Raw genomic sequence first — 115,343 nt, 5'->3', positions numbered from 1 at the left:
GGGCATCGCGATCACCCGCCGCGCGCTGGAAGCGCCGCTGCGCGCGATCGTCGCCAACGCTGGCGAAGAGTCGTCCGTGGTGCTGAACAAGGTCAAGGAAGGCAAGGGCAACTTCGGCTACAACGCCGCCACCGGTGAATACGGCGACATGATCGAGTTCGGCATCCTGGACCCGACCAAGGTCACCCGCTCGGCCCTGCAGCACGCCGCGTCGGTTGCCGGTCTGGCGATCACCACCGAGGCGATCGTTGCCGAAGCGCCGAAGAAGGAAGAAGCCCACAACCACGGCGGCGACGCCGGCGGCATGGGTGGTATGGGCGGCATGGGTGGCATGGGCTTCTAAGTCCCGCTCCACCAGTCCACCAGCTGCATCCACGAAAAACCCCGCTTCGGCGGGGTTTTTCTTTGCTTGGGGTGTGGCCTGGCGTCGAAATCCAGTCCACCCCGCTGCGTGCCTTCTTGCCTTCTTGTAGGAGCGACTTCAGTCGCGATGCTTTTCATCAAGCCACAAGAGCATCGCGGCTGAAGCCGCTCCTACAAGGGGGCCCTTGGACGCGCTACGCCTTTTCAGCCAACTCGCCGCGCAGTTGCCGGGCACAGCCGACCATGCCGCGCAGGGCCGCTTCAACCTCCGGCCAGCCGCGGGTTTTCAGGCCGCAGTCGGGGTTGACCCAGAGCTGGTCCACGCTCAGCACGTCCAGCGCCTTGCGCAGCAGATCCAGCATTTCGGCCGGGTCGGGCACGCGTGGCGAATGGATGTCGTAGACGCCGGGGCCGATGCCGTTGGGGTAGCGGAACCGCACGAACGCATCGAGCAGCTCCATCCGCGAGCGGCTGGTCTCGATCGAGATCACGTCGGCATCCATCGCCGCCACCGCCTCGATGATGTCGTTGAACTCCGAGTAGCACATGTGGGTGTGGATCTGGGTGGTATCGCGCACGCCACCGGCGGTGATGCGGAAGCACTCGACTGCCCACGCCAGGTAATGCGGCCATTCCGCGCGACGCAGTGGCAGGCCTTCGCGTAAGGCCGGCTCGTCGATCTGGATCAGCTGGATGCCGGCCGCTTCGAGGTCGTGCACCTCGTCGCGCAGCGCCAGCGCGATCTGCCGGCAGACGGTTTCGCGCGGCAGGTCGTCGCGCACGAACGACCATTGCAGCATCGTCACCGGCCCGGTCAGCATGCCCTTCATCGGTTTGCTGGTCAGCGATTGCGCATAGCTGGACCATGCCACCGTCATCGGTGCCGGCCGCACGATGTCGCCCCAGATCACCGGCGGCTTCACGCAGCGCGAGCCGTAGCTCTGCACCCAGCCCAATCTGGTGAACAGATAGCCGTCCATCTGTTCGCCGAAGTACTCGACCATGTCGTTGCGCTCGGGCTCGCCGTGAACCAGCACGTCCAGTCCGATGGCTTCCTGGAAGCGCACCACGCGGGCGATTTCCGATTTCAGCAAATCGTCGTAGGCGACATCGGTGAGCTTGCCGCCGCGGTGGGCGGCGCGGGCCTTGCGCAGGTCGTCGGTCTGCGGGAACGAGCCGATCGTGGTGGTCGGCAGCGGCGGCAGGTTCAGCGTCTCGGCCTGGGCGGCGTGGCGGGTGGCGTAGGCCGAACGACGCAGCGCGATCTGCGGGCTGAGGGTGCGCAGCCGTGCGCGCACGCCGGCATCCACCACGCCTGCCGATTGCGCCTGGGCATCCAGCAATGCCTGCTGCGCGGCCAGTGCGGCTGTGGCCTCGGCCTGTCCGGCCAGGGCGTCGGCGTAGGTGCGCAGCTCCTCCAGCTTCTGCCGCGCGAAGGCCATGGAGGCACGCCGAGCCGGATCGAGCGCGGTTTCCGCCTCCAGATCGATCGGCACATGCTGCAGGGAACACGACGGCGCCAGCCACAGCCGCTCGTCACCGATCCGCGACTGCGCCTTGCGCAGCAGCGCCAGCACCTTGTCCGGCCGGCTGCGCCAGATATTGCGGCCGTCGATGACGCCGGCACTGAGCACCTGTGTCGGTGACAGCGCATCCAGCACGGCGTCGAGTTGGCCCGGCGCGCGCACCAGGTCGACATGCAAGCCGTCGACGGGCAGCGAGGCGGCCACCGGCAGGTTGTCGCCCAGCGCCCCGAAATAGCTGGCCAGCAGAATTTTGGGCCCGCCCGCTGTGGCCAGTGCGGCGTACGCGCGGCGGTAGGCAGCCCGCGCCTCGTCATCAAGATCCAGCACCAGGCACGGTTCATCCAGTTGTACCCATGTCGCGCCCGCGGCGGCCAGCTTGCCGAGCAGCTCGACGTAAGCCGGCAGCAACGCGTCGAGCAGCGCGAGCCGGTCACTGCCGTCGACCGCCTTGGCCAGCAGCAGGAACGAGACCGGCCCCAGCAGCACCGGGCGCGCCTGACGTTCCAGCGCCCGCGCTTCCAGGAATTCGGCCACGGGTTTGTCGCCGGCCAGGCGGAACTGCTGGCCGGCCTGCAGCTCCGGCACGAGGTAGTGGTAGTTCGTATCGAACCATTTGGTCATTTCCAGCGCGTGCAGGTCATGGCCATTGCGCTTGTGGCCGCGCGCCATGGCGAAATAGCCGTCCAGAGGGCCAGACGCGAACACCGGCCGATAGCGGTCCGGGATTGCGTCGAATAACACCGCCGTGTCCAGCACATGGTCGTAGAGGCTGAAATCGTTGCAGGGGACGACGTCGACACCGGCGCTGGATGCCAGTTGCCAGTGACGCTGGCGCAACTCGCGGGCGGTGTCTTGCAGGGCGTCGGCGGTGATTTCGCCGCGCCAGTGGGATTCCAGCGCGCGCTTGAGCTCGCGTTTCAAGCCGATGCGCGGAAAGCCGGAGTAGGTGACTTGTGACATGTAGTGATTCCTCTTGCAGACAGTGAGCAAAGAGGAACGAAGGAGTGGGGCAATGTCCGCGCGCCCCGCGACCTTCGCCCCCGCGGGCGATCGAGCCGGGCACCGTGATGGCGCGCCCGGACCAAGTCGGGCGGAAGCGCGAACGCTTCCGGCTGGAGCAGGTATTCGGGCTCGTGGACGCGTCTCAGAACGTCGCGTCCACCTACCGTTGCGGGGCAGCTCCGGCTTCAGGACCGGGATTCCCTGCCATATATCTTTCTATTCGAATAGAGAGATATCTGAACCAGCGAGCGCAGGATAGAGGTGCGGAAGGGGCGAATCAATGATCCATGTCAATTCCGTCCGGGCCGTTGCCCGTTACTCGTCGCCCACCGCCACGACCATGCCCGTTGGTTATAAGCACATGGAAACCGATCCTTTGTGATACGGCGATCCGCAGGATAAGGTGGACGGACGTCTAGCCGTCTATTAGTAAAGGTAAGTCCATGAGCCGCATTGCCATCCAGACCATCGAGAGCGCCCCGGAAGAAGCCGGCCCGCGCCTTGCCGCCGCCAAGAAAAACAGCGGTTTCGTGCCCAATCTTCTGGGTGTGCTGGCCAATGCGCCCACCGCGATCGAGACCTACCAGACCGTCAGCGCCATCAATGCACGCAACAGCCTGTCCGACACCGAGCGCGAGGTGATCCAGATCACCGCCGCTGCCCGCAACGGTTGCGGCTTCTGCGTCGCCGGCCACACCGCCATCGCGCGCAAGAAGCTGCAGATGCCCGAGCCCCTGCTGGAGGCCTTGCGCGCCAAGCAGGCGCTGGATGACCCGAAGCTCAACGCGCTGGCCTTGTTCACGCTGGCCGTGATCGAGGAGCGTGGCCAGGTGTCCGACGACGAACTGCAGGCGTTCCTTGCCGCCGGCTACAGCCAGGGCCAGGCGCTGGAAGTGGTGCTGGGCGTGAGCCTGGCCACGCTGTGCAACTACGCCAACAACCTGGCGAAGACCCCGATCAACCCCGAATTGCAACCGTACGCCTGAGTCATCAGCGGAGGGAACGGCATGAGCCCGTCCGAAAACCACAACCCGTCATTGCAGGCGATCGCCACGCTGGTCGACGCGTCGCTGTCGCGGCTGGCCGACAGCATCGACCGCGAAGGCTTCTATCCGGTCGACTTCATGCGTGAGCTGGGCAAGCTGGGCGGTTTCGGCGCGACCGGCACGGATGCGTATGCGCTCGACCTCCCGCGGCAGATCGCCATCACCACGCAGGTGGGCCGCGTCTGCGGCTCCACCGCGTTCCTGGTGTGGTGCCAGTCCACCTGCGCCTGGTACCTGCAACATGCGCCTTCGGCCGCGGTGCGGCAGCGCTATCTGGACAAGGTCGCCAGCGGCTCGCTGCTGGCGGGTACCGGCATGTCCAATGCGGTGAAGCATCTGGCCGGGATCGAGAAGATCCGTCTCGACGCGCGTCGCGATGGCAACGGTTATGTGGTCAACGGCGTGCTGCCGTGGGTGTCCAATGCCGGCGCCGACAACCTGGTGATCGTGGCCGCGGCGGTCGAAGGCGGCGGTTACCTGATGTTCGCCGTGGAAGGCCGTGCGCAAGGGCTGGAGCTGCACCCGTGCCCCGATTTCTCGGGCATGGAAGGCACCAGCACGCTCAACCTGCGTTTCAAGAACGTGGCGGTGGGCGCCGACAGCGTGCTGGCGCATCCGGAACAGTTCGAGGCCTTCATGGCGCGGATCAAGGCCGGCTTCGTGCTGGGTCAGGCAGGCATGGGCTTCGGCGTGGTCGAGGGCTGTTTGAAAACGCTGCGCGAAAGCAACGTCACCCATGCGCACGTGAATGCTCTGCTGGACGACCAGGAAGCCGATCTGCAGGCCGAGTTGGTGGCGCTGCAGACGCAAGCCGATGCGCTGTCGCGCCAGGCGCAGGCCGGCGCAGTCGCCATCCTGCCGGTGCTGAAGCTGCGCGCGGCCGCGTCGGAGCTGGCCTTGCGTGCGGCCAACTCGGCGGTGCTGCATGCGGGTGCGCGTGGTTACCTGATGCGCCACCCAGCCCAGCGCCAGCTGCGCGAGGCGGTTTTCGTGGCCATCGTGACGCCGGCGCTGAAGCATCTGCGCAAGGAAATCCGCGATCTCGAGCAGCGGCAACAGCAAGCCGAGGCCGCGTAATGGCGAAGTGGATGTGCGGGCCATGCGGCTTCGTGTACGACGAGGCGGAAGGCATGCCCGAGGACGGTATCGCGCCGGGTACGCCGTTCGAATCGATTCCCGATGACTGGAGCTGCCCGGACTGCGGCGTGAGCAAGGACGATTTCTTCCTGGTACCGAATTGAGTGCAAGCATGAGCAAGCCCACCCCAATGCTGCATCCCGCCGTGCTGGAAGCCAGCCACATCGCGCTGAGCTACGGCCATGCCGGGCGCGCGACCAACGTGGTGCTGCGCGATTTCTCGCTGCAACTCAAGGCGGGTGAAGTGGTGGCCGTGCTCGGCCCCAGCGGCGTCGGCAAATCCTCCCTGTTGCGCGTGCTGGCGGGCCTGCAGACGCCGGACAACGGCGGCGTGCGGGTGCATGGTGAGTCGCTGAAAGGGCCGCATCCGCGGGTGGGTCTGGTGTTTCAGGACCCGTGCCTGCTGCCGTGGCTGACGCTGGAAGAGAACGTGGGCTTTGGCCTGGATTTCCGTCACCAACCCGTGCTCGATGCCAAGACGCGGCGCGAGCGGGTGCGCGATGCGATCGCCGAGGTCGACTTGCAGCACGCGCTGGGTCACTACCCAAGTGAATTGTCCGGCGGCATGGCGCAGCGGGTGGCGCTGGCACGCTGCCTGGCGCGCCAGCCGGAAATCCTGTTGCTGGATGAGCCGTTCAGTGCGCTGGATGAAATCACCCGTGGCGACATGCAGACCTTGTTGCAGCAGATCACCGCGCGCCACAAGACGGCGGCGGTGCTGGTGACCCATGACATCGACGAGGCGCTGGTGTTGGCCGACCGCATCGCGCTGCTGGGCGGCCAGCCGGGCGGGTTGATCGGCGAGTGGCGCATCGAGCAGCCGCATCCGCGCGATGCCGTTGCTGCTGAACTCACCCGGGTTCGCGTGGAGATCGTGCAGGCGCTGCGCGACGCCCGCCGCGCCGGTTCACCACCCGCCGAGCTCCAGCGCGCCGTGGCGTGAGCGACGAAGAAAATGGCCGCGGTGATTTCCTTCCGCAACCCCTCGGCACCCCATCCGATCATCGAGCCGTCATGACCACAGACCACGATTCCGACAGCACCGCCTCCCGCCGCCGCTTCCTCAAGCTTTCGGCGATGTTCACCGTGGCCGGTGCGCTGCCGCTGTTGCAGGGCTTCAACCGCGCCGTGGCGGCGGAGCCCGATGCACCCGTGCGCATCGGTTACCTGCCCATCACCGACGCCACGCCCTTGCTGGTGGCGCATCAGCGCGGCCTGTTCCAGAAACAGGGACTGTCGGTGGAGAAGCCGCGCATGTTCCGCAGCTGGGCGCAGATCGTGGAGGCCTTTCTCAGCGGCCAGGTGAACGTGGTGCACATGCTGTCGCCGATGACGGTCTGGGCGCGCTACGGCAGCAAGGCGCCGGCGAAGGTGGTGGCGTGGAACCACGTCTGCGGCTCCGCGCTGGCGATGACGGTCAAGAAGGACGTCCAGCAGCTGGACGACCTGGCCGGCACCACGGTGGCGATCCCGTTCTGGTATTCGGTGCACAACGTGGTGCTGCAACATCTTCTGAAAGCCCGCGGCATCGAGTCCATCGGCAGCGGCACGCCCGGGCCCAAACAGGTCAAGCTGGTGGTGATGGCGCCGTCGGACATGCTGCCGGCGCTGGCCGGCGGGCAGATTTCCGCCTACATCGTGGCAGAACCCTTCGTGGCGCTGGCCGAGATACTCAAGGTCGGCAAGGTGCTGCGTTTCACCGGCGATGTGTGGAAGGATCACGCCTGCTGTGTTGTGCAGATGCACGAGCGCGATCTGAACGAGCGCCCCGAGTGGTCGCAGAAAGTGGTCAACGGCATCGTGCAGGCGCAGGCCTGGGCACGCGACCATCGCGACGACACTTCGCATCTGCTGGCCAAGGACGCCGCCGACCACTACACCCCGCACAGCTACGAAACCCTGGCCAAGGTGCTGGCGCCGCCGCCGTCCGATGACGCGGCCTACATCGCGTCGGGTGCGATCCACCATCCGGAGTGGAAGCAGCACCGCATCGACTTCCAGCCGTACCCGTTCCCCAGCTACACCGAAACCCTGGTGTCGATGCTCAAGACCACCTACGTCGAGGGCAAGAACGACTTCCTGCCCGGGCTGGACCCCGCCTTCGTGGCGCGCGACCTGGTCGACGACCGCTTCGTGAAGAAGGCAATCGCCGGGCTGGGCGGCATGACGGCCTTCGGCCTGCCCGAAGGTTTCACCCGCCAAGAACACATCACCACCTGAACCCGTAACGCCATGCCGCCGCCGCTCGCCGCATGGCGCGGCGCCCGCATGCAGGCTGCAACTCCATGAACGCAACAAGCATTCCCCTCCACCGTTCCAGCGCCCGCATCGGGCTGAGCCTGTTCGGCCTGTTCGTGCTGCTGGTGCTGTGGTCGCTGGGCATCCACGTGCTGGGCAAGAGCATGCCGCTGGCCGGCGCGCTCAGCCCCAGCGATACCTTTCACAGCCTGTACGACTTGCTGGCACGGAACGAACTGACCCGGCACACGTTGACCAGCCTGAAGCGCGTCATGGTGAGCCTGCTGGCGGCGCTGGCGCTGGGCGTGCCGATCGGCGTGGCGGTGGGCAGTTCGCGCGCGCTGGACAGCAGCACCAGCGGTGCGTTCCAGTTCCTGCGCATGATCTCGCCGCTGTCGTGGATGCCGATCGCGGTGATGATCTTCGGCATCGGCGATGCGCCGATCTATTTCCTGCTGACCATCACGGCGGTGTGGCCGATCATCCTCAACACCTCCGCGGGCGTGCGTCAGCTCAACCCGCGCTGGTTGCTGCTGGCGCGCAGCCTCAGCGCCACCCGTGGCGAGATCCTGTGGCGCATCGTGGTGCCGGGCACCCTGGGCCACGTGCTCACCGGCGTGCGGGTCGCCATCGGCATGATCTGGATCCTGCTGATTCCCTGCGAAATGCTGGGCGTCAGCTCCGGCCTGGGCTATTTCATCCTCGATACGCGCGACCGGCTGGCCTATTCGGAATTGATGGCCGCGATCGTGCTGATCGGTGCGCTGGGTTTCCTGCTGGACGCGCTGGCGCAGCGGCTGCACCGGCACTGGGTGCCTGCCGGCACCGATTGAAGCCTCAGGCCGCCAGCGCGCTGGCGTCGCCAAGCGCGGCGAAATAATCGCGCGTCAGCCGTCGCTGCTCGGCAGCGGTTTCGGCCCGGTTGGCCACCTGGCGGAAGGCGGCGTTTTCGGGCCGGTCCTTCGCGTACCAGCCCAGATGCTTGCGCGCGATGCGCACACCCTGCTGTTCACCGTAGAACGCGTAAAGCTGGTCGAGGTGGCCCAGCAGGATCGTGGCGACCTCGGCCGGCGTCGGCTCGGGCAGCAGTTCGCCGGTGGCCAGGTAATGGGCGATCTCGCGGAAGATCCACGGCCGCCCCTGCGCCCCGCGGCCCACCATCACCGCATCGGCGCCGGTGACATCCAGCACGTGTTTTGCCTGTTGCGGCGAGCAGACGTCGCCATTGGCCAGTACCGGAATGCGCACGGCCGCCTTCACCGCGGCGATGGTGTCGTATTCCGCCTCGCCTTCGTATTTGTCGGCGCGGGTGCGACCGTGCACGGCCAGCGCGGCGATGCCGGCGTCCTCGGCGATGCGGGCGATATTCAGCGCGTTGCGGTTGTCGCGGTTCCAGCCGGTGCGGATCTTCAATGTCACCGGCACCTCGACCGCGTCCACCACGGCTTTCACGATGCGCGCCACCAGCGGCTCATCCTGCAGCAGCGCGGAGCCGGACCACACGTTGCATACCTTTTTTGCCGGACATCCCATGTTGATGTCGATCAGCTGCGCGCCGTTGGCCACGTTGAAGCGCGCCGCCTCGGCCAGCATCGTGGGGTCGTAGCCGGCGATCTGCACGCTGACCGGTTCCGGTTCGCCGTCGTGATCCATCCGCTGCAGCGACTTGCGCGTATGCCACAGGCGCGGATCGGCGGTGGTCATCTCCGACACGGCAAGGCCCGCGCCCAGCCGCTTGCACAGCAGCCGGAACGGCTTGTCGGTGACGCCCGCCATGGGGGCGAGCACCACCGGCGGGTCGATCAGGTAGGGGCCGATACGCATCCGCCCATTGTAGCGGCAGCGCTGGATCGGCGGTCGCAGCTCAGACCCGCAGCGTGCCTTCCGGCGGCAGCGGCACCGACTCGCCCTCGCGATGATGCCGGTGCTTGAAAAAGATCATGAACAGCACCGCCACCACCAGCGCGTAGGCCGCGAAGGTCAGCCAGATGCCACGCCAGTCCTTGGCGCCGTCCGCGGCGGTGAACCACAAATCGATGATCCAGCCGCTGATCGAGCTGCCCAGGATCGCGCCGATGCCGTTCGTCATCAGCATGAACAGGCCCTGCGCGCTGGCGCGGATGGACGGGTCGCTCTGCCCCTCGACGAACAGCGAGCCGGAGATGTTGAAAAAGTCGAACGCCATGCCGTACACGATGCACGACATCACGATCATCCACAGCCCATTGCCCGGGTTGCCATAGGCGAACAGGCCGAAACGCAGCACCCACGCCACCATGCTGATCAGCATCACCGTCTTGATGCCGAAGCGTTTCAGGAAGAATGGAATCGCCAGGATGAACAGCGTTTCGGATACCTGCGAGATCGACATGATGATCGCCGGGTAACGCACCGCCAGCATGCCCCGGTACGCGTCCACGTTGGCGAAGTCATGCAGGAAGGTGTCGCCGTAGGCATTGGTCAACTGCAGGGCCGCACCGAGCAGCATCGCGAAAACAAAGAACACCGCCATCTTGCGGTTGCGCAACAGGCTGAACGCGGTCAGCCCCAGCACATCCACCCACGAGCGCCGCGCCGTGCTGCGCAGGCGCGGCGGGCAGGGCGGCAGGGTGAACGCGTAAAGCCCCAGCAGCAACGCGGCCGCGGCCGCCACGCGGAACTGGCCGCCCGAGGTTTCCAGGTGCAGCAGGCTCACCGTCCACATCGCCGCGATGAAACCGATCGTGCCCCACACCCGGATCGGCGGAAACACGCGCACCACGTCGGCGCCGTTTTCCTTCAGCGCGTTGTAGGCCACGGTGATCGCCAGCGACAAGGTCGGCATGTAGCACATCATGTTGAGCAACATCACCCAGAACAGCGTGTTCGGGTCGTCGATCGTCGGCACCATGAACAGCACCACCGCGCCGCCGATGTGCAGCAGGCCGTAGAGCTTCTCCGCGTTCAGCCATTTATCCGCGATCACGCCCATCAGCGAGGGCATGAACAGCGCGGCGATACCCATGGTGGAAAAGATCGCGCCGAACTGGGCGCCTGACCAATGGCGATACTGGAACCAGTAGGCGCCGATGGTGATCAGCCACGCCCCCCACACGAAAAACTGCAGGAAGTTCATGGCCACGAGGCGCAGCTTGATGCTCATCTGATATCCGGCACACGGCCATAAAATTTTGGAGGTTAGAGAAGCGGCCCGAAACCGGCAAGGCACGCTGCAGCGCAGTGGTGCCGTTTCAGGGATGCCAAAAGCCCGTCATTCCGGCGCAAGCCGGAATCCAGTGCCTTCAAGCTTTTGAAAAGCAGAGCTACTGGATTCCAGCTCCCGTTGGAATGACGGTTATTGGAGTTACATAAGATCCGCTTCAGCGCGGCGCAGCCAGTGCGTCGGCCACGCGCTGGCGCAACACCGGCAGCAGCTCCGTCTCGAACCACAGGTTGTGCATCACCCAGGGCCGGTTGCGCGGGCTGGGGTGTGGCAGCGGCAACCGCCCGCTCGGCAGATAATCACGCCAGCGCTGCACGGTATCGGTGAGCCGGGTGCCACGCGGTACGCCGAGCATGCCCATCTGCGCGTACTGCCCGATCACCAGGGTCAGTTGCACCTGGCTCAGCAATGGCAGCAGTCGCGGATGCCACGTGGGCGCACACTCCGGCCGCGGCGGCAGATCGCCGCCATGCGCGCTGCCGGGAAAGCAGAAACCCATCGGCACGATCGCCACGCGGCTGGCGTCGTAGAACGTGTCGCGATCGATCTGCATCCACTCGCGCAAGCGGTCGCCGCTGACGTCGTCGAACGGTACGCCGCTCAGGTGCACCTTGCGTCCCGGCGCCTGGCTCACGATCAGCAAGCGCGCCGTGGCCGATGCCTGCAGCACCGGCCGCGGGCCATGCGGCAGGTGCGCGGCGCAGATCTGGCAGGCGCGAATCTCGCGAAGCAGGCGCTCCAGTTTCGTGGGCAACGCCGTGCTCACGGCAACAACTTGCCCGGGTTGAGGATGCCGTCGGGATCGAACGCCGCCTTGACGTTGCGCATCAATTCCAACGTGGTGGCCGGAACCGCCAGCGGCATGAACTCACGCTTCGCCAGGCCGATGCCGTGCTCGCCCGACAGCGTGCCCTCCAGCTCGATAACCAGCGCAAACACCTCGGCCAGGCAGGCATGCGCGCGCTTGCGCTCGGCGTCGTCGCGCGGCAACAGGTTCACGTGCAGGTTGCCGTTGCCCGCGTGGCCAAACGTCACGATCAACACATCGTGCTTCGCCGCAAACCGTTTGATCCCGTCGACCAGCGCAGGCAGATGGCTGACCGGCACCACCACGTCCTCGTTGATCTTGTTGGGCGAGATCGTGCGCTGCGCCGGCGACAGTGCCTTGCGTGCGGCCCACAGCGCGCGCGTCTCGTCGGCGCTTTGCGCCACTCGCAACTCCTCCAGCCCGTCCCCTCGCGCGGCCGCAGCCACCGCATCGACGGCGCTGTCCAGCGTGGCCGGTTCGCCATCCGCCTCGATCATCAGCATCGCGCCGGCCAACGGCACACTGTCGCCGCCGTGCGCATGCGCCAGTTTCAACGCCACGTCGTCGATGAACTCCAGCGCGCACGGCGTCACCGGCTGCGCCATGATCCGCGCCACCGCCCGCGCCGCGCTGCCCACATCGCGATAAGTTGCGCGCAACGTGCGCACCGCGGAGGGTTTCGGCGTGAGCTTCAACGTGGCCTCGGTGATCAGCGCCAGCGTGCCTTCCGAGCCGATCAGCAACCGGGTCAGGTCATAACCCGTCGCGCCCTTGCTGGTGTAAGTGCCGCAACGAAAACCCTTGCCACTGCCCGCCACCGCACGCAAGCCCAGCGTGTTCTCCCGCGGCGTGCCGTACTTCACCGCACGCGGGCCCGCCGAGTTGCACGCCAGGTTGCCACCCACGCTGCACCACGGCGCCGAACTCGGGTCCGGCGGCCAGAAGAAACCGTGCGGCGCCAGCGCCTTCTGCAAATCCGCGTTCAGCACCCCCGGTTCCACCACCGCGAGGCGGTTGTCCGGATCAATGCGCACAATCCGGTTCATCCGCTCGAAGCTCACCACCACGCCACCGGCCACCGGCACCGTGGCCCCGGTAGTGTTGGTGCCGCGGCCCCGCGCGATCACTGGCACGCCATGCTCCCGACACGCCCGCACCAGCGCCTCCACCTGCGCGTGCTCCGTCGGAAACACCACCGCATCCGGCAAGGCATGCCGGCGCGAGTTGTCGTAGGAATAGGCAATGCGCTCGGCTTCGCCGATGGCGAACGCATCGGCGGGGAAGGTGGAGCGAAGGCTGTCGAGCAGAGCGGGCGGGAGCGGCATCTGCCAAGTTTAACGCTGAACCTATTGCAACCCCCGTTTCCCTAGCGCCATCACACGCGACGGAGAGCGAAATGATGCCGACAGCGGCAGGTAACTGGCCATGCACGTCGCGGGCGGTACTTTCGACAGCACTCGTCGGATCTGTACGTGCCGAAGGTAGCCAAGGCCCTTGAGATGCGGGCGAGGCTCTTGTCGATGATCCGTGCCAGCGCGTTGCCGTCAGACCGAGTTAGCCTGAGGCCTCCATGCCGTACTCGCTGATGATTGTGGTCAGGACGCCGGAGTTCTGACCTTGGCTGCCGGGACATTGAGCAAGGAACAAAGCTCGATTGGCAGAAGTGGCAGGCCAATCGATGCTCTCTTCATCGTAAATATATAGATTGGGAGAAAAGAAAGCTTGAACTGGGGAGGCGCAGCCCGGGACGTTGTTCTTGCCCTGGGTCTTGCCGGCCATGCAGAGAAAGCTTGCGCAGGCGTCCTGAGCGTAGACGGGAGTGGTTGTGAGGCTGGCAAAGGCGCCGATGGCAGCGGTGGCAAAAAGAGCGCGCAGTTTCATGACGGTTCTCCGGTTGAATTCCCTTGCAACGGATTTTTTCAGGTGCTTGATCTACCGACGCAGAAGCCGGTGCTTTTGTTGACGAGCGGCGCTTCTACGCCGGGCTCCCCTGCGTAAAACGAGCGGTAAGAAGGTATTTCATTGACAGGTGCTACTGAATTCGCTCAGGCAGGCTGCATGCGCTGTAAACGAGAGTGCTACTGTCGCCCGGATCAAAGCCGGTCAGTGCCAAGTTTTCCGCCTCCTCTCTCGTAGAGGCGTGGGCGCGTACAGCCAAGCCCCTATCATCCACTGCGACGGCCGCGCACTGGTTGTAGTAAGCCAACATAATCTTGCAATTTCTTCCGTTATGCAGGGCACAAATGGCCAGCGCATCTTTCTTGGCCTTTGATTTGCTTTTCTTTCCAACAACTGTCCCGATCGCGCCGAGAATTTGAGGGTCTTCGGCGATCGCTCCCCACCGATCTGCCCAAATGATCATAGGTTCTTGCGGTTGACGATATCGAGGTGAGCCGTTGTATGGCCCCAAGGCATCCGGTGGAATGCATTGACCGCCCGTGTTCACGCCTGTGGCGCATTGCCCCAGGACCACAGGCACGTAGAAAACGGCGATCAGGGAGATCATTGCAAGGAAAATTTTCATGAGCCCGGTCCCATGGCACCCGATCCGTTTGCCAAGCCATAAGTGCCTACGGCTTGAGCGTTGCTGGTTGGCCGGTGGCCGCGCCCGGTTTCTTGGGTACCCCATGCAGCCTGGCCGGGCCGAGCGTGACCGTTATCCTGATTAGATGTCGGTGACATGCCACTACCGGGATGATGCCCCAGTGCAGTCTGCTGCCGCCAAGCTGCAGGACCCTCACCGGTGCGGCCGAATGGGCTATACGACTGGAACTGCCCCAAGGTTCCCTGGAAAAACGCCGCGGCCATGGGCGGTGCGGAGATGATCAAAGTGGTGAGGATCAGGCCGATGCCCCCCTGTTGCAGCGCCATGGAGTTGAGGCCGTCGGTAGACAGATCAATTGCGCCACCCGTGATGCCGTGGGAAGCCATCGACGCGACGTACTGGCCGATATAGGCGACGGTAATGGCCCCCAACATTTTCATGGAGATGGTAATCATGATGCTTAAGACGGCCAGCGAAAACACCGTGCCGACTCCGTACATCAACCATTTCTGGAAAAGTGATGCGGTCTGTTTGAAAAGTAGACACAAAATGAACAGCGGGCCGAATCCGATGAACAGCGCCAACGCGATCTTGTTAAGCAACAATAGGGAGCCAGCAACCACAGCTGGACCGGCGATGCCAATGCCAGACATCCATTTGTCACGGGCGAGGTCATTGGCGATATTGCTGTTACCGCCGTCGTCAATGGTGTCGATAGTGGACATGGCTATCTGCATTGCGGCAAGGTTGTCGTCAATCTTCTGGAATGGCCCGCTGTTGTTGCCGGTAACCACCTGCACGATTGCGGTGGAAGTACCGTCAGTCAGTGTCCAGTACAGCTGTGAACCAGCCACGCCCATTGAGGTGGCCGCCATCACGACTACCACTGCACGCAACGAATCGCCGACCAGAACCATCATTGGCTGCTGTGACTGACCCGTGACGGCGCGATAGCCGTGGACCATGATCCAGATCGTCAGAACAACCAACGCGATGCCGCTGATGAGCAGTGTCATGCGCGTCAACAGCCCACCCTGGAAGCTGTAGATCTCGTTGCTCAACCACTCGTTTATGATGGTGAAAAAAACGAACGATCCCATGGGTCAGGCTTCCTTGCCGAGCGTATTTCTGGCGGAACAATGGTAGGCGTGGACCATGCGTCGGATCGTTCGCTTATTTGCAATGTAAGCAATACTGGACGCGACGCGTCTCCTACCAGCCATTTGAATTCTCGATGCTCAAGGGCTTGGTGTCGTCCGATGATTGGATGTCCAATGCACCTTTCAGGACGATGCCAGCGATTGCTTGCGAAGCAACATTGCTGATGATGGTGGCCGAGCTGGGTGCGGTTGCCGACTTTGCCAACTGAGTCTGTTGGTTCTGAAGGTATGTCAGGCGTGCTGCGTAGGCGTTGTTGACGGACTCCATTTTCTGGTGATCGATCTGTATTTGCGCAATAAGGGTGAGGATCTGATTGGTGTTGTCCTGCAGTTTTCCGAAGTCTTCCGTGCCTAGATTGCGGCGCGCGCTTTGCAGATCGTTCAAGGTGGTTTGCCGCTCGATCGCCATGTCGTACATGGCTTTCATGTACGTGAATTGTGCGTTCTTGGTACTGAGAATGTCCTTGCAGTTCTGTTGTTGCGCCGTGGCACGCCCACCGCACGAACCGGCATCTGTACCTTGAGTAATGGTGTCCAAATCGACGTCGGGTTTGGCAACGGTGCTGAGCGCGTTGGAGGGAGCAGCGCCTAAGGTATCGATATTTTTCAGGTGCCCATTGGTTGTGTCGGAGCCACCAGAGGTGCTACCGCCAATCTGCTTGCTGATGTTGTTGGTGTTCTTTTTGATATCGCCAGTGTTTGTTCTGATGTCACCGGTATTCTTTTTGATGTCACTGGTGTTGTTTTCGACCGTGCGGTCTGTCACCGCGACTGCTTGTTGGGCATGAGCGGTTCCAGCGAAGAGGCCGACGAGTAGAACCACAGACAACGTGACCAGACAGATATGGTTGATCCTCAAGCTGGAAGGCGTCGTATGAGTGCTTGAGTTGGTCATGATGCATTCCTCTCGTGTTGCCGTTGGCGACGGCCTAACGTACGACCGCGCTTGCGGCTCGGGTGGCGGACTGCGGGTCAGACGGCCTGGGCTTGGATTTACCGCTTCCCTTGCGGGTTTCATAGAACCGACTCAGCCACTGCTCGGGAAGAAGCCCCTCGACAGGTAGGCCTTCGGCTTCTGCGCGTTCTGCAAGCACCTCGTGCATGATCTCGATGTTGTCGGTGGAGGCCGAGATCACGGCCAAGGCGTCGTCCATGCCGCGCAGGTTGAGTTGGCAGACGGCGCTGGCGTGGCCCTGCTTGACCAGGAAGCAACGCGAGCGTTCATCCAAACTTACGACAACCTGGTACTCGGCGTCTGTCAGCTTCAGCCCACCCACGTAGTCATCGCGACTCGCGTTGGGGTTGGGTAGCAGGATCATGGTGGCCGTCTGTTCGATCAGGGCGGCCGCGATGTCGCTGGCGAGCGCGTCTTCGGGGCTCTGGGTGGCGAAGATGCCCAGGCCGTTCTGTTTGCGGATGGTTTTCTGCTTGTTCTTGGCGAAGTCCTTGAGGCCGCCCTTGCCATCGAGAATCTTCCAGAACTCATCCATCACGTAGATGAGCGGGCGACCGTCGATGAGCGCTTCCAGCTTGTGCAGCAGGTAGTTGATGACGGGTACGCGCGCTTCGGGGTTGTCGATCAGCTCGGTGTAGTCGAAGCCGATGATGTTGGCCTTTTCCAGGTCGATGGTGTCGATGGGGTTGTCGAAAACCCAACCCAGCGAATTGCCAGCCGTCCACTTGCGCATGCGGATGAAAAGGCCGTCATCACCCATGTTGGGCAGGCTTTTCTGGAAGTTGGTCATGGTGCGTAGATGCATCGGGGTGTCGAGGATGCTTTCGACGGCGCGGAAGATGTCCTCTTCCTCGCGCGAGCTGTAGACGCTCTTGCCCACCATCACCTTCACCAGCTCGGCCAGAAACTGCACGTTGGCTTCGGTGTGTTCGCACTGGAACGGGTTGAACCCGGTGGGCTTGCCGTTTTCCAGCGCAAGGTAGTTGCCGCCGCAAGCGCGCACGAAAATCTCCGCGCCGCGGTCCTTGTCGAAGAAGAAGATGGTGGGTGACGGCTCGAGCTTCTGTACCTGGCTCAGCAGGAAGTTGATCAGTGCGGTTTTGCCGGTACCGGACTTGCCGATGACCATGGTGTTGGCGATGGCCTTTTCGCCCAGCGAGTTTTCCGCGGGGTGGGTGGCGTGGAAGTTGAAGTGGTAGGCCTGACCGTTGGTGGTCTGCAGGGTGGTGACGCAGTTGCCCCAGGGATTGTTTTCCTTCTTGCCCGTGGCGAAGTTGTGCAGGGGCGACAGACCCAGGAAGTTGAGCGAGCTGACGTTGGCCAGCCGGGTGCGGTATTTCCAGTTGCCCGGAAACTGCGCGTAGAACGCCGCGGTGACGGCCAGGTCTTCCTTCACCGTGACGAAGCCGGCGTTGGAGAGTTCCGCGCGGGTGGTGGCGATCTGCTGCGAAAGCGCTTCCTGGCTTGATGCGTAGATCGCCATGGAAAAGTGGTACTCGCCCAGCACGAAGTTGCCTGAGGCCAGCTGATCCATGGCGTGGTCCAGCTCGGCGATCTGGCTGAAGGCCTTGTCACCGGAGGACACCATCATGCCCTTGGTGCGATCCAGCGCCTTGAGCGCGTCCTGCCGACCCATGGGGCTGAAGGAATGGGTGATGACGTACTCGAAATCCAGATACTTCAGCCCGTTGAGAATGCCCGGGTAGGTGCTGTCGGTGTATTCCTTGATGTTGAGGATGGCACCGAAGTGATTCTTGCCTTCCGGCGTGGTGATGACGAAATCGCCGGTCTTGGCCGAGAAGCGCTGCTTGCTCACGGCAAGGTAGTTGTAGACAGGTGCGTCAAGTACCGGCACCGGCTCGTCGATCCGATTGAGAAGATAGCCGTAGAATTCCAGCGCTTCGGAGAACACCACGCCGTTGCTCGCCTCGTACATGCCGAGGCGGTAGGGTGCGTAGTCCTTGAGCACCGCTTCCACGTTGCCGGCCAGTTCCAGCATGGTGTTTACGGCGTCGAGCTGCTGCGACTCCAGGCGTCCGATATCGCTGGATTTTTCCGCGAAGCGTTTGCCGCTGACGATGGGCCGGTACAGCATGGTCAGGTACAACTCGTTCTGCATCAGCTTTTGCGTCGACAAGGCCTCGTAATAGGCATCGGACATCTGCTGGTTGAAGCTCTGGCGGAAGCGGCTGTGATCCTTCAAGCGGCGACGGCGACGTACGTCGTGCACCCAGAACGCCACGTTGACGAAATCCGGCGCCCGTAATGTCTGCAAGAGGCGGTTGAAGCCGTTGTGGCGGTGCTCGATCTCCCATTCTTCGCGCCCCACGAACGGCAGCCCGCCGAGGCGCCACACCAGCAGGAAATCCCCGCCGGTCGTCTTCAGCACCGTGGGTGAGACGTGCGTCGACAACGGCAGGAATTCCGCGATGGGGGTGTCGGGTGTAAAGCTTGGTTTGGCCATGGTCCGGTCCGGGGTGATGCCTGGTGTTGAAGGCCAGGCCATCTGGGATAACTACGGTTTGTCCTTGCCTTGGCCGCGATGGTTGTTGGGGGTGAATACCCACATGCCATCGTTGTCCCCCGGGTTTCTTACCCGCGTGCGGAACTGCAAGCGCAAGCCGAGCAACCGGAAGATCATTTCATCGCGGCGTGCCATTTGCCGCATGATGAAGATCACCACCGGCAGCAGCAGCAAATAGAAGAAGTTGGTGTAGACCGCCAGCAGAAAACACCCGCCCGCCCCCATGAAAAAGGGCACATATGGCACGCCCATGAACATTGGCGGGCGGGTGCAGCCGCGAAATAGCGGGTTTTTATACATAGTTGGTGAGGATGTGCGTGAGCAGGTCCGCCGTCGGTTTGCAGGCGTCAGCTCCCGCGCTGGTACCCAGGAACATCTTGGCAATCTGTCCGGCGGCGCCGATCAGCACGGCACCGATCATGACGGGTGCGACATCACCGATGCGCTTGTGCGCGAAGGCAATCTGATAGCCGGAAAAAATCACGGCGATGGTGACGACGACGATGGACAGCGCATTGAGGATTTTCTGGATGTTCGAGGCGAAGTTGCAGGTTGTATCGATGGTTGCGCCTGCGTCCTGTGCAAGCGCCAGACCGGGCATCACGATAAGGGTCATGATGCACATGACCATGAAAAGACGCGTGCGCTGCGAGTGGAGAATGCTTTCGTTGGGTGATTGGATGGCCATCTAAGTTTTCCTTTTCTTGATGATTGAAGTCCCGGGTTGCCCCGTGACGCTTGGACGGCCGTGAGGCCAGGACAACGCGAACCGAGGTGCACGCTGGTTGGAAAGAATGTGATGGGATGGACTGGGTCTGGTCCCGTCAGAAGACAAAAGCGGCATCGCGCTGCTCCTGGCGTGGGTTGGCGGGATCAACGCCGGGATTGGAACGCCCTGTTTGTGCCGTGATCCGGGTTCGGGCGGAGGCGGAGATGCCAGGCAAATCATCAGGTCCGCGCACCTCGGGCACGAACACGGCGTCATCAGGTGAACTGCCGTCGGCCGCGCCCTGTCGCTGAGGGAAAGTGGGCTTTCCAGGCACGTTCGACTGGCGGGATGCCAGCAACGCAGTCCTGCCGCCATCTGACGTTGGCGTCCGCGTTGGTGAGGGGGCGTCGGCCATCGCCGCGGTCGCAGGCACCGTTGCTGCAGCGGTGGCGTCGATCGCCATGCTGCGTAGAGCCGCGCGATAGTTGGCTCCGCGGGGGGCGTAGACGGTGACGGGTTTGAGATCGACATGGCGGCTTGTCACCACATTCATCGGTGTGGCCGCTGGTGGCGCGCGCCGCGCAGTGGTTCCGACGGGTGCCGGTGCGGCACCGGCCGGGTTCACCGGTTTGCCGGCCTGGTGGTCGATCGACGCGTAGATCTTTTGTACGTAGCCGTCGCGGAAACCCGTGGTGAAATTGCCCGAGTAATAGCAACTGAAGGCTTTGGGCCAATCGCCGTGCGCGCGGGTATGGCAGTCCGCCAGAATCCGTGCGCCGGCCGAAAGATTGGCGCAGGCGTCGAAGGCCTTCGTGTAGGAATCGAGCCCGTAACGATCAAAGTTGGCGCGATTCACCTGGGCAAGACCCAGGGAAAAGTTGTAACCCTTGGCGTCCAGCATCCGGACGGTCGCCAACGCCTCGGGCAGGCTGCCGGGCTGGTGCTCCAACTGGCCGCCGACCACGCCGATGGCGTAGGGGTTGGCGCTGGATTCGACATGCACGATGTGCTGCATCACCTCGGGCGAGACTGCGAGGTTGGGGCAGGCCAGCATTTCCATCCCGGGCAGCATTCAGTGCTCCTCGTGAGCGCGCTGCGGGTTGAAGTCGATGCCGGTGATGCAGCGGCGCCCGCCGTGCGCCTTGATGTGCACCACGATGTCGATGGTCATCATCAGCAAACGCTTGATGGTGTTGAATTCCAGCCCGGCGCCCTCGGCCGAGGCCTTGACCATCAGCGCGAGCTGGTCCCAGGTCTGCTTGGTGCTGCCGGCGTGGCAACTGGTGATAGAGCCGGGGTGGCCCGAGGCGCAGTTGCGGATGAAGTAGAACGACTCGTCACCGCGCAGCTCCGCCAGGATGATGCGGTCGGGTTTCATCCGCAGGCAGGCTTCCATGCAGCTTTTGGCGGTAACGTTGCTGGCGCTCTGCCCACCCTTGGAATAAAGCAGGTGCACCACGTTTGGCTGGTCGATGAAAAGCTCGCGCGCGTCCTCGATGGTGACCAGACGTTCATCGGCGGGAATATGGTTGACCAGTGACTTCATGAAGGTGGTCTTGCCGCTGCCGGTGGCGCCGGAAACCACAATGTTTTTCTTGCCCAGCACGGCCTGGCGAAAGAAGTCCGCGTAGCGGCGGGCGGCGCGAAGCTCCAGGAGCTGGGTGTCCAACTCGCTGAGGCCGTGACCTATTTCCACGATCTGGTCGAAAAAGCCGTCGCTTTCGTACTGTTGCAACGTCTTGAGCTGTTTGGACGGTAGCCGGATGGTGATCGAGACGAAGCCCGCTTCGCAGGCCGGTGGAATCACGAACTGGGCGCGCTGGCCGGTGGGAAAGGTCAGCGACACCACCGGATCCACGTCAGTGATGCGCTGGCCGGTGTTGCTTTCGTTGATCACTGCCGTGCAGAACTGCCGCGCCCGCTCGAAGGTGAGCGTGGGTACTTCCACCCGCTGCCAGTTGCCGCGGCTCTCCAGATAGAGCTCGCCCGGGCGGTTGATGCAGATCTCGGTGACGTCGGCAGATGCCATGTATTCGCGCACGCCCAGCACCTCGTACTGGTAGTCGAGAAAGTCATGCGAGATGTGGGTGGTGACGTCTTCCATTACGTGCTTTCTGTCATTCCGTTGATTGACGATGGCGTCAGGAGCGGGCGACCACGCCGCTGAAATCCACATCCTTGGTCACGTAGACGTAGATGACCGTGCCTTGGTTGATGGTGACGGTCGGCGGCCGGTTGGCGGCCTCGCGCACGGCCTGATTGGCCAGGTTCTGGATGGTTTGGGCGGTGTTGCTTTCGAACGGGGTCTGGGTCACCAGGCCATTGCTGATGGTGGTGTTGCGCGGCCCGTGTTCGGCGGCCTCGTACTTGAAGGCGTCGCTGAGCAGGCTGATCAGCAAGGCCGATCCGATGCGCTTGCCCCAGTGGGCGTCGTAATAGCCGGGCAGGCCTGCACCGCCGAGGTTGTCGATGCCGGGGCTGGACATGTTCACGTCGATGCCGGTGGGGGTGATGATGCGATCCCAGATCACGGCTTCGCGATCGCCCGTGGGGCCGCCGCTGTAACTGCCCAACAACTTCGAGCCCTTGGGTAGCAGCAAGGTATGGCCGTTGAAGGAATAGACGGGCTCGGTGACCAGGCAGGTGCTGAAACCGGGGATATCCGAAACGATGCGCGTCTCCAGCACACAGCGGATGTAGGTTCCGCGTTGCATCAGCGTGTCGGGGTGCGGCAGCGATTGGGCGCTGGTGGGTTTTGAATCAACATCGCCAGGCAGCTTCTTTCCGACGATCCCCGCTGCCGTGAGTGGATTGGACGGTTCGCCACCGCCGGTATCGATGCTGCTGGCGGCGATGCGCCGCTGCAACAAGGTGGGGCCACTGGGCGCCGCCGGCATCGGCCTCGCCGACATGGCTGTCGAGGTAGGCAACAGCGGGATGGATTGAGGAGCCGGCTGCGGTGTTGGCGCCGCTGGCGCTGCGGCGGGAGGCAGTGGCGGCAAGGCCATCGATGTGGGGGCGTCCGCCACCGTCACCTTTTCCTCGCGCGGCTTGGCACGTTCATCCTTCTTGCCGACGCCGCTGACCATCCAGTACGCCAGGAACAACAGCAGCAGCACCACCGCGCCAAGCAGGAATAGTGCGCGGCGGTTCATCTGTCTCAGTTCGCTGCTCTGCAGCGAGGGGGCGCTGGCGTCCAGGTCGGGTTCGGCGCTGCGCTGGTACTGGTTGGCGTAGGGGTTGGCTGGAGCCGCCGCGTCGTTGCCCATGCGCTCGCCGTCGGGATACGGGGGAGTATTCACTTTCTGGTATTCCTGCGCAGGCCAACCACGTCGCTGCCGTGGCGGATGACGAGATAGTTGTAGGTGCCGTGGACGACGATGGTGTTGCCCTCCACCGTGGTGTTCACCAGCGAGTCCTCACTCTTCTCCTGCTCGCGCATGTAGACGGCAGGGAAGTCGCCGGTGGGAAAGGCCTTCAGGTCACTCATCCGGATGTACGTAAAGCGGCCATCGTCATAAACGTTGGCGGGGATCAGCCATGGGGCCGCTTTGCTCTTGGTGGCGTAGTCGTAATTGAAGTTGTAGCTGCGGTCGGGCAACAGGGCGCTGTTCTGCGCCGTCGCCTGCAGCTGCTTTTTCTTCTGATTGGCGAAGCTGGTGTCGGCCGGGTAGCTGAAGGCGATCTTGTACTGCACGCCGTCGCGGCGGGCCTGCGCCAATGTTTTCCAGTCCGTGGCCACCACCTTCAGTTCGAAGATGTACGAGTGCGTGGCGGTACGCACCATCATGTTGGTGTCCACGTCCACGTTTCTGGGTTTCAGATAGAACACGTTTTCGCGGCGGGTGAGGTCCCAGCCGCCGCTGAAACCCGTGCTGTAGTCGAGCACTTTTTCATTGGGGCTGAGCTCGATCTGGGTGGTGATGCCCAGGCCGGTGTTCACCGGGTAGATGCTGTCCGGCTTGAATTGATAACGCGTCAGCACCTGTGCCGTTGCCGCTGAAGGCGCGGCGGTGGCGGCGATGCACAGGATGGCTCCAAGACGCCAGAGGACCGATCGATTCATTGGCGTGATGCTCCCGTGGCGGAGTCAGTGGCCATCGCCGGCCCTGGCAGGGTGACGGCGGTAGCCGCCGGCGCCACAGGGGCGATGTCGGTTTGCGCGCCAGCTGTTGATGCGATGGGCGGCCCGGGAATCTCCGCCGGTGGCGCGGTGGCGTAATCATCGTCCACGCGATAGCTGGTGACCCAGAATCCCAGCGGGTTTTCGATGCGGTTCTGGTCATCCATTTCGAGGTTCTGCTTGTACGTGAATTCGATGGTGGCGATCTTGTTGTCGATCGCCCGGGTCGCCCCGCTCGATTTGTTGAAAAGGCTGCGCTGGAACCTCACGGTCGCGCCCCGGGGCGTCTTGCCACGACCGCCACCCACCAGCTGGATACTGAGCAACTTGATTCGGATGGATTGATACGGCCCGTACTGCTTGACCCAGCTGTCCGGGTTGGTCGACGAGAACATCGCCATGTATTCGGCCTTGACCCCGCCGGACGCCATCGTCTGCACGGTTTTCCAGTCGCGCAGGTTCACCAGAGCCTGGTCATAGGACTCCCTGGCCAGCACGAAATGCGCGACGTTGCTGCGGTTGACGGCCTCACGCGTGGTGATGCCGCGCATGGCGAAATCGCCATCGAGGCGGGCGACGGTGGCGGTGCCGGTATAGGCATCCGCCATGACGAGATAAGGGACTTTCTGCTTCAACGGCAGCATGTAGAAATAGCCGCCGGCAAGAATCAGCGCCATCGCCATGGCAGCGAACGCCACGTACCACGCTCGTCGTTCACTGCGCCGGGCGATGTCGGCAAGAGTCAGCTCGAAATTGACGGACCTGGAAACCGCTTCGTCGACTTTCCGGCCGGAGGAAGGCTTCTTGTTCGGCATCACTTGGCACCCGCGTGTTCGGCCGGAGTGGGTGCCGTTGAAGCGATCTTCGGATGAGGGCCGCCACGGCTGGCGGCGTCGGAAGCGAGCACCAGTATTTTTTGATCGGTTGCGGAAACGTGCACGTGTTGCGCGGTGTAGATCTGTGTCAGCTGCTGCGCGGCACTGTCGATGCTGGTGGTGTGAATACTCGATACCGGCGTGTAGAGGGTGACGTCAAAGGGAAGCTGATACGACAGCTCGCGCCCGGAGTCGTTTGCCCAACGCACCAGCATGGTCTTGAGCGTCCCATCCATCGGTGCCGCGTAGTAGGTGTAGTCCGCTACCAGCGGAATTTCGGTGGGTTGTGCCTGAAAATGATTGACGGCCTTCCAGCGTCCACCGAAGTTCTTGGCGGGAGGTGTTCCGCACGCGGCCAGGGCGCCAGCCGCGATGATCAGGCCGGTCCTGAAGATGAAGCTGCAAGGAAGGGAGGTGCGACGGGTTCGGCCGATGCCATCGGTCGCTACTTCCCGATTCGCCATGATGGTGGTGGAGAACAAGCTCCCGCACGTCGATTCCATTCGATCCCCCTGTCCGGGAAAGGCCTTCCCGAATCCGATTCACCGTTGCGACAGCCGGTCCCTAGCTGCGCCACGAATTGCATGTTGAGTCGGGCACGTTCGTGCAAGCCCCCGGTCGGCGGAAACTTCGTCGTGTGTATCGGCGACAAAGCCGCTGAACGTGCCTCGGTTTTGGAGCCGTGAATATAGAACAGACGTCTAGACGGCCAAGTAAGCGTTTTGCGTAGGGGTAGTCATAGAAATGCGCCGAAGGACGTAGTCCTATTCCTACGGACGGGCGGCCCGGAGCGGGCGGGGAAGTCGGCGGATGCCGGCAGGGATAGATCAGGCCGCTTCGAACGCGCCGCGCAACCACTGTTGCGATATTGCCCCGGCCGGGCCGTCATAACTCATCACATCAAACCGGCACGGCAGCTTCGCGTGTTGCGGATGCGCGGCCAGCCACTGCTGTGCGGCGAGAATCAGCTTCGCCTGCTTGGTCGGCGTGACCGACGCCGCGGCATCGCCATGAGTGGCGCTTTTGCGGTAGCGCACTTCGACGAAGACGATGGTGTGGCGGTCGCGCATCACCAGGTCGAGCTCGCCGTGGCGGGTGGTGAAGTTCTGCGCGAGGCAGCTGAGGCCGGCCCGTTCGAGTTCGGCGCGGGCGCGTCGCTCGAAGACGTCGCCGGCGGCGCGCATCAGTAGTTGACGGGCTGGCTGGCTGGCGCGGACGTGCTGGTGGTGGGTGCGGGTGTGTCGCCGACGGGCGGCACGGTGACCGGTACCTCGTCCATCTGCAGGCTGCCGCCCAGCGGCCGGGCCAGGCCGCCCTGGAATCTTGCCCAGATCAGCACGCGCCGCACGCGACCGAACTGGTCGGCGGTGAGCTGGCCGCTGGCGCCGGGCAGGTAGCTGCCGGGGTGGTCGCGCAGCCAGTCGAGGTACGGCACCAGATTCCATGCGTCCATGCCGAACGCAAACAGCCGCGCGGCGCCGCCGCGGGCGGTGGGCAGGAGGTTGGCCACATCGTCGTGGCGCGGCAGGCCGGATTGGGCATCGAACAGCCACGGCGCGTCGCAGAATTCCACGCCGTCCAGATCGCCATTGGCGCTGGTGTCGTCCACGCCGGCGTAGACGTGCGAGGTGGCGAAGATCGGCAGGGTGACGTTGGCGATCTTCAACTGCGGCACCAGCAGGCGTGCCTGGGCAGGCCGCATGCTGATGAAGATGCCGGTGTCGCTGACAGGCGCCGGCACGGTGGTGATGGTGGTGTCGTCAGTGGTGGCCGGGTTTGCGACAGGAGTCGCTGGCGTGCCGGCGCCCGGAATCTTGAGGCTGGCGATGGCATCGGTATAGGTCACCGAGCCGTTGGGCAGGATGGTGCGGCCGGATACGTCGCCGCCGTGGGATTCCATCTCGGCCTTGAACGCGCTGGCCGCGCGCTGGGCAAAGTCGTCGTCGGAGGTCAGCACATAGGCATGGTGGATGCCGCGTTCGACCATGTGGTCGGCCGCTTGCGCGCCTTCGGTTTCCGGCAGCAGGCCGAATTCGCTGACGTCGCCGGCAGGCAGCTGTTTGTCGTCGGGGTGGTTCAGCGCCAGCAGCGGCACCGGCAGCGGCGATTGGGCGAATACGGCCGCCACTTCCGTGCGTGTCAGCGGGCCCACGACCAGCTGTGCGCCATCGCTGACGGCCTGTCGGTAGGCTTTCACGGCGCCGTCGGGGCTGCCCAGACTGTCATAGACCCGCACGCTGGGTCGTGGTGCATGGTTGCGCGCTGCGTCGAGGTAGGCCGCGAAAAAACCCTGGCGGATGGCGCTGCTGGCCGCCGCGTAGTTGCCGTTGGCGGGCAGCAGCAAGGCCAGGTGCGCGGGGACTTTGTAGCCTTCGCGAACGTTGGCATCGGCCCCCGGCAACAAGGTGCCGACCGGCTGTTGCAGGGTTGGCTGCGGACGGGCCACGGCCACGCCGAGTTGGCTCAGCGCTTCATTGACCCACGGCAGCATGCGGCTGCCCGGCTGCATTGCGGACGCGCGTCGCTGCAGCGGCCCCACGCCGAGCTGGGTGAGCAGGTCGAGGATCTGCTGGCGGTTCTGGCTCTGGTCGAGGCCGGTCAGCCGCGTATCCATCCCCACCCGCGTACGCGCACTGCCCCAGCGATCGCCGCTGGCGGCCATGGCGCGCGCGCGCAGTTCCAGCAGCCGCGTCAGGTAGGCATCGGGCGCGCCCATGCTCGGGTGCAGGGTGATCTGCAATGCGGTTGCCGCATCGTTGCGTTCCAGTGCCAGCTCGGCCTGCAACAGGTCCAGGCGAAACGGTTCGTCACCGCGCAAACGCCGCCGGTTGATGGCCGCCATGGTGGGGGCGGCCTGCGCGATGTGGCCGTCCTGGCGCCAGGCTTCGGCGGCCAGCAGGCGGTATTCATCGGCGCGCCCCGGTGATTGCGCGGCCAGCGCGAGATAGGCCTGTGCGGCCTGATCGAACTGCCCGCGCTGGGCCAGCGCATTGGCGCTTTGCGCCGCGGCGGTTTCCTCCGGCGTGCGCTGCACGTTGCCGGGTACGCAGGCGCTCAAGGCCAGCGCCGCCAGCAGGCAGAATCCGGCGGCGCGAATCGGGCGCATGAGGTGCATGGGAGGTCCCTTGTTCGTCATGGTCGGCAATGCGCGATCATAGCCGATCGTATTCGCGCGACCCACGGCGCAGGAGCTTCCCCGATGTCAGCAATTCAACCCGCATGCCTGTGGGTGGTGGCCACCCCGATCGGCCATCGCGATGATTTGTCCGCCCGTGCGATCGAGACCTTGCGCGCGGTGGCGGTGATCGCGGCCGAAGACACCCGCCACAGCCGGCCGCTGCTGCAACACCACAATGTGGCGACGCCACTGGTGGCCTTGCACGAGCACAACGAGCGCGAGGTGGTGGATGCGATCGTGCGGCGGCTGCAGGGCGGCGAATCCGTCGCGCTGATTTCCGATGCGGGCACGCCGTTGATCAGTGACCCCGGGTTCCGGCTGGTGCGCGCGGCACGGGCGGCCGGCATCCGCTGCATTCCGGTGCCGGGCGCCTGCGCGGCCATCGCGGCGTTGTCGGTGGCTGGCCTGCCCAGTGACCGGTTCGTGTTCGAGGGTTTCCTGCCATCGAAAGCCGCCGCACGGCGCAGTCGTCTGCAGGAGCTGGCGAGCGAGACGCGCACGCTGATCTTCTACGAGTCGTCACACCGCGTGGCCGAGAGCCTGGCCGACATGCGCGACGTGTTCGGTGCCGAGCGCGAGGCGGTGCTGGCGCGCGAACTGACCAAGATGTTCGAGACCGTGCTGGGCGAGCCGCTGGCGGAGCTGGCCGCGCACGTCGTCGCCGACCCCGACCAGCAACGCGGCGAGCATGTGATCGTGGTGGCCGGCCGCGGCGAGGAGGCTGACGCGAAGTTGGCCGAAGGCCGGCGCATTTTCGCGATCCTGCGCGAGGAGCTGCCGCCGGCCAAGGCGGCGAAGCTGGCGGCGGCGATCAGCGGGGCGGCGCGGAAGCTGTTGTATGAGGGGTAGTCACCAGCTGTTGTAGGAGCGGCTTCAGCCGCGACGCTTTGCGGTTTCCTGTTGAAGGCGCGCGGCTACCTGCGCACCCTCTCCTGCCCTGCGGGCACCCTCTCCCAGGGGGAGAGGGAAGTATTGATAGCGCTTCGCGCTACACTTCCTCATGGAGTCGGCCGGACAGTCGCGTCGCGCGCAAGCGCATCGAGGAAAGTCCGGGCTCCGCAGGGCAGAGTGCCAGGTAACTCCTGGGCGGCGTGAGCCGACGGCCAGTGCAACAGAGAGCAGACCGCCGATGGCCATGGCTACTTTCGGGTAGCTCGGGCACAGGTAAGGGTGAAAGGGTGCGGTAAGAGCGCACCGCGTACGGGGCCAACGTCGTACGGCACGGTAAACCCCACTCGGAGCAAGACCAAATAGGGGAACGATAACGCGGCCCGCGTTGTTCCCGGGTAGGTTGCTGGAGCCAGGCGGCGACGCCTGGCCGAGAGGAATGACTGTCGCGTCGCAAGACGTACAGAACCCGGCTTACAGGCCGACTCCACCTCTTTTTTGCCTGATAAACCGCCGGCGCGTGGATTCACGCGCCGGCGGTTTGTTGTGTGAACGCCGATTCATCCCCGCCCCCCGGAAAACCCTGCAACGGCGCCGATTTGGCCTGAAAAGGGTGGCGGCTCCCGATAAGAAAACTCCCTGCATTCAACCACCTTGCCGGCATAGCTCATAAACTCCTGCACGTACGGTCAGCATTCTGCCTTTACTCCTTGATTCACAAGCGAAATTCCCTTGACAGTCTCATAGGGCGAGACTATCGTGGGTTCCTGTGTGAAATCGTGGGTTTTAGTGGAGTTCTGACACCGTGTTCCAGGGCGAGACCGCCATCACCGTCGACGACAAGGGCCGCCTGGCCATTCCGACTGCGTATCGGGAACAGGTGGCGGGCGAGTGTGGCAACCGTCTGGTGATCACCTACAACCCGTTCGACGAAGGTTGTTTGTGGCTGTTCCCGTATGCCGAATGGGAGCGCGTGCGCGACTCGGTCAATGCGCTCCCCAGCGTCCGGGCCCAGCACCGCAACCTGCAACGCAAGTTGGTGGGTGCGGCGGCCGTGGTCGAACCGGACGGGGCCGGGCGGATCCTGCTGCCCGCCAGTCAGCGCACCACCACCGGCATCGAGAAGAAGGCGGTGCTGCTGGGCATGGGCGACAAATTCGAGTTGTGGAGCGAACAGGAGCACCTGAAGACAACCCGCCAGACGATCGGCGAGAACGACATCACAGACGAAATGGCCGAACTGCGCCTGTAAGCGGGCGCGGCAACACACGTGGGATGAGGGCGGGAGTGCGGCATGGCCGAGCAAGTTTTGCGGCACATCCCGGTGATGCTGGGCGAAGCGGTGGAGGGTCTGTCCGTGCGTTCTGACGGGCGTTATCTCGACGGAACCTTTGGACGCGGCGGTCACGCCCGCGCCGTACTGTCGCGCCTGGGCCCCGACGGTCGGCTGCTGTTGATGGATCGTGACCCGCAGGCGATCGCCGCGGCGCAGGCCGAATTCGCCGCCGATCCGCGCGTGTCCATCCGCCATGCCAATTTCTCCAGCCTGGCCGAGTGGGACGAAACCGCCCCTGGCCTCGATGGCGTGCTGCTCGACCTGGGCGTGTCGTCGCCGCAGTTGGATGAAGCCGCGCGTGGTTTCAGCTTCATGGCGGATGCCCCGCTGGACATGCGCATGGACACCAGCCGCGGCGAAAGCGCGGCGGAATTCCTGGCCCACGCCAGCGAGCGCGAGATCATGGACGTCCTGTGGACGTTCGGCGAGGAGCGCCACGGCCGGCGCATCGCCCGTGCCATCGTGGCCGATCGCGACGCCACGCCGTTCACCCGTACCGGCCAGCTGGCGGCGTTGTGCGAACGCGTGGTGGGCCGGCGCGAGCCGGGCAAGCATCCGGCCACGCGCACGTTCCAGGCGCTGCGCATCCGCGTCAACGGCGAGCTGGATGCCTTGCACGACGGCCTCGATGCGGCGCTGTCGCGGCTCAACCCGGGCGGCCGCCTGTCGGTAATCAGCTTTCATTCGCTGGAGGATCGCGCGGTCAAGCAGTTCATCCGTGATCAGTCCGGCCGCGTGCAGAACTCCCGCCGCGGCCCGCCGGTGCAGGCCGCGCCGGCGTGCCTGAAGGCCGTGGGCAAGGCGCAATTCCCCTCGGCGGACGAGTTGTCGGCCAATCCGCGTTCGCGCTCGGCGGTGTTGCGCGTGGCTGAAAGGCTGGCGGAGGAAGGCGCATGAAGGCAGTCGGCGCCATCGCCACCCTGCTGTTGCTGGTTGCCGTGCTGGCCAGCGCGTTGGGCGTGGTGTGGACGCGCCACGAAAGCCGCGTGCTGTTCGTCAGCCTCACGGCGCTGCAAAACCAGCGCGACGAGCTGAACATCGAGTTCGGCAAGCTGGAACTGGAGCAGGCCACCAAGGCCGACCCCAGCCGCATCAATGCCGAGGCGCGCGAGAAGCTCGGCATGGTCGATCCGCGTCCGCAAGATGTCAGGTTGCTGCGCTGATGGGCTGGCGCAATCACATCGCCGCACCGCAAGGCCGCCGCCACGCGGCCGGCCCAAGCGCACGCAAGCGCATGCTGATCGTGGTGTCCCTGCTGAGCCTCAGCGGGCTGGGGCTGGTGGCGCGCGCGTTCGATCTGCAGGTGGTGCGCAAGGCGTTCTACCAGCGTCAGGGTGACGCCCGCTTCCTGCGCGAAATGCCGATCCCGGTATCGCGCGGCACCATCTTCGATCGCAACGGTGCACCGCTGGCGGTGTCCACCCCGGTCACCTCGATCTGGGCCAATCCGCCCGAAGTGCTGGCCAATGAAGAGCGCATCCCCGCGCTGGCGCGGGCGTTGGGTGTCGATGCCGCCGAGCTGAAAAACAAGCTGGCGCAGCGCTCCGAGCGCGAGTTTGTGTACCTGCGCCGGCAGATGGCGCCGGAAGCGGCGCAGGCCGTACTGGATCTGGGCATCCCGGGCATCAACGGCCAGCGCGAGTTCAAGCGCTATTACCCGTCGGGCGAGCTGACCGCGCACGTGCTCGGCTTCACCAACATCGATGACCACGGCCAGGAAGGGCTGGAGTTGGCGTATGACGACTGGTTGTCCGGCAAGCCCGGCGCCAAGCGCGTCATCCGCGATCGCATGGGTCACGTGGTGGAAGACGTGGAGCAGGTGCGCGCGCCCAAGCCGGGGCAGAGCCTCACGCTCAGCATCGACCGGCGCATCCAGTTCCTCGCCTTCAACGAGCTGAAGAACGCGCTGGAGAAATTCGAGGCCGACTCCGGCTCGATGGTGGTGCTCGACGCGCGCAACGGCGAAGTGCTGGCGATGGTCAACCTGCCGGCCTACAACCCCAACGCGCTCAACGACAGCCAACCCGGCCAGCGCCGCAACCGGGCCATGACCGACCTGCTCGAACCCGGCTCCACGATCAAGCCGATCCTGATGGCGGCGGCGCTGTCCAGCGGCCAGTACACGCCCACCACGCCGATCATCGACACCACCGGCGGCCACTGGTATTTCCAGGGCCACGACATTCATGACACGCACAACTACGGGCTGCTGACGCCCACCGGCGTGATCACCAAATCCAGCAACGTGGGCGCGGCGCGCATCGCGATGTCGCTGGATACCACGTTGATGTACGACACTTATCGTGGCTTCGGTTTCGGCAACAGCACCAACAGCGGCTTTCCGGGCGAGGCGTCCGGCTTGTTGCGGATCGGGCGTGACTGGCGGCCGCTGGAAAAGGCCATCCTCGGTTACGGCTATGGCCTCAACGTGACCGTGCTGCAGCTGGCGAACGCCTACGCCACCATCGCCGATGGCGGTCTGATGCACACGCCCGCCTTCATCAAGGACAGCGACGGCCCCACCAAGCAGATCATCTCGCCGAAAGTGGCCCATGAGCTGGTGCGCATGATGGAAACGGTGACCGGGCCCGGCAGCACGGCGCCGCAGGCACGCATCCCCAACTACAGCGTGGCGGGCAAGACGGGTACGGCGCACAAGGCCAACGCCGGCGGCTATTCCAAGAGCAATTACACCGCCGCGTTCGCCGGCATCGTGCCCGCGTCGAACCCGCGGCTGGTCGGTGTGGTGGTGATCGACAACCCGCAAAAGCGCAGCTACTACGGCGGCATGGTGTCCGCGCCGGTGTTCGCCAAGGTAATGGAAGGCGCGCTGCGATTGCTGGACGTGCCGCCGGACAACGTGGGCCGCTGGTACGTGGGTGGCCCGCTGCAAGGTGCAGGTGGCCTGGTTGGCAGTAACCCACCGGCTGATGTGCCGATCGATGACGCACCCATCGACGAGGGTGCGCCATGAGCATGCATCGTCTCGACCGCCTGTTGCTGGGCATCGGCGATACGGCGCTGGCACAGGTAGCCGGCGCGCGTGACCTTTCGATCACCGGGCTCGCCATCGACTCGCACCAGATCGTGCGCGGCGATGCCTTTGTCGCCTTGCGCGGCACGCAGACGCATGGCATCCGTTTCGCCCCCGTCGCCGTGCAACGCGGCGCATCGGTGGTGCTGGCCGAGGCGCCGGTACCGGCCGACATCGACACCTCGTCCTCGGAGGCGATCGAAGGCGTGCCGGTGGTGTGGATCGACCACCTCGCTTCGCAGGTCGGCGAGATCGCCGCGCGCCTTTACGGGCGCGCCAGCGAAGCGATGCGCGTGGTGGGTGTCACCGGTACCAATGGCAAGACGTCGTGCGTGCAGATGCTGGCGCAGGCGCTGAGTTTCCTGGGCCATCGCAGCGCCACCATCGGCACACTCGGCGCCGGTGTGCACGGGCAGCTGCACGAGGGCGAGCGCACCACGCCCGATGCGGTGGCCGTGCATCGGCTGCTGGCGGAATTCCGCGATGCGGGCGTGAGCCATGTGGCGATGGAGGTGTCCTCGCACGCGCTGGCGCAGCATCGCGTGGCCGCGGTGGATTTCGACGTGGCTGCCTTCACCAACCTGACCCGCGACCACCTGGACTACCACGGTGACATGGCGTCTTACGGCGCGGCCAAGGCCAAGCTGTTCGCGTGGCCCAGCCTCGGCGCCGCCGTGATCAACCTGGATGACGCGTTCGGTCCCGAACTGCTGGCGCAGCTCGATGGCGCTGTGCAGCCGCTGCGCACCAGCATGGCCGACAGCGCAGATGCGGATGTCGCCGCCAGCACCATCGTCACCTCGTCCAACGGGCTCAGCTTCGACCTGCGCACGCCGTGGGGTGCCGCGCCCGTCAAGAGCCCGCTGCTGGGGCGTTTCAATGTGGCGAACCTGCTCACGGTGGCCGCTTGCCTTGGCGCTCTGGGCGAGCCGTTCGAGCGCATCGTCGCCGCACTTGAGAACTTGCAGCCGGTGCCCGGCCGCATGAGCCGCCTCGGCGGGCAGGGCGATCTGCCGCTGGTCGTGGTGGACTATTCGCACACGCCCGATGCGCTGGATCAGGCACTGACCGCGCTGCGCGCGCATTGCGCCGGCCGCCTGATCTGCGTGTTCGGCTGCGGCGGCGAGCGCGATGCCGGCAAGCGCCCGCTGATGGGTGAAATCGCGGCGCGACTGGCCGATGTGGCCATCGTCACCGACGACAACCCGCGCCGCGAAAACGGTGACGCCATCGTGGCGCAGATCGTGGCCGGCATGCCTGAGGGTACGACGATCGAACGCGACCGCGCCGCGGCGATCGCCCTCGCGCTGCGCGACGCGCACGCCGGCGACGTGGTGCTGATCGCCGGCAAGGGCCACGAGCCCTACCAGGAAGACGCCGCCGGCAAGCATCCCTTCGACGACATGGCCGTGGCGCAAGCCGCGCTGGAACGCCGGGAGCCGCGCGCATGATGTCCGCGAACACCATCGCCATGTGGACCCACGGCCGCCTGCACGGCGCCGACGCCAAGGTCACCGGCGTGGTCATCGACACGCGCCGGGTGAAGCCCGGCGACCTGTTCGTGGCGATCAAGGGCGAGCACGTCGATGGCCATGACTACCTGGCCGACGCGGCCGCCCGCGGTGCCGTCGCCGCCATGGTGACGCACAAGCTGGAGCACGAACTACCGCAGATCGTGGTGGACGACAGCGCACTGGCCCTGGGCGACCTGGCCAGCGCGGTGCGCGCGCAGCGCGATGTGCGCGTGGTGGGCATCACCGGTTCCAACGGCAAAACCACCGTCAAGACGCTGACCGCCTCGATCCTGGCACGGCACGGCCGTACCCACGTCAGCGCGGGCAATTACAACAATGAGCTGGGCCTGCCGCTGAGCCTGCTGGCGATGCCGCTCGACACCCAGTTCGCGGTGCTGGAAATGGGCGCCGGCAAACCGGGTGACATCGCTTATCTGGCAGCCATCGCGCGGCCCGACGTCGGTGTGGTCAACCTGATTGCGCCGGCGCATCTGGAGCGCATGGGCAGCATCGAAGGCGTGGCCGAAACCAAGGGCGCGCTGTATCAGGCGCTGCCCGCCGACGGCGTGGCGATCGTCAACGCCGACGATGCGTTCGCCAGCTTTTTCGATGGCCTGGCCGGTGGCCGCAAGCTGCTGCATTTCGGGCTGGATCATGCGGCCGACGTGAGCGCCCGCATCCTGGAGCAGCGCCCGGATGGATCGCGTTTCGTGCTGCAGACGCCGGTTGGCGAGGCCGAGGTTTCGCTGCCGCTGCCCGGTCGCCACAACATCGCCAATGCGCTGGCCGCCAGCGCCATCGCGCTGGCGCTGGAGGTGCCGCTGGCCACCATCGTGGCGGGGCTGCAATCGGCCGAAGGCGTACCCGGCCGGCTTCGTCGCGAGGTGACGGCCGGTGGCTGGACGGTGATCGACGACAGCTACAACGCCAACCCCAGCTCGATGCTGGCGGCGATCGACACGCTGCTGCTGGCCGAAGGCGAGCGCTGGCTGGTGCTGGGCGACATGGCGGAACTGGGCGCCGATGCGCGTGCCCTGCACGCCTCGGTAGGACAACGCGCCCGCGAGCGCGGGGTGGAACGGTTGTTCGCGGTCGGCCCGCTGGGCGCGGCCACGGTCGAGGCGTTCGGCGACGGTGCGACGCATTTCGCCGACAAGCCCGCGCTGATCGCGGCGCTGCGCTCGCAACTGCATCCGGGCGTGACCTGTCTGGTGAAGGGTTCGCGCTCGGCCGGCATGGAACAGGTAGTGGTGGCGCTGGCGCAGCCTTCGGGCGCGTCCGGCCCCGCGAAGGAGGGCACGTCCGATGTTTTATGAACTGGCCGAATGGATGTCGCGCCACTTCGTGGCACCGCATCTGTTTCAGTACATCACCTTCCGGGCGATCATGGCCGCGCTCACCGCGCTGTCGGTGTCGCTGCTGCTGGGCCCGGCACTGATCCGCAAGCTGAGCGCGCTGAAAGCCGGCCAGGTGGTGCGCAGCGATGGCCCGCAGACGCACCTGGTCAAGGCCGGCACGCCGACCATGGGCGGGGTGATGATCCTGCTGTCGGTGAGCGTCGCCACGCTGCTTTGGGCCGACTTGCAAAACCGCTACGTGTGGGTGGTGCTGGCGGTGATGCTGACCTTCGGCGTGATCGGTTTCTACGACGACTACCGCAAGCTGGTGCTGAAGGACAGCCGCGGCCTGGCCAGTCGCTGGAAATATTTCTGGCAGTCCGTGTTCGGCCTCGGCGCCGCGTTGTTCCTGTACTACACCGCACCCCACGCGACCGGCACGCTGCCGGTGGCGGAGACCGCGCTGTACGTGCCGCTGTTCAAGCATGTGGTGCTGCCGATGGGGCTGTTCTTCGTGGTGGTGGCGTACTTCATGATGGTGGGGTTCTCCAATGCGGTGAACCTCACCGATGGCCTGGATGGCCTGGCCGTGATGCCGACCGTGCTGGTTTCCGGCGCGCTGGGCGTGTTCGCCTACCTGGCCGGCAACAAGGTGTTCTCCGAATACCTGGGCATTCCCTCCATTCCTGGCGCGGGCGAATTGGCGATTTTCACCGGCGCGTTGTCGGGGGCGGGACTGGGCTTCCTGTGGTTCAACACGTATCCCGCGCAGGTGTTCATGGGTGACGTGGGCGCGCTGGCGATGGGCGCGGCACTGGGCTGCGTGGCAGTGATCGTGCGCCAGGAGATCGTGCTGTTGGTGATGGGCGGCGTATTCGTGATGGAAACCGTGTCGGTGATGTTGCAGGTGGCCAGCTTCAAGCTCACCGGCAAACGCATCTTCCGCATGGCGCCGATCCATCACCACTTCGAACTGAAAGGCTGGCCGGAACCCCGGGTGATCGTGCGTTTCTGGATCATCTCGGTGGTGCTGGTGCTGATCGGCCTCGCCACGTTGAAGGTGCGGTGATGGCCGGGAATCGGGAATCGGGAATCGGGAATAGGAACGGCACGTGCGCGCCGGCTCATCGTGTCGTGCGCGCTTTTACCTGTTCCCCATTCCCGATTCCCCATTCCCGGCTTGCGGAGCAAGCCCATGTTTGACACCACCCAGGCAAAACGGCGGCACGGCCCGCGCGGCAGCTTCGATCTGCTGTTGCTGGTGGCGTTGATCGCGTTGGCCAGCATCGGTGTGGTGATGGTGGCGTCCAGTTCGATCTCGGTGGCGGACAGCCAGCACCTGGGGGCGTTCTATTACCTGGAGCGGCACCTGGTGTTTCTCAGCCTGGGGCTGCTGGTGGCGGGCGTGGCCATGCGCACCGAGATGAAGCTGCTGGAGAAGTTCGCGTTTCCGCTGCTGGCGCTGGCGTTCGTGTTGTTGCTGGCGGTGTTCGTGCCGCACCTGGGCATGCGCATCAATGGCGCGCGGCGCTGGCTGAACCTGCTGGTGACCAGCTTCCAGCCGGTGGAGGCGGTGAAGCTGATCCTGGTGGTGTACATCGCCAGCTATCTGGTGCGCCACCGCGAGAACGTGGAAACGCGCTTCCTTGGCTTGTTCAAGCCGGTGGTGGTGGCGGGGTTGATCGTATTGCTGCTGCTGGCGCAACCGGATTTCGGCTCGGCCACGCTGGTGATCGCGGTGACCATCGCGATGGTGTGGCTGGGCGGCGCGCGGCCGATCTTCCTGTTCCTGATGGGGCTGCCGCTGATGCCGCTGCTGTATATCGCGGCCACCGGCGAGAGCTACCGCATGAAGCGGCTGACCTCGTTCATGGATCCGTGGAAAGACCCGTTCAACGACGGTTTCCAGTTGACCCAGTCGCTGATGGCGATCGGTCGCGGCGAGTGGACCGGCGTGGGGCTGGGCTCCAGCGTGCTGAAGCTGTCGTACCTGCCCGAGGCGCATACCGATTTCATCTTCGCGGTGATCGGCGAGGAGCTGGGCCTGGCGGGCGTGGTGCTGGTGATCGGCCTGTTCGCGATGGTGGTGGGGCGCGGACTTTACCTGGGCCTCAAGGGCGTGGAAGTGGGGCAGCGCTTCGCCGGCTACGTGGCGTTCGGCATCTCGCTGATGCTGGCGATGCAGGCGATCGTCTCGGTGGGCGTCAACCTCGGCGCGTTGCCGACCAAGGGCCTGACCTTGCCGCTGATCAGCTACGGCGGCTCCTCGATGGTGCTGACCTGCGCCATGGCCGGCGTGCTGCTGCGCGCCACGTTCGAGATCAACCGCGCGCTGGACGCTCGGCACATGGCGACCCGGATGCCGGCGGCGGTGACCGCCGTCGATGCGAATGCCGCGGTCACCCCGCGTGAGCAGGTGGCCGCATGAATCCCGAATCCCGTGTTGCCGATTCCCGCCCCGTGCTGATCATGGCCGGTGGCACCGGTGGCCACATTTTCCCGGGCCTGGCCGTGGCGGAAACGCTGCGTGGGCAGGGTGTACCGGTGATGTGGCTGGGTGCGGCCGGTGGCATGGAAACCCGCGTGGTTCCGGCCCACAACATTCCGCTGCACACGGTGGCGGTGCGCGGGCTGCGCGGCAAAGGCTGGAAGGCTCGCCTGCTGGCGCCGGCGATGCTGCTGCAGGCCTTGTTCGCTTCGCTGGCGCTGCTGCGGCGGGTACAGCCGCGCAGCGTGTTGTCGATGGGCGGCTACGTGGCCGGGCCCGGCGGCTTGGCGGCGTGGCTGTTGCGGCGGCCGTTGCTGGTGCACGAACAGAATCGCGTGGCCGGCTTCACCAATCGCAAACTGGCCACCATGGCCCGCCGCGTGCTGACCGGTTTTGCCGATGCGCTGCCGCAGGCGGAATGGGTGGGTAACCCCGTGCGCCAGGCGATCGCCCAACTGCCGCCGCCCGCGTCGCGCATGGCGCAGCGCCAGGATCCGCCGCGGTTGCTGGTGCTGGGTGGCAGCCTGGGCGCGCGGTCATTGAACCTGGCGCTGCCGCAGGCACTGGCCCGGCTCGACCCGTCGCAGCGGCCCGAGGTCCTGCACCAGTGCGGCGCGCGCGGTATCGACGAGACCAACGCGGCCTATGCCGAAGCTGGCGTCCACGCGCAGGTGGTGCCGTTCATCGAAGACATGGCGGCCAGCTATGCCTGGGCGGATCTGGCGGTTTGCCGCGCCGGCGCGCTGACCCTGGCCGAACTGTCGGCGGCCGGGTTGGGTGCGGTGCTGGTGCCGTTTCCGCACGCGGTGGACGACCACCAGACCCGCAACGCCGACGTACTGGTGCAGGCCGGCGCCGCCGTACTGCTGCCGGAATCCGATCTGAAAGGGAACAGCTTGAACGTAGAACTTCTGGCGCAGCAACTCGCTGCGCTGCTTGGCGACCGCAGCCGGTTGCTGGCCATGGCCGAGTCAGCCCGCACGCTGGCCAAACCCGATGCCGCCGCGGTCATCGCCCGCGCCTGCCTGGAGGTGGCCGCATGAACCCGCGTCGACTCTCCGCCCAGGAAGATCTGATGAGCACGTTCCGCCGGGTGCATTTCATCGGCATCGGTGGCGTGGGCATGAGCGGTATCGCCGAGGTGCTGCACAACCTGGGCTATGCCGTTTCCGGCTCCGACCGCAACGCGTCTCCCACGGCGTTGCGGTTGCAGGAGTTGGGTATCACCGTGCACATCGGACATGCGGCGGCGAACCTGGGTGATGCCGATGTCGTAGTGACGTCCAGCGCGATCCCGCAGGACAATCCCGAATTGCTGGCCGCCCGCGAGGCGCGCATCCCGCTGGTGCCGCGCGCGGAAATGCTGGGCGAGCTGATGCGTTTCCGCCGTGGCGTGGCCATCGCCGGCACCCACGGCAAGACCACCACCACCAGCCTCACCGCCAGCGTGCTGGCCGAGGCCGGCTACGACCCCACCTTCGTCATCGGCGGCCAGTTGAACGCTGCTGGCGCCAACGCGCGGCTGGGCACCGGTCAATACCTGGTGGCCGAGGCCGACGAGTCGGACGGTTCATTCCTGCTGCTGTCGCCGATCATCGCGGCGGTCACCAATATCGACGCCGATCACCTGGAAAATTACGGCGGCGACTTCGCCCTGGTGAAGAAGGCGTTCGCCGATTTCCTGCACCGGCTGCCGTTCTACGGGCTGGCCGTGTTGTGCGTGGATGACGCCGAAGTGCGTGAACTGGCCGGCCGCACGACCCGCCGGGTGATGACTTACGGCATCGACTCGCAGGACGCCGACGTGCGCGCCAGCGGGTTGCGGCAGAGCGGCTTCGAGATGCATTTCAACCTGCATCTGCCGGGTCGTGGAGAAGCCTTGCCGGTGATGCTGAACTTGCCCGGGCGCCACAACGTGCTGAACGCGTTGGCGGCGGCGGCGATCGGCTGGCAGCTCGGGGTCGAGGCGGAAGCCATCGCGCATGCGCTGGGCAAGTTCCAGGGCGTGGGCCGGCGCTTCCATAGGCGTGGCGAGATCGCGCTCGACGAGGGCTCGGTCCTGCTGGTGGACGATTACGGCCATCACCCCAGCGAGCTGGCGGCGGTGTTCGCCGCAGTGCGCGGCGGCTGGCCCGAGCGGCGGCTGGTGGTGGGTTTCCAGCCGCATCGCTACAGCCGTACGCGCGACCTGCTGGACGATTTCGCCAACGTGCTGGCCGAGGTCGATGTGCTGGTGCTGACTGATGTCTACGCTGCCGGCGAAGCGCCGATCGCCGGTGCCGATGGCCGCGCACTGGCACGTGCGGTGCGTGCGCGCGGCAAGGTCGATCCGGTGCTGGTTGATCACCCGCGCGAATTCGCCGACACCCTGCCGGCGCTGCTGCGCGATGGCGACCTGCTGCTGCTGATGGGCGCCGGTGATATCGGCGCGGTGGCGGTCGAGCTGGGGCGGGTCGGTGAGCTGAGGACACGCAAATGAGCACCATGCAACGCCATCGCATCGACAATCCCGCCGACTTCGGCCGCGTGGCCGTGGTGATGGGCGGCAGTTCCACCGAGCGCAGCGTGTCGCTGGATTCCGGCCGCAACGTGTTGGCCGCGCTGCAGGCGCGCGGCGTCGATGCGCATGCCGTCGACGGCATTCCGGCCTTGCTGGATGCGCTGCGGGCAGGCCGGTTCGACCGCGTGTTCAACATCCTGCACGGCCAGCATGGCGGTGGTGAGGACGGCGTGCTGCAGGGCGCACTGGAAGCGCTGAACGTGCCGTACACCGGCTCGGGCGTGCTGGGTTCCGCCTTGTCGATGGACAAGACGCGCTCGAAGCGGGTGTGGCAGTCGCTGGGCTTGCCCACGCCGGCGTTCATGCCGTTGCCGCGCGGCGCCGAAGTACAAGCCGCGGCGCGGACGATCGGTTTCCCGTTGATCGTGAAGCCGGCCTGCGAGGGCTCCAGCGTGGGCGTAAGCCGCGTGTTCGATGCCTCGCAACTGGATCAGGCGGTGGCGCTGGCGACGCAGTATCCCGGCGACATGCTGATGGAAACGCTGATCGAAGGCGCCGAGCTCACCGTCAGCATCCTGGGTCGCGATGTGCTGCCCAGCATCCATATCGTGCCGAAGGCGCAGTTCTACGATTTCAACGCCAAATACGTGGCCGAAGACACCCAGTACCTGTGCCCGGGTCTGGACGGCGAGGCCGAAGCGTCGCTGCGCGCGCTGGCGTTGCAGGCCTTCGATGCGCTCGGTTGCAACGGCTGGGGCCGCGTCGATGTGATGCGCGATCGCCAGGGCCGCAACTGGCTGCTGGAAGTGAACACCGCGCCCGGCATGACCTCGCATTCGCTGGTACCCAAGGCCGCCGCCGCGGCCGGCATCGATTACGAAGAACTGTGCTGGCGGGTGCTGGAAACGAGTTTCGGGCCACAGGTCGCCAGCTCTTCCAAATCCCGAATCCCCAATCCCGAATCCCGTGGCACCGAAGGAGGCACAGAGTGAAAAGCTCCGTCCGCCTGATCGCCTGGTGCCTGGCCATCGCCCTGGTGGCGCTGCCCATCGTGGGCGTGCTGCGCGGCTGGTTTGCGGCGGCGCGGTGGCCGGTGAACCATTTGACCGTGCAGGCGGAGTTCAAGCACGTGACGCCGGCGGAAGTGCGTGCCGCGGTGTTGCCCGGCATCGGCCGCGGATTTTTCGCGCTGAACCTGGACAACGTGCAGAAGGCCGTTGCCGCGCTGCCATGGGTGGAGTCGGTGGAGGCACGCAAGCGCTGGCCCGATACATTGTCGCTGCGCATCTACGAGCGCCAGCCGTTCGCGCGCTGGAACGACAAGCGGCTGATCAGCCGCCAGGGCCTGGTGTTCGATGCGCCCGTCGCGGGCGACCTCGTCGCGTTGCCCCATCTGCAAGGCCCGGACGATCGCCTGGCCGAGGTGGTGAGCTTCTACGCGCAGACTCAGAAAGCGTTTGGCGGCAGCGGGCTGCGCATCAACGGCGTGGCATTGAGCGAGCGCGGCAGCTGGAGCATCAGCACCGCCACCGGCGCGCGCATCGTGATCGGCGATCGCGAACAGGCGGGCCGCCGCTTGCGCCGTTTCCTGGATGTCTACCCGCAGCTGATGGCCGGCCATACCGAGCCGTTTGCCTACGCCGATCTTCGCTACACCAACGGATTCGCCGTGCGCTGGTCGCAAGCGGCCCCCGCCAACGCTGGAGGTTCGCCCCCCACCATGAACATTTCCTCATGAAACCACGCAACGACAAGCAACTCGTCGTCGGCCTCGATATCGGCACCTCGAAAGTGGTGGCGATCGTCGGCGAATACGAAATCGGCGAGCCGATCACCGTGATCGGTATCGGCACCCACGTGTCGCGCGGCATGAAGCGCGGCTCGGTGGTCGACATCGAATCGACCGTGCACTCGATCCAGCGCGCGGTGGAGGAGGCCGAGCTGATGGCCGGCTGCGATATCCGCTCGGTCTACGCCTCCATCTCCGGCAGCCACCTGGAAACCCGCAACTCGCACGGCAACGCGGCCATCCGCGACCGTGAGGTCACCGTGGGCGACCTGGAACAGGTGCTGGAAGCGGCCAGCGCGGTGGCGATCCCGGCCGACCGCAAGGTGCTCTACAAGGAATCGCAGGAATACCGCATCGACGGCCAGGACGGCATCCGCTCGCCGGTCGGCATGAGTGGTGTGCGGCTTGAGGCGAATGTGCACCTGGTCACCGGCGCCGCGGCGGCGGTGCAGAACATCACCAAGTGCATCCAGCGCTGCGGCCTGTCGGTGGACGAGCTGGTGCCCTCGGCGCTGGCCAGCGCCAAATCCGTGCTGACCGACGACGAGCGCGAGCTGGGCGTGTGCCTGGTCGACATCGGCGCCGGCACCACCGACATCGCCATCTACACCCACGGCTCGATCCGCTTCACCGCCTCGCTGCCGGTGGGCGGCGACAACGTCACAGGCGACATCGCCCAGGGCGTGCACACGCCCACCGCGCATGCCGAGGAAATCAAGATCAAGTACGCCTGCGCTTTGGCCGGGCTGGCGCATGCCGACGAGACCATCCAGGTGCCCAGCGTGGGCGATCGACCGCCGCGCCGGCTGGCGCGCCAGTCCCTCGCGCAGAGCGTGCAGGCCCGCTACGAGGAAATCTTCGAGATGGTGCAGGACCAGTTGCGCCGCTCCGGTTACGAGAACCTCGTGGCCGCTGGTGTGGTGCTCACCGGCGGCGCTTCGAAGATGGAAGGCGCGCTGGAACTGGCCGAGGAGATCTTCCACATGATGGTGCGCATCGGCGTGCCGCAGGAGATCAGCGGCCTGGGCGAAGTCGTCTCCAGCCCGCTGCACGCCACCGGCGTGGGCCTGCTGCTGCACGGTTCGCGCGCCGGCGGCACCCGCGTCAGCCACCCGATGGGCGGCAGCGTGGGCGGCCTGGTCGGCAAATGGCGCAACTGGTTCACCAGGAATTTCTGAGGGGGCGCGGGACGCGCCACCGCGGGTGACGGATTCACCCACCCACCGCGAAACGGCAGGAGCCGTACTCGCGGTTACAACGACAACAACTCCACGGAGAACGGGAAATGTTTGAACTGATCGAAAAACTCGCACCCAATGCCGTCATCAAGGTCATCGGCGTGGGCGGTGGTGGCGGCAATGCCGTGGCGCACATGCTCAATGCCCACATTGAAGGCGTGGAATTCATCGTCGCCAACACCGACGCCCAGGCCATGACCAGCTGCGGCTCGCGTACGCACCTGCAACTGGGCGGCAACGTCACCAAGGGCCTCGGCGCCGGCGCCAACCCGGAAGTCGGCCGGCAGGCCGCGCTGGAGGACCGTGAACGCATCGAGGCGATGCTGGAAGGCGCCGACATGGTGTTCATCACCGCCGGCATGGGCGGCGGCACCGGCACTGGCGCTGCGCCGGTGGTGGCACAGCTGGCCAAGGAAAAGGGCATCCTCACCGTGGCCGTGGTCACCAAGCCGTTCCCGTTTGAGGGTCGCCGCCGCATGCAGGTGGCGCTGAAGGGCATCGAGGATCTGCAGCAGCACGTGGACTCGCTGATCACCGTTCCCAACGAAAAGCTGCTCAGCGTGCTGGGCCGCGAAGTCACCCTGCTGAATGCGTTCAAGGCCGCCAACGACGTGCTGCAAGGCGCCGTGCAGGGCATTGCCGACCTGATCACCGCCCCCGGCCTGATCAACGTCGACTTCGCCGACGTGCGCACCGTGATGTCGGAAATGGGCCTGGCGATGATGGGCACCGGCACCGCATGCGGCGACGACCGCGCCCAGGCAGCCGCTGAAGCGGCGATCAAGAACCCGCTGCTGGAAGACGTCAACCTCAACGGCGCCTGCGGCATCCTGGTCAACGTGACGGCCGGCCCGAACCTCACCATGCGTGAATTCGACGAAATTGGGCGGGTTATCCACGATTTTGCCAGCGAAGACGCCACCGTGGTGATCGGCACCTCGATGGACCCGGAAATGAAGGACGACGTGCGCGTCACCGTGGTCGCCACCGGCCTGAACCGCGCTGCGGCATCGCGTCAGCCGATCCGTGCGGTCGAGACCCAGCAGCAGGTGCAGATGCGTCCGCGCCCGGTGGTGCTGCGTACCGGCACCGGCAACGAAGTGGTCGATTATGCGCAGCCTGACGCGGTGGCCGGTCACAACCGTGCAGATGCTGGTGCCGCGCCGGCCCGCAACGCCGAGCCGAACATCGATTACCTCGACATTCCCGCTTTCCTGCGTCGCCAGGCCGACTGAGGTATCACATAGACTGAACAAACATACGCACAGCTTGTCCATCTCTGCATCGCCTGGCGTCGGTCGGTTGCATCCGGCGCTGTAGCGTTGCGTCGTTGCCGCGCAGACGTGATTGTCGTGCGGCGAAAGTCGGCGTGGGTTCACTGCGACAAGCGGATGGTGTGATGTCACGCCTAATCAAGCGTGTACGTCACTTACGGTCATTTCGCTCTTGCGGCGCGCTCATATGTACGGCTTCGCCGCCACCGCTCGACCCGGCTTCGTGGGTCGCTCTCTGCAGGGATGAAGGAATCATGAAGGCTTAATCAGACTGTACGGTTCGGTTTGCTTTTATCACAGGTTAAATCTGTGTTAGCATCCGCTCCCTGATTGGCTGCTACCTACACAGGTACCAACAAAAATGATCAAGCAGCGTACGCTCAAGAACATCATCCGGGCCACCGGCGTGGGTTTGCATACTGGCGACAAGGTCTACATGACCCTGCGCCCGGCCGCACCGAATACGGGCATCGTGTTCCGCCGTACCGACCTCGAACCACCGGTGGAAATCCACGCGCGACCCGACAATGTCGGCGATACGCGCCGGTCCACCACGCTGGCCAAGGGCGACGTGCGTGTTTCCACGGTGGAACACCTGCTCTCGGCGATGGCGGGGCTGGGCATCGACAATGCCTATGTCGATCTTTCCGCACCGGAAGTGCCGGTGATGGATGGCAGCGCCGGTCCGTTCGTGTTCCTGCTGCAGTCTGCGGGTATCGAGGAGCAGGCTGTCGCCAAGCGCTTCATCCGGATCAAGAAGCCGATCAAGGTGCAGGAAGGCGACAAATGGGCCAGCTTCACCCCGTTTGACGGCTTCAAGGTGGGTTTCTCGATCGACTTCAACCATCCGATCATCTCCAAGCGCACCTCGCGCGCCGAGATCGACTTCTCCACGACCTCGTTCGTGAAGGAAGTCAGCCGCGCCCGCACCTTCGGTTTCATGCGTGACATCGAGATGCTGCGCGAACACAACCTGGCGCTCGGCGCCTCGATGGACAACGCGGTGGTGCTGGACGACTACCGGGTGCTGAACGAAGACGGCCTGCGCTACGAGGACGAGTTCGTGAAGCACAAGATCCTCGATGCCATCGGCGACCTTTACCTGCTGGGCCACAGCCTGATCGGTGCCTACGACGCGCACAAATCCGGCCACGAACTCAACAACAAGCTGCTGCGCACGCTGATCGCCGACGCCTCGGCGTGGGAAGAAGTCAGCTACCAGGACGATCCGGCCACCTCGCCGATTTCCTACGCGCATCCGGCCCAGGCGATCTGACGCCACCCGGCTAACCGAAACACCCCGACGGCCCTGTCAGCCCCCTGACAGGGCCGTTTTCGCATGCGCCGTGCCCGCTCGTCGGGCCGGGTCAGTTCACACTTTCGTGATCGACAAGGTGCTTGGCGGCACAAACGCGTGCTATAAAACCCCTCGGCCGCGATCGCAGGCGGCCAACGGGGGGTTCCTGGCGCACAAGCCGACGAGGACGCAATGAGCGACTCGTGGCTACTCTGCCCCGGGAAAAGGGGAATCAGCGGGTTCGGCGATGGACGCCAATTCAAGGAACAGTCCCTGCAATTCGGGGTCTGTCATGGACGCGGCGGCGGCCCGAAGATGGGCGGCGGCGGCAGGCGAAAGCGGTTTTGATCGGGACGGCTCGGTAGGGGCCGGCGGTTGGGGGACCACTTTCACGGTAATCGCACTGGCGTTGGTGCCAATGGCATCGGCGGCGGCCAGGATCTGCGTCTGCATCAATCGCAGACGTGCCGCCCAGGCTGGTGAGGTTGCTAGGAAGACAAGGCGTCCGTAGCGCACATTGGCGAAACGTATTTCGTCGCGCAACGGCAAGGGCAATGTCTGACGCAATGCGCGATCGAGCGCTTCCAGCGCGCCGGCCTTTCGGGCCAGGGCCGCGAAGGAGCCGCAATCGACCAGGGCTTTCGGGCCGTGGCCGTGGCGGCGCGAAGCGGGGTTGGCGTGCTGCGTCACGGCGGGATTCGACTTGGGAAACTCATGCAAATCATACTCGTCTCACGTCATCGAAAGTTGCCACGCACGCTCGATCTTTCCCGGCGCTGGCTGCGCTGGAAGCTCTATGCGGCCGCGGGATTCGTGCTGCTTGGCTGCGTTGGCGTGGGGGCCGCGCTGGCACTGACCATCGCCAGTCCGCAGGACCGCACATTGGCGCACATCCACGAATTGCAGCAGCAGATCCAGCAACAGGATGCGCAATTGAGCGGGGTCCGCCAGGACGCCGAGCGCGGACTGGACGCGCTGGCGCTGAAACTCGGCCAGCTGCAGGCGCAATCGACCCGCCTCAATGCGCTGGGCGTGCGGCTGGCCCAGGTCGGCAAGCTCGATGACGGCGAGTTCAGTTTCGACCAGCCACCCCCGGTGGGCGGCATCGAGGAAGCCGGCGAGACAGGCTATGCGCTGCCGCCGGTGCTGGAAGCCAGCATCGACCAGCTCGCCGGACAGTTCGACAGCCAGCAGGCGCAGTTGTCCGCGCTGCAAAGCCTGTTGCTGGACGCGCGCATCGAATCAAGCCTGAAACCCACGGGCATGCCTGTGCAGGGCTATATCTCGTCGTATTTCGGCACGCGCCCCGACCCCTTCGACGGCCACATGGCGCGCCATACCGGCATTGATATCGCGGTGCCCAAGGGCACGCCCGTGCACGCCGTGGCCGCGGGCATGGTGACGTTCACCGGCGTGCGCCGCGGCTATGGCAAGGTGGTCGAGATCGACCACGGCAACGGCTACATGACGCGCTACGCGCACAACAGCACCTTGCTGGCGCATCCGGGTCAGCGCGTACGCGTGGGTCAGGTGATCTCGGATGCGGGTTCGACCGGGCGTTCGACCGGGTCGCATCTGCATTTCGAAGTGTGGCGCGGTGGTCGGGTGGTCAATCCGCTCACCTACGTGCGCAGCCATCGCTGAATAGCTCCCGCTATCCCCCTCATGATGGCTCGGCCGACGCCGATGGCCGTCACCATGGCGTGTCGCCCTTGAATACCGGCGCTGCGACCGCCATTCCGAATCACCACATTCCCGATCGCCCTCGGGGTGTGTAGTAATATGCCTGATTGGCCTGCGCCAGTCGGCGGGCATCCCGTTTATCTACCCGGAAGATCGATGTTCAATCGTGCCTTGACGAGCCTGTTTGGTAGCCGCAACGAGCGCGTGCTGCGTCAGCTTTCCCGATCCGTCGCCCGCATCAACGCGTTGGAACCCGAGTTCGAGAAACTCAGCGACGAAGCACTGCGCGGCAAGACTGAGGAATTCAAGCAGCGCGTCGCCGGGGGCGAGTCGCTGGACAAGCTGCTGCCCGAGGCCTTCGCCGTGGTGCGCGAGGCGGCCAAGCGCGTGCTGGGCATGCGCCATTACGACGTGCAGATGATCGGCGGCATCGTGCTGCATCAGGGCAAGATCGCGGAAATGCGTACCGGTGAAGGCAAGACCCTGGTCGGTACGCTGCCGGTCTACCTCAATGCGCTCGAGGGCAAGGGCGTGCACGTGGTCACCGTCAACGATTACCTGGCGCGGCGCGACTCGGCCCAGATGGGTCAGTTGTACGGCTTCCTGGGCCTGGAGGTGGGCGTGGTGTATCCGGGCATGGATCACGCCGACAAGAATGCGGCGTACGCCGCCGACATCACCTACGGCACCAACAACGAATTCGGCTTCGACTACCTGCGCGACAACATGGCGCTCAGCAAGGAGCAGCGCTACCAGCGCAGCCTGAATTACGCGATCGTCGACGAGGTCGACTCGATCCTGATCGATGAAGCGCGCACGCCGCTGATCATCTCCGGCCCGGCCGAGGATTCCCCGCAGCTGTACATCGCGCTGAACAAGATCGTGCCGCAGATGATCCGCCAGACCGAGGAAGACGGCAGCGGCGATTACTGGGTCGACGAAAAGCAGAAGCAGGTGCACCTGTCCGAAGAGGGCATGCAGCACGCCGATGAGCTGTTGCGCGCCGCCGGCGTGATCGACCAGGACAGCGGCCTGTACGACTCCAAGAACCTGGCGGTGGTGCATCACCTGAACGCCGCGCTGCGCGCCAACGGCATCTACCAGCGCGACGTCGATTACATCGTGCGCGATGGCGAAGTGGTGATCGTGGACGAGTTCACCGGCCGCACCCTGACCGGCCGGCGCTGGTCCGACGGCCTGCACCAGGCGGTCGAGGCGAAGGAAGGCGTGCCGATCCAGCGCGAGAACCAGACCCTGGCCACGGTGACGTTCCAGAACCTGTTCCGCATGTACAAGAAGCTGGCCGGCATGACCGGCACGGCCGACACCGAGGCGTTCGAGTTCCAGAGCATCTACGGCCTGGAGGTGGTGGTGATCCCCACCCACAAGCCGATGATCCGCAAGGACAACCCGGACATGATCTTCCTGTCGCAGACACCGAAGTACAACTCGGTGATCGAGGACATCAAGGCCTGCCACAAGCGCGGCCAGCCGGTGCTGGTGGGTACCACGTCGATCGAGGTGTCCGAGCTGCTTTCCGGGTTGTTGAACAAGGCCGGCGTGGCGCACGAGGTGCTGAACGCCAAGCAGCACGAGCGCGAAGCGCAAATCGTGGCCCAGGCGGGTGCGCCGGGGCAGGTCACCATCGCCACCAACATGGCCGGCCGCGGTACCGATATCGTGCTGGGCGGCAGCCTGGAAGTGGCGCTGGCCGCGCTGCCCGAAGGCGCCAGCGAGGTCGATCGCGCCCGCGTCAAGGCCGAATGGAAGAAGCTGCACGACCAGGTCCTGGCCTCCGGCGGCCTGCACATCATCGGTACCGAGCGGCACGAATCGCGGCGTATCGACAACCAGCTGCGCGGCCGCTCCGGTCGCCAGGGCGACCCGGGCTCCTCGCGCTTCTACCTGTCGCTGGAGGACAACCTGCTGCGCATCTTTGGCGGCGAAGGCCTGGTGCGCTGGATGAAGCGCTTCGGCATGAAGGACGACGACTCGCTGGAAGATCGCATGATCAGCCGGCAGATCGAGAAGGCGCAGCGCAAGGTCGAGCAGCACAACTTCGACATCCGCAAGCACTTGCTGGAGTTCGATGACGTCGCCAACGACCAGCGCAAGGTGATCTACCGCCAGCGCGACGAATTGCTCGAAGGCGAGGAAGTGGCCGCTACCGTGGCCGACATCCGCGAGGATGTCGTGGGCAACATCGTGCGCACCCACGTGCCGCCCGAGAGCATCGACGAGCAGTGGGACGTTCCCGCGCTCAACCGTGAGCTCGAGGGCCAGTTCGGTCTGTCGCTCGACCTCGTCCACTGGGTGGAACAGCAGGCGGAGGTGGACGCGGACGCCATCCTGGCGCACGTGCGCGAGGCGCTCGACACCTTGTTCGTGGCCAAGGAAGCGCAGATCGGCGCGGAAACCATGCGTCAGCTGGAAAAGCACATCATGCTGACGGTGGTCGACAACGCCTGGAAGGACCACCTGGCCAACATGGATTACCTGCGCCAGGGCATCTACCTGGTCGGCTACGCGCAGCAGGATCCGAAGCAGGCGTTCAAGAGCGAGGCGTTCAAGCTCTTCTCCGAGATGCTCAACCGGATCAAGACCGAAGTGGTGCAGATGCTGGCGCGCATCCGCATTCGCAGCGAGGAGGAAGTGGCCGCTATGGAGGCCGAGCAGCAACGTCTCGCCGAGCGCATGCAGAAGCAGATGCTCGCCAGCGGTGGCGGTGCGCCGGGCGAATCCCCGTTGTCCGCCGGCGGTGGATCCATGCGGCCGGTCACGGGCGAAAAAGTCGGGCGCAACGACCAGTGCCCGTGCGGCTCGGGCAAGAAGTACAAGCACTGCCATGGCCAGCTGTCCTGACCATGTCGGGTGATTGAAAGAGAAAGGCGGCCCGCGTGGCCGCCTTTTTTTTACGCCAGGCGCGCGGTGAACATCGACGATTCCAGCGTGAAATCGAGCGTCGCCCGGATACGGTAATAACGCTGCACTTCCATCGGTGCATCCGCCAACAGATGGCGGATGGCTGCTTCCAGTACCGGCGGCGTACGCATGCGCGCGACCCAGTTCGCGAACTCGATCTCCAGCGGCCAGGTCTGTTCGGCGGTCAACTCGAAACCTGCACGCTGCAACATCGCCTGCCATTCGGCGGGGCTGTAGTCGCGCACATGCGAGGTGTCGCGCAGCAGCTCCAGCGCCTGCAGATGCGTGTCCAGCAGCGTCGCGTGGGGCCCTTGCGGGCCCACCACGTCGATGAAGCACAGGTGCCCACCCGGCTTGAGCACCCGGGCCGCTTCGCGCAGCGCGGCGGCCGGATCACTCCAGTGATGGGCGCTGTAGCGACTGACGACGAGGTCGAACGCGTGGGCCTCGAACGGCAATTGTTCCGCGGGGCCCTGCTCGGTGCGCACCGACGACAACCCGCGCTGCACCGCCGCGTCGCGCACCACGGCGAGCATGTCGCGCGAGAGGTCGTAGGCCACCATCTCGCCCACATGGGACGCCATCGCAAAACTGGCGTGGCCCGCGCCGCAGCCCATGTCCAGTACGCGCGCGTCGGTCGGCAGCGTCGCCGCGAGTGCCGCCAGGTGCTGCAAATCCTGCCCGCGTGCGTGTACGGCGCTTTCCAGGTAGGCCTGTGCGCGCGAACCGAATTGCCGGTCGACCTTGTCGTGATGTTCCATGGCCATCGCTCATGTTGCGGAGCGGCAAAGCTAGCACGCGATGCGAGGCGCGTGCGCCGGTCGATGCGCCGCGTTCTGGGTGGTCGAATGGTTACCGCCGATGCCGCGCAGCAGGTGATGCGATCGACTTAGTCGCCGCCGCCAGGAGGACGCACGCGATGGGGTTCCGCGTCGACCGTGATGTACTGGAGCTCTTCCGCATCCAGTCGCAGCGCGGTGAGCTTTCCGCCCCAGACGCAGCCGGTATCGATGGCGTGGACGCCAAAGCCGGCGAAACGATCCAGCGCCGACCAGTGGCCGCAGACGATGCGCGTATCGCGCCGGCGCATGCCGGGGACTTCGAACCAGGGATACAGGCCAGGCTTCTGCGTGCCGGGTACGCCCTTGGCATCGAAATCGATGCGGCCGTTGACGTCGCAATAGCGCATGCGGGTCAGCGTATTGATGGTGGCGCGCTGGCGATCCATACCCTGCAGGCGGTTGGACCAGACGGCGGGCCGGTTGCCGAACAGGTTGCGCAGCAGTCGCGGATGGCGTGGGCTGGAAAGCTCGCGTTCCACGTCCTGCGCTGCGCGTTGTGCCTGGCGCAAGGTCCAGCTCGGCGCCAGGCCGGCGTGGATCATGGTCCAGTTGAGCTTCTCGTCGTGGTGCAGCAGCTTCTGCGAGCGCATCCACTCGAACAGCACCGGTGCGTCGTGGGCGAACAGGACTTCGCGCAATTCGGGATTCACCCGCGCCTGCGCCTCGGGCCTGCGCTGGGCGATCGCCAGCAGGCTCAGGTCGTGATTGCCCAGTGTGACCACGCTGGATTCGCGCAAGCCGTGAATCAGCCGCAACGTCTCCAGCGACTGCCCACCACGGTTGACCAGGTCGCCGCAGAACCACAGCTCGTCCTGCGCGGTATCGAAACGCAGCTTCTCCAGCAGCCGTTGCAACTCGGGGTAGCAACCCTGCACGTCGCCGATGGCGTAGGTGGCCATGTCAGAACGCGTCCATCAATGCAGCGTACGCGGAATGGACAGGGTGAAGGTTGGAATGGGTGCGTCGAACTCGGTGCCGTCGTCGGCCAGCATCTGGTAGCTGCCACCCATCGTGCCCACCGAGGTTTCCAGCACCGCGCCGGAGGTGTATTCGAAGGCGTCGCCGGGGCGTATCCACGGTTGCTCGCCGACCACGCCGTCACCGCGCACTTCGTCGACCTTGCCGTTTGCGTCGGTGATCATCCAGTGCCGCGTGAGTAGTCGAGCGGGCACGTCGCCGGCGTTGCGCAGCGTGATGGTGTAGGCGAAAACGTAGCGGTTGTCGCCGGGTTTGGATTGATCGGGGACGAAACGTGTTTCGACCTGCACATCGATCGTGTAGGAAGATTTCTCAGTCATGTCCGGATTGTAGGGCTTGTCGCCGCGCATGGGGCACGGTGCGTGGCGCAATTGCATGCGAGGATGCGGGAACGGTCACTGGCCGCCGTAGATTTTCGCCAGCCGCACGAAATCTCCGGGCGCGAGCGTTTCGGCGCGGGCACCCGGTTCGACGCCGGCACGACGGATGGCGTCGGTATCCATCAACTGCTTGAGTGCATTGTTGAGGGTTTTGCGCCGTTGCGCGAAGGCCGCCTTGACCACGGTGTAGACGTCACCCGCATCGGCATCGTGGCGATCCTGCGGCGCCAGCGGCACCAGCCGCACCACCGCCGATTCCACCTTGGGCGGTGGCCGGAAGGCTTCGGGCGGCACGGTGAACAGCGGCTCCACGCGACAGGCCAGTTGCAGCATTACCGACAGGCGGCCGTAGACCTTGCTGCCGGGTTCGGCGGCCATCCGTTCGACCACTTCCTTCTGCAGCATGAAGTGCATGTCCGCGATCGCGCCGAAGTGCTCGACGCAATGGAACAGGATCGGGCTGGAGATGTAGTACGGCAGGTTGCCGGCGATGCGCAGCCGGTCGATGCCATGGCGCTGCGCCAGTGCGGTGAAATCGACCTTCAGGACATCGGCGTGGATGATCTGCAGCTCGCCGACGCTGGCCGCGCGCGCCTGCAGCGCCGGGATCAGGTCGGTGTCCAGTTCGATGGCGGTGAGTTTGCCGGCCGCTGCCAGCAGCGGCAGCGTCAGCGCGCCTTCGCCAGGCCCGATCTCCAGCACGAAGTCGGTGGCGCGTGGCGCCATCGCGCTGACGATGCGGTCGATGTAGCGGCTGTCGTGCAGGAAGTGCTGGCCGAAGCTTTTCTTGGGGCGCGCGTTCACTGGGTCGTTCCCCGCAGGATTGGCCCCTCGCCGGGCTCCCCGTCACCGAGGGACGAGGAGGGCTGCGTGGAGCCACGAGCCACGAGGTCCAGTGCCATGTTGGCGGCGGCTATCAGGCTGGATGGGTCGGCGCGTCCGCTACCGGCCAGGTCCAGCGCGGTGCCGTGATCGACCGAGGTGCGGATGAACGGCAGTCCGAGCGTGAGGTTGACGGTGCGGTCGAACGCCTCGCTTTTCAGCACCGGCAGCGCCTGGTCGTGGTACATCGCCAGCACGGCGTCGTAGCGCGGACGCATGGTCGGCACGAAGGCGGTATCGGCCGGCAGAGGACCCAGCAACTGCATGCCCTCGGCGCGTAACTGGTCCAGCACCGGAATCACGGTGTCGATTTCCTCGCGCCCCATATGCCCGCCTTCGCCCGCATGCGGGTTGATGCCCAGCACGGCGATACGGGGATGCGGCAAGCCGAACTTCACGCGCAACTCGGCATGCACGATGCGCAATACGCGGGTCAGCAACGGGGCCGTGATCGCGTCCGCGACCGCGCGCAGCGGCAGATGGGTCGTTGCCAGCGCCACCCGCAGCTCGGGGCTGGCCAGCATCATCACCACATCGGCCTGCGCCCGTTCGGCGAAGAACTCGGTGTGTCCGCTGAAGGGGATACCCGCTTCGTTGATCGATGATTTCTGCAGCGGTGCGGTGACCACGGCGGCATAGCTTCCCGCCATGCAGCCGTCGGCGGCGATGGCGAGGGTGGTCAGTACATGCCCGGCGTTGCGGGGATCGGGCTGGCCCGGGATTTCTTCCGTCTCCAGCGGCACGTGCCGAACGCGGAGAGTACCCGCCGCACGGTCGGCGGGTGCGCTGCCATCGTCGTCGATCAATTCGATCGCCACGCCGCATCGTGCGGCCGCGCGTTGCAGCAGGGCGCGATCGGTGATCGCCACCAGCGTGGCGGCCAGCGGCGTGGCCGCCAACCGGATCAGCAGTTCGGGGCCGACGCCCGCGGGTTCGCCCGCGGTGAGGGCGAGCCGTGGCAGGGACATCGGCATGCTGCGGGTATTACGAGGAAGCGCTGTCGGTGTCGGCGTCGCGCAACTCGGGCACGACGACGTGCACGTAGGCATTGGAGCGGATATCGCGCAGATAGTCGTCGTAGGCCTGCTCGGCCTTGCGGTTGCCGATGGCCTGGCGGGCCTCGTTGCGCTCGAGTTCGACGGTCTGGTCGCTCTGGCGCGTGCCAAGACGCTCCAGGATGTGCCAGCCCGCTTCGCTCTGGAACGGTTGGGACACTTCACCGTCTTTCAGGTTGCCCAGCTGCGCGGCAATGGTCGCGCCCCAGGCCTTCTGCGGGAACCAGTCCATGTCGCCGCCGGCATTGGCGGTGGTGTCGTCGTCGGAATCTTCCTTCGCCAGCTTGGCGAAGTCCTCATGCTTGTTGACGATGCGGTCGTACAGATCGCGGGCTTTCTGCTCGGCCTGGGCCGGCGTCATCAGTTCGCTGGGCTTGATCAGGATCTGTCGTGCGTGGAACTCGGTGACGATCTGCTTGCTCGGCTCACGTTGACCGATCAGCTTGAGGATGTGGAAGCCGGTGGGGCCTCGCAGTGCATTGCTGACGTCGCCGGGCTTCATGGGCGCCAGCGTTTCGGCGAATGCAGGCGGGATCTCGTCGAGCTTGCGCCAGCCCAGGTCGCCGCCATCGAGCGCATCGGGGGCATCGGAGTAGCGGATCGCCGCGGCGTTGAAATCCATCCCGCCCTTGATGGCATCGAGCGCCTGCTGCGCTTTCTGCGCGCTGGCCTGGATGGCCGCCGCGTCGGCGCCGCCGGGGATGCTGATCTGGATGTGGGCCAGATGGACTTCACCGGCCTTGTAGGTGGGGCTGCTCAGCAGGTTGTTGATCTCGCTGTCGGTGACCGTGACCGCACTCTGCACCACGCTCTGGCGCAGGCGCTGCACCATCAGCTGATCACTCAGCTGGCTGCGGAACGCTGCATAGCTGTCGCCGCTGCGCTCCACTTCCATGCGCAGTTGTTCCGGCGTGATCCTGTTCTGCGCTGCCACGGCGGCAACGGCCTGGTCGACGTCGGCATCGGATACGCGGATGCCCTGTTCGTGTGCCTTCGCGATCTGCAGTTTCATCAGTACCAGGCGATTCAACACCTGTTTCTGCAGAACTTGCTGCGGCGGCAGTTGTTCGGGATGGGCCGCGTACTGCTGCTGTACCGAGGCCACGGCCTGGTCCAGCTCGCTCTGCAGGACCACATCCTCGTCCACCACCGCCACGATGCGATCCAGCGGCTGGCTGGCCGGTGCAGCAGGCGCCAGCAACTGGGCATGGGCCGGGAGCGCGATCGCCAGGGCGAGCAGCAGGGAGACGAGGAGTTGCTTCATCGATGAAAGCCCGCGTAATGCGATTATTGATAGCCGAGAATATCACGCTGCAAGAGCGAGTCGATCTGATGGCCGGATGAGCCGAGGCCCTTGAAGACGATTTCGAACATGATCGCGTTGTCGCGCTGGTTGCCGCTGCCGGCAGGGTGGCCGTAGCCACTCTGCTTCACGTAATTGCGTTCAACCAGCCGCAACGCCACGCAGCAACTGTCGTACTGCACGCCGGCCGCGGCTTCCACCGAATGGCCATCGGGCACCGACCACGCCACCGCGCCCACCAGCCGCCAGCGGTCGGAGAGTGGGTAGACCCCCGAAACGCCATATTGTTCCAGCAGGTTGCGGCGATAGTGGTAGGACACGTTGAGGATGCCGTCGTCGCCAACGCGGCGCTGCAACTCAAACGAGCCCATTTCGGTCATCCGGGTATTCGGGCTCCATTGGTAGCTGCTGTTCAACCGCCAGCGGTCGCTCAGCTGCAGGCCGAACTGGGCCACGTAGGCCGAGTGCACCCAGTCGTTTCCGACCACACGCTGCGGCGAGAAATAGTGGATCTGCCCCAGGCTGACCGACATCCGCTCCACGCCGTTCTCGTCCAGCAGCCGGCTGGTCAGTGCAGCGGTGAGGTTGTTGGCGTCCATCTGCCGGTCGGCGCCTGAAAACTGGTTCGGCGAAAACAGCTGCCAATAGTCGAACGACATCAGCCTGGTATCGAACACCGGCAGGTTGTTCTGGTTGCGGTAGGGCACGTACAGGTAATACAGCCGCGGTTCCAGCGTCTGGGTGTAGCTGCTGCCAAACAGCGACGTGCTGCGATCGAACACCAGCCCGCTGTCGACGCTGACGATGGGCAACGCACGGGTGGGCGATTGCTCGGTGAACTGCGAAACCCCGCCCGCGCCCAGAAGGGCTCCGCGTGAGCCTCCGTATTTCTGGAAGTCGCCGTCAAGCTGGTAGGCGGTATACCGGTACGCCACCTTCGGCCGCACGAACCACGCGGGTGTACCAAAATAGGCGGCCAGGTAGGGGTACAGATCCTCGCGCTCGCCCTCGATGTAGCCGGGCTTGCGGAACGCGACGGCTTGCGTATCCATGCCGAATTCAAGCCATGGCGTCAGCGGCACATCCATCGAAAAGGTTGCGTAGGGAAGTTGCCGGTACTGCAGCGACGCGTCGGTCACGAACGGGTTTACGTTCTGATAGACGGTGGCGCCCACGGCCGCACTCCACCACTTTCCCGCTCCGCGCACGGCCACGTTGGAACTGAGCGTGCGCACCACGGCGCCGGTGGTCGCCAGGTCTTCGCCGTAGTCGTAGTAGTAGCCGCTGTCCGAGGCCCGGTTGATCGAGCTGATCAGATTCCAGCTCCCCCACAGCCTGGTGACGTTGCTGAAGTTGACCAGGTAACGTTCCGTGTCCTTGGTATCTTCGAGACCAACCCGCTCACCGCGATCGTCCGGCACGTACTGCACGTTGAATTGGCCGCGGGTGCGCGGGAACAGATACCGGAATTCACCGCCCAGCATCGGGCCGCGCGCGGTGTAGATGCGCGGGTCCAGGGTGGCGTCGTAGTTCGGCGCCAGGTTCAGGTAATACGGCGTGCTCAGCTCGAAACCGCCGCGGCTGCTCTTGCCGAAAACCGGGTACAGGAAGCCGCTCTTGCGCTGGTCGTTCACCGGAAAGGAAATGTACGGCAGGTACAGGAACGGCACCTTGCCCAGGCGCATGGTGGCGTTGCGCGCCACGCCCACGCCGGTGGTCTTGTCGATGGCAATCGACTTGGCGCGGAATTCCCACACGTGGTGGCCCACGTCGCAGGTGGAATAGGTGGCGCGGGTATAGCGGGTGCGCTGGGCGTCGAACATCTGGCCCTGCTCGGCGACGCCGTTGCCGCGTGCGTCCAGCATCTGATAGCTCACGTCATGGGCGATGCCGTGGCTGGCGTTGGTGTTGCCCTGCATGTGGCTGGCCGACAGCAGCTGGCCGGCTTCCTGGTAGCGCACGTTGCCGCGGGCGTCGTAATCGGTGCTGACGTTGTTGTAATCGAGGCTGTCGGCCTGCAGCTTCTGGTCGGCGCGGTCGAGTTTCACGTCGCCGGAAAGGTGGTAGACCGACTGGTCGGAGCTGTCCACGTGCTGCGCCAGCACGCTGGTGGGGCTGGTTTCGCGCAGGCTCGGGTCACGGCTCAGCGCGGGGTCGTAGAAATCGAGCATCGCGTTGGGCCGGCACATCGCGTAGCTGGGCGGCTTGGGCGGGCAATGGAAGGTGCCCAGCGGACATGCCGTATCCGTGTCTTCCGTGGTGGTGCGGCCCGGCTGCGCGGTTTCCGCCTTGGCCTGATGGCCGATCAGGGCGAGTGCGGCGGCAACGGCCAGCAGGCGTCGTGGGGGTAGCTTGCGCGTCACAATGGGATTCTGCCGACTTCGAAGGCTCGTTAAGCTAGCAGAAAGACCCCATGTACGGCAGGCGGGTACTTCCGAAACCGAGCGAGGATTCAGCATGGCCGAGCAGAAAATCACCAAGTCGGACGCCGAATGGCGGGCGCAATTGAGCCCCGAGCAATATGCCACCTGTCGCTGTTCGGCGACCGAGGCGCCGTTCAGTGGCAAATTCTATGAGCATGATGCCGCGGGCACCTATGTTTGCGCGGCTTGCCAGGCCGAGCTGTTCGGTTCGGACAGCAAGTTCCGGTCCGGCTGCGGCTGGCCCAGCTATTTCCAGCCGATCGCGCCGACAGCGGTGGCCGAGCTGGACGACGACAGTCACGGCATGCACCGCACCGAAGTCGTGTGCGCGCGCTGCGATTCGCACCTGGGCCACGTCTTCCCCGATGGCCCGCCACCGACCGGGCTGCGCTACTGCATCAACTCGATGGCGCTGGATTTCAAGCCGGCCTGATGGCCGAAGGTCTCGGCGGTTCCCGTCACGCCATCAGCGCGCCGACATGGGCGCTGACGCTGGCGGCCAGGGCGCCGAGGTCGTAGCCGCCTTCCAGCGTGGAGACCAGCCGCCCGCCGGCATGGCGCCGGGCCAGCGCCTGCAGTTGATCGGTGATCCAGGCGTAGTCTTCCTGGCCCAGCCGGAGATCGGCCAACGGGTCCTGCCGGTGCGCGTCGAAACCCGCCGACACCAGCACCAGTTGCGGCTTGAACGCGTGCAGCCGCGGCAGCAGCCGGTGCGTCCACAGCTCGCGGAACTCCAGCGAGCCGGCACCGGGCGACAGCGTGCCGTTGACGATATTGCCCACCCCGCATTCGTCCTCGGCACCGCTGGAGGGATACAGCGGTGACTGATGGCTGGACAGGAACAGCACGCGCGGTTCGCGCTCGAAGATGGCCTGGGTGCCGTTGCCGTGGTGGACGTCGAAGTCGGCGATCGCCACCCGCTTCAAGCCGTGCACGGCGGACGCCTGGGCCGCGCCCACGGCCAGGTTGTTGAACAGGCAAAACCCCATCGCCTCATCGCGGGTGGCATGGTGGCCCGGCGGACGCACTGCGCAGAACGCAGCCTCGCACTGCCCGCCGATCACCGCATCGACCGCCGCCGCCACGGCGCCGGCGGCGCGCAGTGCCGCCTCGACCGAGCCGGGCCCGATCCAGGTGTCTTCATCCAGTGCATGCAACTCGCTGTCGCCGGCATGGGCCAGGATGCGGTCGACGTGAGTGGCGCTGTGCACGCGCAACAACTGTTCGCGGCTGGCGCGCGGCGCCTCGATGCGGTCGAGTGCCGCGAAGCGGTCGTGATCCAGCGCCTGCAGCACGGCGCGCAGGCGGGCCGGGCGTTCGGCGTGATCGAGGCCGCCAGCGTGCTGCAGACAATCGGCGTGGGTGTAGAGCCGCATCATCCGGCGGTCTATTCCGCGGCGGGTTTGGGCTTCCGCCGGCGTTCGTGCTGCCACAGCACTTCGCCGTGACCGCTGGCGCGCGCCAGCACGCGGCAGATCACGAACAGCAGGTCGGACAGCCGGTTCAGATAGCGCTGCGGCTGCGCGCGGATGTCTTCCGCGCGTGCCAGTGCCACCACTTCGCGTTCGGCGCGGCGGCAGACCGTGCGCGCCAGGTGGCCGCAGGCGGCCGCCATGCCGCCGCCCGGCAGGATGAATTCCTTCAATGGCGGCAGCGGTTCGTTGAGGTCGTCGAGGGTCGATTCCAGCCGCGCGATATCGCTGTCCTGCACCGTGGCCATGCCGGGAATGCACAGCTCGCCGCCCAGGTCGAACAGGTCGTGCTGCACCTGGGTCAGGACCTCGCGCACGTCATCCGGCACGCCATCGGTGGCCAGCACCATGCCGATCGTGCTGTTGAGCTCGTCGACGGTGCCGTAGGCGGTGACGCGCAGCGAATCCTTGCCCACCCGCGAGCCATCGCCCAGCCCGGTGCTGCCGTCATCGCCGGTCCGGGTGTAGATCCGCGACAGCCGGTTGCCCATCGCCGATCAGCGGGACGAGTGAGCCGCGCCGCTCAGTGCGCGCGACACCTGCGTCGCCAGCACATGCAGCACGGCGCCGATGCCCACGTACAAGGCCGTGGTCTGCAGGAATGGCAGGTACCAGTCCGCCATGTTGGCCGACCACGCCGCCATGCTGCGGGGCAGCGGCACGCTGTCGCTCAGCCAGTAGAAACTGCCGTTGGACAGCAGGTAGCAGACGGCCCAGCTCGCCAGAAAGGCCGCCGCCGCCATGCCCAGCGTCTGCAACCGCAGGCCCACCTGGTAACGCGCCAGCAGGCTGCCGCCCATCCACAGGCTGAAGTAGGCGGGCAGCAGGGCGAGGTACGCCGGTGATACGCAGTAATGACTCCAGAAATCCAGGCCCTGGCCGGAAATCACCAGGTAATCGATCAGCACCGCTTCGGCCATCAACAACGGGAACGCCCAGCGGCCCGCCCCGCGCAGCCAGAAGCCGGCCAGGAAGAAGATGCCCCACGACGCGTCCGGCAGCGCATCGAAGTGATGCAGGATCGAGTGATGCATGCGGGTGGCGGCCATCACCACGGCGAGAGCCACGAAAATGCCCAGGCGCTGGGTTGATGTCTTGGGCATGCGGAGGCTCCATGTGCGGCGGTGAGAGATGCGCAGTTTAGCCCAATGTGGCCGCGACGAGAGCCGCGGGTATCATCGGCGGATGAACGCACCGCTGCCTTTCCCCCACTCGAACTCCGGCGTGCTGATCGTGGGCGGCGGCCTGGTCGGCGCCAGCCTGGCCATTGCGCTGGACGCGGCCGGCATCGCCGCCACCCTGGTGGAAACCGCCGCACCGCGCGCCGACCAGCAGCCCAGCTACGACGAGCGCAACCTGGCGCTGGCGCGCGCCACCGTCAACGGCCTGGAGGCCATCGGCGTATGGCGCCATGCCGCCGCGCGCGCCACGCCGATCCGGCATATCCATGTGAGCCGCGCGGGCGAGTTCGGCAGCGCGCGCATCGACGCGGCGCGGCATGACGTGGACGCGCTGGGCTGGACCTTGCCAGCGCGCGAACTGGGCACCGCCTTGTTGCGGCGGCTGGACGAATGCACCCATCTCACGCGCCTGGCGCCGGCCACTTTGCAGACCTTGCAGCCGCTGGAGGATGGCTGGCGTGCCGGCATCGTCACCGCCGATGGCGTGCGTCACGTCGATGCGGCGCTGCTGGTGGGCGCTGATGGCAGCGAATCGTTCGTGCGCACGCAACTGGGCATCGATGCGGAACGGCACGACTACCAACAGACCCTGTTTGTCAGCACCGTCACACCGGAGCGCGACCACGCCGGCCGCGCCTACGAGCGCTTCGCCGATGACGGCCCGGTGGCGCTGCTGCCGCTGGCCGAGCGTCGCTGCGGATTGGTGCTTACCGTGCCTGCCGCGCAGGCCGAGGCGGTGGCGACGATGGACGACGAGCACTTCATCGCGCTGGCGCAGCAGCGTTTCGGCTGGCGGCTGGGTCGCCTGGGCCGGCCGGGCCGGCGGCATCCCTATGCCATCCACCGCATTGCCGCGCAGCAGGTGATCGGCCCGCGCGCGGTACTGGTCGGCAACGCGGCGCAGACCATCCATCCGATCGGCGCGCAGGGCTTCAACCTCGGCCTGCGCGATGCGCTGACGCTGTCCGAGTTGCTGGCCAACGCCAGCGATCCGGGCGCCGCCGACCTGCTGCGAGGCTATGCGGCGCGGCGTGCGGCGGATCGCGAAGGCACCATGGCCATGAGCCATGGCTTGGTGCAGCTTGCCTGCCTGCCGCAGCCCCTGTTGGGACCGTTGCGCTCGCTGGCGCTGCTGGCCTGCGATCGGGTGCCGCCCTTGCAACGCGCGCTGGCGCGGCGCGGCATGGGCTTTCGCGGCGAGCCGCCGCTGGCCGTGCTGGAGCGCTTGCCATGAACCGTCCCTTGCGGGAAATGCCGCGCCGGCGCGCTGCGATGCCTGACGTTGCCGTGGTCGGTGGCGGCATGGTTGGCGCCGCCACCGCGCTGGCGCTGGCGCGCGCGGGCTTCGACACAGTGTTGCTGGAAGCGCGTGCGCCGACGCCGTGGCAGCCGCAGGACGAGGTGGATCTGCGCGTGGTCGGGCTGGCGCCGTCGTCGATCGCGCTGCTGGACGATCTCGGCGTCTGGCCGTCCATTCGCGACGCGCGTGCATCCGCCTATGCACACATGCACGTATGGGACGCGGCCAGCGGCGCGGCGATCGATTTCGATGCGGCGGCCGAAGGTCGGCGCGAACTGGGCTTCATCGTCGAGAACAATCTGGTGCAGTGGACGCTGTGGCAGGCGCTGGAAGCCGCCGGCGTCCGGCGGCTGTGTCCGTCGGCGGTGCACGGTTTCGAGGCGCGCGAGGATCACGTCCGGCTGCAACTGGATAACGGCGAAACGTTGTCGGCGGCGTTGCTGGTGGCGGCCGACGGCAGTTCATCACCCTTGCGCCAGCTGGCGGGCATCGGCACGCGTGGTCGTGATTATGCGCAGCGCGCGGTGGTGGCCCACGTGCATACCGAGCGCCCTCACGAAAGCACCGCATGGCAGCGTTTCCTGCCCGATGGTCCGCTGGCCTTGCTGCCGCTGGCCGATGGCCGCAGCTCGCTGGTGTGGTCGCTGCCCGAGGAGCAGGCGCAACACGTACTGGCGCTGGACGATGCCGCCTTCCGGGATGCCCTGGGCGTGGCCAGCGATTTCCGGCTGGGCCGCGTCACCGGCACCACGCCGCGCGCCTCGTTTCCGTTGAAGCTGCAACTGGCCGAGCGCTACCAGGCCGATCGTTTCGTGCTGCTGGGCGATGCGGCGCATGCGGTGCATCCGCTGGCTGGGCAGGGCGTCAACCTGGGTCTGCGCGACGTGGCCGAACTGCGCGACACGCTGCTGGCCGCGCGCGCCGCGGGCCGGGACATCGGCGCCGCGCACGTGCTGCGCCGCTACGCCCGCCGTCGCCGCAGCGCCGACACGCTGGACGCGCTGGGTTTCGACGCGCTGGCGCGGGTCTACGCCTGGCAATCGTCGCCGCTGGTGGCCGCACGCGGCGCCGGTGTCCGCCTGCTCGATCGCCTCACGCCCTTGAAACGCCTGCTGTCGGGACACGCGGCAGGGCAATAACCACCCACCGGAGCCAATCTCATGCGCATCGTTCGATTGTGTTGCCTGCTCGTGCTTGCCGGCGCGGCGTTTTCCGCCAACGCCAAGATGGTCCATCGTGCCGTGGACTGGACTTTGGACGGCACCAAATTCCACAGCGTGCTGATCTACGACGACGCCACCACGGCGAAACGCCCGGGCCTGGTGATGGTGCCGAACTGGTACGGCGTCAACGATGGCGCGGTGAAAAAGGCCGAGGCGATCGCCGGCAGCGACTACGTGATCCTGCTCACCGACATGTATGGCGAGAAGGTGCGGCCCACCTCCTTCACCGAGGCGCAGGCCGCGGTGAAGGAGGTGTACACCAACCGTGCGTTGATGCGCCAGCGCATCGGCCATGCGCTCGATCAGTTGAAGGCGCAAGCCGGCACGGCACCGCTCGACGTCGCCCGCCTGGGCGCGATCGGCTTCTGTTTCGGCGGTAGCGCGGTGCTGGACCTGGCCCGCAGCGGCGCCGACGTGGGGGCGGTAGTGTCGTTCCACGGCGGGCTGGAAACCGACAACCCGGCGCTGGCGAAAAACATCAAGGCGCGCGTGCTGGTGCTGAACGGTGCCGACGACAAGGGCACCATGCCGGCCGCCGATGCGTTCATGGATGAGATGCGCCAGAGCCCGGCCGACTGGCAGTTCGTGGTGATCGGCCACGCGGTGCACTGCTTCACCGAGGTGGGCGAGAACTCGCCCGGTTGCCGCTATGACGAGCCCATCGCCAAGCGCAGCTATCGCCTGATGCATGACTGGCTGCACGAGACGTTTGCGGGCAAGCCGTAAGGTGAATTCGGTCGCGGTGCCTTTCTGACGAGATGGACGAAGGGCATCGCGGCTGAAGCCGCTCCTGCAAAAAAGCCTCGGACTCAGAAGGTGCGCTGCACCGAATAGTCGGCGAGGGTGGCCAGCGCGTCGCGATAGTCGGAAGCGGGCAGGGCGGCCAAGGCATCGCGGGCTGCCTGCGCATGGGCCAGTGCACGCTCGCGGGTGCGCTCCAGCGCGCCGGAGTTGCGGATCGAGGCGATGATCCGGTCCAGCGAATCCAGGCCGCCGTGCTCGATCGCATGACGCAGCGACTGCGCCTGATCGGGGCTGGCTTTTTCCAGCGCGTAGATCACCGGCAGCGTGGGCTTGCCTTCGGCCAGGTCGTCGCCGATGTTCTTGCCCAGCGCTTCGGGGCTGGAGACGTAGTCGAGCAGGTCGTCGGCGATCTGGAACGCGTAGCCCAGCTCCATGCCGTAGCGGCGCAGCGCGTCCACCTGCACTTGCGGCAGTCCGCCCAGGATGCCGCCAAGCTCGGTGGCGGCGGCAAACAGCACCGCGGTCTTGCGCTCGATCACCGCCAGGTACGCCGCCTCGCTGACGTCGGCGTTGCCGATGTTGAGCAACTGCAGCACCTCGCCCTCGGCGATGGTGTTGGTGGTGTCGGCCAGGATGCGCATGATGCGCATGTCGTCCAGCTCCACCATCAACTGGAACGAGCGCGAATACAGGAAATCGCCCACCAGCACGCTGGCCGCGTTGCCCCACAGCGCGTTGGCCGTCTTGCGGCCGCGGCGCAGGTCCGATTCGTCCACCACGTCGTCGTGCAGCAAGGTGGAGGTGTGGATGAACTCGATCACCGCCGCCAGCTTCACGTGCTGATCGCCGGTGTAACCGGCCGCGCCGGCAGCCAGCGTGTGCAGCATCGGGCGCAGGCGCTTGCCGCCGCCGGCAATGATGTGGTCGGCGATCTGGTTGATCAGCACCACGTCGGAGGAAAGGCGGTGGCGGATCAGCGCATCGACGCGTTGCATGTCGGTGGCGGCAAGATCGCGCACCCGGGCAAAGTCGGCGGGGCGGCTGGCGTCGGCTGGCATCGAGGTCATGGGGAAATTCAAGGAGGCTATCGGTTCGATTATAGGGCCGGGCGGCCACCCGTATGGTCTGATCAGCGCACACCATGCGCGGCCGCGACATGTCGCCACAAACCGCGGCGTCGGCCGCGACTCTATAATGCCGCCCATGCCTTCCCCGAAATCGGTACCCCGGTGAGCAAACTCTCCCGCCTGGAACGGCGCAGCGCCCTGACCCTGGCCTGCGTGATCAGCCTGCGCCTGTTCGGCCTGTTTTTGATCATGCCGGTGTTTTCGCTGTACGCGAAGACGATGCCGGGAGCCACCGGCTTCATGATCGGGCTGGCGCTGGGTGTGTATGGATTGGGGCAGGTGCTGTTGCAGATTCCGCTGGGCTTGTTGTCTGACCGGATCGGACGCAAGCCGGCGATCACCCTGGGGCTGCTGCTGTTCGCGCTGGGCGGTTTGATCGCGGCGATGTCGCATACGCTGACCGGCATCGTGATCGGTCGCGCGGTGCAGGGCATGGGCGCGGTGGCCGGTGCCGGCATCGCGCTGGCGGCTGACCTCACCGTCGAGGAAAACCGCGGCAAGGTGATGGGCATCATCGGCGTGTCGATCGGGTTGGCGTTCCTGCTGGCGCTGATCCTGGGGCCGCCGCTGGAAGCCATCGACGGCCTGCCGGGCCTGTTTGCGGCCACCTCGATCCTGGCGCTGATCTCGCTGGCGCTGCTGTGGCTGATCGTGCCCACGCCGGAACGGGCGCAGGCGCCGGCCGCAGCCGGTTTCGGCCATGTGCTGGTGATGCTGCGCGACAGCCGCATGATGGTGCTGAACGGTTCGGTGTTCTTCCTGCACGCACTGCTGACCGCCAGTTTCGTGGGCCTGCCGCTGTTGCTGGCGAACACCTTGAACCTGCCGGTGAACCGGCACTGGGAGCTGTACCTGCCGGTGATGGTGGTGGCGGCGCTGGTGATGGGCGGCAGCCTGCGCCACATGCGCGAGATCGCGCAGAGCCTGCGCATCGTGATGGTGTGCGTGGTGGCGATCGGCTTGGCGCTGCTGGGGTTCGCGCTGTCGGGCAACCACCTGATCGCGTTCGGCGTGGCCGCCACGGTGTTTTTCTCCGCGTTCAACCTGCTGGAGGCTGCGCTGCCCAGCCTGGTTTCGCGGTTGGCGCCGGCGCATTTGCGTGGTGCGGCCATGGGCGCGTATTCCACCAGCCAGTTCATCGGCGCGTTTGTCGGCGGTACCTTCGGCGGCATCGCGCTGGGCCGGTTGGGGCCGAGCGGCATTTTCATCTGCGCCGCCGCCATGACCTTGCTGTGGCTACCGCTGGTGGTGGCCGGCGCGCGCCGGATCGGCGCTGACATCAGGGCGACCGCCGCGGCCGAAGTGCCCGCGATCTAGCAGGCTGGGAACAGACGCCGGGAATCCCTGTGGGAGCGGCTTCAGTCGCGATGCTCCTGTCCCTGGGCTTGAAGCAAGGGCATCGCGGCTGAAGCCGCTCCCACATGCCGGAGGTTCGGCGCCCACGAAAGGTGCCGGCAAGGGCTGGCGGCAAGCGGGTCATCGAGCACTACTTGAGCGGCCCGCGCGCAGTTATGATGGCCAGCCTGCTACATCACTCCGGCCGTAATCATCCTTATATATACGGCTGGCTCACCGAGGACATCCCATGGCACGTGGCATCAACAAAGTCATTCTGGTCGGCAATCTCGGCGCGGATCCGGAAATGCGCCACACCGGCGGCGGCACCGCGGTCACTACCCTGAACATCGCCACGTCGGAAAGCTGGACCGACAAGCAGAGCGGCGAGAAAGTCGAGAAGACCGAGTGGCACCGGGTGAAGATGTTCGGCCGCCTGGCCGAGATCGCCGGCGATTACCTGAAGAAAGGCCGCCAGGTCTACATCGAAGGTTCGCTGCGCACCGACAAGTACACCGGCAAGGACGGCGTCGAGCGCTACAGCACCGACATCATCGCCAGCGAGATGCAGATGCTGGGCGGCAATGAGGGCGGCGGTAGCGGCGGGCCGCGCTCGCAGGGCGGCGGGCAGCGCCAGAGTGGCGGCAATTACGGTGGCCAGTCACGCGGCAACGACGACCAGGGCGCGTCGCGCTCTTCACCGCCACCGGCCGACAACGGCTTCGCGGATGATGAAATTCCGTTCTGATTTCTACCGTCAGTTAAATTGTCGCGTATGACCAAAAGGCCATGATTTTCATGGCCTTTTTCTTTACGGCAAGCAGGGGCTGGTCAACGGAGCGGGGGGTGTCTTCCTACCAGGTACCGTATGTACTTTGCTCCATGAAGCGAACCACTTCTTTGAAATTCAGCTCGTAGTGTTGGATGGTGGCGCCTGTCGATGCTGGTCGATGAACATTGCCGAGCCACGCCCACCAAACACGGTAGCGGATGCGCCGCCGCCGGAACCGGAACCGGCATTGGCCTCGGCTAGGCTTGCCAGATGGCTCCGTCAACGTCCCGCCCCCGCCGAACCCGGCCTCGCCCTGCCCGTTTTGCATCAGGATCAGAACGGTCATTGCCGCCGCGACTAGAATGTAGAAGACACTGAAAATCACGAAAATGATGTCTTGGAACCTATGGCGTCTGTTGCGCCGCGGCGCAAATTTCAAGGAAGTCGATTGCAGTCAGTGCCGCGCCGCCAACCAATCCGCCATCTATGTCGGCTTGCGCAAGTAATTTTGCAACGTTGGATGTGGTGACGCTGCCGCCATAAAGCAGCCGCGTCCGACGGGCAATTGAAATATCTTCCTTTTCGAGTTTGCTACGAATGAACGCGTGAACGTCTTGCGCCTGCTGCGGTGTCGCCGTCTCACCGGACCCTATCGCCCAGACCGGTTCGTATCCGATCAACGCTGTGTCGAAGCTCGCGATGCCGTTGAGTTTCAATACCGCATCCAGTTGCTGGCCAATAATCGCCTCTGTTTCGCCACTGTCTCGCTGTTGCCTTGTTTCACCGACACAAAGGATGGGCGTGAGCCCTGCCGCCCGCGCTGCAGCGAATTTTCGTGCGACGCATTCGTTGCTTTCGCCGTGGTATTTGCGGCGCTCCGAGTGGCCCACCAATACGTAGTTCGCACCGACATCCACGAGCATCGCGGCGCTTACGTCGCCCGTGAAAGCGCCCTGACCTTCGCGCTCGCTGAGATCCTGCGCACCGAACTGCAGCCCCGAGCCGAAGAGTTGCGCGCGCAGGCCAGCGATGTAGGGAAGCGGGGGAAACACGGCGATATCGATTTCGGCCGGCATATTGGCGGCAATGGCGCCGGCGAGGTCCGAAGCCATGGAGCGACTGCCGTACATCTTCCAGTTTCCGGCCACAATTTTTCTGCGCATGGTGTGCTTCATAGCTGCACCGGCGCTCCGGTTCTCATGGATTCATCCGCCGCCTCGGCCAACGCCAGTGCGGCCACGCCGTCGGCGTAGCCAACCTGTGCGGGCGCGCCATCGAGCATCGCGGCAAAGTGATCCATTTCACAACGATAGGCTTCTGCGTAGCGGTCGAGGAAGAAGTTTTGAAAGCGGTCGGTCGCGATGCCGCTTTCGCTCCAGAGCTGTACAGTGCTTTCGCTGACGTTGTCCGCGCGCACCATGCCGGCGGAGGCGAACGCCTCGACCCGCTGGTCATAACCGAAGCCACTGCGCCGGCTGTTGGAGATGACGCACAGGCGGCCGGAGCCGGTCCTCAGCACGGTCCGCGCGGTGTCGACATCGCCCAGTTCGCCGATGGCCGGGTCTACCAGGCAACTGCCGGTGGCGTAGACCAGCACGGGCTCCTCGCCCAGCAGCCAGCGCGCCATGTCGAAGTCATGGATCGCCATGTCCTTGAATAGGCCTCCGGAAACGGCGATATAAGAAGGCGGCGGTGGGGCAGGGTCGTTGGAGGTGATCTGGAGGGTTTCGATCGCGCCGACCGCGCCGCTGTCCAGACGGGCCTTCAAGGCCTGGAAATTGGGGTCGAAACGTCGGTTGAATGCCAGCAACATGTTGGCGCCCGAAAGGCCTGCATGGGCGGTGCGGGCACGGCCGAGATCCTGATCAATCGGCTTTTCGCAGAAGATCATCTTGCCGGCGGCAGCCGCGCGCAGGCTGTAATCGAGGTGCGTGTCGGTAGAGCTGGCCACGATCACGCCGGTGACGGTCGGGTCGGCCATGGCCGCGTCGAGCGTCGTTACCGCGGTATTCCATTCGCGGGCCAGCGCTTGGGCCGAAGCGTCGACCGCATCGACCACGCCGGCTAGTTCGATGCGCGGATGCAGCGCGGCGTTGCGCGCGTGGATATGGCCAATGCGGCCAGCACCGATAAGCACGACTTTATGCATGAGGATTCTCGTTGGGGAGGTTGAAGACCTGCTGATGGCGCGCGGACCACCCGCACGCCTCAGCCAGGACCAGGGCGGCCACGCCGTCGGCGTAACCGATGAGAGGTTCGGAGCGACCGTGCACCACGTCGGCAAAATGGCCGATCTGGTCGCGGTAGGCGTCGCGATAGCGTTGCGCAAACGCCGGCATGATCGGCGCGCCGACGGTGCCGTTTTCGGTGAGCGTATGCACGGTGTCGCAGGCCACGTTGCCCGCGCAAATCATGCCGAGGGCGCCGAGTGCTTCGATGCGCTGGTCGTAGCCATAGCCGCTGCGGCGCGTGTTCGAGATCACGCACAGACGGCCGCTGGCGGTCTTCAGGACGCAGCGGGCAGTGTCGACGTCTCCCTCGCGGCCGATGTCCGGGTCCACCAGGCAACTGGCCGTGGCGAATACCTGTACCGGTTCCTCGCCCATCAGCCAGCGCGCCATGTCCAGGTCATGGATGGTGAAGTCCTTGAACAGGCCACCGCTGGTGGGCACGAAACCCGGTGGCGGCGCGGCGGGATCGTGGTTCACCAGATGCAGCGACTCCAGCTGGCCTACCGTGCCCGCATCCAGTTGCTGCTTGAGGCGTATGAACTGCGGGTCGAACCGACGGTTGAAGCCGAGCAGGAAACGCGCACCGTCGAAACGCGGTTGCGCAGCGCGTACCTTGTCCAGGTCCAGGTCGATCGGCTTTTCGCAGAACACGGCCTTGCCCGCGCCGACTGCCGCCAGTGCATGTTCCAGGTGCAGATCGGTGGTGCTGCACACCAGCACGCCGCCCACGGCGGGATCCGCCAGCGCTTGTTCAAGCGTCACCAACCTGGCGTCATACTGCGCGGCGAACGCGCTTGCGGCCGGTCGCGGATCGACGATGTACTTGAGGCGGAGCCGGGGGTGGCGGGCGGCGTTTCCGCCGTGGATCTGACCCATGCGGCCAGCTCCGATCAGTGCGATGTCGATCCGGTCCAAGAGTACACTCCCCCCGAAAATCGGGTTGCGCGATAATAGAATGTATGTTCCGTTTGCGAGTGTAATAGAATTTCTGGGAAGATGTATTTTTTTTCAATATGCGCGTCCAGCCTGGATGCACGTCGCATTTAGGGAGGAAGGAAATCATGGTTGAAGTGGACGTACCCCCGACCAACGCCGACGAGTTGCGCGCTGCCATCCTCGAGCGCTACGAAGGGCTCAGCAAGCGGCTGCAGCAGATCGCCCGCTATGTCCTGGATGAACCCAACGCGGTGGCGCTGGAAACGCTGGCGGTGCTGGCCGCGCGTTGCGGCGTGCAGCCCTCGGCGATCGTGCGGTTTGCCAAGTCCTTCGGTTTCGAGGGCGCCACGCAGATGCAGCGCCTGTTCCGTGACGGTCTGCTCTCGGGCAATGCGTCGCTGGGTTATGGCGAGCGCGTGCGCCAATTCAGCCAGAGCGTGGACAGCAAACTGGTAGGAGACCCGGCGCAAGTGCTGGCGGAATTCGTGCAGGGCAACGTACTGGCGCTGCAGAACCTGGGCGATGCGATCGGCAAGAAAAACCTGGCCGCCGCCGTCAAGCTGATCCGTGAGGCCGAGACGATTTACGTGGCCGGCTTTCGTCGCGCGTTTCCGGTGGCCGCCTACCTTGCCTATTCGTTGCACCAGGTCGACAAGAAAACCGTGTTCATCGACAGCATCGGCGGCATGACCCGGCAGCAGGTGCACGCCATCTCGAAACGCGACCTGCTGATTGCGGTGAGCTATCACCCGTACGCGGAGGAGGCCGTGCAATTGATCGATGCGGCCACCGCCCAGCGTTGCCGTGTGCTGTCGATCAGCGACAGCCTGGTCAGCCCGGTGGCGAAGCCGGCGACGGTGGTGTTGCAGGTGCGCGAGGCGGAGATCCGTGCGTTCCGTTCGCTGTCCGCATCGATGTGTCTGGCGCAGGCGCTGGTGATCTCCTACGCATTCGCCACCAGCACGCAGACGCGCAATGGTTCGACACTCGGTGGGAACACGCGTTCCAAAAAATGAAACGTACGTTGCTTTTAAGAAATAAATGGAATATATTTTACGTGCATTCGGCGCGACGGGCGTCGGGTACCCGTGAGAGAACGTGCATATGCCAGGGGCAGCGCAGCAGCTTGATCTGATCACCATCGGCCGATCGAGCATTGATCTATATGGCGAGCAGACCGGAGGTCGGCTCGAAGACATGATTTCCTTCGCCAAATACGTTGGCGGCAGCCCCACCAACACCGCCATTGGCGTTGCGCGGCTGGGATTGCACAGCGGGCTGATCACCCGCGTGGGCGCCGACCATTTTGGCCGATTCATCACCGAGCAACTGGCGCGCGAGGGTGTGGCCACCGATGGTGTTGTCATCGACAACGAGCGACTGACCGCGCTGGTGTTTCTGGGGATCAGTGATCCCGATACGTTTCCGCTGATCTTCTATCGCGAGAACTGCGCCGACATGGCGCTGGTCACCGACGACATCGACGAGAGCTACGTGCGCTCGGCCGGCGCAGTGCTGATCAACGGTACGCACCTGTCGCAATTGAACGTGTTCGACGCCTCGGTGCAGGCCTGCCGCATCGCACGTGCTGCCGGGGCGCGGGTGGTTTTCGACATCGACTATCGACCGGTGCTGTGGGGGTTGACCAGCAAGGACATGGGCGAGAACCGCTTCGTGGCCCATGCCGGCGTCACCGCCCGGTTGCAGGAGGTGTTGCCGCTGTGCGATCTGATCGTGGGCACCGAGGAGGAGATGCACATCCTCGGCGGCTCCACCGACACCATCGCCGCAATGCGCGCCATCCGCGAGAAGACGCCTGCGCTGCTGGTTTGCAAGCGTGGCGCTCACGGGTGCTCCGCGTTTCCAGACGCCATCCCCGACCGCCTTGATGATGGCGTGGTGGGGCGCGGTTTCGAGATCGAGGTGTTCAACGTGCTGGGCGCGGGTGACGCGTTCATGGCCGGTTTCCTGCGCGGCTGGTTGCGCGACGAACCCTTGGAGATGTCCTGCGAATACGGCAATGCCTGCGGTGCCATCGTGGTTTCGCGCCACGGCTGCGCGCCCGCGATGCCGACCTGGGACGAGTTGCAGCAGTTTCTCGATGGCACGCCGCGACCCTTCCGCCTGCGCGACGATGCCGCGCTGGAACACGTGCACTGGGCTTCCACCCGCACCGGCGTCTACGACGACCTCACCGTGCTGGCGATGGATCATCGCAGTCAGTTCGAGGATCTGTGCCGCGAAACCGGCGCCGACCCGGCGCGCATCCCGGCGTTCAAGGCGCTGACGTTGCGCGCGGTGAACCAGTTGGCAAAGCCCGGCGAACATTTTGGCGTGCTGCTCGATGGCCGCTATGGCATGCGCGGGCTGGAGGCGGCCGCCGATTCGCCGTACTGGATCGGCCGGCCCATCGAGCTGCCGGGTTCGCGCCCGCTGGCTTTTGAAAGCTCCGCGGACGTGGCCACCGAAGTGGCTACCTGGCCGCGCAACCACGTGGTGAAGTGCCTGGTGTTCTATCATCCGGACGACCCGATCGACCTGCTGGAGCAGCAGGAGCGTCAGTTGCGCCGTTTGCAGGATGCCTGTCGCAAGACGAGGCATGAGCTGCTGCTGGAGGTCATCGTGTCGCGCCACGGCGCCGTCGATGAGCACACCGCGGCGCGCGCTATCCAGCGTCTCTATGCTCAGGGCATGAAACCGGACTGGTGGAAGCTCGAGCCGGCGGCGGACAGCGCGACGTGGGCGAATGTCGAACACGCCATCCGCAGCAACGATCCCCTGTGCCGCGGCGTGCTGCTGCTGGGCCTGCAGGCAAGCGAGGCGGCGCTGGCGGCATCGTTCCGGGTGGCTGCGGCGAGTCCGATCGTGAAAGGGTTTGCGGTGGGTCGAACGATCTTCGCCGATGCCGCTGCGCGCTGGCTGGCCGGCGACATCGACGATGACGCGGCCGTGGCCGATCTCGCCGCAAGTTTCGGCACGCTGGTGAATGCATGGCGCGCGGCACGTGCCGAGGCGTCCGGCGACACATCCAAGGGCATCACGCGCAAGGCGGTGTGAGATGACAACGCGACGACTGACGGCGGCACAGGCGACCGTGCGCTGGCTGGCTGCACAACACGTGCTGGTGGATGGCCGCGAGGCACCTTACTTCGCCGGTGCCTGGGCCATCTTCGGACACGGCAACGTGGCCGGTATCGGTGAGGCGCTGCATGCCGCGCGTGACAGCTTTCCCACCTGGCGCGCGCACAACGAGCAGGGCATGGCGCACGCCGCCATTGCCTACGCGAAACAGATGCGTCGCCGTCGCGCGATGGTGTGCACCAGCTCGATCGGCCCCGGCGCCACCAACATGGTGACGGCCGCCGCGCTGGCGTACGTGAACCGCTTGCCGGTGTTGCTGTTGCCGGGCGACGTTTTCGCCGGCCGCCAACCTGACCCGGTGCTGCAGCAGGTGGAGCATTTCACTGACGGCAGCGTGTCGGCCAACGACTGCTTCCGTCCTGTGTCGCGCTATTTCGACCGCATCACGCGGCCGGAGCAGATCATGGATGCCCTGCCGAAAGCGCTGGCGACGATGCTCGACCCGGCCACCTGCGGCCCGGCCACCATCGCGTTCTGCCAGGACGTGCAGGCCGAGGCCTTCGATTATCCGGAAACCTTCTTCGCGCCCCGGTTGTGGCGCGAGCGGCGGCAGGGTGTGGACAGCGGCGAGCTGGCGGCGCTGGTCGCCGCGCTGAAGTCGGCCAGGCACCCCCTGCTCATCGCCGGGGGCGGTGTGCTCTACAGCGAGGCGGAAGCGGAGCTGACAGCGCTGACCGAAGCCACCGGCCTGGCCGTCGCTGAAACCCAGGCGGGCAAGGGTGCGTTGCCGTGGAACCACCCCAACGCGCTGGGCTCGATCGGCGTCACCGGATCGAGCGCCGCCAACGCGGCCGCCGCACGTGCCGATCTGGTGGTCGGCATCGGCACCCGGCTGGCGGATTTCACCACCGGCTCGCGCAGCCTGTTTGTCGATGCACGTGTGGCGCAGATCAACGTGCAGGCGTTCGATGCGCACAAGCACGACGCGCTGGCGGTGGTGGGCGACGCACGCACTGTGTTGCAGGCCCTGGCCCGGGAATTGTCGGGTTGGCATGCGGGCGTGGAAGTGGGCAGGCAGCACGAAATCGAAGAGTGGAACGCCGCCGTCGATGCCGCCACCACCGGCATCGATGCGCAGACGCAGCCCAGCGATGCCCAGGTGATCGGTGCGGTACAGCGCAGCTGTGGCGATGGCGCCATCGTGGTGTGCGCCGCCGGTGGCCTGCCCGGTGAGTTGCACAAGTTGTGGCGCTCCGCGCGGCAGGGCAGCTATCACGTCGAGTACGGCTTCTCGTGCATGGGTTACGAGATTGCAGGCGGCATGGGTGTGAAGATGGCCGCGCCCGATCGCGACGTGGTGGTGATGGTCGGCGACGGCAGCTATCTGATGGCGAACTCCGAGCTGGCGACGTCGGTGATGCTGGGCCACAAGCTGATCGTAGTGTTGCTGGACAACCGCGGTTACGGCTGCATCAACCGGTTGCAGCACGCCACCGGTGGCGCCGGTTTCAACAACCTGCTGGCCGACGCCACGCATCAGGTATTGCCGCAGATCGATTTCGCCGCCCACGCGGCCAGCCTGGGCGCACTGTCCGAGCACGTGACCTCGCTGGGCGAACTGACCGCCGCCATGGTTCGCGCCCGCAAGGCTGAGCGCAGCTACGTGGTCGTCATCGATACCGATCCATTGAAAAGCACCGAAGCCGGCGGCTGGTGGTGGGACGTCGCGGTGCCCGAAGTTTCCCAACGGCCTGAAGTCGAAGCGGCGCGCCGCGCCTACGAGCAAGGCACACGAATGAAGAGGGATTTGTCATGAGTATCCGTTTTGGCGTCAGCCCGATTGCCTGGGCCAATGACGACATGCCCGAGCTCGGTGGTGACACGCCGCTGGAAAGCATCCTGGGCGATATTCAACAGCTTGGTTTTGAAGGCGTGGAACTCGGCGGCAAGTTTCCCCGCGACGCAGCCACGCTGGCGCCGCTGCTGGCGCGGTACCAACTGGACCTGATCGGTGGTTGGTACAGCGGATCGTTGTTGACGCAGACGTCAGCCGACGAAATCACCGCGCTGCAACCGCACCTGGCGCTGCTCAAGGCGATGGGCAGCACCGTGTTCGTGTTCGCCGAAACCAGCAACGCTATCCATGGCCGGCGCGCGCAATCCATGGGCGACACGCCGCGGCTGCGACCCGGCGACTGGGCATTGTTCGGCCAGCGCATGACCGACGTGGCGGACTACGTGCAGAGCCAGGGCCTGCGCTTTGCCTATCACCATCACCTGGGCACCGTGGTGGAGACGGCACAGGACCTGGAATCGTTCCTGGCCCTCACCGGCCCCTCGGTGGGGCTGACGCTGGATACGGGCCACGCTGCGCTCGGCGGCATCGACGCGCTGGAGGTGATCGGGCGCCATCCGCGGCGGATAGCGCACGTGCATTGCAAAGACGTGCGCGGCGACGTGTTCACCCGCATGCAACTGGCCGGCGCCAGTTTCCTGGACGGCGTGCTGGCCGGCATGTTCACCGTACCGGGGGATGGCGGCTTGGACTACGCCCGCATCATGGCGGCGCTGGCCGCCATCGACTACAGCGGCTGGATCGTGATCGAGGCCGAGCAGGATCCGGCCATCGCCAATCCGCTCGAATACGCCCGGCTGGGCCTGTCCACGCTGAAGCGCGATGCCGCCACGGCGGGTCTGTCGCAATGAGCGGCTTGCGTATACGTCCCCACGAGGCGGACGCCGACGGCACCGTGGTGGACGTGACACCGGCCAGCGCGGGCTGGAAGCACGTCGGGTTTCGGGTCGTGAAGCTGCTGAACGGCCAGCGCTACAGCGGCCACGAAACGGCGCGCGAGGCCTGCCTGGTGATCGTGTCCGGCAGCGCCGACGTGCACGCAGGCAGCGCGCATTTCGTGCACGTCGGCAACCGCACCACGCCGTTCGAGGACAAGGCGCCCGGGGCCGTCTACGTGCCGGCCGGCGTGAGCTACACGGTGACGGCGTGGGGTCCGGTGGAACTGGCCGTATGCACCGCCCCGGGTTCGGGCGAAGGTCTGCCGCGCTTGATCGCCGAATCGTCGATGAGTCGCGAAGTGCGCGGCAGCGGCACCAACACCCGCTACGTGCGCAACATCCTGCCGCAGACCGAGCCGGCCGACAGCCTGTTGGTGGTGGAGGTGATCACGCCCGGCGGACACTGGTCCAGCTACCCGCCGCACAAGCACGACACCGCCGCACCGGGCGCCGAAACCGCGCTGGAAGAAACCTATTACCACCGCTTGAATCCGCCGCAGGGCTTCGCCTTCCAGCGCGTCTACACCGACGACCGTACGCTGGACGAAACCGTGGCGGTGGAAGACGGCGACGTGGTGATGGTGCCGCGCGGCTACCACCCGGTCGGCGCCCCCCACGGCTACGACCTGTACTACCTCAACGTGATGGCGGGCCCGAACCGCCAATGGATTTTCCGCAACGACCCGGCCCACGACTGGATCACCCAACGCCCGGAATAGCGCCGGATTTCGCGTGCTCAAGCTTCCTTCCCCCGCTCTGCGGGGGAAGGTGCCCGACAGGGCGGATGAGGGCGCTCTTGATCTCCTCTCACCCAGCAAAGCACCCCCCCATGAGCCCTCCGCGCAGCTTCCCCCGCTGCACGCGGAGGAAGCAAAAAAATCACGGTTCACGGGGGAGCGGGTTCTTGAGCCGGCGATTCGGCACCCACCAGAAAATATTCATCCAGGAGTGAGTCATGCGCAACATCGAACATTTCATCAACGGCCAATCGGTGGCCGGCACAACCGGCCGCTACAGCGACGTCTTCGATCCCAACAGCGGCAAAGTGCAGGCGAAGGTATCCCGGGCCAACGCCGCCGAGCTGGATCGCGCGGTGTGCAATGCCGCCGCCGCACAGCCGGCCTGGGCCGCGGTGAATCCGCAGCGTCGCGCGCGGGTGCTGATGGAATTCGTACGCCTGCTCAACCTGCACAAGAACGAACTGGCCGAGCTGCTGGCCAGCGAACACGGCAAGGTGGTTTCCGACGCGCACGGTGACGTGTTGCGGGGTCTGGAGGTGATCGAGTTCGCCTGCGGCATCCCGCACCTGCAGAAGGGCGAATACACCCAGGGCGCCGGCCCGCGGATAGACGTCTATTCGGCGCACCAGCCGCTGGGGGTGGTGGCTGGCATCACCCCGTTCAACTTCCCGGCGATGATCCCGATGTGGATGTTTGGCCCGGCCATCGCCACCGGCAATGCGTTCATTCTGAAGCCATCCGAACGCGATCCGTCGGTGCCGGTGCGGCTCGCCGAACTTATGATCGAGGCCGGCCTGCCGCCGGGCATCCTCAACGTGGTGCACGGCGACAAGGAGGTGGTCGACGCGATCGTGGCGCACCCGCTGATCAAGGCAGTCAGCTTCGTCGGCTCCTCCGACGTGGCGCAATCGGTGTATGCGGCCGGTGCGGCGCAGGGCAAGCGCGTGCAGTGCATGGGCGGCGCCAAGAATCACGGCATCGTGCTGCCGGACGCGGATCTCGACCAGGTTGTCGCTGATCTGATGGGCGCGGCCTACGGCTCGGCCGGCGAACGCTGCATGGCGCTGCCGGTGGTCGTGCCGGTGGGCGAGGCCACCGCTGAGGCCTTGCGTGCCAAACTGCTGCCGGCGATCGCCGCGCTGCAAGTGGGCGTGTCCAGCGACCCGAACGCGCATTACGGCCCGGTAGTATCGGCAGCGCACAAGGCTCGCATCGAAGGCTATATCCAGCTCGGCGTGGACGAGGGCGCCGAGCTCGTAGTCGATGGCCGCGGCCTGAAAGTGCCTGGTCACGAGGGCGGTTTCTTCCTGGCGCCCACGCTGTTCGACCACGTCACCGCCGAGATGAAAACCTACCAGGACGAAATCTTCGGCCCGGTGCTGCAGATCGTGCGCGCAAACACGTTCGAGGAAGCACTGGCGCTGCCATCCCAGCATCAGTACGGCAACGGCGTCAGCATCTTCACCCGCAGCGGCGACGCGGCCCGCGAATTCGCCGACCGCGTTGAAGTGGGCATGGTCGGCATCAATGTGCCCATCCCGGTGCCCGTGGCGTACCACAGCTTCGGTGGCTGGAAGCGCTCGGGCTTCGCCGACCTCAATCAGTACGGCATGGACGGCATTCGTTTCTACACCCGCACCAAGACCGTGACCCAACGCTGGCCCAAGGGCGGGGAGGCGATCGAGCAGAGTTTCGTCATCCCGACGTTGTGAGGCTGTGCTTTCAGCAAAGAGCTGGATGTTCCTTCCCCTGCTTTGCGGGGGAGGGGGCCCGACAGGGCGGATGGGGGCGCTCTTGATCTTCTCTCACCCCATAAAAGGCGCCCCATTCAGCCTTCCGGGCAGCTTCCCCCGCGGGCGGGGGAAGCAAGTTATCGGTACTAATGGAATAATTCTTCCAATTCATTCAAAAATGAAATAGTCTGATCGCAACAATGCCAGTGTACCCACACGCTGGCTGCTGAAGGGGGAATCCTATGGCGCGTGGATGGCTGGCACTTTTCGCAACCGGCGCCGATCAGCCCGAGATGGCCGACAGGGGCGCGATCGACCGGCTGTACCGCAAGCATCGCTTGCGTGTGATGCTGGCGATCACGCTGGGCTACGGCCTGATCTACACCTGCCGGCTGGCGCTGGGGGTGGTCAAGAAGCCGATCATCGACGCGGGCATTTTCACGCCCACCGAGCTGGGCCTGATCGGCTCGGCGTTGTTCTACACCTACGCCATCGGCAAGCTCACCAACGGTTTCCTGGCCGACCACGCCAACATCAAGCGGTTTCTGGCGTTCGCGTTTCTGGCTACGGCGCTGTGCAATCTGGCGATGGGTTTTGTCACGACGGTGTGGGTGGCGGTGATTCTGTGGGGGCTGAACGGCTGGTTCCAGAGCTTCGGCGCGCCCGGCGGCGTGGTGGCGATGACGGCGTGGTTTTCCAATCGCGAACGCGGCCGCACCTATGGCATCTGGAGCACCGCGCATTCCATCGGTGAAGGGCTGACCTTCCTGGTGGTCGGCGCCACCGTGGCCACCTTCGGCTGGCGCTTCGGCTTCTGGGGGCCGGGCATGATCGGTGTGATCACGGCGATCGGCGCCTACTGGTTGCTGCAGGATCGCCCACCCACACTGGGTTTGCCCGCGGTCAACGATTGGAAGAACGACAACTTCGGCGAAGCATCGAAGCCGAAGATCGCCTCGGTGCTGAAGTTGCAGTTGTCGATCCTGAAAATGCCGGCGATCTGGGTGTTGTGCCTGGCCTCGGCCACCACCTATGTGACGCGCTACGCGATCAATTCGTGGGGTGTGCTGTACCTGCAGGAAATTCATGGTTACTCGCTGACCATGGCCGGCACCTTGTTGATGATCAGCACGCTGGCCGGCATGGTCGGCGCGATCACGTTCGGCTTCATCTCCGACAAATTGTTCGACGCCCGTCGTCCGCCGGTAAACCTGATCTTCGCGCTGCTGGAGCTTGTCGGCCTGTGTCTGTTTTTCTACGGGCCGAACCATTTGTGGTCGCTGATTCTCGCGATGGTGTTGTTCGGCATGGGCTTGACCGGTCTGGTGACCTCGCTGGGCGGGTTGTTCGCAGTGGACATCGCGCCCAAGCGCGTGGCCGGCGCCGCGATGGGCGTGATCGGCATCTGCAGCTACATCGGCGCGGGCATCCAGGAACAGGTCTCCGGCATGCTGATCCAGCACGGCATGAAAATGATCGATGGCGTACGTCACTACAACTTTGGGCCGGCGATCACGTTCTGGATCGGCTCATCCGTACTTTCCATGCTGCTGGCGCTGAGCCTGTGGCGCACACGTCGAAGGGACTGATTCCGATGCTGCATGTTTCCGATGATTTGAAAGCGATGATCGACGCGGCGCAGGCCGCCGGCGATGGCCTGATGCGTCACTTCAGCCAGCTCGCCTCGCTCGGTGTGCGCACCAAGAGCGGCCCCGCCGACCTGGTCTCGATTGCCGACGAAGAGGCCGAACGCGCCACCCGCGCGATTCTGGGCAAGGCGCGGCCCACGTACGGTTTTCTGGGCGAGGAGGGCGGTGCTACTGGCGGCACCGACGACGCGCAGACGTGGATTGTCGACCCGCTCGATGGCACTACCAATTTCCTGTTCGGCACACCGCTGTGGGGCGTCAACGTCGCGTTGGCCCGCGAGGGCGAAGTGGTGGCCGGCGTCACCTGGCTGCCCGTGCTGAACGAGATGTACGTGGCCGAGAAAGGCGAGGGCGCCTGGTTGAACGGGCAACGCATCCACGTGTCCACCCGCCACCGGCTGGTGGACAGTGTGCTCGGCTGCGGCATCCCGTTTGCGGGCAAGCCGGACCACCCGGTATTCGCCCGCGAGATGGCGCTGTTGTCCGGTGAAGTCGCCGGCATCCGCCGCACCGGCGCCTGCTCGGTCGACATGGCGTACGTTGCCGCTGGCCGCTGGGACGCGTATTGGGAGCGCGCGCTCAACGCGTGGGATATGGCGCCGGGAATCATCCTGGTGCGCGAAGCCGGCGGCGTGGCCAGTTCGGTCACCGGCGCGCCGGTGGATATCCATGGCGGCAATGTGTGCGTTTCCAACGGTGTGATTCAGGAGGCTTTGATCCAGCAGTTGAACCGTGCACTCACCATGGAGTCAGCGCATTGAATCCGAACCGGCGCGCCTTTCTTGCCGGCTCCGTGCTTGCCGGCCTGTTTGCCCTGGTGCCGCGCGCGATCGGCCGCGCGATGGGTTATCCGCGTGCGCTGAACGGTCCGATGGTCGGCGCCTCCGGGCCGGACCATTTCAACGTATGGGTGCGCGCCAGCGGTGCGTTCGACGTCAAGCTGGAATATTCCACCGACCGCAATTTCAGCACCGTCATCGACGGCCCCACGATCCGCGCCAGCGCCGAGGACGATTGCTGCGTGGTGCTGCGCGCGCAAGGGCTGAAACCCGATACGCCCTACTGGTATCGGCTGAAATACGACGGCCAGCAGGACCGCTACCAGTGGTTCAACAGCAAGACGCGCACCGCGCCGGCCGGACCGGCGGATTTTCGCGTGGCCTTCGGCTCGTGCTGCCGCATCCAGTACGACGCCGATCAGCCGATCTGGAATGCCGTGCGTGGGCTGGAGCCGGATCTGTTCTTCTGGTTGGGCGACAATATCTACGGTGACAGCGACGATCCGGCGGTGCTGACCGATCTGTACAGCCGTGGCCGCGTGGTCGAACGGCTGACGCCGCTATTGCGCAGCACGCCGCAACTGGCGATCTGGGACGACCACGATTTCGGCTACAACGATGCCGATGGCAGGCATCCGCGCAAGCAGGAGGCGCTGAAGGTATTCAAGAATTTCTGGGCCAACCCGTCCTATGGCGAGCCCGATTCGCCCGGCGTGTATTTCAGGCATTCCCATGGCGGCGTGGATTTTTTCTTCCTCGATGGTCGCTACAACCGCGACCCGATCACCAAGCCGGACAATGCCGCCAAAAGCATGCTCGGGGCGCGTCAGAAACGCTGGCTGAAGGGCGCGCTTAGTGCCAGCACCGCGCCGTTCAAGGTGCTGGTATCCGGTGGCGGCTGGTCGTCGGCGGAGAACGAGAAGGGTGGCGATTCCTGGGCCACCTACATGACCGAGCGCAACGAGATCTTCGACCACATCCGCGACCACGACATCGGCGGCGTGTTCTGCATCTCCGGCGACTCGCACATGGGCGAGCTCAACTGCATCCCGCGCTCTGCCGCGGGTGGCTACGACATCTACGACATGTGCTCATCGCCGCTGGCGCAGATGCCGGCAAACAAGAACACGCGGCAGATGCCGGAGGTGCGCGTGCGCGACACCTGGACGCGCAGCGTCAACGTGGGCTTGATGCATTTCCGCATGACTGGCGGCAAGCCCAGCATGACGTACACCCTGCACGACGTGCTGGGCGAGCCGGTGTGGGAGCCGCTGGTGCTGACCCCGGACGACCTGCGCAACGGCGTGCGCAGTTGGGACAGTAAATCCGACCCGGAGGAACTGAAGCGGCTGGAGCGCTTCAAGCGCGGCGGTGGCTACTACGGCACCGACATGCCGGAAGGCTGGCCTGATCGGCCCTTTACGGGCAAGGCATCAGGCTGAGGCGAAGAGTTACGCCCGCTCTGCCGCCGCACTGGACGTGTACCGCGGCGAGGTGATCGGACAGGAAGGTTCGCGGGGAAACCTCAGCCTCTGTCCCATTTCGCCCCGTAGGTTGCCGTTGCTGCTGCCCTTGATCCTCCACTCACTTGTGAGGCGGTGAGTCGTGGTCGACAGGCCCGCAGGGGAGTCGACACGGCGAGGGCATGGATGCCCGAGTTGAGGCAACGCAGGAGCGGTTGCCCGATGTCGGCTTCTTTTCGTCAGGACAGGAGTCCTGTCGAAAAGCCCGGCCGAGGAATGGCAGAAACATGATTGTGAGCAGCACTGGCAGGGTGAAGTCCCTGGCCGTGTGGGATGTGGCGAAATCGCTAAAGTCAATGACGATGTAATAGATGGAATTGCCAAGTATCAGAAGCGAAAGCAGAATTAACAACCCGGTTGCCATGTTGTGGACGTATTTCAGCTTTCCGGCGCGTTCGGCGATGGCGCTGGTTATGCCCAGCACGATTAGGCTAAAAACGATCGCCTCGGCAATCAGGCCAAAGGTATAGCTAGATGAAACGAAGGAAAGGAAAGCAGTGATGCTGATTGCCTCAAGGACGGTTGCGCGGAAATACGACGTTCCGGATTCGACCTTCTCGTACTTGAACGCCGCGACCAGCGCAAAGCTGCCTGTCCAAAGCAGCGTGTTCTTCAGGTTTGACCATTGCCACCAATCAGGCGCTGACAGCAGCCATACGCAAGCCGCCACGTAGCAAACGACCGCCCCTAACCTCCCACACTCCGCCGAAACGTCAAACTCACAAACCCCGGCGACCGCCGCCGACGCCGCTCAATCTCTTCCAGCGGCTCGGTCGAACGCGGCCCGTCGTACTTCTCCCGCGTCTCGTCAAACCCGCGCCCGAATAGGTCAGTCGCCTCAGCCCGCACGCGCCAATGCGCCCCCACTTCCTGCTCGACGAACAACGTCCAGCCCATACCTTCCGACTCCCGTTTGATCTCGTCGTAGCGGTATTCGGTTTTGCGTTCGGCGATGTGTTCGATCTGGATGCCCCAGTGGGTGCGCGAGGTGGGGAGGTCCTGGGTGAGTTCGATGCTGCCTTCGACGGGCTTTTCTTCGGAGATGGAGCGGCCGAGGCCGGTGGTGGGGTCGGTGACGCGACTGCGGCGCCATTGCATGGAGGAGGTGAGGCGGCCGCCGTGGAAGCCGATCCCGTCGAGCGGCAACGAGACGTCCAGCGCCAGGGTGTCGCGGCGGCCGTCGCCGATGTTGCCGGGGGCGTCGAAGATGTCGTCGTCGGTGATCACCAGTACGCGGTCGACCACGTCGCTGATGCGCTCGTGGGTCCAGCTCGCGGTGAAGGCGGCGTCGTGCCAGAGCTGGTGTTCCCAGGTGAGGACGCTGCGCAAAGTTCGGTCGGGTTTGAGTTCGGCGTTGCCGGCGCTGATGCGGCCGGTTTCCAGCGAGGCGGAGGCGACGAAGTCCTCGAAGTCGAGCTGGCCGACTTCGCGCGAGAGTGCCAGCCGCAGTTGGTCGTTGGGGTCGACGTCCCATTGCACGGACAGGCGCGGTTTGGGGTAACTGAAGTGGCGCTGGCGCGGCGAGTCGCCGGTTTGCGCGATGGTGGATTGCTCCAGCCGCAGGTCGGCGTCGAGCATCCAGCCGGGCGCGGGCTTCCAGGTGGCGCCGGCGGCGGCTTCGCTGCGGCGCTCCTCGATGTGCACGTCGGAGCCGGGCAGGGCGACGTCGACGCCGTCCTGCTGCAAGTGGGTGGTGCTGCGCAGGGTGTTGCGCGCGCCTTCGAACGAGCCGTTGAAGGTGAGCGCATCGGACCAGGCGTGGGTGAGGTTGATGCGGCCGATGCTTTCGGCGGTGCGGGTGTTCTCGTCGAAGGTTTCGTCGTCGCCGTCTTCGTGCGCGCGCTCGCGATCGTCCAGCCAGGCCTGGTGGCGGGTGGCCATCAATTCCAGCCGGGTGCGCTCGCCAAACTGGCGCACGTAGCGGGCACCGGCTTCGGCTTCGTTGGTGTCCTCGTTCTCGTGCACGCGCTCGCTGCCCTCGGCGGGCGCCAGCGCGTCGATGCGGGTGTCGGTGCGCGCGCGTTCGCCGCGGGCGGCGCCGGTGAGGGTGAGTTGGCCGCCGGCCAGCGGCTGGCGCCAGTTGGCGCTGGCTTCGGCCTTGTTCTTGATGGTGCGGGTGTCCAGCCGCTCGCGCTGCTGCCGCGTGCCGTCCGGCGAGAAGGTATCGATGTGGCCGCGGCCGCTGTCGTCGTCCAGTTCGGGATCGAGCTTCAAGGCCAGATCCAGCGTGTGGCCGTCCCAGCGGCGGCCGTATTCCCACTGGCCCTTCGGCGCCATCCAGCCGTCGGTGGCGGCCACCATGCCGGCTTCGATGGCGGACTGGCTGGTGGCGTCGTGCCGACGCACGACGTTGGCCAGCAGCGCGTAGCCGGACATGTCTATGCCGGGCACGCCGCCGCGGATCAGTTCGATGCGCGCCACTGCGCTGGCCGGGATGCGCTTGAGCAGCGTCTTGGCGTCCTCGTGTTTGCTGGTGGGGCGCGCGCCGTCTATCAGCACGTTGCCGCGGGCGCCGGCATAGCCGCGCACGTCTTCGTCGGCATCCACGGTGACGAAGCCGGGCAGGCGCGAGAGCATGTCCCACGCGTTGGCCGGGGCGTTGTCGGCGAAATCGGCGGGCAGGTAAAGGCTGACGTCGCCGCCGCGTGCGGCCGGCGGTTGTTGCGCCTGTGCCGTGCGGGGAGTGATCGACAGCTCGGCAATAGTTGCCAGGACGAGCCAGCTTGCACGCGAAGCGATGGACATGGAGACTGGATTCCGCAGGAGTTCCCCGCAGTCTGTGCCGGCGTTGCTGACATCCACGCCACGCCCGATGTCAGCTTGTTGTCAGCGCGGTTGCCGCAGGATCGACCCCATGAATATCCCTCTGATCCGCCGCATCGCCATTCCCTTTTCGCTCGCCGCGTTGTTGCTGGGCGCGTCCGCGCTGGGCCTGTCCCAGCGCGCGCTGGCCGGCAGCCACGACCACGATGACCACATCGAGGCACGCGCGCTGCTGCAGCGGGGTGAGATATTGCCGCTCAGCCGCATCCTCGCCATCGTGCAGCAGCGCGTGCCCGGCGACGTGGTGGAGGTGGAGCTGGAACACGGCAAGCACCACGGTTGGGAGTACGAGGTAAAAGTGCTCACCGCGCAGGGTCGCGTGCGCGAGGTGAAACTCAACGCGCGCAGCGGCGAGGTGCGCAAGGTCGAGGACGACTGATGCGCTGTCTCGTCGTCGAGGACGATCCGGACATCCAGGCCGATCTGGCGCGCGCGCTGGAGGCCGCCGGCTTCGTCGTCGACCGCGCCGGTGACGGCGACGATGCCTGGTATCGCGGCGACGTGGAGGATTACGACGCGGCCGTGCTGGATCTGGGCCTGCCGCGACTGGATGGCCTCTCGGTGTTGCGCCGCTGGCGCGCGGCCGGGCGCGCGTTTCCGGTGATCATTGTGTCCGCGCGCGGCGACTGGACCGAGAAGGTGGAAGGCATCGAAGCGGGCGCCGATGATTACATGGCCAAGCCGTTCGAGATGGGCGAACTGGTGGCGCGGGTGCGCGCGCTGGTGCGCCGCGGCGCGGGGCGCGTGTCCAGCGTGGTGGCGATCGGTGGCCTGCGGCTGGACACCATGCGCATGAGCGCGGTGTTCAACGGCGCGCCGGCGCGGCTGTCGCCGCTGGAATTTCGGCTGCTGGATTACCTGTCGCACCAGAGTGGCCGCGCGGTTTCCGCCGGCGAGTTGGCCGAGCATCTCTACGGCGCGGCCGAGGATGGCGACACCAACGCCATCGAGGCGATCGTGGCGCGACTGCGGCGCAAGTTCGGCGCCGGCATCATCGTCACCCGCCGCGGCTTCGGCTATTTGCTGGAGCCCAGCGCATGATCGCCCGCTCGCTGCATTGGCGCCTGCTCGGCGGTGCCATGGCGGCGATCCTGCTGGCGCTGGTGCTGGCGTGGCTGTTCATGACCGTGCTGTTCGAACATCACCTGGAGCGTCGACTGCAGGCGGAGATGACGCGCGATGGCCTGCGCCTGGTGGCCGGGCTGGTGATGGCGCCCGGCGAGGCGCCGCGGATCGAGCGCCCGCCGGTGGATTCGCGGCTGGAAACGCCGGCCGGCGGTTATTACTGGCAGGTGACCACCGCCGCTGGCACGCTGCGCTCGCGCTCGCTGTGGGATGGCGACCTGCCGCCACCCACCGACGCGCCGCTGGATGGTTGGCGCCTGCGTCACGCAAACGGGCCTTACGGCAAACCGGTATCGCTGCTGGAACGGCGCGTGGCGCTGGCGGACCACGATGCGCCAGCGCTGTTGCAACTGGCGCAGGACAGCGCCCCGCTCGCGTCGGCGCGCGCGGAATTCGGCCGCGAACTGGCAGCGTTTCTGGCGGTGCTGTGGGTGGTGCTGTCCGGCGCGGCGTGGTTGCAGGTGCGGTTGGGTCTGCGCCCGTTGGGCCGCGTGCGCAGCGAGTTGGCCGCGTTGCGCGACAGCGCCAGCGCGCGCCTGCCCGAAGCGCGCCTGCGCGAGGTGCAACCGCTGATCGATTCCATCAACGCGCTGGCCGATACGCGCGAGCGCGACCTGGCGGTGGCGCGCCAGCGCGCGGCGGATCTGGCGCACAGTTTGAAAACACCGCTGGCCGCCATGGCCGCGCAAAGTCGTCGCGCTCGTGACGCCGGTGCCGACAAGGCCGCCGATGGGCTGGATCGCGCCATCGCCGCCATCCAGCGCACCGTCGAGGCGGAACTGGCACGGGCACGCATCGCCGCGATCCGTCGCCAACCCGGTGGCAATGCGGCCGTGCGCGCCACGGTGGAGCGGCTGGTGACGGTGCTGGAGCAGACCGATCGCGGCGGCGAACTGGCGTTCACTCTGGACATCCCCGCCAACCTGCAGCTGGCGGTGCTGCCCGATGACCTGTCGGAAATTCTGGGCGCAGTGCTGGAAAACGCCGTGCGCTATGCGCGTCGGCAAGTGCGGATACAAGCGGAGGCCGGGCCGGGGTGGACGCGCGTGGCGATCGAGGACGATGGTCCCGGCATCGACACCGATCAGGCCAAGGCGGCGCTGGCACGCGGTGGCCGGCTGGACGAGGCGCAGGGCGGCAGTGGCCTGGGGTTGGCGATCGCGCGCGAATTGGCCGAGGCCACCGGCGGCGCCATCGGCATGTCCCGCTCCGCACTGGGCGGCTTGCAGGTCTGCTTCACCTGGGACGCCAGCAGAAAGCCGGGCTGAGCGGTTGTGATTTTCCAATCTCTCAGCCCGGCCATAGAGGGCATGGCGAGGGCAAGGATGCCCGAGTTGGGGCAACGCAGGGAGCGGTTGCCCGATGGCCGGGCACGTACCGAACGCGAGATGGAAGAAGACCACTGGAAGTGGTCTTCTTCACAAGTTCTGACACGTACGCATTCAAGTGCAGCGATGAACTGAGGCTCGTGCGGCAAACCAGCCTTCCGGCACTCGTCGCCTTGCGCGCACCGGTTGTCGGGTACGCCACATGACCCGAGGTTTGCCACCACCCTCCTATTACCGCGACACCGCCGTGCTCCATGCCCATGCCCATGCGCTGTACGCCACGTTGCAGGGTCGGCACGAAGCGAAGGTGGTCGTCGTGGGCGGCGGTTACGCGGGCTGAACACGGCACGGGTCTGGCCGAGCGCGGTGCCCGCGACCCAGCCGGTTCGCCCGTCGCAATTGCGCGCGGGTTAGCGAACAGGACCTGCCGGGAAGTGCATGAATCCACCGGGGCCGAGATGCCGCCCCGGTGCAACGCTCACTTCGCCGCTGGCGTACGCAGCGGCTCGATCAGCTTGGCGCCCACGATCCGCTCGAAGTCCGCGATGGGGCAGCGCTGGTCGCACCCCGGGATCGACAGATATTCGTAGGACGGCGAGTTGCCTTCATCCAGCTTCTGCAGCTCACGCACCTGGTCCATCGTCTGCGAGCGGTAGAACGCACGCACGAACTGCTCGCCGGCGGCATCGGCCAGGACCTCGAAACCGATCGCGCCGGCAGGCGGCGGATCGTCGCGCGGATAGCCGGGCACCTGCCAATGCAGGTCGAGCATGCCGCCGAGGTCGGCGATGTTGGTGTCGTGGCCTACCAGCAACGTGAGCTTGGGGCCGTGCTCCACGGCGGCGAGCATACGCGCGGCCAACGGTGAGGCAGCACGATCGGCAACGTATGGCACGCGGCCTTCATAGCGATACTTGATCGGATGGAACTCGAGCAGGGTCGCGATCCGTTTGCGATCGAGGCGCCCCCAGGCGACATCCTTCATGGGCATGCCTTCGAGGTATTCCAGCAGGAAGGTCTGGCTGGCGGTGGAGGCGATGCCGAACGGGTCGCCCACATCCGGGCGATCGTTCTCGTTGCGCACCAGGCCAGCCGGCATGGTCGAGATATCGCACGCGGCGCCGGGCGTGCAGCCCAGTGCGTGGTTGAGCAATTCGAAGAGTGGCGCGTTGGCCTTCACTTCCGCGGCCATGCCGCCGGGCGGCATCACTGCCTCCACCGCGCGCATGGCTTCGTCGGCGTCGATCGCCATCGCGCCGGTCTCCAGAGGATGGAACACCACGTCGTCGTGCTTGTCGGCGGGGAACGAGACGTCGATGTGGCAGCCCGGCGCAAGCCCCTCCAGCAGGGCACGCGCCGTCGCCTGGGTGCGCGATTTGGAGCTCGCCGCCACATCCACGTCGGCCACTGCCGGGCAACCTGCGGCGGGCAGCAGGCCGCGCGCCGCCCAGTTGGCACGGTCCCACTCGCCGAGCAGACGCACCGCGTCGTAACCGTGCGTGGTCAACTCTCCGAAATCCGTGGTCCATTTGGGCCACGGTTGATCGTTGGTCCTTGGCGGGGTGACCTGCGGCTTGGTGGGCGGGCGCACGCCATGGCGCATCAACATGACCACGCGTTCCAGCCGCAACTCGCTGGGCGCAACGGTGGGCGCGGAACTGGCGTGCGTGGAAGCGGCGGGGGCCGGCGCGGGGGGCGCTTCATGCGGACGCGTGCAGGCGCCCGCTACCAGCACGAAGGCGCCTGCCAGCAGGGCAGGCAGCATCGGACGTGTCTTGAGCATGGTCGGATTCCTCGTGGATCATGGCCAACGGCAGGTTGCCGTGACCTCGCTCGCGATGGATGCAGAAAAAAACGGCGATCCCGAGGGACCGCCGCCAGCCACCGTGGGGACGGTAATTTAGAATACGGCGCGCAACGTCAGTGACCAACGTGGCGAGGAGCATTCACGTTCCAGCTCCATAAAATCGACGTTGTATGCCCGGTTGTTGGCCATCATCTCGGCGGCATCGTCACCGGCAAAATCCTGCTCCAGCTGCTGGCTGCAAGAGTCCAGCAGATTGTTTCCGGTCAGGCGAACCACGTACGACTTGCCCAATCGCTTCTCCAGGAACAGCTCGAGGTTGCCGCCGTAGATGGTGCTCTGCATTTCGCCCGGCGAGTTGTGCTGGTAGGCCGGGCCCTGTTTCTGATAGCTGGCGCCGAAGCTGGCTTTCCACGCAGGGATTTCCTGAGTGACGCCCACGTTGTAGACATACGAGGGCTGGTCATCGATGGTCGTGTCGCGATTCGTGATCGGATTGAGGCGCTTGGAGAACAACCGCGTGTAATTGCCGAACACGCCGGTGTGGTCCATCCCCATGAAGGTCAACGGCATCGACAGATCGAACTCGGCACCACGGACCTTGGCCTTGCCGATGTTCTGGAAGCTGTACAGCCCGCCTGGGAAATCGTCCGGGTCCTGGCCAGCGTCGGTCACCGGGCGCAGGGTCCGCACCATGCCGATGAGATCGGTAATGTTGCGCTGGAACAGGTTCACGCCCACCACGCCGCTCTTGCCGATGTTGTGCTCGAAGCCCAGATCGAAGCCGAGCGCGCGTTCCATCTTCAGATTCGGGTTGCCAATTGTAACGTCGTAGTCGCCCGGCGATTCGAGTGTGATCGAAGGCACCAGCTGATCGACGCCGGGCCGGCGCACGGTACGCGCGACGCTGAAACGCAACTGGTCCGCGTCAGTCAGCTTCCACTGCAGATGCGCTGATGGATTGAGCATGAACGCGTGGCTGTCGGCACTGCCCCTCGTTTGCCCGTCCGCCACACCGTTGGTGGATTCGGTCGTGACGAAGTTCTGGCTCGTCCGCGTTTTTTCGCCGCGCACGCCGGTGGTTAACGTCACCGCGGAAGACAGGTTCCAGTCCACCTTGGCATACGTGTCGAAGCGGTTTTCGTCGTACTGGTAATCGCCCGCCGTGCCTTTCTGCTTCGCTTTGCTGAGGCCGGATATTTCCGACTCGGTGAACGTGCGGTCCTTGTTCTTCAGCTGCACGCCGACTTTCAGCGTCGCCGCATCGATGCCCAGCGACTTGGCTAGACCCGGCATGCGGCGTGTGACAGAGGCGTCGGCCTGCCAATTCTTGTCGTCCGCCGAGGTGCCTTTGACCTTATCCTTGGTATCGGGTGTGTCTTTGAAGTAGTGCTTTACGGTGCTGCCCTTGGTGCTGTTGCGGCCCAGGTAGGCCTCGAAATCGGTCTGGTCGTTGAACGACGTGTTGAACACGGCCGACAGGCCGTAGCTGTCTTCGTCCATGGGCGTTTTTTCGAACTTGCGCTCCGGATTCTGCAGATCCAGGCCACCCACGGTGCCGTCGCCCTCGTAGGTACGCGTGTTCTCGTATTCATCGCGGCGCGTCTGCATCGCGAACGCGTCCACCCGCAGGCTGGTCATGTCGGAGAGCAGCCAGGTCAGGTCGCCATTGAAGGAAAGGTCCCTCGATTCGCGCGTATCGCCTTGCTCCTCGCGAGACGCCGCACGCGACTTGGCGGCGTTGTTCCAGCTCTGCAGGTCGTGGCCGTTGCTGTGGGCGGCGATCGCGTCGGCGAACCCGACGGTATTGCCGTCGACTACTTCCTGGATGGCATGCTTCTCGTTGAAGCGTTTTTGCGCGTCTAACGTCAACGAGTAGAAAAGGTTCTTCGCGTCGTTGCCGCCGGACCACGAAAACGCAGCGTTGGGCCGGATCCTGCCGGTCTTCTTGTCCCATGTCTCGCCAACGCGCACGATCACGCCCGGCGGCAGCGTGGCGCCGTCCTTCAGGATGATGTTGATGGTGCCGCCCACGCCCTGGCTGTCGAATTCCGCCGACGGCGAACGCACAATCTCGATGCGGTCGATGATTTCAGCTGGGATACGGTCAACGGCCACCGAACGATCGTTGCCGATGCCGGGTACCGAGCGGCCATTGATCAGGATCTGTGTGTAGCCGTTGCCCAGGCCGCGCATTTCCGGCGCCACCGATTCGCCCACGTCGCCGACGAAAGCCACACCCGGGACGCGGCGCAACTGGTCGCCCACCGACACCGGCTCGAATTTGGCGAAGAACTGCTGGTCGTACACCAGCACCGGCGCGGGAATGTCGATGTGGCTGCGGTATTCGATGTTGCCGGTCACGACCATGCCCTGCAGGTCGATGGTCTTTTTATCTTCTGTGGCTGCGGCTTGCTCGTTGTCGCTGGCTGCGGTGCCGGCGCCGGCGTCCTGAGCGAAGCCGGGTGTGGCGAGCACGCACCCGCTCAAAAGCAGGGCTGCGTGCAACGCATTTCGGCGAAAAGTGGTCATGGATCATCTACCCCCGAAGACGTGCCAACTTCGACTGCGCCCCCATGGCGAAGCATCTGGCAAACGTAGATTACGAATAAATTTTCTAATTTGCAACACTCTTGGAATTTTTCGTGCAAATGGTAATCTTCTCCCGTATGGTTGGCTAAACGGCCGCGCACGGGCGTGGCCGATAGCGAGGAGTTGGGGATGAAAGCACTGTTTCTTTACGGTTTGGTGGCAACCCTCGCGCTCGGCGCCGTGGGTTGCGGCGGCGCAACACGCAGCGCTCCAGCGACGGGGACGACGACCGTCCCTGCACGCGTGCAGACACAGCCGACCAGCAGCGGCAAGGCCAATGCGGCCGTGGTGGTGGCTGGTCCCGACGGTCAGGCACACGTCGTTGCGGCCGCGGCGCTGGGGGGGCTGCAAGTGTTCGGCATGGACGGCGCGAGCCAGCACAGCACCCCTGCCGGCGAGGTGGCGGGAGTGGACGTGGGCTACGGCTTTTCGCTCAACGGCAAACCCACAACCATCCTGGCCGCGGTCGAATCCACCGGCAACAGCCTGCGGTTGTTCACCATGCACGGTGACACGCCCGTCGAAGCCGGCGCCCGCGCCATTCCGCTCGACTTTGCTGTCGAGGGCGTTTGCCTCTATCGCAGCCAGTTGGACAACGCCTTTTACGCCTTCGTGATCGGTGACGGCGGCGAGGTGGATCAACAGATGATCTACGCCAACGCCGAGGGCAAGCTGGATGCGCGCCAGGTACGCCGCATCAACTTGCCCTCCAAGCTGAAACAGTGCACCGCCAACAGTGCCGGTGACGTCTATATCAACGAGCAGACGGTGGGCGTCTGGCATCTGAACGGCAATCCGGAGGCAGACCTCGCCGCCACCTTGGTGGACGCGCCGCGGTTGGGCCATTTGGGCGAGGAGAACGAAGGCGTAGCGCTGTACGACGGCGGCAAGGACAGCCAGTGGCTGCTGGTGTCGAACACCTCGGAGGGCCGCATCAATGTCTACGACCGCGCCCACGACAACGCGCTCCTGGGCAGCTTCAGTGTCAGCGCTGGCGACCAGAAGGACACCGTAGCCGATCTCGGCCCGCTGTTTGCCACCAGCGCCGCGCTTGGTAGCGGTTTTCCGCATGGCGTGCTGCTGATCGGCGACGAGGATGGCGGCAGCAACTACAAGCTGGTATCGATGGCCGACGTGGCCAGCGCGCTGAAGCTCTCGTCTGGCACGCCGCAGGACCCGCGCAACGCACCGAAACCTGCCATCGCCACGGTGACCGCCCTGGTGGAAACCCGCCCTGTCGGCAGCTACGGCGATGCGGCCGACGACCCGGCCATCTGGGCCCACCCGACCGATCCTGCGAAAAGCCTGGTAGTGGCCACCGACAAGAAGGCCGGCATGGTGGTGTACGACATGCAGGGTGACCTGGTGCAATTCCTGCCCGACGGCAAGATGAACAATACCGACCTGCGCGATGGTTTCAGCCTGGGCGGCAAAAAGGTCACGCTGGTGACCGCCAGCGATCGCACTCACAAGTCGATCGCGATCTACCGTCTCGATGGCGACGCGCGCCAACTCGTCAACGTGGCCGATGGCGTGCAGCCCACGGGCCTCGATGATCCGTACGGCCTGTGCATGTACCGCAGCGCGAAAAGCCACAAGACGTACGTCTTCATCAACAGCGGCGATGGCCTGATGCGGCAGTGGGAACTGCGGGATGCGGGCAATGGCAAGGTGCGTACCGCGCAGGTGCGCGAGTTCAAGATCCCCAGCCAGGCCGAGGGCTGCGTGGCTGACGACATCGGCGGCGCGCTGTTCGTGGGCGAGGAAGACGTGGCGCTGTGGAAGATGGATCCCGAACCGGACGGCGGTAGCGCGATGACGGCGGTCGACCGCGTGGAAAGCAACCCCGCGATCAAGGATGACATCGAAGGCATGGGCATCTACGACCTGGGCAATGGCCGCGGCTATGTGGTGGTTTCCAGCCAGGGCAACGACACGTACGCCGTGTACCGCCGCGAAGGCGATCACGCCTACCTGGGCTCATTCGCCGTGGTGGCCGACGGCGCGCGCGGCATCGATGGCATCTCCGAAACCGACGGCCTCGACGTCAGCAGCCGCAACCTGGGCCCTGGCTTCGAGCACGGCGCCATGGTGGCGCAAGACGGTCGCAACGTCCTGCCCTCGCAAAACCAGAACTACAAGTACGTGCCATGGGAGTCGATTGCCAAGGTACTGAAGTTGGAGATGCGCTGAGAGGTTGTGATTTCTCAACCTCTCAGCCCGGCCATGGATGGCCGGAAGCGGGTTGATCACACAGGTGATGGATTCGCGTGAGCGTTCTCCGGTGAATCGCCAGCGCCGCAAGCATTCGGGCAGCAGCCTGCTGCCCAATTGTGCGAACGGGTGAGCAGAGGTCAATGAGAGCCGGCGGGTGCGCCGGCCTTTTTTTGTCCGGAGATTGGTTGTGGCGACCGGTGCATGGGGAAGGCCGGTGCTTGCGTGGCGAGTGCATACGTATTCATGCGCGAAGAGGGCCGGTCGGGGGCAACGAAGCCGGATTGCCATGCGAGACTCCCCTGGCTGGCCGCCGGAGCGTCTGTGCGTGAACGCCAGCCCCGCATGGCTGGCTGCTGACGCTCGCGACCACCTCCGAAACATGTCATCCATGCCTGGCCATGGGGAGATCGAAACGTGACCAGAAAAATCCGGTTGATTCGCGTCATCGCCGCCCTCGCGCTGCTGTTTGCGGCGGGCGGAAGTCTTGCCTCCACCATCGCCGCGAACGGAAGCGTGGAGCGCGCATCCCACCTCGACCATCGCCGCGACGGCGTGGAGCTGGCGCTCGGTGCCGTGTCGCTGCGCGTGACGGCGTTGACCGACCACATCATCCGCGTGCGGATCGCGCGCGACGGCGTGTTCCCCGAAGACGCCAGCTGGGCGGTGCCGGCCGAGGTTCGCCGCGCGCGCGTCGCCGTGGAAAGTCATGCTGACGGCTTTTCCACCAAGGCATTGCGCGTGCGCATCGATCCACTGTCGTTGCGGATGGTGGTGGAAGATTTGCAGGGCCGCACGATTTCGGCCGATGCGGCCCAGCCATTTGATGGAGACGGACGCGCTTTCACCTTGCGCAAGCAGCTGCCGCTGTCCGAACACATCTTCGGCCTGGGCGACAAGACCGGTGGCTCGCTGGATCGGCGCGGGCAAAGCTACGTGGACTGGAACACCGATGCCTACGGTTTCAGCAGCGCCACCGATCCGATCTACAAGTCGATTCCGTTCTTCATCGGCGTGGGCGGTTCAGGCGGCAGCTACGGCATCCTGTTCGACAACAGCTGGCGCAGCTGGTTCGACTTCGGCCACCGCGATGCGGACACGCTGGCGTTCGGCGCGCCGGACGGTCCGATCGACTATTACCTCATCGCCGGCCCCTCCACCGCCGACGTGGTGCGCCGCTACACCGACCTCACCGGCAAGGCCCCGTTGCCGCCGAAGTGGGCGTTCGGCTATCAGCAGTCGCGCTACAGCTACATGAGCGGCGACGAGGTGCGGCAGGTGGCGGCGCGCTTGCGTGCGGACCGGTTTCCGGCCGACGTGATCTGGCTGGATATCGACTTCCAGGATCGCAACCGCCCGTTCACCGTCAACCGGCAGGCGTTTCCCGACATGCCGGGACTGGTACGCGACCTTGGTGACGAGGGCATCAAGCTGGTGGCGATCACCGACCTGCACATCGCCAAGGCACCGGGCGAGGGTTACGCGCCATACGACAGCGGCACGGCCGCCGATGCGTTCGTGCACAACCCGGATGGCTCGGTCTACGTGGCGCCGGTGTGGCCGGGGCCGTCGGTGTTTCCCGATTTCACCGAGGCCAGCGTGCGCGACTGGTGGGGCACCTTGTACCGACCGTTCGTGACCGACGGCATCGCCGGTTTCTGGAACGACATGAACGAGCCGGCAGTGTTCGAGACGCCGACCAAGACGATGCCGCTGGACACCGTCCACCGCATCGCCAGCGACGATTTCGCCCATCGCAACGCCAGCCATGCCGAGATCCACAACGTCTACGGCATGCAGAACACGCGCGCCACCTATGACGGGCTGCGCAAGCTGCGCCCGGACGAGCGGCCGTTCGTGATGACGCGCGCCAGCTACGCCGGCGGCCAGCGTTACGCGGTGACCTGGACCGGCGACAACGGCTCCACCTGGGATCAGCTGAAGCTGTCGGTGCATCAACTGATCAACCTGGGCCTGTCGGGCTTCTCATACAGCGCGGCCGACGTCGGCGGTTTCACTGGCGGTCCCAGCGCCGACCTGCTGACGCGCTGGTTCGAGATTGCCACGTTCACGCCGGTATTCCGCGACCATGCAGCCAAGGGCACGCCGCGGGCCGAACCCTGGGTGGATGGGCCGCAACACCTGGCCATCCGCCGGCATTACGTGGAGGAGCGCTACCGCCTGCTGCCTTATCTCTATGCATTGGCCGACCAGAACGCGCGTCTGGGCGATCCGATCATGCGGCCGGTTTTCTACGATTACCCGGAAGCGATCAGCGCCTCGTGCGATCAGTCGATGGCGTTCACCGTAGGTAGCCAGCTGCTGGTGGCGCCGCCGCCGAATCCGGAATCGCCGCAGGATTACGACGTCTGCCTGCCGGCGGGCGGCTGGTACGACTACTGGACCGGGCTGGCAGTGGATGGTGCGGCTGTCGATGGAGCCAACCCGACCATCCAGTCGGCATCGCAGGCCACCAACGAGAAACGCTCCAGCAGCATCGTGGTGAAAGAGACGCCGCGGCTGGACAAGCTGCCCGTGTTCGTGCGCGCCGGCAGCATCCTGCCGCGCCAGCCGCTGGTGCAGAGCACCGCGCAAACGCCAACCGGTGCGTTGCAGATAGACGTCTATCCCGGCGTCGATTGCCACGGCCAGCTGTATGCCGACGACGGCCACAGCATGGCGTACCGCAAGCAGGGTTTCCTGCGCCAGACGCTTCGTTGCACGGTGGGCGCCGATGGCGTGCGTATCGACTTCGCGGCGCGCGATGGCCGGTTCAAGCCATGGTGGAAGCAGTTGGCAGTGACAATCCATGGCTGGGATGGCGCAGGCCACGCGATGGTCGGTGGGCGGCGCGTCGACGCGGTGTCCGACCGTGCCGCGCGCACCTTGCGTTTCACCATTGCCGATCAACCAAAGGCGGCCAGCATCGACGCCCTGCACCAGTGAGGTGACTCACGCAGGGTGGGTTATGGCGCGGCGCCCACCGCCAGCCGAAGCTGCTGGTAGGCCGCCACGAGGCGGTCGAGCCGGAAGCTTCGATTGCGGCCGCTCGGGTTGGGCAGCACCCAGACGATTGCGCCGCCCATGAGGTCGGCCTGCCGTCCCCAGCCGACCTCCCGCCGGCCCGATAACGCGGCATACGCCGCCTTGCCCAGGAAGGCCACGAAGCGTGGCGCGTAGTGCTCGATCTTGCGCCGGAATTCAGCGGCGGCGGAGGCGAATTCCTCGGGCGCCAGCTGGTCGGCGCTGGCGGTGGGCCGGCTGACAACGGTGGTCAGGCCACAGTGGTAACGGAGAATCTGCCGATCGTCCTCGGACCGGATTTCGTCCGGGGTGAAGCCCGCCAGGTGGATGACGCGCCAGAAACGGTTCGTCGGCCCGACGAAATGATGTCCCGTGGCGGCAGCCATCAGGCCCGGGTTGATGCCACAGAACACCACGGCAAGCTGCGTCGCCATGAGGTCCGGCAATGCGGTCGATGTGCCTTCGGCCTCGCCATGCATGCTTTGCCGTCGAGGGTTCATCCGCAGATCACGCCGACCGCCTTCGACGCCAATGTGCGCAGGTCCTTGCGGGAGGTGCCGGCGCGGGCGCGCAGCGCCAGGGTGTGCAGGGTTGCGGTAGCGAGCAGGGCCAGCGCGGTCGGGTCGGTATCGCTGCCGAGTTCGCCGCTGTCGCGTGCACGGCGCAGGCGGGCTTCGAAACGGGTGTCGAGCGTGCGAAAGCCATCCATCACGCTGCGCCGTACCTCGGGGTCGTCGACCGCTTCGGTGATGGCCGTACCCACCACGAAACAGCCGCGCGCCGGGCCGTCCCCGGAGAAATAGATGGCCAACGCCGCGTCGTAGACGCGCATCAGCGCGGTTTCCAGCGCATGGTCGCCATCGAGTGCCTTGCGCGTCGCGACAAGCTGGAGCTCCCAGTAGCCGGCCAGCGCTTGCAGGTAGATCGCACGCTTGTCGCCGAACGCCGCGCGCAGGCTGGGCCGGTTCATGCCGGTCGCCGCCGTGATGTCGTCGAGCGAGGTTGCGGCATAGCCCGACTTCCAGAACGCACCCGTGGCCTGTCGCAGGGCAACCTGCGGTTCGTAGGCGCGCGGTCGTCCGCGTGGCTTCTTTGCTGTTTCGTTCATTTTGTACCGTTGCGTATGGAAACATTGACCTGCGGCGCCGGTCTAAATATTATCCGACGAAGTACAAAATTCACAGGGCGGCCTGCAATCCGGGTTTTCCGGGCAAGGAGTTGATTCATGCAAGAGCAGCATGCGCAAACAGTGGGGGCCGACCACATCGGCCTCACGGTGGGTGACCTGGAGCAGTCCCGCCGCTTCTTTGTCGAATGCCTGGGGTGGCAGGTCATTGGCGGTGTACCGGCGTACCCGGCGGTATTCGTCTCCGATGGCACCGTCGGATTGTCCCTGTGGGAGGTCGACAAGTCCGCGACCGCGGTCGCGTTCGATCGACGCAAGAACATCGGCCTGCATCACCTGGCATTGAAAGTGCCCGACGCGTCGACGCTGCAGAACATCTACGCCCGCGTGTCGGCCTGGCCCGGCGTGCAGACCGAATTTGCGCCGGAACCGGTGGCCGCCGGAGGATCACGCATGCACTGCATGGTGCGCGAACCGGGTGGGACGCGCCTTGAATTCGTCTGCACCCTGACCGACTGAGTGTTTCGCCAAGCAATGGTGCCCATGCCAGGCAGGACACCGTTGCCGTCAGCGGCCTACTTCACCTGCAGGCTGTTGTTGCTGCGGTCGTGATCGGGCAGGGCATGGTCCGGGTCGATGCTGACGGATGACACCTGGCGCGTGCCATCCACGTGCACGACGTAGTGGCGATGTTGCTGCCAGGTTTCCCACGGCACGCGCACCTGCTGCTTGCTGCCGTCGTCGTAGAGCACGTCGAGCGTGGCCGGCAACACCAGCCGGTCCAGGTTGGCGATGGTGACGTCGACGCCCTTGCGGTAATCGCCATCGGTGTAAGCCACCTTCTGCACCGCCAGATCCAGCGTCCAGTTGTGCTGGAACCAGCCGCGCCAGAACCAGCCAAGGTCTTCGCCGGTTTCGCTTTCCATGAAGCGGAAGAAGTCCGACGGGCTGGGGTGCTTGTACGCCCAGGTGGCGATGTAGCGGCGGAAGGCCGGGTCGAACCGTTCCGGCCCGATGATCTGCTCGCGCAGCAGCACCATGCCGAAGGCGGCCTTGAAGTAGGTGATCGGGTGGCGGTATTTCTCCGGCACCATGTCGGCGCCGATCAGCAGCGGCGGCGCGTCGGCGTCCAACATCACCTTGGCGATTTCGTCGGCGGGGTTGCCGCCGCCGGGCGCGTATTCGCTGTCGCGCTTGGGCGCGTATTCGCCGTGGTTGAAGGCGTCGTCCTCGTACACGTCGATGAAGGTGTTGAAGCCTTCATCCATCCACGCGTCGCGGCGCTCGTTGCTGCCCACGATCATCGGGAACCAGATGTGGCCGATCTCGTGCGCAATCACCATGTGCAGGCTCTTGCCTTTTGCCCGCTTGGAATCAAACGTGATGCCGGGATATTCCATGCCGCCGGCGGTGCCGGCTTCGTTGATCGCCACTGGCCACGGGTACGGGTACCACTGCCTGGAGAAATATTCGGTGGACGCCTTGAGGAACTCGGTGGCCCGACCCCAGGCCTGCGGGCCCGCACTTTCCACCGGATACACCGACATCGCCAGCGCGGTCTTGCCCTCGGGCAGGTTGATGCGCGCCGCGTCCCACACGTAGGCGGCCGAGGCGCCGAAGGCCACGTCGCGAGTGTTCTGCATGCGGAAGTGCCAGGTCAGCGTTCCGCCTGGCTTTGGACGACTGGATGGTTGGACCACCTCCGCTGCCGTGCGGATCATCACCGTCTTGTCGCTGTGTCGCGCCTGCGCCAGCCGCTTCTGCTGGGTGGCCGTCAGCACGTCCTCGGGGTTCAGCAGCTCGCCGGAACCGACCACGATCATGTTTGACGGCACGGTGACCGAATAATCGAAATCGCCGTACTCCAGATAGAACTCGCTGTTGAGGTAGGGCGCGGTGTCCCATCCGCGCAGGTCGTCGTAGACGGCCATGCGCGGATACCACTGCGCGATCTCGAAGATCTCGCCGTTCTTGCTGGCGTTCACGTCCATGCGGCCGCCGAACTCGCCGGGAACGGTGAAGCTCCATGTGACGTGCAACCGCAGCTTGCCGCCGTGGCCCGGCAACGCGTCGGGCAGGCGCACCTGCATGCGCGTATCGGAGACCACCCACTTCACCGCCTGCTTGCGGCCGTGCGCGTCTTCGACGGCCACCGATGCGATCCGGTAACCATCGGTGAACTCGGTGGGAAACTTGTCGCCGGTGAAGGCACCGCGGGCATCCTTGCGATAGCGGTTCTGGTCCAGCTGCAGCCACAGCACGTCCAGCGCGTCGGGGCTGTTGTTGGTGTAGCTGATCACTTCGCTGCCGCCGAGCTCGCGGCTGGCCGGGTCGAGCGTGGCGGTGATGTGGTAGTCGGCGCGGTTCTGCCAGTACGCCGGCCCGGGCTTGCCGCTGGCGGAGCGGTAAGCCGTTGCCGGCTGCGGGTAATCGAACGGTGCGAACGCCTGCTGCGGGTTGAACGCGGCACTATCGGCCGTGGCAGCCATGACCGGCATGGCCAGCCACAACAGGACACTGCCGAACAGGACGCGCGCGGTGGATGGAGTCATGGATACCTCGGGAAAAGGGGCAAGGCAGGGATGATATCCACAACCTCCGCAGGCCATGGCGTACGCCGCGCGCCCGATGGCTTGCGGATAGTGCCGGGTGCTGGCAACGGCAGGTCTTTTCCCTGAAAATCAGACACCTGTGGCAGCCGGCCGCACGAGGCGCGGGCCGTGTGCAACGTTACCTCGCCAGCTGGACAGCCTGCAAAAGCATGCAAGAATGAAGAATATTTCCCTTTGCGGCAGGTCGTGCCGATGACGCGAGCCACATGAAATTGAACGGTATCGTGCGCTGGCGCACGGCCGGGCTGTTGCTGGCGATGATGATCATCGTGGGCCTGCCATACATCGTGACGCTGTCCGGTCAGCGCGACACCGTGCGCGCCAACGCGTGGGTCATTCATTCCAACGAGGTCAAGGCGCTTACCTACCGGATCGCGTACGTGATCCACGACAGCGAGGCGGCCAGCTATCGCCTGCTGGCGGGCGACGCCACCGATGCCGTGCGTCAGCGGGCGGTAAGGGCAGCAAACGAAGCGACTGAGTTGTTGCCGGCCCTGCACGCGATGATGCGCGACAGCCCCGAGCAACAGGCGCTGGTCAGTGCACTGGAAAGCAGCGTCAACGGTCGCATCGCCCTGATGACCCAGGCGCAGGCCCGGCTGGACAAGGGAGATGCCGCCGGTGCGCGGCAATCATTGCGCGATGGCGACGATCTGTTCGGGATGAACGCGCGGATCAGTGCGATCGTGGCCAACGAGGACAACCTGCTGACGGAGCGTCAGCTCATCGCCGGCGATCAGGCCACGACGGGCCGGGTGGTGTTGTCGATCACCGCACTGGCCCAGCTCGTGCTGCTGATGATCATCGTGATCATGTCCGAGCGGCAGATCGGCCAGCGGCGATTGGCCGAGACCCGTGAGGGCCGGGCGGTGCTGCGCTCGCAGCTGATCTTCCAGGCCGTGCGCGAGCCGATCGCGCTGTTCGACGAGAGCCTCAATAGCCTGCTGGTGAACAACGCCTTCAGCGAGCTGTACGGTATGGACGCCGGGCAGCGCTCAATGCCGCTGGCGCAGATCGGCGAAGGCGCGTGGCAGGACAGCGTGCTGCTGCAACGTCTCAAGGATGTGCTGCTGCGCGACCGTGAGCTGTGGGATTACGACATGATCCAGCGCACCGTCGACGGCATGGATCGCCACGTGGTGATCAATGCGCGCCGCCTGCAGAAACTGGACACCGACGCGCCCACGCTGCTGTTGACGGTCAGCGACGTCACCACGCGTGCACTGGCCGAGCAGCAGGTGAACGACCTCAACCGCCAGCTGGAAGGCAAGGTGGCGCAGGTTTCCGACGTCAACCGCGAGCTGGAGGCGTTCAGCTATTCGGTATCGCACGACCTGCGGGCGCCGCTGCGGCACATCTCCGGGTTCGCCCGCAAGCTGGAGCAGCACCTGGGCGAACGGGTGGACGAGAAGGCCAGCCACTACATTGATGTCATCGGCGGCTCGGCACAGCGCATGGCGCTGTTGATCGACGACCTGCTGGTGTTTTCCCGCCTGGGCCGTGGCGCGCTGCGGCTGCAGGCGGTGGACATGCAGTCGCTGGTGGAGGAAGCCAGCGCGCTGGCCGAATCGGGCGCACCGGACCGGCGCATCGTGTGGACCATCAAGCCGCTGCCGATGGTCATCGGCGACGAGAACATGCTGCGCACCGTCTGGCAGAATCTGCTGGGCAATGCGGTCAAGTACACCGGCCATTGCGACGTGGCGCAGATCGAGGTCAGCGCGACCCAGGGTCGCCAGGGCGAGTACCAGTTCACCGTGAGCGACAACGGCGCCGGTTTCGACATGCAGTATGCGGACAAACTGTTCGGCGTGTTCCAGCGCCTGCACCGCGCTTCCGAGTTTCCGGGCAATGGCATCGGCCTGGCCAATGTCCGGCGTATCGTGGCACGCCATGGCGGCCGCGTCTGGGCCGAAGCCGAACCCGGGCACGGAGCCCACTTCCACTTTTCGTTGCCGGCCACCGACCTGGCCGGCTCACAAACCCGAGACAAGGCATGAACAAGAAAGACCTGCGAACCATCCTGTTGGTTGAAGACAGCGCCGCCGACGCGGAAATGGCGATGGATGCGCTGGGCGAGGCGCATCTGGCCAACCCGGTGGTCCACGTGGAAGACGGCGTCGAATGCCTCGACTACCTCTATGCGCGCGGCGCCTGGGCCACGCGCGAACCCGGCGATCCGGCGGTGGTGCTGCTGGACATCAAGATGCCGCGCATGAATGGCCTGGACGTACTTACCCAGATGCGCAATGACGAGCAGTTCAGGCGTATACCGGTGGTGATCCTGTCCTCCTCGCGCGAGGAAAGCGACCTGGCGCGCAGCTGGGACCTGGGCGCCAACGCGTACGTGATCAAGCCGGTCGACGTGGACCAGTTCTTCGACGCCGTGCGCACGCTGGGCCAGTTCTGGGCCGTGTTGAACCAGGCGCCCGAACAGGACTGAGCGAACGCGAATCAGGGCGATACGGCCGCGCTGGGTGGCTACTGAAAACGCGCAGGTGCGGGTTGAAAGGACGAGGATCATGGCGGAGCACACCGGGTCAAACGAAACGTCGCGCACCATGCCGGTCGTTCGCGTGCTGCAGGTCGAAGACAACCATCTCGATGCCGAGTTGGTCCTGGCCGAGCTCGACGACGACGGCCTTCCCTACGAAGTGCTGCTGGTCGACGACGAAGCCCATTTCAGCGCCGCCCTGCGCGACTTCAAGCCGCACATCGTGCTGTCCGACCTCAGCCTGCCGGGCTTCTCCGGCCAGCACGCGCTGGAGTTGCTGCGCCGGCACGACGAGGATCTGCCCTTCATCTTCGTCTCCGCCACCCTGGGCGAGGAGGCGGCGATCGAGGCACTGCGCAACGGCGCCACCGATTACATCCTGAAACAGAACCCGGCCCGGCTGGCCAGCGCCGTGCGCCGCGCGCTGGCCGAGGCTGCCGCACGCCGCGCCAGCCGCCGCGCCGAGTCCGAACTGATCCGCGCGCAACGCTTCGAAAGCCTGGCGATGCTGGCCGGTGGCCTCAGCCACGACCTGCGCAACCTGCTGCAGCCCCTGCTGCTGGCCGGCGACAGCTTGCAGGATTACCAGGACGACCCGCGGCTGGCGCGGCTGGGCAAGCTGGTGCGCGATTGCGGAAAGCGCGGCCTGGACATGGTGCAGTCGATGCTGTCGTTCGCCCGCGGCGCACGCCGCGCCGAACAGGTGCGGCTGGGCGAACTGTTCAGCGCGCTGGACCTGCTGATGCAGGGCAGCGTGCCCCGCTCGGTGGCGATGGAGCTGGCGATCGAGGACCCCGAGCTGACGTTCGAGGGCAACCACACCGAGCTGCAGCAGTGCCTGCTCAATCTCTGCCTCAACGCCATCCAGGCGATGCCCGACGGCGGCAGGCTGCGCATCCAGACCAGCCAGGCCGAGCTTCCCGTCGATTTTTTCATGGCCGGCGAACAGCCGCATTCGGGCCGCTACCTGCGCATCAGCGTGATCGACAGCGGCCCGGGCATGGACAGCGCCGTGCTGGAGCACCTGTTCGAGCCGTTCTTCACCACCAAGGAAACCGGTACCGGCCTGGGCCTGATGTCGTGCAAGCGTATCGTGGGCAGCCATGGCGGCGTGATGCGGGTGGACAGCGCGCCGGGCCGCGGCACCCGTTTCGATCTCTACATTCCGCTGGAAGCGTTGGCCGCCGATACCGACACCGCGCTGGAAGAGGATCTGGATGGCGCCGCCGAAAGCGTGCTGGTGGTGGTGGAAGAGGCCGGCCAGCTGTCCCTGCTGGTCGACACCCTCGATGCCTACGGCTACGAGGCGCACGCCAGCCAGAGCGGTACCGCCGCGCTGCAATGGATCGAAGCCTGCGGCCTGCCCGACCTGGTCGTGCTCGACGCCGACATGAACCTGTTCACCGGTGTGCGCACCCTGGCCGCCCTGATCGACCACGGCTACGCTGGCGCGGTGATCCTGCTGGCCCGCCCCGACGCGCCGCCCGACCCGAACGAACTGCCGTCGCTGAAAAACCTGTTCGTGGTCGACAAGCCCGTGGTGACCCAGGTGCTGCTGCGTACCTTGCGCAAGGCGCTGCAGGCGGTGGCCTCGAACGCGTGAGCCAGTGCAGCCCTCTTGTCTCCTCCCTCTGCGCGCAGGGGGAGGTTGGGAGTGGGTTGTACGGGCTGGCGGAGAGGATCAAAAGCGAACCCCACCCCCAACCCTCCCTTGCAAGCAGTGGAGGGGGCGAAGCAGATGGCGGGTTCTGGCTCATCCTCCACGAGAAGGAGGGAAGGTTATCCAGCCTCAGTCGATACCCAGCTTCTTCAGCTTGTAGCGCAGTGCGCGGAAGGTGATGCCGAGCTTTCTGGCGGCGGCGGTCTTGTTGTAGCGGGATTCTTCCAGCGCCTTGATGATCGCGGTGCGTTCCAGGTTGCTGATGTAGTCGTCGAGACCGCCATCGGCGCCCGGTGCCGGCGCTGCCGGCGGCTGGCCGAGCGCGGGTTCGGCGGCGGGTTCGGGGCTGGGGCGAGCTGTCCGCTGCGGCAGCATCAGGTCGGCCGCGTCGATGCGTTCGCCGTCGCACATGGCCATGGCGCGTTCCAGGATGTTTTCCAGTTCGCGCACGTTGCCGGGGAAATCATAGGCTTCCAGCGCCTGTTTCGCTTCGGCCGACAGCTGCCCGACGCCACCGCCGTTCTTGCTGGCCAGTGCCTGCAGGATGAACCCGGACAGTTGCGGCACGTCGCTGCGACGCTCGCGCAACGGTGGCACGCGCAGCTCGATCACGTTGATGCGATAGAACAGATCCTGGCGGAACTGGCCTTGCTCAACCAGCTGGCCCAGGTTCTTGTGGGTGGCCGAGAGGATGCGCACGTCCACCGGGATCTCGTCGCGACCGCCGATGGCGCGCACTGCTTTTTCCTGGATCGCGCGCAGCAGTTTCACCTGCATGTGCAGCGGCAGTTCGGCCACTTCATCGAGGAACAGGGTGCCGCCCTGCGCTGCCTGGAACAGGCCTTCCTTGTCGGCGCCGGCGCCGGTGAAGCTGCCTTTGCGGTGGCCGAAGAACTCGCTCTCCATCAACTCGGACGGGATGGCGCCGCAGTTGACCGGGATGAACGGGCCGGCCGCGCGGGGGCCTTGCTCGTGGATCAGTCGCGCCACCAGCTCCTTGCCCACGCCCGATTCACCGGCGATGTAGACCGGCGCCTGGTTGCGGGCGAGCTTGGCGATGGTGGTGCGCACTTGCTGCATCGCCGCCGAGTCGCCGATCAGGCGCGAGCCGAAGTCGCCGGCCTTGGTGGCGCCGCCGCCGTTGCGCTTTTCCTCGGCCAGCCGCAGCGCGGTGCGTACCAGGCCGCGCAACATCTGGATGTCCACCGGTTTGGAGACGAAGTCGAACGCGCCGGCTTTCAACGCGGTCACCGCCGCGTCGACGTTGCCGTAGGCGGTAATCATCGCCACCGGTGTGTCCGGGCAGGTTTCGGCGATCAGCTCGATGATCTCCTGGCCGTTGCCGTCGGGCAGGCGCATATCGGTGAAGCAGAGGTCGTACGTGCGTTCGGCCAGCGCGCGTCGCGCGTCGGCGACGGTGCCCACGGCGTCAACCTGCAGATCCATCCGGCCCAGCGTGATGGTCAGCAGTTCGCGGATGTCGCGTTCATCGTCGATGACCAGAACGGTCTGTGCAGTCATGGGCTTCTTGGTTGGCAACGGTGCTGTGCAGGTTACTAGGGCAGGGCGAAAGGTCAACGCGTGGCGGCGCGATCGGCTACCTCCGCGTCGGCCGGATTGCGCGCCGGCGGCGTCAGCACCAGCCGGAAACAGCTGCCGCCGCCGGGTACGCGCACGTATTCCAGCGCGGCCTGGTTGGCGTCGCTCATCTGCCGGGCCAGGTACAGGCCCAGGCCGGTGCCGTATTCGTGGGTGGTGTAGAACGGCTCGAAAATCTGCGCGGCCACTTTCGGCGCGATGCCGGGGCCGCGATCGATCACTTCGAGGATGGGCACGCCATGTTCGCCACGACGCGCCACCACCAGCACCCGCGCCGCCTGGCCGGGCATGCGGCCATAGCGCAGCGCGTTCTGCACCAGGTTCCAGATCACCTGCTGCAGTTGCTGCGGGTCGGCCACGGCGGCGACCTCGACATCGCTGTTGGTGACTGCGCGCAGCGTGTCGGCGCCGATGTCGTTGCCTTGCTTGTATTCCTCCACGAACGACTGCGCCCAGTGGCCCAGGTCCAGCGTTTCCGGCCGCGAGCGTTCGCGCCGGGACAGCTGCAGGATGTTCTCGATGATCTCGTTGAGGCGGATGCAATGGTTGTTGATGATCTCGACCATGCGCTGGTCGGTGCTGTCCATGCTTTTCGATTCGGCCAGCAGCTGCGCGGAGTAGCGGATGGCCGCCAGCGGGTTGCGGATCTCGTGCGCGATGGAGGCGGATAGCCGGCCCAGCGAGGTCAGCGTGAGCTCTTCGGCGCGGCGCGACAGCAGCGAAGTGTCGTCCAGGAAGATCAGTACGTGGGAGTCGTCGTTCGGCGCCAGGCGCGAGAAACGCGGCACCACCTCGGGCACGCCGTCGGCCAGCTGGGTGGCGGTTTCGTCCAGCTTGCCCGAGGTCATCCAGTGATACAGGCGGCGCGACAGTTCCGGCGCCAGCTGGCCCAGGTCGCGCTGGTCGGCGCCGGGGTTGCCCATCAGCATCCAGGCCGATTCGTTGATCTGGTGGATGCGGTTGGCGTCGTCCACCAGCAGCACGCCGGTTTTCATGCGGCGGATGATCAGCTCGTTGACCTGCGCCAGGTTGGCCAGGTCGGTGCTGCGCTGCTCGGCCAATGCCTCGGTGGCGCGCAGTTGCCGGCCCAGCACGTGGCACAGCGTGGTGGTGGCGAAGTAGGCCAGGCCGAACAGTGCCGCTTCCAGCAGGTCGCGGTCGCCGGCACCCGCGGAGCTGGTGTCCAGCAAGGTGTGGCCGAGGGTGCCCAGCGTGGCCAGCGCCGCGAAAAAGCTGGACAGGCGCAGCGGCAGGATCAGCGCGCCCGCGCTGAGGTTCACTGCCAGCATCATGGCGATGCCGATGTGGGCTTCGCGCATCGCGGTGATCGCCAGCAGCGCACCGCCGATATCCACCACCAGCGCCACTGAAACCGCGAGCCGGGCATGCGGCATGCTGCGCCGGTTCAGCAGCAGCGACACCAGCGCGAACAGCAGATAGGCCTCGGCCACGTGGTGGGCGAAGGCGGGGTCGGGCACGCTGGGCCAGCCCAGTCCCGTGGGGCTGAAGGCCAAGCCCATGTAGACCAGCGCCTGGACCAGGCGGAAAACGTTGAGAAAGGTAAGTTCGTTGTAGAACGTCGTGGCGGGTCCGCTGGAGGCGGGCAAAAGTGACGTGCTGGACATTCGCAAGGCACTCCGTGGCAGTTGCGCGAGTATAAGCGGCGCGCGCCAGGCGCGCAGTGCGTGGAACACGGTTTTTCGATGCACTGGCAGGCGCCAGCTGCCGCGTCGCGGGTTGAGCCATGCGCGGGCATTTGCGAGCATGGCCGTCTGCGCAACCGCATGCCGTGATTGATCCGGCTGCTCCGCCCCCTCTCCCCGAACAAGGTAGAACGCCATGCATGACTGGCTTTCAGGGCATCAGTTTTTCCACATCCCGGTATTGCGCTGGGCCTATGCCGCGCTGGTGACGCTGGGTGGCTTCCTGCTGACTCGCGGCGTGTTGCGCGTGGTGTCGACCCGCTTGCGCAAACTGGCCGAGCGCACCGGCAGCGCCGCGCTGACGATCATGGCCTCGGTACTCAAACTGACCAGCGCCACCCTGCTTTTCCTGCTTTTCGTACTGATCGGGCTGCATGTGCTGCAGCCGTCGCCACAGGTGGCGCGCTGGCTCGACAGCCTGATGTTTCTCGTCGTCGGTTTGCAGGTGGGGCTGTGGGCCAGCCATGCGATCAGCGCATGGACGGCCAGCAGCCTCCGCCGTACCGGCACAGGCGCGGGCAACCCGGTCGTGATGACGATGCTGAGCTGGTTTGCGCGCACCATGGTGTGGGCGTTGCTGCTGCTGGCGGTGCTGGACAACGTGGGCGTCAACGTGACCGCGTTCGTGGCCAGCCTGGGCATTGGCGGCATAGCGGTGGCGCTGGGTTTGCAGAACGTGCTGAAGGATCTGTTCGCCTCGCTGGCGATCGGCCTGGACAAGCCGTTCGAGATCGGCGAATTCATCCAGTTCGGCGATTTCCTGGGCACGATCGCGCACGTGGGCATCAAGACCACCCGCATCCGATCGCTCAGCGGCGAGGAGATCAGCATCAGCAACTCGATGCTGCTGGATCAGACCATCCGCAACTACAGCCGCATGCAGACGCGGCGCATCGTGTTCGGCTTCGGTTTGCCGATCGACACGCCGCGCGGCAAGGTCGAGCAGGTGGTCGAGGCGGTGCGCGATATCGTCGGCGCCGTGGAAAATACCCGGCTGGACCGGGCCCACTTCCAGCGATTCGGCCCCAGTTCGCTGGATTTCGAGGTGGTGCACATCGTGCAAAGCCCCGACTACAACGTCTACATGGATATCCAGCAGGGCATCAACCTGGCATTGATGCAACGGCTGGAAGCGCTTGAACTGACCTTCGCGGTGCCCGTGCGCACCTTGCGGGCGGATGGGGCGGTTTACGTGCCGGCCGCGGAGGGCGGCACGAGCCCTGCCGGCTAGGCCTGGCCGGGGCTTTCGCGCCGCGCAGGCCGCGCTTTGGGGGCTGGCTCTTTCCATTGCGGCCCCCATCCGCGAAAATGGCGGGCCGAATCGCGTGGATTTTGCCCGTTTCAACGGCATCGATCTTCCCGCTTTCCGCCTTCGTGACCCACGCCGCCGCACCGTGTGCGGCCACCATGTTCCCCCGTTCGCTCGAGGTATCGAATGAATTTCCACGAATACCAGGCCAAAGAACTGTTCGCGCAATACGGCATCGCCGTGCCGCCGGGCAAGGTCGCCAACTCCCCCGACGCTGCCGTCGATGCCGCCAAGGCACTGGGTGGCACGCAATGGATGGTCAAGGCGCAGATCCACGCCGGCGGCCGCGGCAAGTCCGGCGGCGTCAAGTTCTGCCGCAGCTTCGATGACGTGCGCGCCGCCGCCAAGGCGATGCTGGGCACCAACATGGAAACCTACCAGTCGGCCGGCCGCGCGCTGCCGGTGAACCTGGTGCTGGTGACCGACGCCACCGACATCGCCCGCGAGCTGTACCTGTCGATCCTGGTCGACCGCGATTCCAAGGCCGTCTCGTTCATCGCCTCCAAGCACGGCGGCGTGGACATCGAGCAGGTGGCCAAGGACACGCCCGAAGACATCCACACCATCGTGGTCGACTTCGTCGAAGGCCTGCAGCCGTACCAGTGCCGCCAGCTCGGCTTCGCGATGGACCTCACCGCCAAGCAGGTCAACCAGCTGACCAAGATCATGCTGGGCCTGTACAAGCTGTTCAACGAGCAGGACCTGGCCCTGGTCGAGCTGAACCCGCTGGCCGTGCTGGAAGACGGCAATCTCGCCGCGCTGGACGGCAAGGTCAACTCCGACGACAACGCCGAGTTCCGTCATCCGAACCTGGCCGCGATGCGCGACCTGACCCAGGAAGACGCCGCCGAAGCCGCCGCGCAGCAGAGCAACCTCAACTACGTGACGATGGATGGCAACATCGGCTGCATGGTCAACGGCGCCGGTCTGGCCATGGCCACCATGGACGTGATCAAGCTGGCAGGCGGCGAGCCGGCCAACTTCCTCGACGTGGGCGGCGGCGCCACCAAGGAGCGCGTGACCGAGGCGTTCAAGCTGATCACCTCCTCGGACAAGGTCAACTGCATCCTGGTCAACATCTTCGGCGGCATCGTCCGCTGCGACATGATTGCCGAGGGCATCATCGCCGCGGTCAAGGAAGTGGGCCTGAAGATTCCCGTGGTGGTGCGCCTGCAGGGCACCAATGTGGAGAAGGGCCGCGAACTGCTGGCCAACTCCGGCCTGGCGATCACGCCGGCGGATGATCTCAACGACGCGGCCCAGAAAGCCGTGGCTGCGGCCAAGGCCTGAGGAGCAATCGAAACATGAGCGTACTCGTCAACAAGAACACCAAGGTGATCGTGCAGGGCTTCACCGGCCAGCAGGGCACCTTCCATGCGCAGCAGTGCCTTGATTACGGCACCCAGATCGTCGGCGGCGTGACCCCGGGCAAGGGCGGCTCCGAGCACATCGGCCTGCCGGTCTACAACGAAGTGGCCGAAGCCGTGCTGGAAACCGGCGCCGACGCGTCGGTGATCTTCGTGCCGCCGCCGTTCGCGGCCGATTCCATCCTCGAAGCGATCGACGCCGGCATCAAGACCATCGTGGCGATCACCGAAGGCATCCCCGTGCTGGACATGCTGCGCGTGAAGAACGTGCTGGCCCAGCATCCGGAAGTGGTGCTGATCGGGCCGAACTGCCCCGGCATCATCACCCCCGGCGAATGCAAGATCGGCATCATGCCCGGCCACATCCACCAGAAGGGCAAGGTCGGCGTGGTTTCGCGCTCCGGCACGCTCACCTATGAAGCGGTGTTCCAGACCACCAACGAAGGCCTCGGCCAGAGCACGGTGATCGGCATCGGCGGCGACCCGATCAACGGCCTCAACTTCATCGACTGCCTGAAGCTGTTCCAGGACGACCCGCAGACCGAAGGCATCATCATGGTCGGCGAGATCGGCGGCAGCGCCGAGGAAGACGCCGCCGAGTTCATCGGCGAATACGTGAAGAAGCCGGTGGTTTCCTTCATCGCCGGTGCCTCCGCCCCTCCGGGCAAGCGCATGGGCCACGCCGGCGCGATCATCTCCGGCGGCAAGGGCACCGCCGCAGCGAAGTTCGCCGCGCTGGAGAAGGCCGGCGTCACCACGGTGAAGTCGCCGGCCGACCTGGGCAAGGCGCTCGCCAAGCTGATGAAGTAAGCCGTGATGGCACGTTGTTGATGAAAGGCCGCGCATTGCGCGGCCTTTTGTTTCCCGGCACGGTTGAAAGGCTCACGACCATTCCCTTCTCCCGCTCGCGGGATAAGGTGCCCGACAGGGCGGATGAGGGCGCTCTTGGCATGCTGGGCCGCAGCCATTTGGACGGCCGATCGCGGCATCCCGCAGCTGCGCTAAGGTTCTTGACCAACGCTATGGATTACCATGGCCGTCCATTTTTCCGGAAACGTTTTTCGCCATGGCAAAGTTGCGTCTGGCATTGGCCCAGCAGGATTTCCCGGTCGGCGCGGTGGCTGCCAACGCGAATCGCGTGCGCCAGCTCGCCGCCGAGGCCGCGGCGGGCGGCGCGGCGCTGGTGGCGTTTCCGGAGCTGACGCTGAGCGGCTATCCGCCCGAGGATCTGTTGCTGCGTCCCAGTTTCCTGGCGGCCTGCCAGAGCGAACTGGCGGTGCTGGCCGCGGGTTCCGCTGACGTCGCCGTGCTGGTCGGGCATCCGCACAGCGAAGGCGAAGTGTTCAATGCCGCCAGCCTGCTGCGCCAAGGCCGCATCGAGGTGACGGCGCACAAGCAGGCGTTGCCGAACTACGGCGTGTTCGACGACATGCGCTATTTCCAGCCCGGCCACGAAACCGCCACGGCGGTGATCGATGGTGTCACCGTGGGTCTGTTGATCTGCGAGGACGTCTGGCGCAGCGAACCGGCCGCGCAGGCGGCGGCGGCCGGTGCGCAATTGCTGCTGGTGATCAATGCCTCGCCGTGGGACGACGCCAAGCAGGCCGAGCGCGAGGCCGTGCTGGTGGCGCGCGCGCGGGAGACCGGCTGCGCGATCGCCTATCTCAATCTGGTCGGCGGCCAGGACGAAGTGGTCTACGACGGCGCCTCGATCCTGGTCAATGGCGACGGCTCCATCGCTGCGCGGGCGCCAGCATTCGTGGATGCCTTGCTGTGGGCGGAGTTCGACACCGAAACGCGCATGCTGGCCGCGCAGGACTGGCCGCTCGCCGCTGACCCCAGCGCCGACGCCACGCTGTATCACGCGCTGGTGCGCGGCATTCGCGACTACATCGACAAGAACGGCTTCCCCGGCGTGCTGCTGGGCCTGTCCGGCGGCATCGATTCCGCGCTGACCCTGGCGCTGGCGGTGGATGCGCTGGGCGCCGATCGCGTCACCGCGGTGATGATGCCCACGCGCTACACCTCGCAGTTGTCGCTGGACGGTGCGCGGGTGCAGGCCGAACGGCTGGGCGTGGCATATCACGTGATCTCGATCGAGGCCACGTACGAAGCCTTCGTGGATGCGCTGACCCCGGCGTTCGCTGGCAAGGCGGCCGACACCACCGAGGAAAACCTGCAATCACGCACCCGTGGCGTGATGCTGATGGCGCTGTCCAACAAGCACCGCCAACTGCTGCTGGCCACCGGCAACAAGAGCGAGATGGCCGTGGGTTACGCCACGCTTTATGGCGACATGTGCGGCGCGTATGCGCCTCTGAAGGACGTGTACAAGACGGTGGTGTACCGGTTGGCGCGCTGGCGTAACAAGGCCGGGATTGGGGATTGGGGATTCGGGATTCGGCAGAGCGAATCCTCGCCAGACGGCGGCCTTTCACGAATCTCAAATCCCGAATCCCCAATCCCGGAAGAAGTCATCGACCGCCCACCATCGGCCGAACTGCGCGACAACCAGACCGATCAGGATTCGCTGCCTGCGTACGACGAACTGGATGGCATTCTCAACCGCTTCATCGAACGCGAGCAATCGCAGGCGGAGATCGTGGCGCAGGGTTTCGACGCCGACACCGTGCACCGTGTGGTGCGCCTGGTGCTGGCCAACGAGTTCAAGCGCCGCCAGTCCGCGCCGGGGCCGCGGGTGACCACGCGGGCGTTCGGAAGGGAGCGGAGGTATCCCATCACTTCCGGATGGAAGTGATAAATCCTCCGCAATCCATTCATCCTCACCGCTGACGACTGCGATCATGCCTATGGAGCGATCCCGCCCACCGCCATCGCCCCCTCTCCCCGCACCCGACACAAAAAAAACCGGCTCAACGCCGGTTTTTTTCCTTCACCCAACCGCTCCCTCAATGATGCCCCGAAAACGGCACCATCTTGCGCAAGGTGGACGGCGGGTGCGGCCACTTGGGGTCGTCCAGATACGGATGATCGGGATAGTTCAGCGCCAGCACCTTGCGCACCTGCTCGGCCTGGTCCTTCTGGTCCATCGACAGGTAGCTGCGGCTGAGGATGGCCAGCGCGTCGCCGGTCTGTGGTGCCTGCTGGTAATGCTCGATCACGTACTGGGCACGATCGGCCGAGGCCACATAAGCCTTGTTGCGCAGGTAGAACTCGGCCACGTTGATCTCGTACTGGGCCAGCACGTTGCGCAGGTAGATCATCCGCTGGCGCGCATCGGCGGTGTAGGCGCTGTCCGGGAAGCGGCGCGCCAGCTCGGAGAAATCGTCGAACGCCTGCAGGTTGTAAGCTTGGTCGCGCCGCGACTGCTGGTCGCTGCGCTTGAGCAGGCGCTCGATCGCGCCACTGGTGCGATCGAAATTGATCAGG

Annotated in this window: 99 protein-coding genes, 1 other RNA gene, 1 pseudogene and 1 riboswitch (2 of these 102 only partly in view); of the genes and pseudogenes, 55 read left to right on the top strand and 46 right to left on the bottom strand. The window is 65.5% G+C overall.

The annotated features are described in order from the left end of the window. Positions 1–343: the end of a chaperonin GroEL gene (gene groL, locus ASD22_RS09850; protein WP_056082455.1), read on the top strand. It extends 1,313 nt beyond the left edge of the window; only the last 343 of its 1,656 coding nucleotides appear in the window; the start codon falls outside the window, past its left edge; it ends in the stop codon at positions 341–343. Between the two features lie 214 nt (positions 344–557). On the opposite strand, the gene metE is transcribed toward groL, so the two are convergent. After that, positions 558–2,849 (bottom strand): 5-methyltetrahydropteroyltriglutamate--homocysteine S-methyltransferase, encoded by a 2,292-nt coding sequence (gene metE / locus ASD22_RS09845; RefSeq protein WP_056082452.1) that lies wholly within the window; start codon positions 2,847–2,849, stop codon positions 558–560. Between the two features lie 136 nt (positions 2,850–2,985). Further along, positions 2,986–3,152: riboswitch (cobalamin riboswitch) on the bottom strand. Between the two features lie 182 nt (positions 3,153–3,334). Between metE and ASD22_RS09840 the strand changes: the two genes are divergently transcribed. From ASD22_RS09840 to ASD22_RS09815, 6 genes are all read left to right on the top strand, one after another. Then, positions 3,335–3,877: a carboxymuconolactone decarboxylase family protein gene (locus ASD22_RS09840; protein ID WP_056082449.1), complete on the top strand. Its 543-nt coding sequence runs from the start codon at positions 3,335–3,337 to the stop codon at positions 3,875–3,877. Positions 3,878–3,898: 21 nt separating this feature from the next. Further along, positions 3,899–5,014, top strand: a complete 1,116-nt coding sequence (locus ASD22_RS09835; RefSeq protein WP_056082447.1) for an acyl-CoA dehydrogenase family protein — start codon at positions 3,899–3,901, stop codon at positions 5,012–5,014. Continuing rightward, positions 5,014–5,178, top strand: coding sequence for a rubredoxin (locus ASD22_RS09830; RefSeq protein WP_007081516.1), 165 nt, complete (start codon positions 5,014–5,016; stop codon positions 5,176–5,178). The genes ASD22_RS09835 and ASD22_RS09830 overlap by 1 nt, the downstream gene beginning before the upstream one ends. Positions 5,179–5,186: 8 nt before the next feature. Then, positions 5,187–6,017, top strand: coding sequence for an ABC transporter ATP-binding protein (locus ASD22_RS09825; RefSeq protein ID WP_082520208.1), 831 nt, complete (start codon positions 5,187–5,189; stop codon positions 6,015–6,017). 71 nt (positions 6,018–6,088) lie between these two features. Further along, positions 6,089–7,294 carry an ABC transporter substrate-binding protein gene (locus tag ASD22_RS09820; RefSeq protein WP_056082441.1) on the top strand — a complete coding sequence of 402 codons (1,206 nt, stop codon included), beginning with the start codon at positions 6,089–6,091 and terminating at the stop codon, positions 7,292–7,294. 65 nt (positions 7,295–7,359) lie between these two features. After that, positions 7,360–8,145, top strand: coding sequence for an ABC transporter permease (locus ASD22_RS09815; RefSeq protein WP_056082438.1), 786 nt, complete (start codon positions 7,360–7,362; stop codon positions 8,143–8,145). Between the two features lie 4 nt (positions 8,146–8,149). Here the strand turns inward: ASD22_RS09815 and dusB are convergent, their stop codons facing one another. From dusB to ASD22_RS09725, 19 genes are all read right to left on the bottom strand, one after another. Next, positions 8,150–9,136 carry a tRNA dihydrouridine synthase DusB gene (dusB, locus tag ASD22_RS09810; RefSeq protein WP_056082435.1) on the bottom strand — a complete coding sequence of 329 codons (987 nt, stop codon included), beginning with the start codon at positions 9,134–9,136 and terminating at the stop codon, positions 8,150–8,152. A 40-nt stretch (positions 9,137–9,176) separates the two neighbouring features. Continuing rightward, the gene (locus tag ASD22_RS09805; RefSeq protein ID WP_056082432.1) at positions 9,177–10,454 is read right to left on the bottom strand and encodes a nucleoside permease; all 1,278 of its coding nucleotides are present in this window, start codon (positions 10,452–10,454) and stop codon (positions 9,177–9,179) included. A gap of 217 nt (positions 10,455–10,671) precedes the next feature. Further along, positions 10,672–11,256, bottom strand: coding sequence for a uracil-DNA glycosylase family protein (locus tag ASD22_RS09800; protein ID WP_056084113.1), 585 nt, complete (start codon positions 11,254–11,256; stop codon positions 10,672–10,674). A gap of 20 nt (positions 11,257–11,276) precedes the next feature. Further along, complete coding sequence (locus ASD22_RS09795) at positions 11,277–12,647, bottom strand: FAD-linked oxidase C-terminal domain-containing protein (protein WP_056082430.1); 1,371 nt, start codon at positions 12,645–12,647, stop codon at positions 11,277–11,279. A gap of 229 nt (positions 12,648–12,876) precedes the next feature. Then, the gene (locus ASD22_RS09790) at positions 12,877–13,203 is read right to left on the bottom strand and encodes a hypothetical protein (protein ID WP_056082427.1); all 327 of its coding nucleotides are present in this window, start codon (positions 13,201–13,203) and stop codon (positions 12,877–12,879) included. A 151-nt stretch (positions 13,204–13,354) separates the two neighbouring features. Continuing rightward, positions 13,355–13,846 (bottom strand): DUF4189 domain-containing protein, encoded by a 492-nt coding sequence (locus ASD22_RS16405; protein ID WP_162245070.1) that lies wholly within the window; start codon positions 13,844–13,846, stop codon positions 13,355–13,357. After that, positions 13,843–14,967, bottom strand: coding sequence for a type IV secretion system protein (locus ASD22_RS09785; RefSeq protein ID WP_056082424.1), 1,125 nt, complete (start codon positions 14,965–14,967; stop codon positions 13,843–13,845). The genes ASD22_RS16405 and ASD22_RS09785 overlap by 4 nt, the downstream gene beginning before the upstream one ends. Positions 14,968–15,079: 112 nt before the next feature. Beyond that, the gene (locus ASD22_RS09780; protein WP_156458984.1) at positions 15,080–15,922 is read right to left on the bottom strand and encodes a hypothetical protein; all 843 of its coding nucleotides are present in this window, start codon (positions 15,920–15,922) and stop codon (positions 15,080–15,082) included. 34 nt (positions 15,923–15,956) lie between these two features. Continuing rightward, positions 15,957–18,446, bottom strand: coding sequence for a VirB4 family type IV secretion/conjugal transfer ATPase (locus ASD22_RS09775; protein WP_056082418.1), 2,490 nt, complete (start codon positions 18,444–18,446; stop codon positions 15,957–15,959). A gap of 51 nt (positions 18,447–18,497) precedes the next feature. Then, entirely contained in the window at positions 18,498–18,806 is a 309-nt protein-coding gene (locus ASD22_RS09770; RefSeq protein ID WP_056082415.1) for a VirB3 family type IV secretion system protein, read from the bottom strand. Then, entirely contained in the window at positions 18,799–19,194 is a 396-nt protein-coding gene (locus ASD22_RS09765; protein ID WP_056082412.1) for a TrbC/VirB2 family protein, read from the bottom strand. Before ASD22_RS09765 ends, ASD22_RS09770 begins: the two co-directional genes overlap by 8 nt. A gap of 136 nt (positions 19,195–19,330) precedes the next feature. Then, positions 19,331–20,275: a lytic transglycosylase domain-containing protein gene (locus ASD22_RS17145; RefSeq protein ID WP_200946363.1), complete on the bottom strand. Its 945-nt coding sequence runs from the start codon at positions 20,273–20,275 to the stop codon at positions 19,331–19,333. Positions 20,276–20,287: 12 nt separating this feature from the next. Then, on the bottom strand, positions 20,288–21,319 hold the full coding sequence (virB11, locus tag ASD22_RS09755; protein ID WP_056082407.1) for a P-type DNA transfer ATPase VirB11: 1,032 nt from the start codon (positions 21,317–21,319) through the stop codon (positions 20,288–20,290). 37 nt (positions 21,320–21,356) lie between these two features. Continuing rightward, on the bottom strand, positions 21,357–22,517 hold the full coding sequence (locus ASD22_RS09750; protein WP_056082405.1) for a TrbI/VirB10 family protein: 1,161 nt from the start codon (positions 22,515–22,517) through the stop codon (positions 21,357–21,359). Beyond that, positions 22,514–23,281: a TrbG/VirB9 family P-type conjugative transfer protein gene (locus tag ASD22_RS09745; protein ID WP_082520206.1), complete on the bottom strand. Its 768-nt coding sequence runs from the start codon at positions 23,279–23,281 to the stop codon at positions 22,514–22,516. Before ASD22_RS09745 ends, ASD22_RS09750 begins: the two co-directional genes overlap by 4 nt. Then, positions 23,278–24,153 (bottom strand): type IV secretion system protein, encoded by an 876-nt coding sequence (locus ASD22_RS09740; protein WP_056082398.1) that lies wholly within the window; start codon positions 24,151–24,153, stop codon positions 23,278–23,280. The genes ASD22_RS09745 and ASD22_RS09740 overlap by 4 nt, the downstream gene beginning before the upstream one ends. Beyond that, positions 24,153–24,677 (bottom strand): toxin co-regulated pilus biosynthesis Q family protein, encoded by a 525-nt coding sequence (locus tag ASD22_RS09735; RefSeq protein WP_235577633.1) that lies wholly within the window; start codon positions 24,675–24,677, stop codon positions 24,153–24,155. The genes ASD22_RS09740 and ASD22_RS09735 overlap by 1 nt, the downstream gene beginning before the upstream one ends. Positions 24,678–25,040: 363 nt before the next feature. Further along, positions 25,041–25,397, bottom strand: a complete 357-nt coding sequence (locus ASD22_RS09730; RefSeq protein ID WP_056082395.1) for a YraN family protein — start codon at positions 25,395–25,397, stop codon at positions 25,041–25,043. Then, entirely contained in the window at positions 25,397–27,328 is a 1,932-nt protein-coding gene (locus ASD22_RS09725) for a penicillin-binding protein activator (RefSeq protein WP_056082392.1), read from the bottom strand. Before ASD22_RS09725 ends, ASD22_RS09730 begins: the two co-directional genes overlap by 1 nt. 84 nt (positions 27,329–27,412) lie before the next feature. Here ASD22_RS09725 and rsmI point away from each other — a divergent pair, with 84 nt between their 5' ends. From rsmI to lpxC, 17 genes are all read left to right on the top strand, one after another. Then, complete coding sequence (rsmI, locus tag ASD22_RS09720) at positions 27,413–28,240, top strand: 16S rRNA (cytidine(1402)-2'-O)-methyltransferase (protein WP_056082389.1); 828 nt, start codon at positions 27,413–27,415, stop codon at positions 28,238–28,240. 153 nt (positions 28,241–28,393) lie between these two features. Continuing rightward, positions 28,394–28,772, top strand: an RNA gene (gene rnpB / locus ASD22_RS12830) — RNase P RNA component class A. Between the two features lie 312 nt (positions 28,773–29,084). Further along, positions 29,085–29,531 carry a division/cell wall cluster transcriptional repressor MraZ gene (gene mraZ / locus ASD22_RS09715; RefSeq protein ID WP_056082387.1) on the top strand — a complete coding sequence of 149 codons (447 nt, stop codon included), beginning with the start codon at positions 29,085–29,087 and terminating at the stop codon, positions 29,529–29,531. A 42-nt stretch (positions 29,532–29,573) separates the two neighbouring features. Continuing rightward, positions 29,574–30,512 carry a 16S rRNA (cytosine(1402)-N(4))-methyltransferase RsmH gene (gene rsmH, locus ASD22_RS09710; RefSeq protein ID WP_056082384.1) on the top strand — a complete coding sequence of 313 codons (939 nt, stop codon included), beginning with the start codon at positions 29,574–29,576 and terminating at the stop codon, positions 30,510–30,512. Continuing rightward, the gene (ftsL, locus tag ASD22_RS09705; protein ID WP_007080234.1) at positions 30,509–30,778 is read left to right on the top strand and encodes a cell division protein FtsL; all 270 of its coding nucleotides are present in this window, start codon (positions 30,509–30,511) and stop codon (positions 30,776–30,778) included. The genes rsmH and ftsL overlap by 4 nt, the downstream gene beginning before the upstream one ends. Beyond that, positions 30,778–32,589: a penicillin-binding protein 2 gene (locus tag ASD22_RS09700; protein ID WP_056082382.1), complete on the top strand. Its 1,812-nt coding sequence runs from the start codon at positions 30,778–30,780 to the stop codon at positions 32,587–32,589. Before ftsL ends, ASD22_RS09700 begins: the two co-directional genes overlap by 1 nt. Further along, positions 32,586–34,100 (top strand): UDP-N-acetylmuramoyl-L-alanyl-D-glutamate--2,6-diaminopimelate ligase, encoded by a 1,515-nt coding sequence (locus ASD22_RS09695; protein ID WP_056082379.1) that lies wholly within the window; start codon positions 32,586–32,588, stop codon positions 34,098–34,100. Before ASD22_RS09700 ends, ASD22_RS09695 begins: the two co-directional genes overlap by 4 nt. Then, positions 34,097–35,479, top strand: a complete 1,383-nt coding sequence (gene murF / locus ASD22_RS09690; protein ID WP_056082377.1) for a UDP-N-acetylmuramoyl-tripeptide--D-alanyl-D-alanine ligase — start codon at positions 34,097–34,099, stop codon at positions 35,477–35,479. Before ASD22_RS09695 ends, murF begins: the two co-directional genes overlap by 4 nt. After that, positions 35,469–36,569: a phospho-N-acetylmuramoyl-pentapeptide-transferase gene (mraY, locus tag ASD22_RS09685; RefSeq protein ID WP_056082372.1), complete on the top strand. Its 1,101-nt coding sequence runs from the start codon at positions 35,469–35,471 to the stop codon at positions 36,567–36,569. The genes murF and mraY overlap by 11 nt, the downstream gene beginning before the upstream one ends. A 126-nt stretch (positions 36,570–36,695) precedes the next feature. Then, a complete protein-coding gene (gene ftsW, locus ASD22_RS09680; RefSeq protein ID WP_056082369.1) occupies positions 36,696–37,928 on the top strand; it encodes a putative lipid II flippase FtsW in 1,233 nt (410 codons plus the stop codon). Further along, on the top strand, positions 37,925–39,031 hold the full coding sequence (gene murG, locus ASD22_RS09675) for an undecaprenyldiphospho-muramoylpentapeptide beta-N-acetylglucosaminyltransferase (protein WP_056082366.1): 1,107 nt from the start codon (positions 37,925–37,927) through the stop codon (positions 39,029–39,031). Before ftsW ends, murG begins: the two co-directional genes overlap by 4 nt. Beyond that, a complete protein-coding gene (gene murC / locus ASD22_RS09670; protein WP_056082363.1) occupies positions 39,028–40,467 on the top strand; it encodes a UDP-N-acetylmuramate--L-alanine ligase in 1,440 nt (479 codons plus the stop codon). Before murG ends, murC begins: the two co-directional genes overlap by 4 nt. Then, positions 40,464–41,480, top strand: a complete 1,017-nt coding sequence (locus ASD22_RS09665; RefSeq protein WP_056082360.1) for a D-alanine--D-alanine ligase — start codon at positions 40,464–40,466, stop codon at positions 41,478–41,480. The genes murC and ASD22_RS09665 overlap by 4 nt, the downstream gene beginning before the upstream one ends. Continuing rightward, complete coding sequence (locus ASD22_RS09660; protein ID WP_056082355.1) at positions 41,477–42,226, top strand: cell division protein FtsQ/DivIB; 750 nt, start codon at positions 41,477–41,479, stop codon at positions 42,224–42,226. Before ASD22_RS09665 ends, ASD22_RS09660 begins: the two co-directional genes overlap by 4 nt. Then, complete coding sequence (gene ftsA / locus ASD22_RS09655) at positions 42,223–43,455, top strand: cell division protein FtsA (RefSeq protein WP_056082352.1); 1,233 nt, start codon at positions 42,223–42,225, stop codon at positions 43,453–43,455. The genes ASD22_RS09660 and ftsA overlap by 4 nt, the downstream gene beginning before the upstream one ends. A 107-nt stretch (positions 43,456–43,562) precedes the next feature. Continuing rightward, entirely contained in the window at positions 43,563–44,750 is a 1,188-nt protein-coding gene (gene ftsZ, locus ASD22_RS09650) for a cell division protein FtsZ (protein ID WP_056082350.1), read from the top strand. Positions 44,751–45,150: 400 nt separating this feature from the next. Continuing rightward, a complete protein-coding gene (lpxC, locus tag ASD22_RS09645) occupies positions 45,151–46,065 on the top strand; it encodes a UDP-3-O-acyl-N-acetylglucosamine deacetylase (protein ID WP_056082347.1) in 915 nt (304 codons plus the stop codon). 228 nt (positions 46,066–46,293) lie between these two features. Here the strand turns inward: lpxC and ASD22_RS09640 are convergent, their stop codons facing one another. Beyond that, the gene (locus ASD22_RS09640) at positions 46,294–46,776 is read right to left on the bottom strand and encodes a DUF721 domain-containing protein (protein WP_056082344.1); all 483 of its coding nucleotides are present in this window, start codon (positions 46,774–46,776) and stop codon (positions 46,294–46,296) included. 24 nt (positions 46,777–46,800) lie between these two features. Between ASD22_RS09640 and ASD22_RS09635 the strand changes: the two genes are divergently transcribed. Together ASD22_RS09635 and secA are read left to right on the top strand one after the other, a co-directional pair. Next, positions 46,801–47,730 carry a M23 family metallopeptidase gene (locus ASD22_RS09635; protein WP_056082341.1) on the top strand — a complete coding sequence of 310 codons (930 nt, stop codon included), beginning with the start codon at positions 46,801–46,803 and terminating at the stop codon, positions 47,728–47,730. A 195-nt stretch (positions 47,731–47,925) separates the two neighbouring features. Beyond that, positions 47,926–50,631, top strand: coding sequence for a preprotein translocase subunit SecA (gene secA, locus ASD22_RS09630; protein WP_056082338.1), 2,706 nt, complete (start codon positions 47,926–47,928; stop codon positions 50,629–50,631). Positions 50,632–50,681: 50 nt separating this feature from the next. On the opposite strand, the gene ASD22_RS09625 is transcribed toward secA, so the two are convergent. From ASD22_RS09625 to lptD, 7 genes are all read right to left on the bottom strand, one after another. After that, on the bottom strand, positions 50,682–51,452 hold the full coding sequence (locus ASD22_RS09625; RefSeq protein WP_056084107.1) for a class I SAM-dependent methyltransferase: 771 nt from the start codon (positions 51,450–51,452) through the stop codon (positions 50,682–50,684). 128 nt (positions 51,453–51,580) lie between these two features. Then, positions 51,581–52,432: a symmetrical bis(5'-nucleosyl)-tetraphosphatase gene (locus ASD22_RS09620; protein WP_056082335.1), complete on the bottom strand. Its 852-nt coding sequence runs from the start codon at positions 52,430–52,432 to the stop codon at positions 51,581–51,583. Positions 52,433–52,447: 15 nt separating this feature from the next. Further along, a complete protein-coding gene (gene apaG, locus ASD22_RS09615) occupies positions 52,448–52,831 on the bottom strand; it encodes a Co2+/Mg2+ efflux protein ApaG (RefSeq protein WP_040670114.1) in 384 nt (127 codons plus the stop codon). A gap of 75 nt (positions 52,832–52,906) precedes the next feature. Continuing rightward, a complete protein-coding gene (gene rsmA, locus ASD22_RS09610) occupies positions 52,907–53,695 on the bottom strand; it encodes a 16S rRNA (adenine(1518)-N(6)/adenine(1519)-N(6))-dimethyltransferase RsmA (RefSeq protein ID WP_056082332.1) in 789 nt (262 codons plus the stop codon). Next, positions 53,692–54,741, bottom strand: a complete 1,050-nt coding sequence (pdxA, locus tag ASD22_RS09605; protein WP_056084104.1) for a 4-hydroxythreonine-4-phosphate dehydrogenase PdxA — start codon at positions 54,739–54,741, stop codon at positions 53,692–53,694. The genes rsmA and pdxA overlap by 4 nt, the downstream gene beginning before the upstream one ends. Before the next feature lie 16 nt (positions 54,742–54,757). Then, positions 54,758–56,092: a peptidylprolyl isomerase gene (locus tag ASD22_RS09600; RefSeq protein WP_056082329.1), complete on the bottom strand. Its 1,335-nt coding sequence runs from the start codon at positions 56,090–56,092 to the stop codon at positions 54,758–54,760. A 23-nt stretch (positions 56,093–56,115) separates the two neighbouring features. Continuing rightward, entirely contained in the window at positions 56,116–58,494 is a 2,379-nt protein-coding gene (lptD, locus tag ASD22_RS09595) for an LPS assembly protein LptD (protein ID WP_056082326.1), read from the bottom strand. Between the two features lie 94 nt (positions 58,495–58,588). Here lptD and msrB point away from each other — a divergent pair, with 94 nt between their 5' ends. Further along, positions 58,589–58,987 (top strand): peptide-methionine (R)-S-oxide reductase MsrB, encoded by a 399-nt coding sequence (msrB, locus tag ASD22_RS09590; protein ID WP_056082322.1) that lies wholly within the window; start codon positions 58,589–58,591, stop codon positions 58,985–58,987. A 25-nt stretch (positions 58,988–59,012) separates the two neighbouring features. On the opposite strand, the gene ASD22_RS09585 is transcribed toward msrB, so the two are convergent. The 3 genes from ASD22_RS09585 to ASD22_RS09575 are packed head-to-tail and all read right to left on the bottom strand — an operon-like array spanning position 59,013 to position 61,129. Next, complete coding sequence (locus tag ASD22_RS09585) at positions 59,013–59,933, bottom strand: histone deacetylase family protein (protein WP_056082319.1); 921 nt, start codon at positions 59,931–59,933, stop codon at positions 59,013–59,015. An 8-nt stretch (positions 59,934–59,941) separates the two neighbouring features. Continuing rightward, complete coding sequence (locus ASD22_RS09580; protein ID WP_056082316.1) at positions 59,942–60,517, bottom strand: cob(I)yrinic acid a,c-diamide adenosyltransferase; 576 nt, start codon at positions 60,515–60,517, stop codon at positions 59,942–59,944. Between the two features lie 6 nt (positions 60,518–60,523). Next, positions 60,524–61,129, bottom strand: a complete 606-nt coding sequence (locus ASD22_RS09575) for a hypothetical protein (RefSeq protein WP_056082313.1) — start codon at positions 61,127–61,129, stop codon at positions 60,524–60,526. A gap of 82 nt (positions 61,130–61,211) precedes the next feature. Here ASD22_RS09575 and ubiH point away from each other — a divergent pair, with 82 nt between their 5' ends. From ubiH to ASD22_RS09560, 3 genes are read left to right on the top strand one after another with little or no spacing between them, the layout of a single operon-like run. After that, the gene (gene ubiH / locus ASD22_RS09570) at positions 61,212–62,441 is read left to right on the top strand and encodes a 2-octaprenyl-6-methoxyphenyl hydroxylase (protein ID WP_056082309.1); all 1,230 of its coding nucleotides are present in this window, start codon (positions 61,212–61,214) and stop codon (positions 62,439–62,441) included. Continuing rightward, entirely contained in the window at positions 62,438–63,646 is a 1,209-nt protein-coding gene (locus ASD22_RS09565) for a UbiH/UbiF/VisC/COQ6 family ubiquinone biosynthesis hydroxylase (protein WP_056082306.1), read from the top strand. The genes ubiH and ASD22_RS09565 overlap by 4 nt, the downstream gene beginning before the upstream one ends. A 21-nt stretch (positions 63,647–63,667) precedes the next feature. Beyond that, positions 63,668–64,456, top strand: a complete 789-nt coding sequence (locus ASD22_RS09560; RefSeq protein WP_056082303.1) for a dienelactone hydrolase family protein — start codon at positions 63,668–63,670, stop codon at positions 64,454–64,456. Between the two features lie 83 nt (positions 64,457–64,539). Here ASD22_RS09560 and ASD22_RS09555 read toward each other — a convergent pair whose 3' ends face one another. Beyond that, entirely contained in the window at positions 64,540–65,541 is a 1,002-nt protein-coding gene (locus ASD22_RS09555) for a polyprenyl synthetase family protein (RefSeq protein ID WP_056082300.1), read from the bottom strand. Positions 65,542–65,703: 162 nt separating this feature from the next. Here ASD22_RS09555 and ASD22_RS09550 point away from each other — a divergent pair, with 162 nt between their 5' ends. Both ASD22_RS09550 and ssb read left to right on the top strand, forming a co-directional pair. Beyond that, positions 65,704–66,918, top strand: a complete 1,215-nt coding sequence (locus ASD22_RS09550) for an MFS transporter (protein ID WP_056082297.1) — start codon at positions 65,704–65,706, stop codon at positions 66,916–66,918. 268 nt (positions 66,919–67,186) lie between these two features. Continuing rightward, complete coding sequence (gene ssb / locus ASD22_RS09545) at positions 67,187–67,684, top strand: single-stranded DNA-binding protein (RefSeq protein WP_056082294.1); 498 nt, start codon at positions 67,187–67,189, stop codon at positions 67,682–67,684. A 201-nt stretch (positions 67,685–67,885) separates the two neighbouring features. Here ssb and ASD22_RS17140 read toward each other — a convergent pair. The 4 genes and pseudogenes from ASD22_RS17140 to iolG (ASD22_RS09525) form a co-directional block, all read right to left on the bottom strand. Beyond that, positions 67,886–68,099 (bottom strand): annotated as a pseudogene (locus ASD22_RS17140) (hypothetical protein); the annotation flags it as partial. Between the two features lie 13 nt (positions 68,100–68,112). Then, complete coding sequence (gene tpiA / locus ASD22_RS09535; RefSeq protein WP_056084101.1) at positions 68,113–68,871, bottom strand: triose-phosphate isomerase; 759 nt, start codon at positions 68,869–68,871, stop codon at positions 68,113–68,115. Positions 68,872–68,879: 8 nt separating this feature from the next. Further along, positions 68,880–69,857 carry an inositol 2-dehydrogenase gene (iolG, locus tag ASD22_RS09530; RefSeq protein WP_056082288.1) on the bottom strand — a complete coding sequence of 326 codons (978 nt, stop codon included), beginning with the start codon at positions 69,855–69,857 and terminating at the stop codon, positions 68,880–68,882. Continuing rightward, positions 69,850–70,854, bottom strand: a complete 1,005-nt coding sequence (iolG, locus tag ASD22_RS09525; protein ID WP_255357420.1) for an inositol 2-dehydrogenase — start codon at positions 70,852–70,854, stop codon at positions 69,850–69,852. Before iolG (ASD22_RS09525) ends, iolG (ASD22_RS09530) begins: the two co-directional genes overlap by 8 nt. Positions 70,855–71,000: 146 nt before the next feature. On the opposite strand from iolG (ASD22_RS09525), the gene ASD22_RS09520 reads away from it, so the two are divergent. The 9 genes from ASD22_RS09520 (at position 71,001) to ASD22_RS09480 (ending at position 83,092) form a co-directional block, all read left to right on the top strand. Continuing rightward, positions 71,001–71,891 carry a MurR/RpiR family transcriptional regulator gene (locus tag ASD22_RS09520; RefSeq protein WP_056082285.1) on the top strand — a complete coding sequence of 297 codons (891 nt, stop codon included), beginning with the start codon at positions 71,001–71,003 and terminating at the stop codon, positions 71,889–71,891. Positions 71,892–71,979: 88 nt separating this feature from the next. Beyond that, positions 71,980–73,932: a 5-dehydro-2-deoxygluconokinase gene (gene iolC / locus ASD22_RS09515; RefSeq protein WP_056084093.1), complete on the top strand. Its 1,953-nt coding sequence runs from the start codon at positions 71,980–71,982 to the stop codon at positions 73,930–73,932. 1 nt (position 73,933) lies between these two features. Continuing rightward, complete coding sequence (gene iolD / locus ASD22_RS09510; RefSeq protein ID WP_056082282.1) at positions 73,934–75,772, top strand: 3D-(3,5/4)-trihydroxycyclohexane-1,2-dione acylhydrolase (decyclizing); 1,839 nt, start codon at positions 73,934–73,936, stop codon at positions 75,770–75,772. Next, positions 75,769–76,662, top strand: a complete 894-nt coding sequence (gene iolE / locus ASD22_RS09505; RefSeq protein ID WP_056082280.1) for a myo-inosose-2 dehydratase — start codon at positions 75,769–75,771, stop codon at positions 76,660–76,662. The genes iolD and iolE overlap by 4 nt, the downstream gene beginning before the upstream one ends. After that, positions 76,659–77,468, top strand: a complete 810-nt coding sequence (gene iolB / locus ASD22_RS09500) for a 5-deoxy-glucuronate isomerase (RefSeq protein WP_056082277.1) — start codon at positions 76,659–76,661, stop codon at positions 77,466–77,468. Before iolE ends, iolB begins: the two co-directional genes overlap by 4 nt. Positions 77,469–77,704: 236 nt before the next feature. Next, positions 77,705–79,201: a CoA-acylating methylmalonate-semialdehyde dehydrogenase gene (locus tag ASD22_RS09495; RefSeq protein ID WP_056082274.1), complete on the top strand. Its 1,497-nt coding sequence runs from the start codon at positions 77,705–77,707 to the stop codon at positions 79,199–79,201. A gap of 263 nt (positions 79,202–79,464) precedes the next feature. Continuing rightward, positions 79,465–80,811: an MFS transporter gene (locus ASD22_RS09490; protein ID WP_056082271.1), complete on the top strand. Its 1,347-nt coding sequence runs from the start codon at positions 79,465–79,467 to the stop codon at positions 80,809–80,811. Positions 80,812–80,816: 5 nt separating this feature from the next. Then, a complete protein-coding gene (locus ASD22_RS09485; RefSeq protein ID WP_056084090.1) occupies positions 80,817–81,632 on the top strand; it encodes an inositol monophosphatase family protein in 816 nt (271 codons plus the stop codon). Continuing rightward, positions 81,629–83,092, top strand: a complete 1,464-nt coding sequence (locus tag ASD22_RS09480) for an alkaline phosphatase D family protein (RefSeq protein WP_056082268.1) — start codon at positions 81,629–81,631, stop codon at positions 83,090–83,092. Before ASD22_RS09485 ends, ASD22_RS09480 begins: the two co-directional genes overlap by 4 nt. A 142-nt stretch (positions 83,093–83,234) precedes the next feature. Here the strand turns inward: ASD22_RS09480 and ASD22_RS09475 are convergent, their stop codons facing one another. Together ASD22_RS09475 and ASD22_RS09470 are read right to left on the bottom strand one after the other, a co-directional pair. Then, the gene (locus ASD22_RS09475) at positions 83,235–83,843 is read right to left on the bottom strand and encodes a hypothetical protein (protein ID WP_056082264.1); all 609 of its coding nucleotides are present in this window, start codon (positions 83,841–83,843) and stop codon (positions 83,235–83,237) included. 17 nt (positions 83,844–83,860) lie between these two features. Continuing rightward, on the bottom strand, positions 83,861–85,918 hold the full coding sequence (locus ASD22_RS09470) for a TonB-dependent receptor (RefSeq protein WP_056082260.1): 2,058 nt from the start codon (positions 85,916–85,918) through the stop codon (positions 83,861–83,863). Between the two features lie 109 nt (positions 85,919–86,027). On the opposite strand from ASD22_RS09470, the gene ASD22_RS09465 reads away from it, so the two are divergent. The 4 genes from ASD22_RS09465 (at position 86,028) to ASD22_RS16685 (ending at position 88,789) form a co-directional block, all read left to right on the top strand. Next, complete coding sequence (locus ASD22_RS09465) at positions 86,028–86,375, top strand: PepSY domain-containing protein (protein ID WP_056082257.1); 348 nt, start codon at positions 86,028–86,030, stop codon at positions 86,373–86,375. Then, a complete protein-coding gene (locus tag ASD22_RS09460; RefSeq protein ID WP_056082255.1) occupies positions 86,375–87,037 on the top strand; it encodes a response regulator transcription factor in 663 nt (220 codons plus the stop codon). Before ASD22_RS09465 ends, ASD22_RS09460 begins: the two co-directional genes overlap by 1 nt. After that, the gene (locus ASD22_RS09455) at positions 87,034–88,389 is read left to right on the top strand and encodes a HAMP domain-containing sensor histidine kinase (protein ID WP_056082252.1); all 1,356 of its coding nucleotides are present in this window, start codon (positions 87,034–87,036) and stop codon (positions 88,387–88,389) included. Before ASD22_RS09460 ends, ASD22_RS09455 begins: the two co-directional genes overlap by 4 nt. Positions 88,390–88,651: 262 nt before the next feature. Further along, positions 88,652–88,789 carry a hypothetical protein gene (locus ASD22_RS16685; protein WP_156458983.1) on the top strand — a complete coding sequence of 46 codons (138 nt, stop codon included), beginning with the start codon at positions 88,652–88,654 and terminating at the stop codon, positions 88,787–88,789. Between the two features lie 138 nt (positions 88,790–88,927). Here the strand turns inward: ASD22_RS16685 and ASD22_RS09450 are convergent, their stop codons facing one another. Beyond that, the gene (locus ASD22_RS09450; protein WP_200946349.1) at positions 88,928–90,232 is read right to left on the bottom strand and encodes a histidine-type phosphatase; all 1,305 of its coding nucleotides are present in this window, start codon (positions 90,230–90,232) and stop codon (positions 88,928–88,930) included. 117 nt (positions 90,233–90,349) lie between these two features. Further along, entirely contained in the window at positions 90,350–92,731 is a 2,382-nt protein-coding gene (locus ASD22_RS09445; protein WP_056082250.1) for a TonB-dependent receptor, read from the bottom strand. A gap of 243 nt (positions 92,732–92,974) precedes the next feature. On the opposite strand from ASD22_RS09445, the gene ASD22_RS09440 reads away from it, so the two are divergent. Further along, on the top strand, positions 92,975–95,038 hold the full coding sequence (locus ASD22_RS09440; protein WP_082520202.1) for a phytase: 2,064 nt from the start codon (positions 92,975–92,977) through the stop codon (positions 95,036–95,038). Positions 95,039–95,476: 438 nt separating this feature from the next. Further along, positions 95,477–98,005 carry a TIM-barrel domain-containing protein gene (locus tag ASD22_RS09435; RefSeq protein ID WP_056082240.1) on the top strand — a complete coding sequence of 843 codons (2,529 nt, stop codon included), beginning with the start codon at positions 95,477–95,479 and terminating at the stop codon, positions 98,003–98,005. A 20-nt stretch (positions 98,006–98,025) separates the two neighbouring features. Here the strand turns inward: ASD22_RS09435 and mug are convergent, their stop codons facing one another. Both mug and ASD22_RS09425 read right to left on the bottom strand, forming a co-directional pair. Continuing rightward, entirely contained in the window at positions 98,026–98,562 is a 537-nt protein-coding gene (mug, locus tag ASD22_RS09430) for a G/U mismatch-specific DNA glycosylase (RefSeq protein WP_056082237.1), read from the bottom strand. Between the two features lie 17 nt (positions 98,563–98,579). Further along, positions 98,580–99,191: a TetR/AcrR family transcriptional regulator gene (locus ASD22_RS09425; RefSeq protein ID WP_056082233.1), complete on the bottom strand. Its 612-nt coding sequence runs from the start codon at positions 99,189–99,191 to the stop codon at positions 98,580–98,582. Between the two features lie 117 nt (positions 99,192–99,308). Between ASD22_RS09425 and ASD22_RS09420 the strand changes: the two genes are divergently transcribed. After that, complete coding sequence (locus ASD22_RS09420; RefSeq protein WP_056082230.1) at positions 99,309–99,728, top strand: VOC family protein; 420 nt, start codon at positions 99,309–99,311, stop codon at positions 99,726–99,728. Between the two features lie 56 nt (positions 99,729–99,784). Here the strand turns inward: ASD22_RS09420 and ASD22_RS09415 are convergent, their stop codons facing one another. Further along, positions 99,785–101,761, bottom strand: a complete 1,977-nt coding sequence (locus ASD22_RS09415) for a M1 family aminopeptidase (RefSeq protein ID WP_056082227.1) — start codon at positions 101,759–101,761, stop codon at positions 99,785–99,787. A 266-nt stretch (positions 101,762–102,027) separates the two neighbouring features. On the opposite strand from ASD22_RS09415, the gene ASD22_RS09410 reads away from it, so the two are divergent. The 3 genes from ASD22_RS09410 (at position 102,028) to ASD22_RS09400 (ending at position 105,918) form a co-directional block, all read left to right on the top strand. Continuing rightward, complete coding sequence (locus ASD22_RS09410; protein WP_056082226.1) at positions 102,028–103,821, top strand: sensor histidine kinase; 1,794 nt, start codon at positions 102,028–102,030, stop codon at positions 103,819–103,821. After that, positions 103,818–104,264 (top strand): response regulator, encoded by a 447-nt coding sequence (locus tag ASD22_RS09405; RefSeq protein ID WP_056082222.1) that lies wholly within the window; start codon positions 103,818–103,820, stop codon positions 104,262–104,264. Before ASD22_RS09410 ends, ASD22_RS09405 begins: the two co-directional genes overlap by 4 nt. 79 nt (positions 104,265–104,343) lie before the next feature. After that, entirely contained in the window at positions 104,344–105,918 is a 1,575-nt protein-coding gene (locus ASD22_RS09400; protein WP_235577609.1) for a response regulator, read from the top strand. A 186-nt stretch (positions 105,919–106,104) separates the two neighbouring features. Here ASD22_RS09400 and ASD22_RS09395 read toward each other — a convergent pair whose 3' ends face one another. Beyond that, positions 106,105–107,496 (bottom strand): sigma-54 dependent transcriptional regulator, encoded by a 1,392-nt coding sequence (locus ASD22_RS09395; RefSeq protein ID WP_056084080.1) that lies wholly within the window; start codon positions 107,494–107,496, stop codon positions 106,105–106,107. A 53-nt stretch (positions 107,497–107,549) separates the two neighbouring features. Beyond that, entirely contained in the window at positions 107,550–109,199 is a 1,650-nt protein-coding gene (locus ASD22_RS09390; protein ID WP_056082218.1) for an ATP-binding protein, read from the bottom strand. Positions 109,200–109,413: 214 nt separating this feature from the next. Here ASD22_RS09390 and ASD22_RS09385 point away from each other — a divergent pair, with 214 nt between their 5' ends. The 4 genes from ASD22_RS09385 (at position 109,414) to ASD22_RS09370 (ending at position 114,711) form a co-directional block, all read left to right on the top strand. Further along, on the top strand, positions 109,414–110,508 hold the full coding sequence (locus tag ASD22_RS09385) for a mechanosensitive ion channel family protein (RefSeq protein ID WP_056082215.1): 1,095 nt from the start codon (positions 109,414–109,416) through the stop codon (positions 110,506–110,508). Positions 110,509–110,712: 204 nt separating this feature from the next. Next, positions 110,713–111,876 carry an ADP-forming succinate--CoA ligase subunit beta gene (sucC, locus tag ASD22_RS09380; protein ID WP_056082212.1) on the top strand — a complete coding sequence of 388 codons (1,164 nt, stop codon included), beginning with the start codon at positions 110,713–110,715 and terminating at the stop codon, positions 111,874–111,876. 14 nt (positions 111,877–111,890) lie between these two features. Beyond that, complete coding sequence (gene sucD, locus ASD22_RS09375) at positions 111,891–112,763, top strand: succinate--CoA ligase subunit alpha (RefSeq protein ID WP_056082207.1); 873 nt, start codon at positions 111,891–111,893, stop codon at positions 112,761–112,763. 256 nt (positions 112,764–113,019) lie between these two features. After that, a complete protein-coding gene (locus ASD22_RS09370; RefSeq protein ID WP_056082204.1) occupies positions 113,020–114,711 on the top strand; it encodes an NAD+ synthase in 1,692 nt (563 codons plus the stop codon). 151 nt (positions 114,712–114,862) lie between these two features. Here the strand turns inward: ASD22_RS09370 and ASD22_RS09365 are convergent, their stop codons facing one another. Next, on the bottom strand, positions 114,863–115,343 hold the 3' portion of the coding sequence (locus ASD22_RS09365; RefSeq protein WP_056082201.1) for an outer membrane protein assembly factor BamD. 374 nt of this gene lie beyond the right edge of the window; only the last 481 of its 855 coding nucleotides appear in the window; its start codon lies off the right edge, out of view — the gene reads right to left on this strand; its stop codon occupies positions 114,863–114,865.

The sequence above is a fragment of the Rhodanobacter sp. Root480 genome (genome assembly GCF_001426645.1).
GTDB lineage: Bacteria > Pseudomonadota > Gammaproteobacteria > Xanthomonadales > Rhodanobacteraceae > Rhodanobacter > Rhodanobacter ginsenosidimutans.
Note: the sequence above shows the minus strand (reverse complement) of the source record. Positions and strands in the feature narration are given on the sequence as shown.

Bases quoted from the DNA above. Each gene is read 5' to 3' on its own strand.
- metE (WP_056082452.1), bottom strand. From the start codon at position 2,849: ATGTCACAAGTCACCTACTCCGGCTTTCCGCGCATCGGCTTGAAACGC.
- ASD22_RS09840 (WP_056082449.1), top strand. From the start codon at position 3,335: ATGAGCCGCATTGCCATCCAGACCATCGAGAGCGCCCCGGAAGAAGCC.
- ASD22_RS09835 (WP_056082447.1), top strand. From the start codon at position 3,899: ATGAGCCCGTCCGAAAACCACAACCCGTCATTGCAGGCGATCGCCACG.
- ASD22_RS09830 (WP_007081516.1), top strand. From the start codon at position 5,014: ATGGCGAAGTGGATGTGCGGGCCATGCGGCTTCGTGTACGACGAGGCG.
- ASD22_RS09825 (WP_082520208.1), top strand. From the start codon at position 5,187: ATGAGCAAGCCCACCCCAATGCTGCATCCCGCCGTGCTGGAAGCCAGC.
- ASD22_RS09820 (WP_056082441.1), top strand. From the start codon at position 6,089: ATGACCACAGACCACGATTCCGACAGCACCGCCTCCCGCCGCCGCTTC.
- ASD22_RS09815 (WP_056082438.1), top strand. From the start codon at position 7,360: ATGAACGCAACAAGCATTCCCCTCCACCGTTCCAGCGCCCGCATCGGG.
- dusB (WP_056082435.1), bottom strand. From the start codon at position 9,136: ATGCGTATCGGCCCCTACCTGATCGACCCGCCGGTGGTGCTCGCCCCC.
- ASD22_RS09805 (WP_056082432.1), bottom strand. From the start codon at position 10,454: ATGAGCATCAAGCTGCGCCTCGTGGCCATGAACTTCCTGCAGTTTTTC.
- ASD22_RS09795 (WP_056082430.1), bottom strand. From the start codon at position 12,647: ATGCCGCTCCCGCCCGCTCTGCTCGACAGCCTTCGCTCCACCTTCCCC.
- ASD22_RS09790 (WP_056082427.1), bottom strand. From the start codon at position 13,203: ATGAAACTGCGCGCTCTTTTTGCCACCGCTGCCATCGGCGCCTTTGCC.
- ASD22_RS16405 (WP_162245070.1), bottom strand. From the start codon at position 13,846: ATGAAAATTTTCCTTGCAATGATCTCCCTGATCGCCGTTTTCTACGTG.
- ASD22_RS09785 (WP_056082424.1), bottom strand. From the start codon at position 14,967: ATGGGATCGTTCGTTTTTTTCACCATCATAAACGAGTGGTTGAGCAAC.
- ASD22_RS09780 (WP_156458984.1), bottom strand. From the start codon at position 15,922: ATGACCAACTCAAGCACTCATACGACGCCTTCCAGCTTGAGGATCAAC.
- ASD22_RS09775 (WP_056082418.1), bottom strand. From the start codon at position 18,446: ATGGCCAAACCAAGCTTTACACCCGACACCCCCATCGCGGAATTCCTG.
- ASD22_RS09770 (WP_056082415.1), bottom strand. From the start codon at position 18,806: ATGTATAAAAACCCGCTATTTCGCGGCTGCACCCGCCCGCCAATGTTC.
- ASD22_RS09765 (WP_056082412.1), bottom strand. From the start codon at position 19,194: ATGGCCATCCAATCACCCAACGAAAGCATTCTCCACTCGCAGCGCACG.
- ASD22_RS17145 (WP_200946363.1), bottom strand. From the start codon at position 20,275: ATGGAAATGCTGGCCTGCCCCAACCTCGCAGTCTCGCCCGAGGTGATG.
- virB11 (WP_056082407.1), bottom strand. From the start codon at position 21,319: ATGGAAGACGTCACCACCCACATCTCGCATGACTTTCTCGACTACCAG.
- ASD22_RS09745 (WP_082520206.1), bottom strand. From the start codon at position 23,281: ATGAATCGATCGGTCCTCTGGCGTCTTGGAGCCATCCTGTGCATCGCC.
- ASD22_RS09740 (WP_056082398.1), bottom strand. From the start codon at position 24,153: ATGCCGAACAAGAAGCCTTCCTCCGGCCGGAAAGTCGACGAAGCGGTT.
- ASD22_RS09735 (WP_235577633.1), bottom strand. From the start codon at position 24,677: ATGGCGAATCGGGAAGTAGCGACCGATGGCATCGGCCGAACCCGTCGC.
- ASD22_RS09730 (WP_056082395.1), bottom strand. From the start codon at position 25,397: ATGCGCGCCGCCGGCGACGTCTTCGAGCGACGCGCCCGCGCCGAACTC.
- ASD22_RS09725 (WP_056082392.1), bottom strand. From the start codon at position 27,328: ATGCACCTCATGCGCCCGATTCGCGCCGCCGGATTCTGCCTGCTGGCG.
- rsmI (WP_056082389.1), top strand. From the start codon at position 27,413: ATGTCAGCAATTCAACCCGCATGCCTGTGGGTGGTGGCCACCCCGATC.
- rsmH (WP_056082384.1), top strand. From the start codon at position 29,574: ATGGCCGAGCAAGTTTTGCGGCACATCCCGGTGATGCTGGGCGAAGCG.
- ftsL (WP_007080234.1), top strand. From the start codon at position 30,509: ATGAAGGCAGTCGGCGCCATCGCCACCCTGCTGTTGCTGGTTGCCGTG.
- ASD22_RS09700 (WP_056082382.1), top strand. From the start codon at position 30,778: ATGGGCTGGCGCAATCACATCGCCGCACCGCAAGGCCGCCGCCACGCG.
- ASD22_RS09695 (WP_056082379.1), top strand. From the start codon at position 32,586: ATGAGCATGCATCGTCTCGACCGCCTGTTGCTGGGCATCGGCGATACG.
- murF (WP_056082377.1), top strand. From the start codon at position 34,097: ATGATGTCCGCGAACACCATCGCCATGTGGACCCACGGCCGCCTGCAC.
- mraY (WP_056082372.1), top strand. From the start codon at position 35,469: ATGTTTTATGAACTGGCCGAATGGATGTCGCGCCACTTCGTGGCACCG.
- ftsW (WP_056082369.1), top strand. From the start codon at position 36,696: ATGTTTGACACCACCCAGGCAAAACGGCGGCACGGCCCGCGCGGCAGC.
- murG (WP_056082366.1), top strand. From the start codon at position 37,925: ATGAATCCCGAATCCCGTGTTGCCGATTCCCGCCCCGTGCTGATCATG.
- murC (WP_056082363.1), top strand. From the start codon at position 39,028: ATGAACCCGCGTCGACTCTCCGCCCAGGAAGATCTGATGAGCACGTTC.
- ASD22_RS09665 (WP_056082360.1), top strand. From the start codon at position 40,464: ATGAGCACCATGCAACGCCATCGCATCGACAATCCCGCCGACTTCGGC.
- ftsA (WP_056082352.1), top strand. From the start codon at position 42,223: ATGAAACCACGCAACGACAAGCAACTCGTCGTCGGCCTCGATATCGGC.
- ftsZ (WP_056082350.1), top strand. From the start codon at position 43,563: ATGTTTGAACTGATCGAAAAACTCGCACCCAATGCCGTCATCAAGGTC.
- lpxC (WP_056082347.1), top strand. From the start codon at position 45,151: ATGATCAAGCAGCGTACGCTCAAGAACATCATCCGGGCCACCGGCGTG.
- ASD22_RS09635 (WP_056082341.1), top strand. From the start codon at position 46,801: ATGCAAATCATACTCGTCTCACGTCATCGAAAGTTGCCACGCACGCTC.
- secA (WP_056082338.1), top strand. From the start codon at position 47,926: ATGTTCAATCGTGCCTTGACGAGCCTGTTTGGTAGCCGCAACGAGCGC.
- ASD22_RS09625 (WP_056084107.1), bottom strand. From the start codon at position 51,452: ATGGAACATCACGACAAGGTCGACCGGCAATTCGGTTCGCGCGCACAG.
- ASD22_RS09620 (WP_056082335.1), bottom strand. From the start codon at position 52,432: ATGGCCACCTACGCCATCGGCGACGTGCAGGGTTGCTACCCCGAGTTG.
- apaG (WP_040670114.1), bottom strand. From the start codon at position 52,831: ATGACTGAGAAATCTTCCTACACGATCGATGTGCAGGTCGAAACACGT.
- pdxA (WP_056084104.1), bottom strand. From the start codon at position 54,741: ATGTCCCTGCCACGGCTCGCCCTCACCGCGGGCGAACCCGCGGGCGTC.
- ASD22_RS09600 (WP_056082329.1), bottom strand. From the start codon at position 56,092: ATGAAGCAACTCCTCGTCTCCCTGCTGCTCGCCCTGGCGATCGCGCTC.
- msrB (WP_056082322.1), top strand. From the start codon at position 58,589: ATGGCCGAGCAGAAAATCACCAAGTCGGACGCCGAATGGCGGGCGCAA.
- ASD22_RS09585 (WP_056082319.1), bottom strand. From the start codon at position 59,933: ATGATGCGGCTCTACACCCACGCCGATTGTCTGCAGCACGCTGGCGGC.
- ASD22_RS09580 (WP_056082316.1), bottom strand. From the start codon at position 60,517: ATGGGCAACCGGCTGTCGCGGATCTACACCCGGACCGGCGATGACGGC.
- ASD22_RS09575 (WP_056082313.1), bottom strand. From the start codon at position 61,129: ATGCCCAAGACATCAACCCAGCGCCTGGGCATTTTCGTGGCTCTCGCC.
- ubiH (WP_056082309.1), top strand. From the start codon at position 61,212: ATGAACGCACCGCTGCCTTTCCCCCACTCGAACTCCGGCGTGCTGATC.
- ASD22_RS09565 (WP_056082306.1), top strand. From the start codon at position 62,438: ATGAACCGTCCCTTGCGGGAAATGCCGCGCCGGCGCGCTGCGATGCCT.
- ASD22_RS09560 (WP_056082303.1), top strand. From the start codon at position 63,668: ATGCGCATCGTTCGATTGTGTTGCCTGCTCGTGCTTGCCGGCGCGGCG.
- ASD22_RS09555 (WP_056082300.1), bottom strand. From the start codon at position 65,541: ATGACCTCGATGCCAGCCGACGCCAGCCGCCCCGCCGACTTTGCCCGG.
- ssb (WP_056082294.1), top strand. From the start codon at position 67,187: ATGGCACGTGGCATCAACAAAGTCATTCTGGTCGGCAATCTCGGCGCG.
- tpiA (WP_056084101.1), bottom strand. From the start codon at position 68,871: ATGCGCAGAAAAATTGTGGCCGGAAACTGGAAGATGTACGGCAGTCGC.
- iolG (WP_056082288.1), bottom strand. From the start codon at position 69,857: ATGCATAAAGTCGTGCTTATCGGTGCTGGCCGCATTGGCCATATCCAC.
- ASD22_RS09520 (WP_056082285.1), top strand. From the start codon at position 71,001: ATGGTTGAAGTGGACGTACCCCCGACCAACGCCGACGAGTTGCGCGCT.
- iolC (WP_056084093.1), top strand. From the start codon at position 71,980: ATGCCAGGGGCAGCGCAGCAGCTTGATCTGATCACCATCGGCCGATCG.
- iolD (WP_056082282.1), top strand. From the start codon at position 73,934: ATGACAACGCGACGACTGACGGCGGCACAGGCGACCGTGCGCTGGCTG.
- iolE (WP_056082280.1), top strand. From the start codon at position 75,769: ATGAGTATCCGTTTTGGCGTCAGCCCGATTGCCTGGGCCAATGACGAC.
- iolB (WP_056082277.1), top strand. From the start codon at position 76,659: ATGAGCGGCTTGCGTATACGTCCCCACGAGGCGGACGCCGACGGCACC.
- ASD22_RS09495 (WP_056082274.1), top strand. From the start codon at position 77,705: ATGCGCAACATCGAACATTTCATCAACGGCCAATCGGTGGCCGGCACA.
- ASD22_RS09490 (WP_056082271.1), top strand. From the start codon at position 79,465: ATGGCGCGTGGATGGCTGGCACTTTTCGCAACCGGCGCCGATCAGCCC.
- ASD22_RS09485 (WP_056084090.1), top strand. From the start codon at position 80,817: ATGCTGCATGTTTCCGATGATTTGAAAGCGATGATCGACGCGGCGCAG.
- ASD22_RS09470 (WP_056082260.1), bottom strand. From the start codon at position 85,918: ATGTCCATCGCTTCGCGTGCAAGCTGGCTCGTCCTGGCAACTATTGCC.
- ASD22_RS09465 (WP_056082257.1), top strand. From the start codon at position 86,028: ATGAATATCCCTCTGATCCGCCGCATCGCCATTCCCTTTTCGCTCGCC.
- ASD22_RS09460 (WP_056082255.1), top strand. From the start codon at position 86,375: ATGCGCTGTCTCGTCGTCGAGGACGATCCGGACATCCAGGCCGATCTG.
- ASD22_RS09455 (WP_056082252.1), top strand. From the start codon at position 87,034: ATGATCGCCCGCTCGCTGCATTGGCGCCTGCTCGGCGGTGCCATGGCG.
- ASD22_RS16685 (WP_156458983.1), top strand. From the start codon at position 88,652: ATGACCCGAGGTTTGCCACCACCCTCCTATTACCGCGACACCGCCGTG.
- ASD22_RS09450 (WP_200946349.1), bottom strand. From the start codon at position 90,232: ATGCTCAAGACACGTCCGATGCTGCCTGCCCTGCTGGCAGGCGCCTTC.
- ASD22_RS09440 (WP_082520202.1), top strand. From the start codon at position 92,975: ATGAAAGCACTGTTTCTTTACGGTTTGGTGGCAACCCTCGCGCTCGGC.
- mug (WP_056082237.1), bottom strand. From the start codon at position 98,562: ATGCATGGCGAGGCCGAAGGCACATCGACCGCATTGCCGGACCTCATG.
- ASD22_RS09425 (WP_056082233.1), bottom strand. From the start codon at position 99,191: ATGAACGAAACAGCAAAGAAGCCACGCGGACGACCGCGCGCCTACGAA.
- ASD22_RS09420 (WP_056082230.1), top strand. From the start codon at position 99,309: ATGCAAGAGCAGCATGCGCAAACAGTGGGGGCCGACCACATCGGCCTC.
- ASD22_RS09415 (WP_056082227.1), bottom strand. From the start codon at position 101,761: ATGACTCCATCCACCGCGCGCGTCCTGTTCGGCAGTGTCCTGTTGTGG.
- ASD22_RS09410 (WP_056082226.1), top strand. From the start codon at position 102,028: ATGAAATTGAACGGTATCGTGCGCTGGCGCACGGCCGGGCTGTTGCTG.
- ASD22_RS09405 (WP_056082222.1), top strand. From the start codon at position 103,818: ATGAACAAGAAAGACCTGCGAACCATCCTGTTGGTTGAAGACAGCGCC.
- ASD22_RS09400 (WP_235577609.1), top strand. From the start codon at position 104,344: ATGGCGGAGCACACCGGGTCAAACGAAACGTCGCGCACCATGCCGGTC.
- ASD22_RS09395 (WP_056084080.1), bottom strand. From the start codon at position 107,496: ATGACTGCACAGACCGTTCTGGTCATCGACGATGAACGCGACATCCGC.
- ASD22_RS09390 (WP_056082218.1), bottom strand. From the start codon at position 109,199: ATGTCCAGCACGTCACTTTTGCCCGCCTCCAGCGGACCCGCCACGACG.
- ASD22_RS09385 (WP_056082215.1), top strand. From the start codon at position 109,414: ATGCATGACTGGCTTTCAGGGCATCAGTTTTTCCACATCCCGGTATTG.
- sucC (WP_056082212.1), top strand. From the start codon at position 110,713: ATGAATTTCCACGAATACCAGGCCAAAGAACTGTTCGCGCAATACGGC.
- sucD (WP_056082207.1), top strand. From the start codon at position 111,891: ATGAGCGTACTCGTCAACAAGAACACCAAGGTGATCGTGCAGGGCTTC.
- ASD22_RS09370 (WP_056082204.1), top strand. From the start codon at position 113,020: ATGGCAAAGTTGCGTCTGGCATTGGCCCAGCAGGATTTCCCGGTCGGC.